We start from the raw sequence: 95563 nt of genomic DNA on the forward strand, positions 1-95563 counted from the left end.
GTGGGAGCGAGCCTGCTCGCGAATGCGTTATGTCAGACGCATCATGGTTGGATGTGCTGCCGCCTTCGCGAGCAGGCTCGCTCCCACAAAGGTTTCGTTGGCGTTATTGAGGCTGGTTAAAAAACAACCACCGCTCCGCAGCCCACACCCCGCATGGTCTGTAGTCCCTTTCACTCAGGTTATCCACAGGCGGTTCCACAGGCATTGTGGGTAAAGCATCCACAACTCAGTGACAGCCTGATGACTGCCAGACCCGCTCGGCGCTGTGATGCAGGATGCCATGGCGGCGGGCGAGGGCCTGGCGGTCCTTGCTGTACCCGCCGCCGATCACGCCGACCACCGGGATATCGCGGCCCAGGCAATGGCGCATGACGGCTTCATCGCGAGCGGCGACGCCTTGGTCTGTCAGCTTCAGGTAACCGAGCGCATCATCCTTATGCACATCGACACCCGCGTCATACAGCACCAGGTCCGGCTGATAGAGGGGCAAGAGGTAGTTGAGCGCATCGTCCACCACTTTCAGGTAATCGGCATCGCCCATGCCGTTGGGAAGCGGGATGTCCCAGTCACTTTCGGCCTTGCGTGTGGGAAAGTTCTTTTCGCAGTGCAGGGAAACGGTCACCGCCTCTGGAGTGTCATGCAGAATACGTGCAGTGCCGTCGCCCTGATGCACGTCGCAGTCGAAGATCAACACCCGATTGACCCGGCCACTCTCCAGCAGGAAACGGCTGATCACCGCCAGGTCGTTGAAGATGCAGAAGCCAGCGGGGTAATCGTAATGCGCATGGTGGGTGCCACCCGCCAGGTGGCAGGCCAGGCCATGTTCCAGCGCCTGCTCCGCCGCCAGCAACGAACCGCCGACCGCGCGCACCGTGCGCCGGGCCAGGGCTTCGCTCCAGGGCAGGCCGAGCCGCCTCTGGTCCTCGCGGGACAAGTCGCCACTCATGTAGCGCTCGATATACGAAGGGTCATGGGCGAGGGCGAGAATGTCCGTTGGGCACAACTGTGGGCGCAGCAGGTCGGCGTCGCGCGTGAGACCGCTGTCCACCAGGTGATCGCGCAGCAGGCGAAACTTGTCCATGGGAAAGCGGTGATCCGCCGGGAACTCGGGACTGTAGTCTTCGTGGTAGATCAGCGGCAGTGGCATGATGATTTCGTTGCGCAATGAGTGAAGGATCCTACCAGCGTTGTAGACTGGCGGCATGGAATTGGGGGGGGAACGATGGAGCCGATACTCGAACTGGCGAGCGCTCGATTGCTATTGCGGCAGTGGCGCGATGAGGATTTGCCGGAGTTTGCCGCGATGTGCGCCGATCCACAGGTCATGCGCTATTTTCCCGCACCCTTGAGTCGATTGGAAAGTGCCTCGTTGATTGGCAGGGTTCGCGAGCACTTTGCCGAGCACGGTTTTGGCTTCTGGGCGCTGGAGCGCAAAGACACCGGCCAGTTCATCGGTTTTACCGGTCTGGGCGTGGTCGGTTTCGACGCGCCTTTCACACCGGCCATTGAAATCGGCTGGCGCCTGGCGCGCGAGCATTGGGGCCTGGGTTATGCCAGCGAAGCGGCATGGACCGCTCTACGCTGCGGGTTTGATCGCCTGGTTCTGAATGAAGTCGTGTCCTTTACCACGGTCGGCAACCTGCCGTCGCAGAAAGTCATGCAGGCGATCGGCATGCAACACGATCCGGCCGATGATTTCGATCATCCCAGGCTTGCCCTCGATCATCCCCTGCGTCACCACGTGCTGTATCGCATCAGCCGCGAACAATGGCTGCAAACCTTGCATGGATAACCTGGCACGGACGTTTACAATGGCCCCTATGTTGGCACGGGCCAGAAAGTGAATCGACCGACGCAGCCAGGACTGCGCGGCATTGCGTTGTGTGAGGAGAGTCTGAATGAGCCAAGTGTTGGATGATCTGGTTGACCTGCTGAGCCTGGAATCGATCGAAGAAAACCTGTTCCGCGGCCGTAGCCAGGACTTGGGTTTTCGTCAGCTGTTCGGCGGCCAGGTGCTCGGTCAGTCGCTGTCGGCAGCTAGTCAGACCGTTGAAGAGGCGCGCCATGTGCATTCGCTGCATGGTTATTTCCTGCGCCCGGGCGATGCCAAGTTACCAGTGGTTTATTCCGTGGACCGCGTGCGCGACGGCGGCAGTTTCAGCACTCGCCGGGTCACGGCGATCCAGAAAGGCCAGCCGATCTTCACCTGCAGCGCCTCGTTCCAGTACGACGAAGAAGGTTTCCAGCACCAGACCCAAATGCCGCAAGTGGTCGGACCGGAAAACCTGCCATCGGAACTGGAACTGACCCAGCAACGCGCTCACCTGATCCCCGAGCACATGCGTGAAAAACTGCTGTGCCCGAAACCGATCGAATTCCGGCCCGTCACCGCGGAAGATCCCTACAACCCGAAAGCCAGCGATCCGATCAAATACGTCTGGTTTCGCGCCGACGGCGCCTTGGCCGACTCTCCGGCATTGCACAAGTATCTGCTGGCCTACGCCTCGGACTTCGGTCTGCTGACCACCTCGATGCTGCCCCACGGCAAATCGGTCTGGCACAAGGACATGCAGGTCGCCAGCCTCGACCACGCATTGTGGTTCCACGCCGACCTGCGCGCCGATGACTGGTTGCTGTATGCGATGGACAGCCCATGGGCCGGCAACTCTCGCGGCTTCTCCCGTGGCAGCGTGTTCAACCGCGCCGGGCAACTGGTGGCCTCGGTCACCCAGGAAGGCCTGATTCGCCATCGCAAGGATTGGGCATGAGCCTGGCCGACGTACGTCATTGGGTGTTCGACATGGACGGCACCCTGACGGTGGCTGTGCATGATTTCGCAGCGATTCGCATCGCGTTGGCGATCCCGCCTGAAGCCGACATCCTGACGCATCTGGCGGCGCTGCCGGCCGATGAAGCCAGCGCCAAACACGCCTGGCTGCTCGAGCACGAGCGCGATCTGGCGCTAGGTTCGAAACCGGCCCCGGGGGCTGTGGAGTTGGTGCGTGAATTGGCCGGGCGCGGTTATCGCCTGGGCATTCTCACGCGCAATGCCCGTGAACTTGCGCATGTCACGCTGGAGGCTATCGGCCTGGCCGACTGCTTTGCGGTAGAAGATGTGTTGGGTCGCGATGAGGCGCCACCGAAGCCGCATCCAGGAGGATTGCTGAAACTGGCCGAAGCCTGGAAGGTGTCGGCCAGCGATATGGTGATGGTCGGTGATTACCGTTTCGACCTTGATTGCGGTCGTGCGGCGGGAGCGCGGACGGTGTTGGTCAACCTGCCGGATAATCCGTGGCCGGAGTTGACCGATTGGCATGCGAGCGATTGTGTCGAGTTGCGGCAGATGCTGTCGGTGTGATTTTTAAGGGGCAAAGATCGCAGCCTGCGGCAGCTCCTACGGAAACAACGCCTGCTGCCCCTGCGGTGAAGTAAACATCCCATCCCCGTTATGCCCGACCCCGGGCACCTCAATCAATTGCTGCTGCAGCCCTTGGGGTTGCAGCCGCTTCAGGTAAGCGAAGTAGTAGCGCCCCCGGGCCAATCGATACGGCCCCTGAGCCTTAGCCTCGCAGGATTTATCCAGCGCCGGGTGGTTCGGGTCGACGTCCTGCTGCCCCAGCAGATAAACGATGTTGCGCTTGAGGTACTTTTCCTGCAGCAGCGCGGCAGTTTGTCCTTCTGCATAGGCAGGTAGATCTGTCAGGCCGTATTTCCAGCGGTTGAATTGCGGACAACCCGCATGACTGAAGGCCACTGGCCGACGCTCATCGAAATAGGTGTAGGAAGAGGGGTTAGCGATCACATAGCGCACCTGCACGCCGGCAGTTTCCAAGGCGGGCTGGTCGTGGCCCAGCAAGGCGTAGCGCTGAACCACTTGAGCGCCCGCCGAATGACCGGCAATGACGATTTGCTTCAAGTCCGGAAATTGCTGGCGATCACCCAGGCGGGCAATGATTTCGTCCAGCGCTTCGTAGGAGCTCAGGCGAAAGGGGGCTGTGGATTCACCGCCAGCCATCCATTCATTGCCTTGCCAGCGCAAGACGGTGTCCGCTACCGGGTGCTGTGCAACGTCGTCTTCATTAAGAAATTGCGGCGCGATCACCAGGGTCGTAGCGCTTTGCCCGGCCAGTTCGGCCGCGCGTTCGGCGCTCTGGAGGTAGGTTTGCGCATTGCGCAAGCGCCCATGGACGATGATCAATACCCGCTCGATTTTTGGCGGGGCCGGGCTGATGCCCACCGCTATTTCACCGGACTTTAACAACAGGCGCCCGGGGCTGATTTCCTTGACCCCATGCTCCGCAGCCTGGGATGTTGTGCAGGTAAACAGTAAGACTAACCACCACTTTTTCATTTACAGATTTTTCGCAGCAAAGGTATCGCACTGGCCAACCTGGCCCTGGGCGAATCCGGTTTTGAACCAGCGCACCCGTTGCGCTGACGTACCATGGGTAAACGAGTCCGGCACCACACGGCCCTGACCTTGTTGCTGCAAACGATCGTCGCCGATGGCGTTCGCAGCGTTTAACGCTTCTTCAATATCGCCCGGCTCCAACCAGTTCAGGCGCTTCTGCGCGTTGTTGGCCCAGACTCCGGCCAGGCAATCGGCTTGCAGTTCCTGGCGCACCAGCAACCCACCATCGCCTTCCATCTGCCGGCCTTGCTGGCGGGCAGCCTGGATCTTTGCCGAAACACCGAGCAAGGTTTGTACGTGGTGACCGACTTCGTGAGCGATCACATAGGCCTGGGCGAAATCGCCCGCGGCGGCAAAACGCTGCGACATCTCCTGGAAGAAGGTCATGTCCAGATAAACCTTCTGGTCTGCGGGGCAATAGAAGGGGCCGGTTGCCGATGTCGCCAGTCCGCAGGCCGAATTGACCCGATTGCTGAACAGCACCAGGGTCGGATCCTTATATTGCCGGTCCGCCTGCTGGAAAATCTGGCGCCAGGTGTCTTCGGTATCACCGAGAATCGAGCGGACGAACTCGGCCCCTTCATCAGTGGCCGGTGGCGCCTTGCGCGTCTGCGACGTGGTGGGCGCCGATTGTTCGCTCATCTGCCCGGTCAGTTGTCCGAGAATCTGCATCGGATCCTGGCCGGTGATCCAGCCGATGCCCACTATCAGTAGGATCGCCGTCAGGCTCAGGCCCTTGCCGCCACCAAAACGCATCCCGCCGCCACCGCCGCCGACATCATCGCCACGGGCATCGACCACGTTGTCGCTGCGTCGGCCTTTTTTCCATAGCATGTGGGAATCCTCTGATGTTGCGGGTAAAGAACCGTGGGATGAGTGTTGCTGCTCAGTTGGAGCGGCGCCAGTCCGGTCGTCAGACAGCCATGAGCGGCAGCGGTTCTATCCAGGCCGCGACATTAGAGGCTTCATTGACGGGCGGGTATCACAGCACCTCGGCAATGAAGGTGTCACAGGCATCCGGCAGGCCTGTGGCGAAACCGGTCTTGAACCAATTCACGCGCTGCAGAGAAGTGCCGTGGCTGAAGGTCTCTGGGCGAATCTGGGCATTGCGCGCTGCCTGCAACTGGTCGTCTCCGAACATTGCCGCCGCATGCAGTGCAGCTTCAATATCCCCCGGCTCCAGCCAGTCCAGGCGCTGTTGCGCATGGTGCGCCCAGACACCGGCCAGGCAATCGGCCTGCAACTCCGCACGCACTTCCAGCCCGCCATCGCCACTGACGGGTTGTTGCTCGAGCAAGGCTTTTTCGAACGGTTCGGAAAGGCCCAGCTCAAGCTGCACGTGATGCCCGATTTCGTGAGCGATGATGTAGGCGCGCGCGAAGTCACCGACCACTGAAAACTGCTGCTCAAGCGTGCGGAAAAATTCGAGGTCGAGATACACCTGCCGATTGCCCGGGCAATAGAACGGGCCACTGCCGGAGCTGGCGAAACCACAGCCCGAGACCACACCATTGTTGAACAGTGTCAGGGTGGGATGTGGATATTGCCGGCCCATTTGCGCGAACAGTTGGTTCCAGGTGTCTTCGGTATCGCCCAGCACCGACTGGACAAACGTTAACTGCAGATCTACTTCAGTCTCGATCGATGGTTGAGGGAGGGGGCGATCCGGGGTGTACGAAGGTTCGAGCTTGGTAGCGTCTGCTGGCGTGTCCAGTGTCGAATAGAGCCCGACGCTGGCCAGGGCGACGGCGGCCAGCCCAGCGGCCAATGTGGTCCCTGTAAGCGTGCGGGCATCCTTGCCCTTGCGTATGTCGTTCACGTTTTTGCTGCGTCTTGCCTTGTTCCATAGCATGTTGACGGTCTCTCATAGATTGATGGGGCGTATAGCGCCGGTCTATGAATAACCGCACTGGCAAAGGCGTGTGGGTGAAATGTGTAAGGTTTGGTGAGGCCACAGTCATTGCGGCAGGTGTCGCACAATGAAAGTGGCTTTTTCGCGGTTATCGATCGAACGCGTCCCACACCGGTGCAAAGTCCGGACTGACCAGACGCTCGCGCTTGGACAGGCCGGCGATCAGCGCACGGTCCTGATCATCCAGGTTGACGGCAAGCGCTGCCAGGTTGGCCAATTGGTTGGCCTCGCTACTGGCCTTGGGGATAGCTGCCACGTTGGGTTGATCCAGCAGCCATTTGAGTGCGACCTGGGTCGGCGATACCCCGTGCTTGGCGGCGATCTGTTGGATAACCGGAACCTCCGTCACCCTGTTGCGTGCCAGCGGCGAATAAGCCGTCAGTGCCAGATCGTGTTGACGGGCGTAGTCCAGCAGTGCGTTTTGCCCAAGCAGCACGTGGTACTCGACCTGAATGGCGGACAACGGCGCGGCGAGTTCCTCGACGACGGTGCGCAGCAGGGGGAGCGGAAAATTCGCCACGCCAATATTGCGCGCCAGCCCTTGCTCCTTGAATGACACCAGGGTTTCGATCGTACGCGGCAAGTCCCAATCGGTGCTGGGCCAATGGATCATGAAAAGGTCGATGTAGTCGCTGTGCAAGGCCTTGAGGCTGCGGTCCATGGAATGGCGCATGGCGTCGGGTTGTAACTGGTCCCACCAGACCTTACTGGTGACGTGGATTTGTTCTCGGGGTGTCGGACTGTTCAGCAGCGCCTGACCGACAGCGTCCTCATTGTTGTAGGCAGCAGCGGTATCGATGTGTCGATAACCCAGCGCCAGGGCCTGTTCCACTGCTCGCGTGCACGCTTCACCGAGCATCGGCCAGGTGCCGAGGCCGAGCTTGGGCATGTTCAAACCCTGTGCGTTAACGATGTGCTGCATAGTCGATCTCCTTTTCATAAGCAGTGACGCCGGCGATATGACGCGCGGCGATGTAGCCGAACGTCAGCGCCGGCCCCAGGTTGATGCCGCCAGCAGGGTAGTGGCCGCCCATGATGCTGGCCATGTCGCCTCCCGCCGCGTAAAGGCCGGTGATGACCTGGCCCGAGTCGTCGAGGACCTGGGCGTGTTGATTGACCTTGAGCCCGGCAAAGGTGCCGAAACAACCCGGTTCGACTTTCACCGCATAGAACGGTCCTTGCTCGATCGGCGCAACGCAAGGGTTGGGCTGCTGCAGCGCATCACCCTGTTTGCGGTTATAGGGCGTTGAGCCGCGTCCGAACTGCGGGTCCTGGCCGTTGCGCGCGTGGCGGTTGTAGTCCGACACGGTGGTGCGCAAGCCGACCGGGTCGATGCCGCAAGCCTGTGCCAATTCCTCCAGTGTCTTGCCGGTTTTCAGATAACCACTGCGGATAAAGGATGACAGCGGCACCGGAAACGGCCGGGAAATACCCAGGCCATAACGTCGTTGAAAGCCATGGCTGCAGATCAGCCAGGAGGCCACTTCTTCGCCGGGCGGGGCGCTGGCGACCATGGCTGTCACATAGTCGTAGTAGCCGTTGGCTTCGTTGACGAAGCGTTGACCGTTGCTCAGCACACCGATGATTCCAGGCTTGCCGCGCTCGATGATGTGCGGGAAGTGGCCGATACTGCCATCACGGTATGGCACTCGTGAAACCGGAGCCCAGGCCACCGGCGATGCCTGGTTGGTATCGACTTTGGCGCCGGCGCTCTCGCCCAGCCGCAGGCCATCGCCAGACACGCCGAGGGGCGGCAGTGCCAAGTGTTCGTGTCCGGTTGGTGTACGGGGGAAGAGGGACTTGCGCCGTTCGACGTCATTGGCAAAACCGCCGGCCGCGAGCACCACCGCCCTGCTTGCGTTGATACGGATCGAACCCTTTGCATTGCGAACCACCGCGCCTTGTACCCTATCGTTGGTGCGCAACAACTCAGTAACGGGGGCTGATTCCCACAGCAACACGCCAAGATCGTCGGCGGATTTGGCCAGGCGCGCTACAAGCGCCACGCCGTTGACCAGTTGCATCGCCCGGCCATGCACGACAAGGTCGAGCAGATGGCGAGTGAAACGTCGGGTAACGTGCCAGGCCGCCGGCAACGAACGGGTCAGGTTGAGAAACGCGGCAAGGTCTGCGCCCGCCATGATCGGCATGCCCATGAAGGAAGTTTCGCGCATGGTTTTGCGCAGGCGCTTGAGCAGCTTGCCGACGTTGCGCGCGTCATAAGGCGCGGCGATCACCGAACGCCCACCGGTACCGGCGCCCGGCGTGTCGCCGTGAATGTCGGCAATCGCGTTGCCATCGGCGAATTGCAGCGAGGTGTGCTGTTCGAAGAACGTGACCATGCGCGGAGCGGCTTCAAGGAAGGCGTCGATCATTGCCGGGTCATAGCGATCACCCAGTTCGTGTTTCAAGTAAGTGCGCGGTTGTTCAACGTCTTCGACGATGCCGGCCCGTCGGGCCAGGGGATTGCACGGTACCCACGCCCAGCCACCGGACCAGGCGGTGGCGCCGCCAAAAACCGGGTCCTTTTCCACCACTATCACTTTCAGGCCATGCCAAGCGGCCGTCACGGCTGTTGCCAGGCCCGCCGCACCGGAGCCGACAATCAGCACATCGCAATCGATGTCGGGGGAGCAGTACGGTTGGGCAGGCATGGTTTGAAACTCCGCTGTGGTTTATTTTGGAATTGAATTCCAGAAAATATATGAGACAGAAAGAGGGGCGGCAAGACTGAACTGTATAAAACGGGCGGTTATCGCACGGGCAGTTCCAGATTTCGCATTCCTCAGGTTCTCTTCTAGAATCGAACAAATTTTGCGTGGACATCCCCATGGCTGGCAGTCAGATCGAACGTGTTTTCAGTGTGCTGGAAAGCCTCACCAGCGACCCTCGTGGCCTGCCGATGCAGGTGCTGGCGGAGCAGTTGGACATCCCCAAGAGTGCTACCCACCGCTTGCTTGCCGAGCTGATCCGCCTCGGCTACGTGCGGCAGAATCCAGAAAATTTGCGCTACCACTTGTCGACCCGGTTGGTGGCGATGGGTTTCCGCTATCTGTCGAGCAGCGGCGCCGATATCGTGCAACCGGTGCTCGACCGGTTGGCTCAGGAAACCGGCGAACTGGTGCGTCTGGGAGTGATCGAAGGCGAGCGCCAGACCTGGATCGCCAAGTCCCAGGGGGCTCGTTCCGGCCTGCGTTATGACCCCGATATGGGCCGGGATGCGCCGCTGTTCTATACCGCTTCCGGCCATGCCTGGCTGGCGTGCATGAGCGATGCCGAAGCGTTGTCGCTGGTGGAGCGCCAGGCAGCGGCCCCGCCGCTGGAGCTAGGCCCGAATGCCCCAAGGTCCAACATTGAATTGCTTGAACGCTTGCGTCTGGCACGGGAGCAGGGCTACGCCTGTGTCGAGGAAAGTTCTGCGGTAGGTACCTCGGCGATTGCCGCGGTGGTGCGTCATCCCGGTGATGGCCGGGTGATCGGCGTGCTCAGCATCGCCGGGCCGAGTGCGCGGATGCCGGGGGCGCGGCTGCATGAATTGGCACCGTTGTTGTTAGCGTTTACCGAGGAGTTGTCGGCCGCGAGTCTGGCCTCAGAACTATTTAGCTAAAGCCTCTACAAAACCCCTGTGGGAGCGGGCTTGCTCGCGAACGACGGAGCGTCAGTCAATATTTAAGCTGTATGACACACCGCATTCGCGAGCAAGCCCGCTCTCACATTTGATCTGTGTTGAGCTTTTTAAAGCTGTGCGCTGTTCGAACACTTTCAATGTGCGCGTGTGTAAGAATCTGGAACTCGGTTCTAAATTGTTGATGTCGAACCTTTCAACAACAATCACAAGAGGACCGCACCTTGAGTTCACCATTGCGAATAGCCCTTATCGGCACTGGCAATATGGGCCAACAGCATTACCAGCAGCTGAAAACCCTCAATGAAGCGACTTTGTGCGCAGTGGCCGACCCCGGTCCGCACGCATCGGGTCTCGCGAAGGAATGGGGGGTGGAGTATTTCGCCGATCGTCTTCAGATGCTGGAGCAGGCGAAGCCTGCGGCCGTCATTATCGCCAACCCGAACGTGCTGCACGTCAACACCGCACTCGATTGCCTGGCTGCCGGCGTACCGGTGTTGCTGGAAAAGCCGGTGGGCGTGCACCTGGATGAGGCCCGTGAGCTGGTGACTGCCTCTAAATCGAGCGGTGTTGCGGTGTTGGTCGGTCATCATCGACGCCACAATCCGTTGATCGTCCGCGCCCATGAACTTGTCCACAGCGGCGCGTTGGGCCGATTGAGCACCGTCACCGCTCTCTGGCAATTGCGCAAGCCCGATAGCTATTTCGAAACGGCCTGGCGCCGTGAACCCGGTGCGGGCATGTTGTTGACCAACCTGATCCACGACCTGGATCTGCTCAGGCATCTGTGTGGTGAAGTTCGCCAGGTGCAGGCCATCACCAGTAATTCCGTTCGGGGGTTTGCCAATGAGGATTGCGCGGCGGTGCTGTTGCAATTCGACAACGGTGCGCTGGGCAGCCTGACCGGGTCCGATGCGGTGGCGGCACCCTGGAGCTGGGAGCTGAGCTCGGGGGAGAACCCGGTGTATCCGCGCCAGGCCGATCAACCGTGCTATTTGCTGGCGGGAACCACTGGGGCGCTGAGCATCCCGCAGCTCAAGCGTTGGCACTACACGCAAGCGGACGGTGGATGGCATCAACCCCTGGTCTCGACTGACGAGCCTTTCAGTGTCGATCAAGCGCTGCGCTTGCAGTTGCAACACTTCGTGCGCGTTGCGCGTGGGGAAGTCGAACCGCTGGTGAGTGCCGCCGATGCAGCCCGCACCCTGGCGCTGGTCGAGGCGATTCGCCAAGCCGCTGAAACCGGGCGCGCCTGCGCACCGGCCTTGATCGAGGATTGACCATGAGTGAACGAATCTTTTCCCTGGCCAGTCTGACTGTGCTGGAGTTGTCACCACCGGACATGGTCGAAGTCGCGGCACGGGCCGGTTACAGTCATGTCGGCTTACGCCTGGTGCCAGCGACGCCAGAGGAACACCATTTCGCGTTGGTGGCCGATGAAGAGCTGCGGCGCCAGACCCTGGCACGTCTGCGCGATACCGGCATTCGTGTCCTGGATGTCGAGATCCTGCGGCTGAAACCGGACACCGTTGTTGCCGATTTCGAGCGGGTGCTGGCAGTGGGTGCCGAATTCGGTGCCAGTGAATTGCTGGTGGCGGGTAACGATCCTGACGAGCAACGAATGACAGAGAATTTTGCCCGGCTGTGTGATCTGGCGGCGCCTTACGGGTTGCATCCGCACCTGGAGTTCATGCCCTGGACCGACGCGCGCGATTTGCAGCAAGCCGTGCGCATCGTGGAAAAGGCTGAGCGCGAAAACGCGGCGGTGCTGGTCGACGCCTTTCACTTCGATCGCTCTGGATCGCGGCTGGAAGATCTGGCCAGGGTTGCCCCCTCGCGGTTACGGTATGCGCAGTTGTGTGACGTGGCGGGTCCCAGGCCGCAAGACATGGCAGAGATCTTGCGGCAGGCGCGTAATGAACGGCGTTTTCCCGGCGACGGCGATTGTGATCTGCCGGGGCTGTTGCGGTGTTTGCCGGCTAACATTCCATTGAGCCTGGAGATTCCCACCGTGCGACTGCTTGAGCAGGGCGTGAGCGGATTGGAACGAGCGCAAATGGCGTTGGATAAAACCCGCGAATTGTTGGCGCGGCTGTAAGCGGTGCTGCGCACCTATCGTCGGAGTGCCGCCCAGGCCAAGCCACGCTCCCACAGATTCTTTGCTGATTCCTGGGGGCGTGGCTTGCCTGTGAGGCTTTGACTTTTGATGTACACAAAGGAACCCCAATGACCGTCAGCACCCCGCTTTCCGGCGTCAACAAACCCTTCAAAGGGATCCTGCTGATCGTTGTCGCAACCTTCCTGTTTTCCAGCCATGACGCCATATCGAAGTACCTTTCCGGGTTCTATCCGATTGTCATGGTGGTCTGGGCGCGTTATGTGGTGCATACCTTGCTGATGGCGGGGATATTCCTGCCGCAATCCGGGCTGCGCGTGCTGCGTACCAAGCGGCCGCTGCTGCAACTGGTTCGGGCGTTGTGCCTGCTGGGTACCAGCCTGTTTTTCACCACGGGGTTGATGTACATCCCGCTGGCCGAGGCAACCTCGGTCAACTTCCTGGCGCCGGTGCTGGTCACGGCATTGTCGGTGCCGTTGCTGGGGGAGAAGGTCACCCGAGGCCAATGGCTGGCGGTGATTTGCGGGTTTATCGGGGTGCTGGTCATCGTCCATCCCGGTGGTGATTTGTTCACCCCGGCGGTGCTGCTGCCATTGTGCTCGGCGCTGTTTTTCTGCTTCTACCAACTGCTGACCCGCAAGCTCAGTGAGATCGACAGCCCGACCACCAGCAACTTTTTTGCCGGGCTGTGCAACACCTTGGTCATGAGTGCACTGGTGCCGTTCTTCTGGCAGGTCCCGACCTTGCTGCACGGCGCAATGATGCTGGCGCTGGGTGCCTGCGGCATGACCGCGCACCTGTTCTTGACCCAGGCCTTCCGTCATGCGGCGCCGGCCTTGCTGGCACCCTTCAGCTATTGCCAGATCGTGTTTGCCGGCCTGCTGGGCTGGCTGCTGTTTTCCCACACGCCGACCCTCACCACCATCGTCGGGATCGCCATAATTTGCTGCAGTGGCCTGGCGGCGGCATGGCAACAAAGCCGCCGTTGAGGTCACTCAGAACCTGAAGCGCAGCACCAGGTTCTGCAGGCCTGCAGCCAATTGCGACAGTTGTTGGCTGGTGGCGCTCGTGCGGGTCGAAGCATCGGCACTTTGCAGTGACAGGTCGCGGATGTTCAGCAGATTCCTGTCCACTTCGCGGGCCACGGCGGATTGCTCTTGCGATGCGCTTGCGATCACCAGGTTGCGCTCGTGGATCTGCTCCATGGCCCGGGTGATTTGCGCCAGCGCGAGGCCAGCTTCTTCGGCAATCGACAGGGTGGCGGCGACGCGCTGACTGTTGCCATGCATCGACTGCACCACACTCTCGGTATCGCCCTGGACCCGGCCGATCATCTGTTCGATTTCCCGGGTCGATTGCTGGGTGCGATGGGCCAGTGCGCGCACTTCATCGGCGACCACCGCAAAACCACGCCCGGCTTCCCCGGCCCGTGCCGCCTCGATCGCGGCATTGAGCGCCAGCAGGTTGGTCTGTTCGGCGATGGCGCGAATCACGTCGAGCACCTTGCCGATTTCCCGGGATTGCTCGGCCAGGGTTTGTACCTGTTGCAGGGCGATGCCGGCATCGGCGCTCATGGCCTGAATCGAGTCCAGTGTCTCGATGACCCGCACCTGGCCCTGGCTGGCCTGCTGTGTCGACTGACGCGTGCTGTCAGACGTCGACACGGCATTGCGTGCGACTTCTTCCACCGCGACCGTCATCTCATTGACCGCGGTGGCGGCTTGTTCGATTTCGTTGTGTTGCTGCTGCAGTCGCCCGGAATCCTCGTGGGTGCTCTGCTGCATTTGCTCGGCGGCTGCATTCAACTGGTTCGACGCGGTGCTGATTCGCTGCAGGGTTTCGCGCAGGCTGGTCTGCATGATCGACAGGGCGGTGAGCAGGCGCGCGGTTTCATCGCCACCCTGGCTGTGTATCGGTGTGCCGAGATCGCCGGCCGCCACTTGCTCGGCCACTGCCACCGCCTGGCGGATGGGCACCACGATACTGCGGATCAGCAGCCAGGCGAGCATAACGGTCAGCAGCGACACGCCCAGCAAGGCCCCGATCACCGTGATTTTCACCTGGCCATAGAGCGTGTCGGCTTGCGCGGCGGACTGACTGACTTCGTCGGCGGTAAGCGCGACCAGTTCGGCGAACTGGTCGCCGCTGCGAGTCGAGTAGTCCTGGATTTCGCCATTGAGCAGTGCGGTCATTTCGTCGAGGCGGTTTGCCTGCGACAGGCGTTCGTATTGCGCCAGCGCCTCGCGGTAGCGGGTGACCGTCGCCACGAAATTTTCGTACGGCACCCGGTTGTAGTCGCCTACGAGCGGGGTGAACTTTTCCAGTGCCTGGGCAAGCCAGCCCTGCACTTGATGCAGGCGCGTGACGGTCGCGTCGAGCACCTTGGGCTCGCGATTGAGCGCCATGCGCAGGCTGAGTACGCGAATGCTCAGGACGTAGTCGCGAATTTCACCCAGATAACGGGTGCTGGGCAGGGAGACGTTCTCGGTGTGCTGGCCGGTGGCGCGTACTTCGGCGACCTGCTTGAGAGCGAACAAACCTTGCAACAGGACCAGCAAGGCGATGAGGCCGAAGCTGATCGTGGCGCGCTTGGCGATGCTCAAGTGACCTGGCGACATGGTTTCACCTCCTTGGCGATGAACGAACATTCACGGATTCATAAAAAACAGGCACAAAAAAAGCGCAGGCCCGAATCCGGGCCTGCGCCGAGGGAACATCAGTCTTCTACTTTCGGGATCTTGCGCGGTGCCATGAAGTACATCCAGGTCAGCGCGATGAAGTACATCGCCGGGATCAGGGTGAACAACAAGGTGTAGTTGTTGTTGGTGATGGTCAGGATGTGGCCGACCAACTGGGTCATGAACATCCCGCCAATCGCCGCACACATGCCGCCGAAGCCGAACACGGTACTCATCATGTGCTTGGGCGTGTAGTCCATCACCAGGCTCCAGATGTTCGCGGTCCAGGCCTGGTGCGCACCGATGGCCAAGGAGATCGCGGCTACCGCCACCCACAGATTGCTGGAGCCGGCGGCCATGATCACGCCGATGATGCAGCAGGCGAACAGGAACATGGACATCAGGCGCGCCTTGATTGGGTTGACGCCGCGACCGATCAGGAACGAGGACAGGATCCCGCCGCCGACACTGCCGAAGTCGGCGGTGAGGTAGATGATGATCAGCGGAATGCCCATCTGGGTCACGTTGATGCCCAGGTTGTATTGCTGATTGAGGAACGGTGGCAGCCAGTACAGGTAGAACCAGAACACCGGCGCCGTGATCGAGTAGGCGAGGGCGAAGGCCCAGGTGCCGCGCATGCGCAGGATTTTCGAGAAGGGGACGCGGGCTTGTTCCGGCTCCACTTCGTTCTGGATGTAGTCCAGTTCCGATTGTTTGACGCGTGGGTGATCTTCCGGGTTGAAGTACTTCAGGCCCCAGAACAGCAGCCAGATCCCGCCCAGTGCCGACATGCACAGGAACGCAGCCTGCCAGCCCCATACATGGAGGATCAGCGGCAGCAGCATCGGAGTGAACATTGCACCGACGTTGGTACCGGCGTTGAAAATGCCGGTGGCCACGGCGCGCTCGCCAGCCGGGAACCACAGGCGCGTGGTTTTCACACAGGCCGGGTAGTTAGCGGCTTCAGTCAGGCCGAGAATGAAGCGGCAGACCATGAAGCCGACCGCCGAAGTGGCCAGGCCGTGAGCGCCGGTCGCCAGGCTCCAGAGCAGCACGGCGCAGAAGAACACGCGCTTGACGCCAACCCGGTCGATCAAGCGGCCTTGCAGCACGAAACCGATGGCATAGCCGACCTGGAACCAGAAGTTGATGTTGGCGTAGTCCATCGCCGTCCAGCTCATTTCCTTGGCCAGGATGGGCTGCATGACGCCCAGGGCGGCGCGGTCGATGTAGTTCAGGGTGGTGGCAAAAAACACCAGTGCCAGCATGCCCCAACGGGTTTTGCCGACAGCCATGGCGCCGCGGATTTTGTCGCCGATGCCGCCAGAGGCAGCGCTCATGGCCGGAGCCATGCGTGAGCTAGGTGTAGGATTCATGTGTGCCATCCGTTCAATGACTGACAAGCAAGGCTCGTCGGGACTTCAAGGGCGCGTGATCAATCGATGGCGATGGGCACAGGACTGATCGGCTGGTTTCGTCGTCTGACGGTTTATTCAGCGAGCGGCACGGGAGTGCCGGCGGTGCGCAAGGTTCGGATGGACGCCAGGCAGGGCGTAATGACGGTGGTTCGAGTGAACGAGGCGTTGAATGAGCGCATGAGCATATACCCGGTTTTTGAAATTTTTATGTGGTGTTCAGGGTCGTTGGTAACTGAGGCCGTCGGTGGTTGACCGGACTCAATGTGGTGTTGATGTTGCGCATTGAGCAAAAAATCGTCAATTCGCTAAAGCCCATTTCGTTCGATAATCGCACGCAAAACTAACTGGGTAGTACACTTTAAATTGCTGTGTGAGATCGTGCAGCCAATAATTCACTCAAAGCTAAACGCGATCTCCGTAGGAGCTGCCGAAGGCTGCGATCTTTTGATCTTAATAAGCCAAGTCAAAAGATCGCAGCCTCCGGCAGCTCCTACACAGAGCCAAGCGTGCGATGCCCCTAACAAGATTGCCTCCACCACCGGGAGTCGAAAAAATGCAGCGTTCCATTGCCACCGTGTCCTTGAGCGGTACCCTGCCGGAAAAACTCGAAGCCATTGCCGCCGCCGGTTTCGATGGCGTCGAGATCTTCGAGAACGACCTTCTCTACTACGACGGCAGCCCGCGGGAAATTAAACAGATGTGTGCCGATCTCGGGATCGCCATCACCCTGTTTCAACCGTTTCGGGACTTCGAAGGCTGCCGCCGTGATCGCTTGTCACGCAATCTGGAGCGGGCCGAGCGCAAGTTCGACCTGATGCAGGAGCTGGGCACCGACCTGGTGCTGGTGTGCAGCAACGCCTCGGCCGATTCCATCGGTGATGAACAGGTTTTAGTCGATGATTTGCGCCTGCTGGCTGAACACGCTGGCGCGCGCGGTCTGCGCATCGGTTACGAAGCGCTGGCTTGGGGGCGTCACGTAAACACCTACCAGCAAGTCTGGAACATCGTCCGTCAGGCCGATCACCCGAGCCTCGGCGTGTTGCTCGACAGTTTCCATACGCTGTCGCTCAAGGGCGATCCGAGTGCTATCGCCGAGATTCCCGGCGACAAGATTTTCTTCGTGCAAATGGCCGATGCACCGATCCTGGCCATGGATGTGCTCGAGTGGAGCCGGCATTTCCGTTGCTTCCCGGGCCAGGGCGAATTCGATTTGCCTGGTTTCCTCGCGCCGATCATCAAGAGTGGCTACACCGGGCCATTGTCGCTCGAGATTTTCAACGACGGTTTCCGCGCCGCACCGCCACGGGCCAACGCCGCTGACGGTTTGCGCTCGTTGTTGTACCTGGAAGAAAAAACCCGCGAACGCCTGGCCCAGGAGGCCAAGCCTGTCGCCAACCCCGACATCCTGTTCGAGACACCGAAGGCCAGCGAATACAACGGCATCGAGTTTCTCGAATTTGCCGTGGACGAAAGCCTTGGCGCCAAGCTCTCCCATTGGCTGGAGCGGCTGGGTTTCGTCAAGGCCGGGCAGCATCGCTCCAAGAGCGTCAGCCTGCTGCGCCAGGGCGATATCAACCTGATCCTCAACTCGGAACCTTACTCGTTCGGCCACAGTTTTTTCGAGGCGCACGGACCATCGCTGTGCGCCACTGCCGTGCGAGTCAAGGACAGTGCCAGCGCGCTGGCCCGGGCGGTGGCCTACAAAGGCCAGCCGTATCGCGGACTGGTCGGCCCCAATGAACTGGAACTGGCCGCCGTGCGCGCGCCGGATGGCAGCCTGATTTACCTCGTCGATCAAGACGCCGATGTCTATGGGACCGACTTCAACCTGCAGCCGGCTGCGGTGAGCAGCGGCGGCCTCAAGCGCATCGACCACATGGCCATGGCGCTGCCCGCCGACAGCCTCGACAGTTGGGTGCTGTTCTACAAGAGCCTGCTGGATTTCGAGGCTGACGACGAAGTGGTGCTGCCCGATCCCTATGGTCTGGTGAAGAGCCGCGCGCTGCGCAGTCGCGACAGCTCGATCCGTCTGCCGCTGAATATTTCCGAAAACCGCAATACCGCCATTTCACACGCGTTGTCGAGTTATCGCGGCTCCGGCGTGCACCACATCGCGTTTGATTGCGACGACATCTTTGCCGAAGTCAGTCGGGCGAAAGCGGCAGGTGTGCCGCTGTTGGATATTCCGCTCAACTACTACGATGACCTGGCGGCACGCTTCGATTTCGATGACGAATTCCTTAGCGAGCTGGCCTATTACAACGTGCTGTACGACCGTGATGCCCAGGGCGGTGAACTGTTCCACGTTTACACCGAGCCGTTCGAGGGGCGGTTTTTCTTCGAGATCATTCAGCGCAAGAACGGTTATGCCGGTTACGGTGCGGCCAACGTGGCGGTACGCTTGGCGGCCATGGCCAAATCCCGCAGCGGTGCCGTGCGTCAGGCAAAGTTGTAGGAAAATCGTAACTACGCCGACAAACCGCTGCCGCACGGCTTCCTTCACTGTGCGGCGCGGCTCATAATCGCCAGCCTGTGCAGTGATGGCCGTGAGCCCGCAATGACAATAACTTCAGAACTCTCCGCAGCAACTGATCAACCGATTGCCGAGCCGCGCAAGAGTCGCAAGAACAACCCGGAGAAAACCCGGGAGAACATTTTGCAAGAAGCGATAGTCGAGTTCGTTCAGCAAGGGCTGTCCGGGGCTCGCGTCGATGCCATCGCTGAGCGCATCCACACGTCAAAGCGCATGATCTATTACTACTTCGGCAGTAAGGAGCAGCTCTACGTCGAGGTGCTGGAGAAACTCTACGGCGATATCCGCAGCACCGAAAATCGCCTGCACCTGGCGGAGTTGGCGCCGGTGGAGGCGATTCGGCGTCTGGTGGAGTTCACCTTCGATCACCATGATCGCAATGTCGATTTCGTGCGTATCGTCAGCATCGAGAACATTCACAACGCCGAATTCGTGAAGCGCTCCGATGCGATCAAGGCGATGAACAACACCATCCTCGATTCACTGGGCGAGATCCTGCGTCGCGGTGCCGAACAGGGGCTGTTCCGCACCGGCCTCGACCCGCTGGACGTGCATTTGCTGATCAGTTCGTTCTGCTTCTATCGCGTGTCGAACCGCCATACCTTCGGCGAGATCTTCCAGATCGACTTGCCGGACGAAAGCATCAAGCAGCGTCATCGGGAGATGATTTGCGAGTCCGTTCTGAGATACCTGAAGGCGTAATTAAGCTGGGTGAATCTCCTTTGTAGGAGCCGGCTTGCTGGCGATAGCGTCTGTATGATCGCCATCGCCAGCAAGCTGGCTCCTATAAATTGCATCAGCCATTCATGCTCTGGAAATGCTCCAGCATCCGCTGCGCATCCGGCACCACGCCGCTGAACAATTCGAACGCCTTCACCGCCTGGAACACGGCCATGTTCCCGCCATCGAGCGTACGGCAGCCCAGTGCGCGGGCATTGCGCAGCAGTTCGGTTTCCAGCGGGAAGTAAACAATCTCCGCCACCCACAATTGAGCCCGAAGCAACTCGACCGGCACCGGCATGCCTGGCAGTTTTTTCATGCCCATGGGGGTGGTATTGACCAGGCCATCAGCCTCGGCCAGGGTTAGTGCCAAATCATGGCCGGCCACTGCGCGGTTACTGCCGAAATGCTGGTTGAGATTGTCAGCCAGGCTCTGCGCGCGACTGATTTCCACATCGAAAATACTCAATTGTCGTACGCCTTCGCTCAGCAACGCGTGAGCCACGGCCGCGCCAGCGCCACCGGCGCCCATTTGTACGACGCGCTCAACGGCAACGCCCTGCAAACCACGGCGAAAACCTTCGGCAAACCCCAGGCAATCGGTGTTGTGGCCGATGCGCTTGCCGTCCTTCAGCACCACGGTGTTCACCGCGCCAATGCCCCGGGCTTCTGGCGATAACTCGTCGAGCAGCGGGATGATCGCCTGCTTGCACGGAAAGGTGATGTTCAGGCCAGTGAAGTTCATGCGCTCGGCGGCCGTCAACAGGTCGGGCAGGGCGTTGCTGTCGAGTTGCAACTGATCGAGGTCGATCAGTCGATAGAGATAACGCATGCCCTGGGCGTCGCCCTCGTGCTCGTGCAGCGCCGGGGTACGGGACGCCTGGATGCCGGCGCCGATCAGTCCGGCCAATACCGTTTGGTTCTGGTTCATGCTGCTTGCCCCTTCAGACGCTGGCTGAAATGCTCCAGGGCCAGGCGATAGCCATGGCTACCGAAGCCAGCCATTACCGCCGTTGCAATGGCCGAGACGAAGGAGTGGTGACGGAAAGGCTCGCGGGCGTGAACGTTGGATAGGTGCACTTCGATCACCGGCAGTTCGCTGGCGACCAGCGCGTCGCGGATCGCCACCGAGGTGTGCGTCCAGGCGGCGGGATTGATCACGATCCCGGCACAACGGCCGCGGGCGGCATGAATCCAGTCGAGCAGTTCGCCTTCGTGGTTGGTCTGGCGAAACTCCACCGCCAGGCCGAACTCTTCGGCGGCTTGGCCGCACAGCGCGGAAACATCTGCCAGGGTTTCATGGCCATAGGTCGCCGGTTCGCGGGTGCCAAGCAGGTTCAGATTCGGGCCGTTGAGTACCAGAATGATAGGGGGCATCAGTGTTCTCCACATATTATTTTTGGCATTGGCCGATGTTTCAGCCTGTGGAGATAAAATGTACCAGATGGTTAATATGGTCAATTGGACAGCCCGCTGGTGGGCGTAATGTGTGCGGTGATCGGACAAAAAAGATCGAAGCCTGCGGTGCCTCTATATTTGAAACCCGTTCCCTGGAGGAGCTGCCGCGGGCTGCGATCTTTTAACGAGGCAAATGCTCGACCAGGAAATCAATGAATGCCCGTAACCGCAGGGGCATGTGGCGACTTTGCGGGTAGAGAAGGGTAAACGGCCGGGAACGCCCCCCATAAGGTTTGAGCACTTCCACCAGCGAGCCATCGGCCAATTCCTTTTCGACGATAAAGCGATAGGTCTGAAACAACCCTGCACCATGTTTCGCCAGGGTGACGCCACCTAACACATCGTCGGAACAAACGAAGTTGCCCTCGGCCAGAATCTCCCGTTGCACGCCGTTGTCGCTGAACAGCCAGGCAATGCGTCGGCCACTGCTGGGCAGTTCGTACTGAATGCATTCGTGCTGTTGCAGGTCGTCGAGGGTTTGCGGCGTACCGGCACGCTTGAGGTATTCAGGGCTGGCAATCATCACCAGCGCGGCGTCTTCCAGTTGCCGGGCGATCAGGCCGGAATCGGGAATCGCGCGCACGCGAATCGCCATGTCATAGCCTTCACCAACGAAATCGATGTTGCGGTTACTGATGTGCGACTCGACCTTCACCGCCGGAAAACGCGCACGAAAGGCAGGTAGCAACGGCAGGATGCGGTGATGGGCATAGGTGGTCGGGATACTGATGCGCAGGGTGCCTGACGGTACCTGTTGCTGGCCCATGACTTCGCGCTGGGCTTCCACCAGTTGTGCCAATGCCTGGCGGCATTCTTCGTAGTAGCGCCGACCACTGTCGGTCAGGTTTACGCTGCGAGTGGTGCGCGCAAACAGCCGCACGCCCAGGCGTTCTTCCATGCGCGACACCGAGCGGCTCACCGCGGCCGGCGTGACCCCTGCCACCAGCGCGGCGGCAGTGAAGCTGCCAGCTTCGGCAGCCAGGCAAAACAGCTCGATGCTGCCCAGTTGAAGATCGTCGAATTGTCGCTGCATGATTGATTACACCGGGGATCAAATGAAGTCTGTGAATGAGTATTTATCAAATGCCCGTACGCAGATACAGTCAGCTTCACTTAATGAGCGAGCAGGAGAAGCAGCATGCCTTTCGTCAGCGTACGCATCACCCGTGACGGCGTAACCCGGGAGCAGAAAGCCCAAGTCATCGCCGAGATCACCGAGACCTTGCAGCGCGTCCTCGGCAAGCCGCCGGAGCTGACCCACATCGTGATCGAGGAAGTCGATACCGATAACTGGGGGTATAAGGGGATTACCACGACTGAATTTCGGAAAAATCAGCCGGGGTGATTGTGGGCCCGAGACTGAAAAGCCGTCCTTTGTGACGGCTTTTTTGTGGGGGCAAGGAAAGGATTGCTTACGATTCTTCGGAGATGTTCATCACGCCGATCGCAAGCTTGAGCGCTAGGCTCAGACGAGAACTCAGTACTCAGCGCCAGGTGCCGGTGGTCGGATTTACCAGGGAATGTCGAGCCTGCTGGCTCAATAACCTAACGGATGGGTTAGCATGAAGATATACAGCTACAAGGGGCTTTCAGTCCGGATCATGTTGCGTGATGAACATTGTCCACCTCATGCGCATGTGAAGGCTGGAGCGTGGAGTGCGCGATTCAAGTTCAGCTTTTGGCACAACAATGTCGAACTCTGGGACGTCATTCCGTTATCGCGCCGGCCACCCGCTGCGGTGCTTGAGGGTTTGCGTCAGTCGCTCAAACAACCTGTCCATTTGTTGCGCGCGCGTGGCATCTGGTGGCGAAAGATCGGAACGGTCTGTCTTGAAAATCAATTGTGGGATTGGCAGAGCAACGAAGTCGTTGTGGTGAAGGGAATTGTCAGTACAACCAACATGATTGGATCAGCTCACTACGAATCTGAAACGAACAAGACGCGCTTATCTCTGATAGGTATGCACGAAGTTGTGGAGATCGAGTTATGAAAACGGTAAAGGCCAAAGTTCAGGCAGACACGCCGATAACAGAACGTGGCGTGGACGAAGCCATTGAGCGGGGGAAATCACGCAGAAGCTCTGGCCTGCAAGCAACGGCGGTTACCTTCCTGGCACCGTATCTGGCGATAACCTTCGAAGATGGCGGTGGCATCTTGCTGCCCGTTGCGAATTATTCTGAGTTCGATGATTTCGAGGCCAAGGATTTTGCCGGCCTGACTGTTGGTTTCGACGGTACTGCTCTGTGTCATGAAGAAAAAGACCTGGATGTCTCTCTCGCAGGCATGATTTCGGCGAGCCAGTCTTTGATGGCCATGGCAGCCTCGGTAATTGCCTCACGCAATGGCCGCCAGATTAGCAGCGCAAAATCCGAAGCCGCTCGGGCCAATGGCAGAAAAGGTGGACGTCCACGCAAGGCCGATGTCGTCCTTTGAACAGGCACAAAAAAGCCGTCGTGATGACGGCTGATTTGTTTGTGGCCTCTGCAATCACCGACGGGTCAGCAACACCCCGGATTCCATGTGATGCGTCCACGGGAACTGGTCGAACATTGCGCATCGGGTGATGCGGTGGGTGTCGTGCAGTTGGGCGATGTTGTCCGCCAGGGTTTGCGGGTTGCAGGAAATGTACAGGATGTTGTCGAAGCGTCGGGTCAGCTCGCAGGTGTCCGGGTCCATGCCGGCACGGGGCGGGTCGACGAAGACACTGCCGAACTCATAGCTCTTGAGGTCGATGCCGTGCAGGCGACGGAACGGTCGCACTTCGTTCAGCGCTTCGGTCAGTTCCTCGGCAGACAGGCGCACCAGGGTGACGTTGTCCACAGCGTTTTCACTGAGGTTGCTCAGCGCGGCATTGACCGAGGTCTTGCTGATTTCGGTCGCCAGCACTTTGCGCACGCGGGTGGCGAGCGGCAGGGTGAAGTTGCCGTTGCCGCAATACAGTTCCAGCAAATCGTCTGCGCGATCACCCAGCGCGTCGTATGCCCAGTTGAGCATCTTCTGGTTCACGGTGCCGTTTGGCTGAGTGAAGGCACCTTCGGGCTGGCGATAGCTGAAGGTGCGGCCGCCGACTTCAAGTTTCTCGACGACGTAATCGTGACCAATGACTTCGCGTTTGCCCTTCGACCGACCAATCACGCTGACGTTGAGCTCGGCAGCCAGTTTCGAGGCCGCTGTGTGCCAGTGCTCGTCCAGCGGGCGGTGGTAGCACAGGGTGATCATCGCATCGCCGGCCAGGGTGGTCAGGAACTCCACCTGAAACAGCTTGTGGCTCAGGGCGGCACTGGCTTGCCACGCGGCCTTGAGCTGCGGCATCAACTGATTGATGCGTTGGCTGGCGATCGGGAACTCTTCGATCAGGATTGGCGTGCGCTTGTCTTCCTGGGAAAACATCGCGTAGTGACGCTCACCGGCTTCGCGCCACAGGCGGAACTCGGCGCGCAGGCGGAAATTCTGCAGCGGCGAGTCGAAGACGACCGGCTCCGGTGCATCGAATGGTGCCAACAGGTCACGCAAACGCGTGACCTTGTCTTCGAGTTGGACGGCGTAGGCCTGGGAATCAAAAGTCATGCGTTGAACCAACCGAGCTTGATCACGAACAGGATCGACAGGATCACCAGCGCCGAATTCAGCTCACGGCCACGACCGGACATCAGCTTGATGGCGGTCCAGGCAATGAAACCGAAGGCGATGCCATTGGCAATGGAATAAGTAAACGGCATGGCCAGCGCGGTGATGACGACCGGCGCGGCGACGGTGATGTCGTCCCAGTCTATTTCGGCCAGGCCAGATGTCATCAATACGGCGACGAACAGCAGTGCCGGCGCCGTGGCGAACGCGGGAACGCTGGCTGCCAGCGGCGAGAAGAACAGTGCCAGCAGGAACAGGATCGCCACGACGATGGCGGTCAGGCCAGTGCGACCACCCGCACTCACGCCAGCGGCGGATTCGATGTAGCTGGTCGTGGTCGAGGTGCCCAGCAGGGAGCCGGCCATCGCGGCGGTACTGTCGGCGATCAGTGCGCGGCCCATTTTCGGCATGTGGCCATCCTTGCCCATCAATCCGGCGCGCTTGGCGACGCCGATAAGGGTGCCGGAGTTGTCGAACAGGTCGACGAACAGGAAGGCGAAGATCACGCTGACCAGACCGATGTCCAGTGCGCCCTTGATGTCCAGTTGCAGGAAAGTCGGAGCCAGCGACGGCGGCATCGACATCACGCCGCCGAACGGCGTGAAGCCCATCAGGATGGAAACAATGGTCACCACCAGAATACCGATCAGCACCGCACCACGCACGGCGAGGGCTTCAAGGGCAACAATCAGGGCGAAGCCGAGGGTCGCGAGGATCGGTGCCGGTTGTTTGAGGTCACCGAGGCCGACCATGGTCGCCTGGTTGCTGACCACGATGCCGGCGTTGTGCAGGGCGATCAGCGCCAGGAACAGGCCGATACCGGCGGCAATGGCCGAACGCAACGGCAGCGGGATACTGTTGATGATCCACTCACGGATGCGGAAGATCGACAGCAGGAAGAAGCACACGGCCGAGATGAATACCGCACCCAGCGCCACTTGCCAGGTATGGCCCATGTGCAGGACTACGGTGTAGGTGAAGAAGGCATTCAGGCCCATGCCCGGCGCAAGCGCGATCGGGTAGTTGGCAATCAGGCCCATGACCGCGGAGCCGATGGCGGCTGCCAGGCAGGTGGCGACGAACACCGCGCCCTTGTCCATGCCAGTCTCGCCGAGGATGCTCGGGTTGACGAACAGGATGTAGGCCATGGCCAGGAAGGTGGTGACGCCCGCCAGAATCTCGGTCCGCACGTTGGTGTTATGTGCCTTGAGTTGAAACAGCCTTTCCAGCATGTCTGCTCCCCGTGGCGCGCCCGGCGCCGTGAATGTATCGACCTCAACAGCAAAGCACAGACCGCTGAACGCGCCTGGGAAATTACTGTGGGCCGGAAAAAGCCGCGCATCATACCAGCAGCTTGGGGTTATGGCTGCCTATGGCGGTGATCGTCGTCGATGTTTTGCGTTTAATCCAAACCAGCCATACTGCGCGCTGGTTTTTTGTGGTGGTAACGGGATGACAAAGCGTCTGGAAATCATGTCCGGTGTCTTGATGGCATTGTCGCTGGTGGCACACCCCGCGACGGCGGCACCGGCACCGCCGTTGACCGAGGTAAAGGTGCTTAAGGTCGAGTCGCCAGGCTGTGGTTTTGAGACGATTGATAAAGGGCAGGCGCAGACTCGCTGCAACCACGCGGGCCCGAACATCAGGATCTACGTACTGGAAGTCGGCTACGGGCGCAGCCAGCCCCACGTCGCGCTGGATGGCTTCGAAGTGGATGGAACCCGCACACCGGTCTGTGCCTATGACAACGGCAACCTGACCGACTGCTCGCAAAGGACCAAGGTCGTCGGCAACCTGTACATTTTCAATCTGGCGGGTAAGCAGGAGGGTACGTTCACCTTCAGCAACACCTCGATCAACGCACCGGGCAACACAATGTCGACCCAGCTTTACATCAAGTAACGACAGGGGCCCGAACAAGCGTCAGGAAAGCTGACTACGCTTTAGGAACTATTCCGTGGATTGTTCCCATGACTTTTCGAGCCTTGATTACCCTCGCCGAGGGCACCGATGACCTGCAGACCGTGACCTTGATCGATGTATTGCGCCGCGCCAAGGTCGAGGTGGTGGTCGCCAGCATCGAAGGGCGGCGCATGCTCACCTGTGCAAGAGGCACGCGCTTGACGTGCGATGCCATGCTGGTGGATTTGCTGGCCCAGCCGTTCGACCTGATCGTCCTGCCAGGCGGTGCCGTAGGGACGCAACATCTGACCGCCCACCAACCCCTGCAACAACTGATCAAGGACCAGGCCGCGGCGGGGCGCCTGTTCGCCGGTATTGCCGAAGCGCCCGCGGTAGCCCTGCAAACCTTTGGCGTACTACGCCAGCGGCGCATGACTTGCCTGCCCTCGGCCAGCCATCAACTGTCGGGCTGTACCTTCGTCGATCAACCGGTGGTGGTCGACGGCAACTGCATCACAGCCCAAGGCTCGGGTGGCGCTTTGGCATTTGCCCTGACGCTGGTGGAGCAGCTATGCGGCAAAGCCACGCGGGCGATGGTGGCGGGGGAGTTGTTGGTGTAACGAGCCTCAGGCCTTCACCTCTTCCATCGGCACATGCATCCGGTCGCGGTTGGCCAGGGTCGGGAATAGCTTCATCCAGGTCCCTGTCACCACCAACGTGCCGATACCGCCCATGACCACTGCCGGCACGGTGCCGAACCAGTGGGCGGTCAGGCCGGATTCGAATTCGCCCAACTGGTTCGAAGCGCCAATGAACAGGCCATTCACGGCGCTCACCCGGCCGCGCATTTCGTCTGGGGTTTCCAGTTGCACGAAGGATGCGCGGATCACCATGCTGATCATGTCAGCGGCGCCCAGCACCACCAGGACGGCGAGGGAAAACCAGAACGAGGTCGACAGGCCGAAGGCGATCGTCGCCACGCCGAACACGCCCACAGCGGTGAACATTACCCGCCCGACATTGCGTTCCACCGCAAATCGCGCCAGGAACAGCGACATCAGCAACGCGCCCACCGCCGGTGCCGATCGCAACAGGCCCAGCCCCCAAGGCCCGGTCAACAGAATGTCCTTGGCAAACACCGGCAGCAACGCGGTCGCACCTCCCAGCAGGACCGCGAACAGGTCAAGGGAAATGGCCCCGAGAATGTCCGGGCGACTGCGGATGAAACGGATACCCGCCAACAGTGAATCCAGTGTGGCCTTGCCCTTGTTCAGGGGCGTTTGCCGGGCGGGCAGGTTGAGCATCAGCGCGCAGGCAATGATGTACAGGATCACCGTCGGGCCATACACCCAGACGCTGCCGAAGGCGTAGAGCAAACCACCGAGTGCCGGGGCGACGATGGTTGCCGATTGCTGGGCCGATTGCGCGGCGGCCACGGCGCGGGGGAACAGTGCACTGGGCACGATGCTCGGCAGCAAGGCTTGAGTGGTCGGCATTTCGAAGGAACGTGCGGCGCCGAGCAGGAACGCGAGGATGAAGATCATTTCCCGGGTGACATGGTCGGTTGCGCTGCCGATCGCCAGCGACAAGGCGATCAGCGCTTGCAACGATTGGCAGATGGCCGCGACCTTGCGTCGATCGTAGCGATCGGCGACATGCCCGGTGTGCAGCATGAACAGTACCCGCGGTGCGAACTCCACGAGCCCGACCAGGCCAAGGTCAAGTACGTTGCCGGTCAGTTGATAGAGGTTCCAGCCAATGGCCACGGTGAGCATCTGAAAGCCGCTGGCGGTAAAGACCCGGGCCAGCCAGAAGGCGATGAAAGGGCGATGGCGACGTAACAGCAAGGGCTCTTGGCTCGGCATTTGAAGGCAAGTCTTGGAAGGGAAAGGGCGAGGTTATCACCAACCTGTAACAGGAAGTTGCCATGGGAAAAAAATTCGTTAGCCAAGCATCGATTTCGCCAGCCGTTTGCCAACTGCTCCTTGGGCATTCATTTCAATCTGTTTCTGAAGCCGTGAGGCAACTTGTCACGCGGCAAAAGACCACGCGGGTCAACCTCGCAAATGGGACTACTCTTTCATCGTTGCTTGATCCAGATCAAAACCCACAAAAGGAATTGATCCGGCGGCCGGTTGGCCAGACTCCCTGCGTTGTGATGCGTACAAAAAAAGAACAAATAGAGATTCGCCACACTCCATATCCGTGGGGGCCGTGGGTGCAGGCTTCGAGCCCGCAGCCGTACTACCTGACAGAGGAAAACTTATGTTCGGTTTAGAGGCACTTGATCTCGCCCGAATTCAGTTCGCGTTCACTATCTCGTTCCACATCCTGTTCCCAGCCATCACCATCGGCCTGGCGAGTTACCTGGCGGTACTCGAAGGCTTGTGGCTGAAAACCCATAACGACACCTACCGCGACCTCTACCATTTCTGGTCGAAGATCTTTGCCGTCAACTTCGGCATGGGTGTGGTCTCGGGACTGGTCATGGCCTATCAGTTCGGCACCAACTGGAGCCGTTTCTCGGACTTCGCCGGCTCGGTGACCGGGCCGCTGCTGACCTATGAAGTGCTTACGGCTTTCTTCCTCGAAGCCGGATTCCTCGGCGTCATGCTGTTCGGCTGGAACAAGGTCGGGCGCGGCTTGCACTTCTTCGCCACGGTCATGGTTGCCATCGGCACGCTGATCTCGACCTTCTGGATTCTCGCCTCAAACAGCTGGATGCAGACCCCGCAGGGCTTTGAAATCGTCAATGGCCAGGTCATTCCGACCGACTGGCTGGCGGTGATCTTCAACCCGTCTTTCCCTTATCGCCTGATGCACATGGCCACGGCGGCCTTCGTTGCGACAGCATTCTTCGTCGGCTCCTCGGCGGCCTGGCACCTCTTGCGCGGCAAGGACAACCCGGCAATCCGCAAGATGTTGTCCATGGCGATGTGGATGGCACTGATCGTCGCGCCGATCCAGGCCGTTATAGGGGACTTCCATGGTCTCAACACGCTGAAACATCAGCCGGCAAAAATCGCTGCGATCGAGGGGCACTGGGAGAACCACGGAAACGAGGCGACTCCGCTGATCCTGTTCGGCTGGCCGGACATGAAGGAGGAGAAAACCAAGTTCGCCGTCGAGATTCCGTACCTGGGCAGCCTGATCCTGACTCACTCGCTGGACAAGCAGGTGCCGGCGCTCAAGGAGTTTCCACCCGAGGACCGACCGAATTCGACCATTGTGTTCTGGTCGTTCCGGATCATGGTCGGCCTGGGGTTCCTGATGATCTTCACCGGTCTGTGGAGCCTGTGGCTGCGTAAACGCGACACGCTCTACACCTCGCGGCCGTTCCTTTACCTGGCGTTGTGGATGGGGCCGTCCGGCCTGATTGCGATTCTCGCGGGCTGGTTCACCACTGAAATCGGCCGTCAGCCTTGGGTAGTCTACGGATTGATGCGCACGGCGGACGCGTCTTCAAACCATAGCGTGATGCAGATGAGCATCACCCTGATCCTGTTCGTCGTGGTGTATTTCGCCCTGTTCGGTGCTGGCCTCGGCTACATGATGCGCCTGGTGCGCAAGGGGCCGAAGATCGACGAAGGCAAGGAAACCACTGAGGGTGGCCCCGGCAAGAAACGCACACCCGCTCGTCCTTTGTCCGCAGCCGACGACGAGCAAGCCGATGCCGACCCCATCGTGACCAAGGAGATTTGAATCATGGGTATTGATCTTCCGCTGATCTGGGCCGTGATCATCATCTTCGGCATCATGATGTACGTGGTCATGGATGGATTTGACCTGGGCATCGGCATTCTCTTTCCGTTCATTCCCGGCAAGACCGACCGCGACGTCATGATGAACACCGTGGCCCCGGTCTGGGACGGCAACGAAACCTGGCTGGTACTGGGTGGTGCGGCATTGTTCGGGGCTTTCCCGCTGGCCTATTCGGTGGTGCTCTCAGCGTTGTATCTACCGCTGATTTTCATGCTGATCGGGCTGATTTTCCGCGGCGTGGCGTTCGAGTTTCGCTTCAAGGCCAAGGATGACAAGCGTCACCTGTGGGACAAGGCGTTCATCGGTGGCTCGATTGCCGCAACGTTCTTCCAGGGTGTGGCATTGGGGGCATTCATCGATGGCTTGCCGGTGGTAGACCGGCAGTTTGCCGGCGGCTCGCTGGATTGGCTGACACCCTTCACCCTGTTCTGCGGCGCTGCACTGGTGGTCGCGTATGCGCTACTGGGTTGTACCTGGCTGATCATGAAGACCGAGGGCAAGTTGCAGGAACAGATGCACGACTTGGCGCGACCCTTGGCGTTCGTGTTGTTGGCGGTGATCGGTATCGTCAGCATCTGGACCCCTCTGGCTCACGCCGAAATCGCCGCCCGCTGGTTTACCTTGCCCAACCTGTTCTGGTTCCTGCCCGTGCCGATCCTGGTGTTGGTGACGCTCTATGGCCTGATCCGTGCCGTGGCCCGCAACGCGCACTACACGCCATTCCTGCTGACACTGGTGCTGATCTTCCTCGGCTACAGCGGCCTGGGGATCAGCCTGTGGCCGAACATCGTGCCGCCGTCGATCTCTATCTGGGACGCTGCAGCACCACCGCAAAGCCAAGGCTTCATGCTGGTGGGCACGTTGTTCATCATCCCGTTCATCCTGGGCTACACCTTCTGGAGCTATTACGTGTTCCGCGGCAAGGTTACCCATGAAGACGGTTACCACTAGTCACGCACCCGTGTTGGCGTCGGCCACGGCGCCATCGATCGCAAGGAGATCGAAGCAAATGACCGGTAAACATCCCCTGCGCGACATTGAGCAAGCCGAAAAAAAACCGCTGTGGCAGCGGCTCGGCTGGTTGGCCATGATCTGGGCTGGCAGCGTCGGTGCGCTGTTCATCGTGGCCAGCCTGATGCGGATGTTCATGAGCGCCGCAGGCCTCAGCACTCCCTGAAACAATCGACATCCCATCGCGCAGCCTCAGGTGCGCAATTAAAACCCTCCCGAGCGGGAGGGTTTTTCTTGCGCGTTATTTGCGCGCCTTGAGGATCACGAATTTCGGGGTGGCTGCCACTTGCTCGACCCCGCGGAACAACCGCGCCAATTTGCTGTGATAGCCCAAATGACGGTTGCCGACGATGTACAGCGCTCCGCCCACCACCAGCGCCTCCCGGGCCTGCTGGAACATCCGCCAGGCCAGGAAATCGCCGACGACCTGTTGTTGGTGAAACGGTGGATTGCACAGCACCACATCCAGCGACTGGGGTTCCTGCCCCGCCAGGCCATCGCCGGCCCGCACGATCACTTCCCGCTCACCCAGCGTGGCGCGCCAGTTCTCGGCGGCCGATTGCACGGCCATGAAGGATTCGTCTACCAGCGTGTAGTGCGCTTGCGGGTTTTGCAGGGCGCTGGCGATGGCTAGCACGCCGTTACCGCAACCGAGATCGGCGACCCTTGCGCTGCCGAGGTTCTTCGGCAAATGCGGCAAGAAGGCTCGCGTGCCGATGTCCAGGCCTTCACGACAGAACACGTTGGCATGATTGATCAGTTCGATCGCAGGCTCATCGAGTCGATAGCGGGTCGGGTAGGGGGATACAACCGCGGCTTTGGCTTGGGCCGTGGCGATCAACAGACGGGCTTTCTTTACCGCCAGCGAGGCTTGCACCGGGCCGATATAGCGTTCGAGCAGATCGCCGGCTGCGCGCGGCAGATGCTTGATCATTGCCCCGGCAATCACCTGGGCGCCCGGCGCCAATTGGCCTTGCAGGCGGATCAGTTGTTCTTCCAGTAAGGCCAGGGTCTTCGGCACCCGGAGCAGGACCCTGTCGAATGGCCCGGTGAACGGTTCGCTGGCCGGTACGTGAGGCACAGCGTCAAATGCCAGGCCATTACGGGCCAGGTTCTTTTCCAGGCCCTGCAAGGCCAGGAACGAATCACCGCTGCTGGTCACATTGACCTTGCCTGCCAGGCTGACGGCCAATGCACCAAAACTGTCGTTCAGCACGAGCACCCGCGTATTCGCCGCGGGCAGTTGTTCAGCCAGGTGATTGAGCAGGTACTCATCTGCAGCATCAAAGGCTTGCAGTGGTTCGTTTTGCTGTTCGGGCTGGCGGATCAGTTCGAGTTGGGCGAACGGGGTTTCGAGCAAGGGCATCGGGCAGGAGACTCTGATAGATGGACAAAGATGTTCCGCGGCCCTGAGGCGTTGTTGCGGGTGGGACCTTGCGAGTGAACGGCGGCATGACTTTTTACATGTCATCACTCAAGGGGGGTGTAAATGTTACGTTTTTTTCTTTTGGATTACTCGCAGGTTTTGTGATCAGCGCATCGAACCGCTGCCGAGATAACCGGCCTTGACCGCGGCAATGACTGCCGAAATCTTGTTGTTCACACCAAGCTTGTCAATCGCACTCTGCACATGGAAATTGATGGTACGTGCACTGAGATTGAGGATCTTGGCGCTCTGTTGGGCTGTCATTCCATCGGCGGCCAGTTTCAACACGTCAATTTCCCGCAGCGACAAATGTGCGACAGTCAATTTTGGGCAGACCTTGGGAAGCGTTTTTACAACCAATGCATGCAGATGCCGGCCCATGAAGACGGAAAAGCCGAGTGTCTCGTACAGCTCAAATGCACTGATTGGGCAATGGCTCCTGGCCAGGCTCAGGATGCTGCACAAACCGCTTTCATCGTCATGCACCGATTGCGACCAGCCATGCTGGAGTCCTTGCAACCCAAGCGCTTCCCACATCGATGGGATCTTGGAAAAAAGCTCTTCACTCCAAAGGATGGGCAGCATAGATTGATTGCAATAAGCCACTACCGGGTCGATATCTCTGAGTTGTTTCTCTTCATATTCGTTATTCCAGCTGGCGGGGTAATTATTGAATTTGAGTGTCTTTGTCTTGTCCGGTTTGGTTATATAAGTTGCTGAAAATTCGAAATATTTATATCCGATATTTTTCGCGAAGCTGAGTGACCCTTGGTAAGCGATGTCGATCTCAGTTGCGCTGGCTATCTGTTTTAGCTGTGATTCCTTCCACCTTTCCATTTTTCAACTCCAATGTGTATTCGCTCGAGTGCTTGGATCCATGCCCAATAGGATCGGAGTGTAGGATTTTTCTTACGGCGCCGTGAGAACTTTTTTGTCCTAGATGAAGTTGTGACAAAGGGTGTGGGTTCTAAAGAGAAGTTTGTGTGAAAGATGGTTGTTAAATGTCGATGTTAATATGTTGGCGTCCTGGCTAGCGGTTATTAACTGGTTAGTTAGGGAGGGGGTGAGGCGGCTTGTATATCTATGTATTCGATATTGCTGCTTTAAAGACACTACAAATCGCCGGTGTTTCTGGGTGCCGCTTTGCGAGACACTGCGGCTATGTGTTGAAGGAGCACCCCATGACCGCCAGTGAAGAGAAATTTACCCGCCAGACCTTGCTCGACGTCCAGCCATTGACGCCGAACCTGTTCACCCTGCGCGCCACGCGGGATGCAGGTTTTCGCTTTCGCGCAGGGCAATTCGCCCGGCTGGGTGTGATCAAGGCTGATGGCAGTACGGTGTGGCGTGCCTATTCGATGGTGTCTTCACCCTACGACGAGTTTCTCGAGTTCTTTTCAATTGTCGTACCCGGCGGTGAATTCACCAGCGAGCTCAGCCGGCTGGGCATTGGCGACACGTTGTTGGTCGATCGACAGGCGTTCGGGTACCTGACCCTCGACCGCTTCGCTGATGGGCGTGACTTGTGGTTGTTATCCACCGGTACAGGCCTGGCGCCGTTTCTATCGATCCTGCAGGACTTCGAGGTCTGGGAAAAATTCGAGCGAATCATCCTGGTGTACAGCGTCCGGGAGACCAGGGAGCTGGCTTATCAGGCGCTGATCGCTGGCTTGGCGCAGCGTGATTATTTGAAGGAATTCGCCCACAAATTGCAGCTGATCAACACTGTGACCCGCGAGCGGCATCCGGGCGCCCTCAACGGACGGATCACCACCTTGATTGAAAACGGCGAACTGGAGCGGGCGGCTGGCGTGGCGCTGACACCAGAACATTCCCGAGTGATGTTGTGCGGAAACCCGCAAATGATCGATGACACGCGCAAATTGCTCAAGCAGCGCGACATGCACTTGAGCCTCAGCCGGCGGCCAGGTCAGGTGGCAGTGGAAAATTTCTGGTAAAAAAAAACGGCGCCTTGCAAGCGCCGTTTGATTCAGGGTCGATTGTTCTGGGCCCGGAGCAAATCGCGAATCTCACCGAGCAACTCTTCTTCCTTGGTCGGAACCGGCGGCAGGGTGGGTGCGACGGCTTCTTCGCGCTTGAGGCGGTTGATGGCCTTGATGCCCATGAAGATCGCAAAGGCGACGATGACGAAGTCGATCAGGGTCTGGATGAATTTACCGTACGCCAGGACCACCGCAGGAACATCGCCTTGGGCAGCCTTGAGCGTAATGGCCAGGTCACTGAAGTCCACGCCGCCGATCAGCAAGCCAATGGGAGGCATGATCACATCGCCGACAAACGACGTCACGATCTTGCCGAAAGCAGCGCCGATGATGATACCGACGGCCATGTCGATCACATTGCCTTTGACCGCGAAGGCCTTGAACTCGTTTAACACGCCCATAGGTCATTTCCTTGTTACAGATGAGGTTGGTGAACGCAGTGTAAATCAGCAAATCGCATCCTGCTCGAAACGACTGCGTGCGAGGTTCGCCTGCAAAGGACCGGACCTTTGGCAAAAAGTTTACCCAATGCCGCCTCTCCATGCGCAATCAATGCTTCTCGGTCGCCTCTCGGAGTTGGCGATCTGGCGAGTGACGGGAGAGAAAGTCGCAATGATTTGCACTGTGTGATTTACCTTTGAATATTGCGACGCCTGTCATCGGGTTGTCATTTTTAGACGGGTTTTTTTATTTGATAAAGTCACTCGGCAGCAAAAGCAGATGACAATACTTGTGTGGTGGTTTTCAATGAGCTGTTGTTGTACGTTTAAATCGTTAATGGTTAGTGTTTGTACAGGTTTTTCTGCGATTAATAATGGAATGGTAGGTGTTTCTGATGTTTGTGTATAAGTAACTTATGTTTGGTTCCTGGATTGTGTGTGTAGTTATGGATGTGTGTTTAAGTCGTGTCGAGCAAGTTTGGAAGCATTGAGTTGAAACTGTTCACTCAAGACCGGACGGCATCAATCGTAACGCACCGAGGCGGCTGACCTGAGCTATCATCGCGGTTTTTGCCGGGAGTTCAGATGGCCAAGGCCAAGCGCATGTACGGCTGCACTGAGTGCGGTTCAACCTTTCCCAAGTGGGCCGGACAATGTGGTGAGTGCGGCGCCTGGAACACACTCACCGAAACCATGGTGGAGAGCGGCGGGGCAGCGGCACCCAGCGGTCGCACTGGCTGGACCGGTCAGCAGGCGCAAATCAAGACCTTGGCTGAAGTCAGTGTCGAGGAGGTCCCGCGTTTTTCCACGGCTTCCGGTGAGCTTGACCGGGTGCTCGGTGGTGGCCTGGTGGATGGCTCGGTGGTGCTGATCGGCGGCGATCCCGGAATTGGCAAATCCACCATTCTGTTGCAAACCTTGTGCAATCTCGCCAAGAGCATGCCGGCACTGTATGTCACGGGTGAAGAGTCGCAGCAACAGGTGGCCATGCGTGCCCGACGCCTGGGGCTGCCACAGGATCAGCTGCGGGTCATGACCGAAACCTGCATAGAAACCATCATTGCCACCGCTCGGGTGGAGAAGCCCCGGGTCATGGTGATCGACTCGATCCAGACGATTTTCACCGAGCAACTGCAATCTGCACCGGGCGGTGTGTCCCAGGTTCGTGAAAGTGCGGCGCTGTTGGTGCGGTACGCCAAGCAGAGTGGCACCGCGATTTTCCTGGTGGGGCATGTGACCAAGGAGGGCGCGCTGGCGGGGCCCCGGGTACTGGAGCACATGGTCGACACCGTGTTGTATTTTGAAGGCGAATCAGACGGGCGCCTGCGCTTGTTGCGGGCGGTTAAAAACCGTTTCGGCGCGGTTAACGAACTGGGCGTGTTCGGCATGACCGACAAGGGCCTGAAAGAAGTCTCCAATCCTTCGGCTATTTTTCTGACCCGCGCGCAGGAAGAAGTCCCGGGCAGTGTGGTCATGGCGACATGGGAAGGCACACGGCCGATGCTGGTGGAAGTCCAGGCACTGGTAGATGACAGTCACCTGGCCAATCCACGCCGGGTAACGCTGGGCCTGGACCAGAACCGACTGGCAATGTTGTTGGCCGTCTTGCATCGGCACGGCGGCATACCCACCCACGATCAGGATGTATTTCTCAACGTGGTCGGAGGGGTGAAGGTACTGGAAACGGCATCTGACCTGGCATTGATGGCAGCCGTCATGTCCAGTTTGCGCAACCGGCCGCTGCCCCATGATCTGCTGGTGTTCGGTGAGGTCGGCCTTTCCGGCGAAGTGCGGCCGGTGCCAAGCGGTCAGGAGCGCCTGAAGGAAGCGGCAAAGCATGGCTTCAAACGTGCCATCGTGCCCAAGGGCAATGCGCCGAAAGAGCCGCCTGCGGGTTTGCAGATCATCGCGGTCACCCGTCTGGAGCAGGCCCTCGACGCCCTCTTCGAATAACACCAATCCCCTGTAGGAGCGAGCATGTCGAATCGTCGCACCGTCGCGATGGTCGTTAATGGTAACGCTGGGAACCTGGCACCCCGCAGCGTTCTTGAGTCCATCGCGAGCATGCTCGCTCCTACAGGGGGCATTCAGATTTCGATGAGCGCGCCCAGTTCGCGTTCAAGCTCGTGCGGATCGCCCAGATTGAATTCAATCAATCGCCGCAGGCGTTCAATGGACTCCAGGCTGATATGCCTGCACACGAAACCCAATTGACCATGGTCTTCATGGGTCAATTGCACATCCATCGCAATGTGGTTGTCTTCGCTCAATTGGATGTCGACAGAAAAATCCTGCTGCGCGTTGCCAAGCCACGGCTCCGGTCGCTCGATCAGCAAGCCCTTGAGCGACAGATCGATCAGCTTCACCGGCCAGGTGAACGTTCCTTGGCTCAGATCGGTTCTGGCATCGAACGCAATACGTTTGAAGCGGCGACGTTCGGAAGGGTGCTCGCTCATGGCGCGATCCTCGGAAATGTACGCTGACTATAGACTGGCCTTGCAAAAGGCTGCCAGCGCCGGCAGGTGTCTAGACCAATGTCAGGGTATGGCCTTTGCTGTCAGGCGAGCTAAACTCGAGGTGGCTGTCTTTCTTGTCCACTCTGGCTGGAATAATAAAATGAAAAATAATAATAGCCCGCTACGCCACTTACCCTGGCTGCTGCTGGCAATCGTTGGGGCGTGCGCCCTGGGCGTGGTGGCACTGCGCCGAGGTGAGGCGATCAACGCTTTGTGGATTGTGGTCGCTTCCGTGGCCATCTATCTGGTTGCGTATCGTTACTACAGTCTGTTTATCGCTAACAATGTCATGCAACTCGATGCGCGACGGGCTACCCCGGCCGTGCTCAACAATGACGGTCTGGATTATGTCCCGACCAACAAGCATATTCTCTTCGGTCACCACTTTGCGGCCATCGCTGGCGCGGGGCCGCTGGTCGGTCCGGTACTGGCGGCGCAGATGGGCTACCTGCCCGGCACGCTGTGGCTGATTGCCGGCGTGGTGCTGGCCGGTGCCGTGCAGGACTTCATGGTCCTGTTCATGTCCACCCGCCGCAACGGTCGCTCCCTGGGCGACATGGTCCGCGAAGAAATGGGCCGCATCCCCGGCACCATCGCGCTGTTCGGCTGCTTCCTGATCATGATCATCATCCTCGCGGTGCTGGCACTGATCGTGGTCAAGGCCCTGGCCGAGAGCCCGTGGGGGATCTTCACGGTGATGGCGACCATCCCGATCGCGATGTTCATGGGCATCTACATGCGCTACATCCGCCCGGGTCGCATCGGCGAAATTTCGGTGATCGGCGTGCTGTTGCTGCTGGGGTCGATCTGGCTCGGTGGGCAGATCGCCGCAGACCCGGTGTGGGCCAAGGCCTTTACCTTCACCGGTGTGCAGATTACCTGGATGCTGATTGGTTACGGTTTCGTGGCAGCCTCTTTGCCGGTCTGGCTGATCCTGGCTCCGCGTGACTACCTGTCGACCTTCCTCAAGATCGGTACCATCGTCGCCTTGGCGATCGGCATCCTGATCACCATGCCTGAGCTGAAAATGCCGGCGCTGACCCAGTTCATCGATGGCACGGGGCCGGTCTGGAAGGGCGGTCTGTTCCCGTTCCTGTTCATCACGATTGCCTGTGGCGCGGTCTCGGGTTTCCATGCACTGATTTCCTCGGGCACCACGCCGAAGCTATTGGATAACGAGGTCAACGCCCGTTACATCGGGTACGGCGGCATGCTGATGGAGTCCTTCGTGGCGATCATGGCCATGGTCGCGGCCTCGGTGATCGAGCCAGGCGTGTACTTTGCCATGAACAGCCCGGCGGCCGTGGTCGGCGGTGATGTGGTGGCCGTGGCGACCACGGTCAGCAACTGGGGTTTTGCGATTACTCCCGAAGCCCTGCAAGCGGTGGCCAAGGACATCGGTGAAACCACCATCCTGGCCCGTGCCGGCGGTGCGCCGACCCTGGCCGTGGGTATCGCGCAGATCCTGCACAGTGTGCTGCCGGGTGAAAACACCATGGCGTTCTGGTACCACTTTGCGATCCTGTTCGAAGCGCTGTTCATCCTGACCGCGGTGGACGCCGGTACCCGTGCCGGGCGTTTCATGCTTCAGGACTTGCTCGGTTCCTTTGTGCCGGCGCTGAAACGTACCGAGTCCTGGGCAGCCAACTTCCTCGCCACCGCCGGTTGCGTGGCCATGTGGGGCTGGTTGCTGTACCAGGGCGTGATCGATCCGCTGGGCGGCATCAACACCTTGTGGCCATTGTTCGGTATTTCCAACCAGATGCTGGCTGGTATCGCGCTGATGCTCGGCACCGTGGTGCTGATCAAGATGAAGCGCCAGCGCTACGTCTGGGTCACCATGCTGCCTGCCGTGTGGTTGCTCATCTGCACCACCACCGCTGGCTTCATCAAGCTGTTCGACGCCAACCCGGCCATCGGCTTCCTGTCGCTGGCGAAAAAATACAGCGATGCGCTGGCCAATGGCCAGATCCTCGCCCCGGCCAAGGACATCACTCAGATGCAGCACGTGATCTTCAACGCCTACACCAACGCCACGCTGACCGCGCTGTTCCTGTTCGTGGTGTTCAGCATCCTGTTCTATGCGCTAAAGGTTGGTATTGCCGCCTGGGGTAAAAAAGAGCGCACGGATAAAGAATCGCCGTTCCAGGCGCTGCCGGATGCGTAACCAGAGGACTGCAGCATGTTCAATGACCTGAGTCGCCTCGGTAAATACCTCGGTCAGGCTGCGCGCCTGATGGTCGGCATGCCCGACTACGACAATTACGTCGAGCACATGCAAAGCAAGCACCCGGACAAACCGGTGATGAGCTACGAGGCGTTCTTTCGCGAGCGCCAAGAGGCTCGCTACGGTGGCAAGGGTGGGCCGAAGTGCTGTTGATTAAACAGCCAGGTTGACGCAATACCCTGTGGGAGCGGGCTTGCTCGCGAAAGCGGTGTGTCATTCAGCATTCATGTCGGCTGACACGACCTCTTCGCGAGCAAGCCCGCTCCCACATCTGTTTTGTGTTTTTCTTTCATTTCATTACGACAGGAGATTTAGCGTGTCCTCTCCAATCCCGGTCACGATCCTCAGCGGCTTCCTCGGCGCAGGTAAAACCACACTGTTGCGCTACCTGCTCAAAGCCGAGCACGGCCTGAAAATCGCCGTGATCGAAAACGAATTCAGTGACGCCGGTATCGACACCCAGCTGTTGGGCGACGAACCGGTACAGGTCATGACGCTGGCCAACGGCTGCGTCTGTTGCACCATTCACACCGACCTGACCAAGGCCTTGTACCTGCTGCTCGAACGCCTCGACAGCGGCGAGATCGCCTTTGATCGCCTGGTGATCGAATGCACGGGCCTCGCCGACCCGGCTCCGGTGGCACAAACGTTCTTCATCGACGAGGAGCTGCGCGAGCGCTACATCCTCGACGGCATCATCACGTTGGTGGACGCGGCACACGCCGAACAGCACCTGACCCAGACCATCGCCCAGGCGCAGATCGGTTTCGCCGATCGGCTGTTGGTGAGCAAGCGTGATCTGGTGGACGAGCCTGCATTCACGGCGTTAAGTGAACGCCTGACCCGTATCAACCGGCGTGCGCCGATCCGTGTGGTCGACCACGGCAAGATCGATCTGGCCGAACTGCTTGATGTGCGTGGGTTCAATCTCAACGCCGATCTGGGCGGCGGCGTGAGTTTGCGCCCAGTGAGCCAGGCCCCGTCCATCGACCGTATTTCCAGCCTGGTGTTGCGCACCGAAAAACCGCTGGATATCGACAAACTCAGCGAGTTCATGAACGAACTGCTGGAGGACCACGGCAAGCAACTGCTGCGCTACAAAGGCGTGTTGAACATCCTCGGCGAACCGCGGCGCATGGTGTTTCAGGGCGTGTTGAAGCTTTACGGTTTCGACTGGGACACGGAGTGGGCGGCCGATGAAACCCGGGAAAGCGTGATCGTGTTCATTGCCGATGATTTGCCGCAGGAAAAGATTCGCCAAGGTTTCGCGCGAGTAGCGGCGAGTTAACCGGCAACACGCTTCTGGCTGCAGAGCGGTTGAGCGTTCAGCAATACCGCTTCCAGATGATCCAGGTGTCGGTCCAGTAACATAACTGCCTTCGCGGCGTCCCTGCGCGTTAACGCATCCACTATTTGCTCATGCAGATGCCACGCGCAATAGTCCTCCAACGCAACATCAAATTGAGCAATCGCCAACGAGACCAGTGGCACCAGGCTGCTGAGAAAATGCGCTAGAGGTGCGTTACCCGCCATCTCTGCCAATTGCAGATGAAACTCCCCTGACAAACGAATCGCTGGGCCTCGCTCGGTGCATTGGCGCTCGCTATCGACCAGTGTCCGCAGGCGCTCCAGGACAAGCGGGCAGGGGCGCTGGCAGGCCAGCCTCACCAGCATGAGTTCGGTCAGTCGCCGGGCGTGCAAGGCCTGCCGGGTTTGCTCGACATTCAGCTGCGCGACGCGAGGACGGTGGTTGGCTCGCAGGACAATGACTTGCTGGTGGGAGAGTCGCGTCAGCACGCCACGAATGTCGCTGCGTCGAACACCAAACACCTGCGCCAGGCTTTCTTCGGTAAAGCGACTGGTGGTGTCGAGGCGCTGTTCGAGAATGGCATCGAGCACCCGTGAGTACAGATCCTCTACCGCCGGGGCAAAGGGCAGGGCAACAAGAGTCTGTGGCGAGGCGAAGCTGTTCATGGCCTGTCTCCAATTTGAAACGGATTCAACTGCCGAGGTTGTCGTCCGGAATATTCAGTTCGATGCCCATGCGCTGGCCTTCGCGCAAAATGTGCCGGCGCATCTCGGCGCTGGCCTGGGCACTGTTCTTGCTGCGGATCGCGCGCACCACCGCTTCGTTTTCTTCAAGGCGTTCAGCCAGGTGCTCCGGGGAGTTGCGCAACACGTCGGCGCTCTGCTTAAGGGCATTGCTGGTCTGCTGGACCACGCTCTGGAAAATCGGATTCGACGTCAGCGTGAACAGCTCTTCATGGAACGCGATGTAGGCATTCACGCCGGCCTCGCTGTCATTGGCTTCCAGGGCTTCACGCATGTCCATCAGGGTCAGGCGCAGTTGCCCGACTTCCTTGCTGCTGATGGATTGCGCCACCAGGCCGACGATAAATGGCTCAAGGGTGTAGCGAAGTTGCAAAACGTCTTCCAGGCTCGCCCCGGCCACTGCGCTGTCGTGGCTTTGGCTGTCGCTGAGATTCGCGTCCAGCACCACCACGCCTTTGCCCGGCATGGAGCGCACCAGGCCGAGGGTTTCCAGGACGATGACGGCTTCGCGCAGGCTCGGGCGGCTGATGCCCAGTTGTTCGGCCAGTTCACGCTGCCCCGGGAGCATTTCGCCGGAGCGCCACTGACCGCGGGCCAGTGCGGCCCGAAGCTTTTCTACGACTGAATTTACAACGGTCGATGAGGTAATCACTGTTTGCTCCATGAGCATCTATAGCGTTGTTGGCCGTACCCGCCCGAAAGCAGGCACGGCGTTTGTTCAAAATTCCTGCTGATGGGCCGGGGTCACCGGTTTTCTCGGCTGGAAGGTATAACCCACCTGGCCGGAAAGCACCTTGTTCGCCCGCTGCACATCGATGTCCTTTTCCCAGCGAGCAATGGCCACGGTCGCCACGCAATTGCCGATCAGGTTGGTCAGCGCCCGTCCGATGCCCATGAACCAGTCCACTGCCAGCACCAATACCAGGCCCACCACCGGAATCGCCGGAATCGCCGTCAGGGTGGCTGCCAAAATGACCAGCGCCGAACCCGGAATCCCGTGCGCACCCTTGGAGGTGATCAGTGAGACCAGCAGAATCGTTAGCAGGTCGGTCATCGCCAGCGGCGTGCCGGTGGCATTGGCGATGAACACAATGGCCAGGGTCAGGTAGATCGAAAAACCGTCGAGATTGAATGAATACCCTGTTGGAATCACCAGCCCAACCGTCGAGCTGCCGATGCCCAGATGCTCCAGCTTGCGCATGATTTGTGGTAGCACGGCATCGGACGAAGCGGTCCCCATGACGATCAACAGTTCTTCGCGCAGGTACTTGAGCAGCGGCCACATCCGCAGGCCGGACAGGCGCATCACCAGGCCTAGAATCAACGCGACGAAGGCCACGCAGGTCAGGTAGAACAAACCGACCAGGCTACCCAGGTGCTGCAGTGAATCCAGGCCATATTTGCTGGTGGTGAAGGCGATTGCGCCGAACACACCGATCGGCGCCAGTCGCACGATCATGCCCATGATGCGGAAGATCACGTGGCTGAGTTCATTGATCAGTCGCGAGATACCGGAGGCGGCTTCGCCCACCAGATTCAACGCACTGCCAAACAGCACCGAAAACAGCAGCACTTGCAGGATATTGTTGTCTGCGAAGGCACCTATTACAGAGGTCGGGATCAGGTCCATCAGGAACTGCGTGGTGGTGTGCATGTGCTGGCCACGTTGGGCGATATCGCCCATGTCTGCGGCAGAAAGCTGATCCAGATGAATGTTCGCGCCGCTGCCGATTCCAGTAGTGAAGGCGAATACCAGGCCGATCACCAACGCAATGGTGGTGAGGATTTCAAAGTAGATCACTGATTTCAGGCCGATGCGGCCGACCTTCTTAAGGTCGCCGGCACCGCTGATACCGCTAACCACTACGCAGAACACAATCAGGCCGATGAGCATTTTGATCAGCTTGATAAAACCGTCACCAAGGGGTTTGAGCTGAGCGGAATATTCGGGAAGGGTCAGCCCGCAGACGATGCCGAGCACCAGTCCGAGAACCACTTGGAGGAAGATTGAACGCGAGCACCATCTGAGCATGGGAGGAATCCTGGTCGGTGTCCTGGCTGCCGTGCGCGTCGCGCATCAGATTCAGGACTTAATTATTGTGGTCTTACCGGTATGTCCAGTGCAGGCGCAGTCTACGCTGGGTTTTTTCAAGATTACAAGGGGAAATCGTAAAATTGGCATGACCGGTCTGACCAGTTGTGCCGATCCTATTGAAAATCAAAAGATCGCAGCCTTCGGCAGCTCCTACGGAACCTGCGTACACCTGTGATTTCGCGAAATTACGCTACCTCTGTAGGAGCTGCCGAAGGCTGCGATCTTTTGATCTTTATGACGGACAAAAAAAACCGGCCATCTCTGGCCGGTTTTTTTGACCGCGGTTTAGCGGTGCAATTAAGCGCCGTATACCGGCAGCTTCTTGCAGATAGCCTTGACCTTCTCACGAACGGCATCGATCACCGCTTCGTTGTTCAGGTCTGCCAGGATGTCGCAGATCCAGCCGGCCAGTTCCTTGCACTCTGCTTCCTTGAAGCCGCGAGTGGTCACAGCCGGAGTGCCGAAGCGCAGGCCGGAGGTGACGAACGGGGAGCGAGGGTCGTTTGGCACGGAGTTCTTGTTCACGGTGATGAACGCTTTGCCCAGGGCGGCGTCGGCATCTTTACCGGAGATTTCCTGCTTGATCAGCGACAGCAGGAACAGGTGGTTTTCAGTACCGCCGGAAACCACGTCGAAACCGCGCTCGATGAACACGCTGGCCATGGCCTGGGCGTTTTTCACCACTTGTTGCTGGTAAGCCTTGAACTCAGGTTGCAGCGCTTCCTTGAAGCAAATCGCTTTAGCGGCGATCACGTGCTCCAGTGGGCCACCCTGGGCACCCGGGAATACCGCGGAGTTCAGCTTCTTCTCGATGTCGGCGTTGGCGCGAGCCAGGATCAGGCCGCCACGTGGACCGCGCAGGGTCTTGTGGGTGGTGGTGGTCACCACGTCAGCGAATGGCACCGGGTTCGGGTAGACGCCAGCGGCGACCAGACCGGCCACGTGGGCCATGTCGACGAACAGGTAGGCACCCACCTTGTCGGCGATTTCACGGAAGCGTGGGAAGTCGAGGATCTGCGAGTAGGCAGAGAAACCGGCCACGATCATTTTCGGCTTGTGCTCAACGGCCAGGCGCTCGACTTCGTCGTAGTCGATCAGGCCATTGGCGTCGATGCCGTACTGGATGGCGTTGTACAGCTTGCCGGAGGACGAAACACTGGCACCGTGGGTCAGGTGACCACCGTGGGCCAGGCTCATGCCCAGGATGGTGTCGCCAGCCGACAGCAGGGCCAGGTAAACGGCGCTGTTGGCTTGCGAACCGGCGTGCGGTTGAACGTTGGCGTAATCGGCACCGAACAGTTCTTTGGCTCGATCAATTGCAAGCTGCTCGACGATGTCAACGTACTCGCAACCACCGTAGTAGCGCTTGCCCGGGTAGCCTTCGGCGTACTTGTTGGTCAATACCGAGCCTTGAGCTTCCATCACCGCAGGGCTGGTGTAGTTTTCCGAAGCGATCAGCTCAATGTGCTCTTCCTGGCGCTGAGCTTCTTGCTCCATGGCGGCAAAGAGATCGGCGTCGTACTTGGCAATAGTCAAATCACGGCTGAACATGGCGGTCCTCAAGGATCGGGGGCGGAAAAGGGGGGCATTCTAACCCAATGGCTTTTGGAAGGCATATGAAACGACATCATGTCGCAGACAAGTGGGCTTCATGACGGGATCAGCGGTGAATGGGCCGGCCTCTTCGCGAGCAGGCTCGCTCCCACAGTGGATCTTGAGCGTTCAATAATTTTGTGTACACCCAAGAAACCCTGTGGGAGCGAGCCTGCTCGCGAAGGGACCGCCCGCGTCACCACACAATGTCAGTCGAACATGAAGAGGGCATCATTGCTGAACTGCCCTTCAAAGGTGTGGGCCGGCATCGGCCGGCCAAACAGGTAACCCTGGACCTCATCGCAACCGTGTTCACGCAGGAAGTCCAGTTGCTCCTGGGTTTCCACGCCCTCGGCGATCACCGCCAGGTTAAGGCTGTGGGCCATGGCGATGATCGCCCGGGCGATCTGCGCATCCTGTTCACCCGATGGCAGGCCGTCGACAAAGGTGCGGTCGATCTTCAGTACATCGATCGGGAACTGCTTGAGGTAGTTGAGCGATGAGTAGCCCGTGCCGAAGTCGTCGACCGCGATGCTCAGGCCAAGGTTTTTCAACCCGGCGAGAATCTGCATGGCTTCGCTGACTTCGCGCATCAGGATACTTTCGGTCAGTTCCAGTTCCAGGCACGCCGGCGGCAGGCCGGTTTCCTTCAGGATGTTGGCGATCCGCGTGCCAAGCTGGCCGTCGGAGAATTGCCGGGCGGAGATGTTCACCGACACCTTCGGCACGCGCACCTTGGCCTGATGCCAGGTCTTGAGCTGGCGGCAAGCCTCGCTGATCACCCAATCCCCGACGTCCACCACCAGTCCGAGTTCTTCAAGCACCGGAATGAAATCTCCCGGCGGTACCAGGCCACGGCGCGGATGACGCCAGCGCAGCAAGGCTTCGGTGCCGGTCAGGCGTTTGCCATCGCCGCTGAACTGCGGTTGGTAGTACAGCACGAATTCGTTTTGTTCCAGGGCATGTCGCAAGTCGCTTTCCAGTTCCAGGCGCTCCAGGGCGCTGGCGTTCATGTCCGCCTGATAGAACTGGAAGTTGTTCTTGCCGCGCTCCTTGGCGTGGTACATCGCGGTGTCGGCGTTCTTCATCAACTGGCTCAGTTCATTGCCGTCCTGCGGACTCAAGGCGATGCCGATACTGGCCGTGACGAAGAACTCACGGCCTTCGAGTACGAAGGGTTTGACCAGGCTGGCGAGGATCTGCTCCGCCACGTGAATCGCCCGCGTCAAGGCGATTTCCCGGTTGGCCCGCGGTTGCAGGAGCAAGGTGAACTCATCGCCGCCCATGCGCGCGACCGTGTCGTCGTCGTCGACGCAACCGAGCAGGCGCGTGGCCATTTCCTTGAGCATGCGATCACCGGCGGCATGGCCCAGGGAGTCGTTGATCGGCTTGAAGCGGTCCAGGTCGAGGAACATCAACACCACCCAGGACTTCTGCCGTTCAGCCGCCTGCAACGCCGTGTGCAGGCGATCCTGGAACAGTGTGCGGTTGGGCAGGTGGGTCAGGGCGTCGTAATAGGCCAGGCGGTGAATCCGTTGTTCACTGGCCTTGCGTTCGCTGATATCGCTGAAGAAACACACGTAGCTGGCCAGGTCGCCTTCGTCGTCCAGAACCGCGGTAATGCCGACCCAGGCCGGATAATGCTCGCCATTGCGCCGACGCAGCCACACTTCGCCTTCCCAGGTGCTGTGCTGGTTCAGTTGCTTGAGCACGTAGCGCAAATGAGCTTCCTGCTGCTCATCGACGGTGAGCATGTTGGGCAACTGGTCGAGTACCTGTTCCACGGCATAACCGCTGACACGGCTGAAGGCTTCATTGGCCTGGACGATATAACCGGCCGGGTCGGTGATGAGGATCGCCGAGGTCGAGTGTTCGAATACCGTGGCGGCCATGCGCAGGTCTTTCTCGGCCCGGCGTTGCTGGCTGATGTCGCGACCGACGCCCAGCACGCCTTCGAATGCACCGTGTTCGTCCCAGACCAGGACCAGTCGCAGCTCGATAGGAATCTTGCGCCCATCGCCGCGCAGGCAGTCGAACAGGAATAGTTGGGTTTGCACCTGGCTGCGCAGAAGGGCCAGCTGTTCAGGTTTATCCAGCGCTTTGCTGACGCGATCCATCAGGCTATAGATGCCACTCAACTGCTGCGGATTGGCAATGGTCGATTGCCAGCCGTTCTGGAAAATCCACTCCACTTCGTAGCCCAGCACCCCCTGCACGGAAGGGCTTACGTAGTTGAGTGCCATGCGGCTGTCGGTGGAAAAAATCACGTCGCTGATGCTTTCGGCGAGCATGCGGTAGCGCTGCTCGCTGTCGCGCAGCGACTCGCTGGCCTCGATCTGTTCGGTTACGTCCTTGGCCACGCCGATGATGCGGGTGACCTGGTCGTGCTTGTCCCGTGCCAGTGCCTGCTCGCGAATGTCGAAACGCCGCCATTGCCCGTCACGGTGGCGAAAGCGCAACTGGCATTGCATCAATTGGCTGTAGCCGCCTTGCCGCTGGGTCTGGCGCGACCTGTGGTAGTAATCGGCATCGTCGGGATGCAGGAGGATTTCCCAGAAGTACTCGCCCATCTGCTGCAGTTCGGTGCGGTTGTAGCCCAGCGTTTGGCCCAGATGGTGGTTGCTGAAGATCATTCGCTGGCTGATCACGTCTTGCACGTAAAGGTGATCGGGCACGGTCCGCACGACGTCAGACCAGAAACGTTCGCGCTCCTGCTGCGACAGCTCGATGAGCTTGCGGCTGGTGATATCGGTGATACTCAGGATCACCGCCTTGAAGTCGTCAGGGTTCTGCGGCAGACGCAACACCAGCCACAGATGCTGGTCACGACCCGAGGCGTCCTGGAGTTTGATTTCCAGTTCGAGCTGTTGCTGTTGCCTGTGCACCGCTTCGAGCACCTGATTGCCGATGGCACTGCCCTCTACAGGATTGCCATCGATCAACAGTCTCCAGACGTGTTCACAGGTATCGACGTTAAGCAGCTGTAGGGCGACCTGATTGACTTCGGTAATGCGCAGCTCCTGCAACAGCTGCCGGCGCTGTTGCGCAACCGCCAGCCATGCTTGCAGTTGCTCGTCGCTCAGCAGCTGGGCCTTGTCAAACACGCTCCGCAGGCCAGACATGTCGAGTACGCACAATGCCACGCCGGAGCCTTCGAAAATTTCCTGGTAGCGTCGGCGACCTTCGTGCAGCTGGCGCTGCCGACGGCGCATGTTTAGCAGGACGATGAACGGCAGCATGGAAAAAGCCAGGCATAGCAGGCATTTGCCAATGAAAGCCGGCAGCAGTTCTTCGAGCACTCGCTGGCGATCGAACAGTCCACGTAGTTGCCAGTCGCTGCTGCTCAGCGCGACGGTCAGCACGCTGTTGGCCACATCGTCCTGGGTCAAGGTGCCTGGGTTGACCTGCGGCAATGCCTCGTCGCGGCTGAGGATCTGGTGATTGAAGCGATTTTCCACCAGCCACAGCGGGGCAGTGCCCGTTTCGTTCAGATGGGTCAGTGAGGTGAAAAACGTCGGCTTGAAGCGCAAGGCCCAATAGCCGCGATTGCTGCCGCTGGCTTGATGTAGCAGCAGATACACCCGCGAGCCGTCGATGGCGTTGCTGTAGTAGTGGGGTTGGGCGCGACTGCGTCGGACCAGCTCTCCCAGATAGTCTGCATCGTCGCTGGTGCCGGCCGTGTCACTGAGGATTCTTCCCGAAGGGCTGAGCAGTGCCAGGCTCGAAAGCTCCGGCAAGGACTTTTGCAGTTTGCGCAGCAGGTCCTGCAGCTCGTCAGCTCTTTGCGGCTGCTCGACAATCGGTAGCAGGTTGAGGGCGATCTGGGCGTTGAGCGCCATGTTCAGGCTGACTTGTGCGGCCTGGTCGGCGGTGTGGTCGATGGTCGCCTGGCGTTGGATCTTCTGGGTTTCCCGAAGCTGATCGAGCAGTTGCCAGCACAACAAGGCGAGCAGCAGCAACACGAGCATCGCCATAGCGCCCTTGAGTGTGCCGTGCATGGGCGAGCCGGGTGCAACAGTCGGTGCACGGGGGATCAGGGACGGAGGGACACTGGACAAACTGTAATCCTGCGGTTTGGCTGGACTGGCGCGACGTGCACTATAAGTCGGACGCCCGAAGGGCGGCTAGCATGCCTTGAGTTGTGGCGAAGTGCCAGTCCCGCTCGGCTGGACTGCCATCTGTCATTAAGGTAGCTTTGCCGGTTACGCGGGAGCGTTCCAGCTCCTAGAATCAGACTTTTTTCAGCGCCAGCGCATTGACCTCGTCAAGCGTACGTCGCGCATGGTCTGGCCGGGCATCGCCTGCGCTCTATTCATTCATCAGTCACTGACCCTAGGTTCTCCATGGCTCAATACGTATTCACCATGCATCGGCTGGGTAAAGTTGTTCCGCCGAAGCGGGAAATCCTGAAAAACATCTCCTTGTCGTTCTTCCCGGGCGCCAAGATCGGGGTACTCGGCCTCAACGGTTCGGGTAAGTCCACCTTGTTGAAAATCATGGCTGGCGTCGACACCGAGTTCGACGGCGAAGCCCGTCCGATGCCGGACCTGAACATCGGTTATCTGCCGCAAGAACCGCAACTGGACCCGACCAAGACCGTGCGTGAAGTGGTCGAGGAAGCGGTCAGCGTGATCAAGGACGCCCAGGCGCGCCTGGACGAGGTCTACGCGGCCTACGCCGACCCGGATGCCGACTTCGACAAGCTGGCGGCCGAACAGGCCAAGCTCGAAGCCATCCTGCAAGCCAGCGATGGCCATAACCTGGAGCGCCAGCTGGAAGTCGCTGCCGACGCGCTGCGCCTGCCGGCCTGGGACGCAAAAGTAGAACACCTGTCCGGTGGTGAAAAGCGTCGTGTGGCCCTGTGCCGCCTGCTGCTGTCCGCGCCAGACATGCTGCTGCTCGACGAACCGACCAACCACCTGGACGCCGATTCCGTTGCGTGGCTGGAGCACTTCCTGCACGACTTCCCGGGCACCGTGGTCGCGATCACGCACGACCGTTACTTCCTGGACAACGTCGCTGGCTGGATCCTGGAACTCGACCGCGGCGCGGGTATTCCATACGAGGGTAACTATTCGGGTTGGCTGGAAGCCAAGTCCGATCGTCTGGCCCAGGAATCCAAGCAGCAGTCTGCTCACGAAAAAGCCATGAAGGAAGAACTGGAGTGGGTGCGCAAAGGCGCCAAGGCCCGCCAGTCGAAATCCAAGGCACGTCTGCAACGCTTCGAGGAAATGCAATCGCAGGAATTCCAGAAGCGCAGCGAAACCAACGAGATCTACATCCCGGCGGGTCCACGCCTGGGCGACAAGGTCATCGAGTTCAAGAACGTCACCAAGGGCTACGGCGATCGCGTATTGATCGACAACCTGTCGTTCTCCATGCCTAAAGGCGCCATCGTCGGTGTGATCGGCGGTAACGGTGCCGGTAAGTCGACCCTGTTCCGCATGCTGATGGGCAAGGAAACACCGGATTCGGGCAGCATCGAAGTCGGCGAAACCGTGCAGTTGGCTTGCGTGGACCAGAGCCGCGAAGACCTGGACGGCAGCAAGACCGTGTTCCAGCAAATCTCCGATGGTTCCGACCAGATCCGCATTGGTAACTACGAGATTCCGTCGCGCACCTACGTCGGCCGCTTCAACTTCAAGGGCGGCGACCAGCAGAAGTTCGTCAAGGACCTCTCCGGTGGTGAGCGTGGTCGCTTGCACCTGGCGCTGACCCTGAAAGAGGGCGGCAACGTCCTGCTGCTCGACGAACCGTCCAACGACCTCGACGTCGAAACCCTGCGCTCCCTGGAAGAAGCCCTGCTCGACTTCCCGGGCGCCGCCATTGTGATCTCTCACGATCGGTGGTTCCTTGACCGCGTCGCGACTCACATCCTGGCGTACGAAGATGACTCGCAAGCGGTGTTCTTCGAAGGCAACTACACCGAGTACGAAGCCGACCGCAAAAAGCGTCTTGGCGAAGCCGCTGCCCAACCACATCGGGTACGGCACAAAAAACTGGCCTGATTTCGGGTTGGTGGTTTGAAAAAAAAGCGGTGCCTTCGGGCCAATGCCAGTCAGTCATGCTGACTGGCATTTTTTATTTCTGACGGGAGGCTTTTAACGCTTGAATCAGATCCCTTCTGGCATCCTCCGGTAGTAGATTGAGCGCAAAACGCGGCAGTGCATTGATTATAAGTCGGTGCGATGTTAGGTATTGAAAGTAGCCGGAAAAAAGCCTTTTAGAGATTGCAACCTAGTAGTTCTGCTAGTGGTGGGCGTGAAATTACTGTTTATACTCGCATATGTGGTTTAACACTAATTCGCTTTCTCTCCGGTGATTATAATGAGAATTTCAAATTTACCTTTGCTTCCTAAAGCAAGTCCGATTCCTGATCCTTTGATTAAGATCCAGGCTTCTAATATTACTGCTACGACATGTCGGATAAGCTGGCAGGTGTATGGGTACTGGGAAGGTGTTTACTTATATAAAGGCAGTACTCGTGTGGGCCAGTATAGTGGCGGAGGGTCTTATGAATTTACCGGGCTGACATCCAAGACGCCTTATGTTTTTTCTGTGCATCCTAAAACGCATGGTCCGGGCAGCCCTGAAGGTGAAAGTGTGCCTGTTACCACCGCCAGGCACAAACCGAGTCCTCCGTCATTTCTTGAGGCTTTCAATCAAACTTCGTCTGAGGTTAGTTTGTTCTGGGGGGACGGTGCAGTCGACGGCGGTGAGCCACGCTATGAACTAAGGCGTGATAATGATTTGATGGAAGTGCCACGCCATCCTCCTTATAAAGATACCACTCCAGAGCAAGGGCGAGTTCATAAATACTGCATGCGTACGTATGATGAGGAATTTAACTTTTCCGATCCCATTTGTGTCGATGTCGAGTTCGAAGACTTTACCGCACCGACAGTGCCTACTGATCTGAGAACCACCAATTTAGGGCTTATCTTCAGTTGGGATGAATCCAGTGACAGCTCAGGGCATGTTACCTATCGGGTCGATCAGGGAGTTGATCATAAATTAGGGGAAACTATAAATACTGAGTTTGCTATTGCCGGTCTGGTTCCAGGTCAACGCTACGAGTTTGGTGTAACTGCGTTCGATCCTACGGGCAATGAATCAAATCGGGTTTTTGTTCAATACCCCAAGGTTGGTATTCCATTTAACGTTGGGGAAGTTAATTTTCCTGCAAAAAACCAACTTTCAGGATTTTCAGCTTCCGTAGGGTCTCGATTCACGCCAACGCCTCCGACCTATTTTAAGCCTTTTAATCACACGGCGAGTCAGGTTTCATTTTATTGGTACGGCGGTGAAGTAGAAACTGGTGTGCCTCGATATGAACTGCGTCGAGATGGCCAGCTCCTCGAGGTACCAATTTCGCCCCCCTTTACCGATACAGATCCACAGGAAGGACGAGAGCACGTTTACTGCATTCGAACTTACGATGAGTCATCTCGCTACTCGGAGCCTGTTTGTGTCAAGGTTAGTTTTCCGGACTTTACCTCGCCTACAGACCCCTCGAATCTTCGAACCACTGATCTTGGCCTAACCTTGACGTGGGAGCCGTCGTATGACAGCTCTGGCAATATTACTTATATCGTCGAACAGGGCGGTATAGAGTCGGGGCGTACGAGAGAGACCGAATTTGCTGTTACCGGGCTGGAACCAGGTACGCGATATACGTTTAGCGTAAGGGCGGTGGATGGTTCCGGGCATGAGTCAGATCGCGTATCTGTTCAATATCCTGCACTGGGTATTCCTCTTCCGGGGAAACGTGGCGGTTCGGCCCTATTGGCTTGACCTCTTCAACCAAGCCCTGATGCTGGCGCATCAGGGCTTTTATGTGCAGGGTGCATGCTGGTGCAAGCCCTGCGGATGAGGTCCCCTTTATGGTGCATGAGGTGCTCAAAAATCAATTATTTTATATCCTGAGCACCATTTAATTTCATAAATGCGACATTCTGCTCTATTCCTGTGCGCGTTTCGTTTGTTAAAGTCCGGCCCAATTTCTTCCAACGACAATAATTTGCCGAGACTTTTCCATGATCGAATCCGTCGAATCCTTCCTTGCCCGGCTTAAAAAACGCGACCCGGACCAGCCTGAATTCCACCAGGCCGTCGAGGAAGTCTTGCGTAGCCTGTGGCCCTTTCTCGAAGCCAATCCGCATTACCTGACCTCAGGCATCCTGGAGCGCATGTGCGAGCCGGAGCGAGCTATCGTGTTCCGCGTGTCCTGGGTCAACGATCACGGCAAGGTGCAGGTCAATCGCGGTTTCCGTATCCAGATGAACAGCGCCATTGGCCCGTACAAAGGCGGCCTGCGTTTCCATCCGTCGGTGAATCTGGGCGTCTTGAAGTTCCTGGCCTTCGAGCAGACCTTCAAGAACTCGTTGACGTCGTTGCCCATGGGTGGCGGCAAAGGCGGTTCCGATTTCGACCCCAAAGGCAAAAGCGACGCCGAAGTCATGCGCTTCTGCCAGGCCTTCATGAGTGAGCTGTATCGCCACATTGGCGCCGATGTCGACGTGCCGGCCGGCGATATCGGCGTCGGTGCCCGCGAGATCGGCTTCCTGTTCGGTCAGTACAAGCGCCTTAGCAACCAGTTCACCAGCGTGTTGACCGGCAAGGGTCCGAGCTATGGCGGCAGCCTGATTCGCCCTGAGGCCACCGGGTTCGGTTGCGTGTACTTCGCCGAGGAAATGCTCAAGCGTCGCGGTGAAACCGTCGAAGGCAAACGTGTGGCGATCTCGGGTTCTGGCAACGTTGCGCAGTACGCGGCGCGCAAGGTCATGGACCTGGGCGGCAAGGTTATTTCGCTGTCTGACTCCGAAGGCACGCTGTACTGCGAGAGCGGGCTGACCGAAGAGCAGTGGCAGGCGCTGCTTGAGCTGAAGAACGTGCAGCGCGGACGCATCAGCGAACTGGCGGGTCGATTTGGCCTGGAGTTCCTGGCTGGCCAGCACCCATGGGGGCTGAGCTGCGACATCGCGCTGCCGTGCGCCACGCAAAACGAACTGGATGCCGAGGCGGCACAGGCGTTGCTGCGCAATGGCTGCTTCTGTGTGGCGGAAGGGGCGAACATGCCGACCACCCTCGAAGCCGTGGACCTGTTTATCGAAGCAGGCATCCTGTTCGCGCCGGGCAAGGCGTCCAATGCCGGTGGTGTTGCTGTCAGCGGTCTGGAGATGTCGCAGAACGCCATGCGTTTGCTATGGACCGGCGGTGAGGTGGACAGCAAGCTGCACGCCATCATGCAGTCGATCCATCACGCTTGCGTGCATTACGGTGAGGAGAATGGCCAGGTCAACTACGTCAAGGGCGCGAACATCGCCGGTTTTGTCAAAGTCGCCGACGCGATGCTGGCCCAAGGTGTGGTTTAACCCGGTTCGATACGAATGATCTCGATCGTTTGATCGCCGGCCGGGCGTTGCCACAGCACCTCGTCACCGAGTTGCGCCCCGAGCAGCGCCCGACCCAGCGGTGATGCCCAATTGATCAGGCCATGAGCGGCATCGGCCTGATCTTCGCCCACCAGTTGCACTCGGTGCTCGGCGTCATGTTCATCGGCGTAGGTCACTCGGCTGCCGATCTGCACTTTTTCGGTGGACGTGGCGACTGGTACGACCTGGGCGCTGCCCAGGCGTTGCTTGAAGTAACGCAGGTCGCGCTCCAGGTCGGCCAGGCGCTGCTTGTCGGCCTGATCGCCCTCCGCAGACTGCGCGGCGTGCAGGGCTTGCAGTTCGCCAACCTTGGCCTGCAGCAGTTTCAGGCCCTGTGGTGTGACGTAGTTGGGCTGCGCGCTGACCTGCCGTTCGACTGGCTGATCGGCTTGCGCAGCGGCGTTATCTTCATTGACGAATGCCCGGCTCATGGTTTTCTCCCGTTATAGGGTTTGGGCCATGCTCGCAGGCATTTGGTTGCACAGGATGTCTGAAAGCGACTCATGGCGAGCGATAGGCTCGAGCGGCATCCTGATCCTTCTGTTGCTCCCAGGCTTTGTCCCGTTCATTGAGGTGACTGTTGCGATAGCTCTCACGATCCTCGTTTTCGCGCATGGCCTGACACTGACGGAAACCATCGCTCCAGCCTTCGGCGTAATTCTTGTCCTTCAGGTAGCGCGGGACGTTTTTTCGAAACTCGCCGGTGATGGCCCCGGCGGCCTGTCGACCACTGCTGCACCCATCATCGAACCCGTCGGCGAATGCCGGTGGATAACCCTTGGCGATCAGATCTTCGTGGGTTGTCTGGCAACCAGCGATCAACATCAACAAACTCAACACACCTGCGCAACGCCACATCTCGGACTCCCGGGGCCGTTTAACGGCCTATAAGGGGAGTCTAGGTGCGGGTTCGTCAGGTGTTTGTGGAAGGCCTGTGAAAAATCCATTCAACACCACAACCCCCACCCCCCTGTGGGAGCGAGCCTGCTCGCGAAGGCGGTGGATCAGCCGCCATCGATGTCGGCAGACAGTGCGCATTCGCGAGCAGGCTCGCTCCCACAGGGTGGATCGGTGCATTTTGGTCAGTAGTGATACCACTTCACCTCTAGCATCACTTCATTCTCAGGCGTGGCCAGGTGGCTGAACTCGCGCTGGGCGCTCAGGCGCAAACCGAGGTTGCGCGACAATTCCCACTGCTGGTTCAGGCTCAGGCTACGGCGCACTTCGCCATTGGTGAAGAAATCGCCTTTTGCCTCCAGGCTCAGATTGCCCAGCGGGTTTTTCCACAGCAGGCCGGTGTTGAAACCTGCTGCCGGCGATATGAATTCGGCGAAGTCATTATTGTGCTCCACGCGCACGGTACCCAGGGCGAACCCCAGCATGTCGTCGCCCAGTTGCCAGGTTCCGCCGCCGCCGCCATTGACGTGGCTGACCAGGGTTTCATCGTCATGCTTGCCCGGCACTCGCTCCAGGCCACCAGTGACCTGCCACGACAACGGTTGCAGCAACTCATTGCGCGGGGTCAGGGAGCGAATGGTCGCCAGGTCCAGTTGCTGCACTTGCCAGTCATTGCCTTCGTACTGGCGCAGTTTCAATTGCAGGATCTCGATCTGTGCGCCGAGGGGGAAGCTTTCGGCGTTGTCATTGAGATCGTGATAGGCCATGCGCAAGCCGTACTCGCCAAAGGCGCGGTTGCCACGGGTGCCCAGACCGGCCTGCCAGGTGCGCGACTCATGGCCGTCCTCGGGCAGGCCAGGCTGCGGGATGTCCAGTTCTGGGGCGGGATTGCGGTTGATCGCCCGCAGCAACTCAAAGCTGCGCTGGGCCCGCTGCGGATCTCGCTCCTGGCCGTTGGCGCGATAGCGTTCCAGGCGGTAGGCCGCATCGATGATCAGCGCCTGGCGGTCACGGGGTTGCGCCTTGAATTCGGGCGTTTGCAATTGATTCTGGTCGGCGCTGACCTTCAGTACCCACTGTTGTTCTTCATCGGTCAGTGTCTCGGCTCGGCTCAGCAATTCCCGTTCGCGAGACGGACGATACTGGATGGACTCCACCAGCCCGGCCTCTTTTACGGCCTTGACGGTGTCGGTGGGAATGGCTGTCAGTGGGAATTGCTCGGTCAGGCGCAGACTCGGACGCGCGACTTGCAGCAGTTCCAGCAGGCGATAGGAGCAGTTTTCGTCGAAGAAGAAATAGTCGAACTGAATCTGTTTCAGTTCCCAGACGTGCTCGACCATGCGCGCCGTTTCCTGCTGGGTCAGGTTCAGGCGGTACTCCCACAAGTCACGGTTTTCGAGACTGCGGTATTCCGAGAGCTTTTCCTGGTAAGGCACCAGCGCAAACAGCCCCGGATAGCCCCCCATCAAGCCTTTCCAGGCGTACAGGATGCTGTTGTCGGAACCCTCGATGTAGGCGCCGAAGTTGATCGCGTAACTGAGCAGCGAGGTCTTGTCGCTTTGCACGTCGGCCTGATCGATGCGCAGCAATGTGTGGCCGAACATCGATGACGGGCTGTTCAGGTAGGCCGCCGGGAAGATCATCACCGCGCTGTGGGGCGAAACGTCCTTGAACCATTGATTGAACTCGGCGCAGTCCAAAGCCGGCAGGTCGGTCAGGTTGAGCTGCGCCTTGAGCCAGCGGGTTCGTGCCGGGTAGACGCACTGCGCATGCTGTTCGCCGGAAGTGGCCGGGGCGTACAAGGCTTGCACGGTGGCCTCCAGTTCACGGTCCGGGTGTTCGTTGCCATCGGCGGCAAGAAAAAATTTCTTGTCGCTGACATAGCTACGCCAGCCACCGAGCTTGGCGGTTTCGTAATGGCCCAGGGAGATCCAAAAGGGGTCGTTGGCCAGTTGCTGCAAACGTTGTGGATCGATGTGAGGCGCGGCGGACAGCGGGGCGCAGACACAGAGCGCCAGCCAGGCAAGGCGTTTGAGCATAATCAGCAACTTAAACAGGAAAAAAACAAAGACCCAAGGAGGGGGCAGGTCCAAAAAATAAACCCGCTTCCCGAAAGAAGCGGGGTGCGCTGGAGCTTAAGCCTGAGTGGCGTACTTGGCCAGGCGAGGATCGCTCTTGAGAACGGCCAGGGTGTTGGTATGCACATCTTCCGCGGTCACGTCAGCTTTGCTGAAGATCTGCTGGAAGTGCTCGTGAGTGACGGCGGCGAAGTGCGCACGGTCTTCCGGCGCCACGCCCAGTACTACGGCGTAGGTGGTCAGCGCTTCGCCCTGACCTTTAGCCATGTCTTCGGACAGCTCGTTCATCATGCCATTCATGGCAAACCAGGATTTGCCGCCATAGGTCAGCGACGCGTTGGTCGAGCAACCGTTGGTACCGGAAGTCATACCAAATGTTGCGTTGCCGGAAGTGCCGTTGGTGGTGGATGCCAGGAAGTGAGCCGGGGTACCACGCTGACCTTCGAACAGCATGTTGCCCCAACCGCAATCCGGGCCGCCTGGCGCCTGAGCCATGGCGTTGATGGATACCGCGGTGAAGAGAGTACCAAGAAGAATCCGTTTCATAGCTTTGTTCTCTTTTATGTGCAAACCAATGGACAAGGGTTCTGGCGCCTATCTCGCCAGTGTGGACTGGTTATTAATCCAGTCGCGCAGTTTGGAGTTTAGGCATGATCAAGGGGTTCCGTGATTTTTTGCCAAATATTCGTTGAAAACGCTGATTTGGCGCCGCTCAACGCCGGGCTTTGGCCTTGACTATGCTTTGGCCTTAGGCGCTCCTTGCCAGTCAGGCATGGGCGGCGCCAGAATGCCGCTATCTGCCCCGCCTGATTGTTAAGGAAGCCCGATGCCTGATCCTGTTGCTGCCAGCTTGCGTCTAGCGCCTGAAGCGCTGACCCGTCCGTTTTCCGCTGAACAGTTCAGCTTCTCTACCACCAATGATCTGGAGCCCTTTCGCGGTGTGCTTGGCCAGGAACGTGCGGTCGAAGCCTTGCAGTTCGGTGTGGCCATGCCACGCCCCGGTTACAACGTATTCGTCATGGGCGAGCCTGGCACCGGTCGCTTCTCTTTCGTCAAACGCTACCTGAAAGCCGAAGGCAAACGCCTGCAGACCCCGGCGGACTGGGTCTACGTCAATAATTTCGATGAGCCGCGCGAACCGCGTGCCCTGGAGTTGCCATCGGGCACCGCCGGTGCCTTCATCTGTGATATCAACGGCTTGATCGACAACCTGCTGGCGACCTTTCCGGCGGTGTTCGAGCACCCGTCCTACCAGCAGAAAAAAAGCGCCATCGACCGCGCCTTCAATCAGCGCTATGACAAGGCACTGGATGTGATCGAGCGCCTGGCGCTGGAGAAAGACGTCGCGCTCTATCGCGATGCCAGCAATATCGCATTCACTCCGATGCTTGAAGGCAAGGCGTTGGATGAGGCCGAATTCGCCCAATTGCCGGAAGCCGAGCGCGATCGCTTCCACGATGATATTTCCAACCTCGAAGAGCGCCTGAACGAGGAACTCGCCAGCCTGCCGCAATGGAAGCGCGAGTCGAGCAATCAGCTGCGCCATCTGAACGAAGAAACCATCACCCTGGCCCTGCAGCCTTTGCTGTCGCCGTTGTCGGAGAAATACGCCGAGAACGCGGCGGTGTGCGGGTACCTGCAAGCGATGCAGGTGTATTTGCTCAAGACCGTGGTCGAGCAACTGGTCGACGACAGCAAGACCGATGCAGTCGCCCGCAAGCTGCTGGAGGAGCAATACGCGCCGAGCCTGGTGGTCGGGCATTCCGCCAGTGGTGGTGCCCCTGTGGTGTTCGAGCCGCATCCGACCTACGAGAACCTGTTCGGCCGCATCGAATACAGCACCGACCAGGGCGCGCTCTATACCACGTATCGGCAGCTGCGGCCGGGTGCGCTGCACCGGGCCAACGGCGGTTTCCTGATCCTCGAAGCGGATAAAATGCTCAGCGAGCCGTTCGTGTGGGATGCGCTGAAGCGCGCCCTGCAATCGCGCAAACTGAAAATGGAATCGCCACTGGGCGAGATGGGTCGTTTCGCAACCGTCACCCTGACGCCGCAGCACATTCCATTGCAGGTCAAAGTCGTCATCATCGGGGCTCGCCAGCTCTACTACACGCTGCAGGACCTCGATCCGGACTTCCAGGAGATGTTTCGCGTCCTGGTGGATTTCGATGAAGACATTCCGATGGTCGACGAGAGCCTGGAACAGTTCGCCCAGTTGCTCAAGACCCGTACTTCCGAGGAGGGCATGGCGCCGTTGACCGCCGATGCGGTGGCGCGCCTGGCAACCTACAGCGCACGCCTGGCCGAGCATCAGGGGCGGTTGTCGGCACGCATCGGTGATCTGTTCCAGCTGGTCAGCGAGGCGGATTTCATTCGTCACCTGGCCTCGGATGAAATGACCGATGCCGGTCACATCGAGCGGGCACTCAAGGCCAAGGCCACCCGTACTGGACGTGTGTCGGCGCGCATTCTCGATGACATGCTGGCGGGGATCATCCTGATCGACACCGCGGGCGCCGCGGTCGGCAAGTGCAACGGCCTGACGGTGCTGGAAGTCGGCGACTCGGCCTTCGGTGTACCGGCGCGGATCTCCGCCACGGTGTATCCCGGTGGCAGCGGTATCGTCGACATCGAGCGTGAGGTCAACCTCGGTCAGCCCATCCACTCCAAAGGGGTGATGATTCTCACCGGTTACCTGGGCAGCCGTTACGCCCAGGAGTTTCCGCTGGCGATCTCCGCGAGCATTGCGCTGGAGCAGTCCTATGGCTACGTCGATGGTGACAGTGCTTCCCTGGGCGAGGCGTGCACCCTGATCTCGGCCTTGTCGAAAACCCCGCTCAAGCAGTGCTTTGCGATTACCGGCTCGATCAACCAGTTCGGTGAAGTGCAGGCCGTGGGCGGCGTCAACGAGAAAATCGAGGGGTTCTTCCGTCTCTGTGAAGCGCGCGGACTGACGGGCGAACAGGGAGCAATCATTCCCCATGCCAACGTTGCCACGCTGATGCTTGACGAGAAAGTGCTGGCCGCTGTGCGCGCCGGTCAGTTCCACGTCTACGCCGTGCGTCAGGCCGACGAGGCGCTGAGCCTGCTGGTGGGTGAGCCGGCGGGCGAGCCGGATGAAAATGGCGAGTTCCCTGAAGGTAGCGTCAACGCACGGGTGGTGGAGCGCTTGCGGGTGATCGCGGAGATGATCAGCGAAGATGACCTGAAAGAGGCAGAGAAGGAAATGGCTGTGGAGGCGCTGGTGGAGGCCAAGCCGGCCTGACAAAAACCTGAGCTTCACCCCGATCCACTGTGGGAGCGAGCCTGCTCGCGAAGACGGATTTTCATTCAGCATTGATGTTGGATGATCGTCCGCTTTCGCGAGCAGGCTCGCTCCCACATTTGCTTGTGAATCGCAATAAAGTGCCATCACTCTGGCGCCAATATTCACACAGTGACCATTCGGCGCCTTCTGGTCTTACTTGACGTACTAGTCAAACTTTTCCTCTATTCTCTGCTCAAGGATATCGACAGTATCACTGGATCGAGACAGCCTCCCCGTGGAGGCTGAATACCGGATTTACCGAGGGTCGCCGCCATGCCGCGCAACCTCTGCCTCACTCGTCAATGTCTAGGTCTTGTGACTCGTATCGAATGCGCCATCCGCCCCCTGGCGGGCGATACGGGGATGTGGACCTTACTCTTCGCCGCCGGAATGGCCGGTGAACAACCTTCAGCCATCAAAGCCCAAGGCCCGTTCCATGGCCCTTTTGTGGCTGAGTCCATCCTCGATACCATCGTTGAAAGCCTGACCCTGCACGGCTATGAACTGGCCGATGACCCGCAGATCTGGTGCCTGCATCTGCAAGCCCAGTTGCGGGAAATCAACGGTGGTCGTTGTCGTAGCGTGGGTGGTTTCGAGTTCCGGCCCGAGCACTGACAGCGCTATTGGGCCTGGCTGGACATGTCAGCCTTGTCGAGCTTGACCTCAAAACCATATTGCACGGTGGCGAGGTCAGTTCGTTGATAGGTTTCCAGGCGCGTGGGTTGACCGTAGAAGTAATGCACGGCGAATAACGCGGGGCCTTCTGTGCTCGCGTCATGGCTGACCGCAAGAATTTCCTTCAGGTAATTGCCGCTGTCATCCTTGGCAAAAAAACGCCAGTCCGGATCGGGAAACACTTTCGAATCCACCACCAGCGCATTGCCCTTGAGTTCAAGACCCTTGGGCAATTGATGGGCATCGAACGTCTGCTTTTCGACAGTGGCCAGAAACAGCGGGATGGAGCCAACCACAAAGGCGGGTGTCTGTGGAAACAGGTTCAGGTCGTAGGTGATCGTGCCGCCCAGGGGGTCGACCTCATACGCCTCTGGTGGCAATTCGATCGACCCATCGCGCTTGCCGCTGCTGTCTTCGGTGAAGAAGCTGACCGGACTATCGCCCGGGTTGAAAGAGCTACCGAGCAATTCATCATTGAAGCTGCGCAGGTGAGTGAACTCGACGCGCGCAGCGCTGGGATCCTCGACCGATTGAGTGATCCTGACGCCTTTTTTCAACTGCTCAGGGGTCAAGGTCGCGCCCTTGAGCCAGGTCGGGGCATTGTCGTCGTAGACTACCACCGGCAAGCTCAGCGGCTGGATGGTTTTCGCCGTGGTATGGCGGTCGAAGCGGCGTACCGGCAGGTCCAGGTCCTTGCGAGTCACCGTAACGCCGGAGAAATCCAGCAGGCTGACTTCAAGGGTTTCGATGGTCCCGTTGAAATACACCTTGGAGTAGTGGCGTTTCTGTTGTTTCTCGAAGGTTCGCTGCTCTTCATTGAGCTGTTTTTCCAGCGACTCGCTCCAGAGTTTCTGTTGCTGCAACTTCGCCAGTTGTTTCTGGTAGAAGGCAATTTGCGCGGCATTCTCATTGATCGAGCCTGAGCGCGACAGAAACTGCCCGGTGGTATCCCTGGCCTGGACAATCAGCGGATTCAACGGTGTTTCGGCGATCTCGGGGGCTGGCGGCTCGCTATTGCTGAACTCGATTTCGGCGTAGTTGTCCCCAAGTTTCACCAAGGTGACGCTCAAATTGTCGTTGGTGCGGGTCTGGCCGATGTCCTTTTTCGTCAGGTCGAAGCTGTAGAGCCGGCGCGGTGCAATGACTTCCACCGTGCCTTGCAGGCTCACCGGTTGTGGCTGATTCTTGATATCGACGTCCAGTCCTTCAATGAACGGATAGGTCACGGTCAGGTCGTCAGGGTTGGTCACGTTGGAGCTCGATGGGCTCAACTGAATGCCCGGGTCGGTTTCCGACCATTCCGGCTGGAAGGCGATAACCCGTTTGTTGCTCAGGGTGACCGACTGCCATTGCAGGCCATGGGGAAACAGAAACGCCGCCGGGATGCTGAAGTTGAAGGGGAACACCGGTTGCAGGTCCGTCAGGTAGTCGGAGCTGGAGTCCTTGTGCAGGACGAAAAGGCCATTGATGTACGTGTCAACCAGGGCCTGTGGCGTTGGGTAGTGCTTGAGCACGGCGAGGGCGTCTTCACCGTATTCGGTTTCCACGGGCTTGCTGTCGAGCTTGAGTTGCGCGCGCTCAAGCAGCAAAAGCGAACCGCCCAGTTCGGCCACCGCATCCTTGAGTTTCGGGTCCTCGATGGCATCCAGGGACTTCTCGAACTGCGCAGTCTTTTCCTCAAGGCTGACCTGCCGTTTCTCGTCGCTGGGCGAGCAGGCGCTGATCAGCAGGGCCATGAAAATCCCGGCACTCGTTAATGGCAATCGCCCATCCATTTCCAGTCTTCCTGTCCGATGTCATTTTGCTGTCAATGGTTTGGACACTAGCAGAAAAAATTTGATACACACACGCAGGTAGCGGATTTCCCAATGGTTTCTGGGTATTACAGACGGCTGTTATACTCACGGCCATTTCAAGTCCGCCTGTGAGATTCAATGGAACGCTTTATCGAAAATGCAATGTACGCCTCGCGCTGGCTGCTGGCGCCGATCTACTTCGGTTTATCCCTCGGGCTGTTGGCACTGGCACTGAAATTCTTCCAGGAAGTCTTCCACGTTATCCCCAACGTCTTCTCGATGGCCGAATCGGACCTGATCCTGGTGTTGCTGTCGCTCATTGACATGGCGCTGGTAGGCGGTTTGCTGGTGATGGTGATGATTTCCGGCTACGAGAACTTCGTGTCTCAACTGGACATCGACGACAGCAAGGAGAAGCTCAACTGGTTGGGCACCATGGACTCCTCGTCGCTGAAAATGAAGGTGGCCGCGTCGATCGTGGCGATCTCGTCGATCCACCTGCTGCGTATCTTCATGGACGCCAAGAACGTCGATCCCGAGCATTTGCAGTGGTATGTCATCATTCACATGACCTTTGTGGTGTCGGCATTTGCCATGGGTTACCTGGATAAAGTGACCAAGCACTAAACAACGGCTGTCCTGTTGTTATGCGCCGCCCGTCTGTTGCAAAACAGACGGGCGGCGTCGTTTATGGCTTGTGCTTTGATGCGCCGAGGCATATCCCTGTAAGGGTGTTGGCTCGTCACTGCGTGAGGTGCGCTCATGAACCTGCAAGAGTTGAATGCCTATGCCGTCGCCGGGAAGGTCGATGAGTTGAACCTGATCTCCATGGAAGGAGGCATTTACCTGCTTGAGGCGCGTATGCACGGAGCGGCGTATCCATTGAGTGATGCGCCAGGTCACACGATGCAGTTGCGCTCGGTGGAACATGCACGCGAGGTGCTACGCTCCTTTCCCAAGTTGCACTTCAACCTTGTCCACACCGTCGTGCATGACGAGATGTGCGGGCTGGTTGCCGATGTGGAGGAAAACCTGAAGGTGCCGATCGCCTGACGTCCCTCATCAATGGCATGACATCTGTGCTAGTCTGCTGGCCCTTTTGGTTCCGGGCGCTCCGGGACGCGCTGTGCACGCACGGCCAGTTCCCGAGCCGTCCGCACAGCGGAGCAGTGTCATGTCCGAAGTAAATCTGTCCACCGACGAAACCCGCGTCAGCTACGGCATCGGCCGTCAGCTGGGCGACCAGCTGCGCGACAACCCGCCACCGGGCGTTAGCCTGGACGCGATCCTGGCAGGCCTGACCGACGCGTTTGCCGGTAAGCCAAGCCGTGTTGGCCAGGAAGAAATGTCTGCAAGCTTCAAGGTAATTCGCGAAATCATGCAGGCCGAAGCTGCAGCCAAGGCTGAAGCAGCCGCTGGCGAAGGCCTGGCCTTCCTGGCTGAAAACGCCAAGCGTGACGGCATCACCACCCTGGCTTCCGGCCTGCAGTTCGAAGTACTGTCCGCCGGTGAAGGCGCCAAGCCATCCCGTGAAGATACCGTGCGTACCCACTACCACGGCACCCTGATCGACGGCACCGTGTTCGACAGCTCCTACGAGCGCGGCGAGCCTGCGGAATTCCCGGTCGGTGGCGTGATCGCTGGCTGGACCGAAGCCCTGCAACTGATGAATGCCGGCAGCAAATGGCGTCTGTACGTGCCGAGCGAACTGGCTTACGGCGCTCAAGGCGTTGGCAGCATTCCGCCGCACAGCGTACTGGTGTTCGACGTCGAGCTGCTGGACGTTCTGTAATACCTGACCCTGTAGGAGCGAGCATGCTCGCGATGGGCGTGAACGATAACGCGTGCATTCTGAATGAGCGCGGTGTCCTTGAGTCCATCGCGAGCATGCTCGCTCCTACAAGGGTTTGCGTTTCTCATAGTTCTATCTTGTGATGCAGTTCATTGGTCGGGCGCAATGCCCGGGCATAGCAGAACAGAAACAGGTTTCTCACCACTTCCTTGAGCACCACCGGCTCGCTGGAACTCAAGCCGTTGACGTCCAGGTCACCCTGATCCTGCAGTTCGTTCAAGGCTTCTTCTTCCAGCACTGCACAGACTTCCCCGGTTTCCCGATGCAGGATCCTGAGGTAGGGGTGTGGACGGTCCAGCCAGGCATCGATCAAATAAGTCATGGGTTCTCATCTCCATTGATGGGGTTCAATGAGAATAATTCCTATTCAATAAATAGCAAGGGCCTATTGGCTGATCCGTGATTTTTCTGGGTAAAGATTGCGTAAGGTCAAAACGGCTGGCGTTTGGCTATTGCGAGGGTTCATTGGGCGAAGCGGGGAGGGCGAAGCACCACCCCACGTCAGGACGCGGGGTGGCGTACAGCTGAATCAGACTTTTCTGACGAATTCAGATTTGAGCTTCATCGGGCCGATGCCGTCGATCTTGCAGTCGATGTCGTGATCGCCATCGCACAGGCGGATGTTCTTGACCTTGGTGCCCACCTTGACCACCAGCGACGTGCCCTTGACCTTGAGGTCCTTGATCACGGTGATGGTGTCGCCGTCCTGCAGGACATTGCCCACCGAATCCTTTTTCACTGCATCATCGGACACAGCTTCGGCTTCGCCGCTGGCGGACCATTCGTGGGCGCACTCAGGGCAGATCAGCTGGGCGCCGTCTTCATAGGTGTATTCGGAATTGCATTTCGGGCAGGGTGGCAACGTGCTCACTAAGGCTCCTTGGATTCAGGATCGCTAAAAATCGCACATTATATAGGGTTTTAGGTGAGAGAGGGGGTGGGACCTGTAGGAGCCGGCTTGCTGGCGATGCATCCAACTCGGTGTGTCAGGAACACCGTGGTGATGCAATCGCCAGCAAGCCGGCTCCTACAAGTGCAGATCAGTGTGTGCGGGCGACCGCAAACTCGCTCAATTCAACCAGTGCATCGCGGTATTCGCTGGCGGGCAGCGCGTCGAGACACTTGATCGCACGGGCCACATAGTCGCGGGCGAGCTGGGCGGTGTAATCCAGTGAGCCGGAGGCTTCCACAGCTTCGCGGATGTTTTCCAGGTCTTCGATACCGCCTTTCTGGATCGCCTTGCGCACCAGGGCTGCCTGCTCCGGCGTACCTTCGCGCATGGTGTAGATCAGCGGCAGGGTGGGCTTGCCTTCGGCCAGGTCGTCACCGACGTTCTTGCCCAGGGTCTCGGCGTCGCCTTTGTAGTCCAGCAGGTCGTCGACCAGTTGGAAGGCCACGCCCAGATGGTCGCCGAAGGTGCGCAGCGCTTCGCACTGCTCAGGTGTCGCGCCGGCCAGGGCTGCCGCACTGTGGGTCGAGGCTTCGAAGAGCATCGCGGTCTTGCCGCGGATGACCTCCATGTAGGTTTCTTCGGTGGTGCTGGCATCGCGGACCTTCGACAGCTGCAACACTTCGCCTTCGGCGATGATGCGCGTGGCTTGCGAAAGGATCTTCATCACCGGCATGGAGCCCAGCTCGACCATCATTTCGAAGGAGCGCGAATACAGGAAGTCGCCCACCAGCACGCTCGGCGCGTTGCCCCACATGGCATTGGCCGTCGAACGGCCACGGCGCATGCCGGACATGTCGACCACGTCGTCATGCAGCAGGGTAGCGGTGTGCAGGAATTCGATGGTGGCGGCCAGCAGGCGCAGGTCGTCGCCTTCGCGGCCGAGGGCCTTGCCACACAGCAGCACCAGTAACGGACGCAGGCGTTTACCGCCGGCCGAGGTAATGTAATCGCCGATTTTCGATACCAGCGGCACTCGGGAAGTCAGCTGCTTCTTGATGATGCCGTCGACGGCGCTAAAATCGTCCGCCACCGCGCGGTAGAAAGCTTGGGGTTGCATCAGCGACAGTTGCTCCAGAAGGGTTGCGCGGCATGCTAGGACCCACGCCAGCAGGTGTCAAGGCGCGATGGACGGCCTATTGCAAGGCGCTCGTGCCTTGCGTACAATCGCGCACCCTGAACTTCCTGGGCAGCACCTGCCTTACGCAATTGCAAGCGGGCCTCCAGCCCCATGCAGCCATGCCAGCCAATACCTCTTCTTATAAAGAGCTGGGTGAGCAGGATTATCGGAGAAATACCATGTCTTATGCAGTAATCGTTACTGGCGGCAAGCAGTATAAAGTCGCCCCAGGTGAATACCTGAAGATCGAAAAACTGGAAATCGCTACCGGCGAATCCGTTACCTTTGATCGCGTTCTGTTGGTTGCCAACGGTGACGACGTGAATATCGGCGCTCCAGTTGTTGCTGGCGCTACCGTTGTGGCTGAAGTGATCTCCCAAGGTCGTCACGATAAAGTCCGCATCATCAAGTTCCGTCGCCGTAAGCACCACATGAAGCGTATGGGCCACCGCCAGTGGTACACCGAGATCAAAATCACCGGTATTCAGGCTTAATTACAGCCTAATTCCTCACTAGGAGAATTGAACTCATGGCACACAAAAAAGCTGGTGGTAGTACCCGTAACGGTCGCGACTCAGAAGCCAAACGCCTTGGCGTGAAGATGTATGGCGGCCAGGCTATCAAAGCAGGCAACATCATCGTGCGTCAGCGCGGCACCCAATTCCACGCTGGCTACGGCGTTGGCATGGGTAAAGATCACACTCTCTTCGCTAAAGTCGAAGGCGTGATCAAGTTCGAAGTAAAAGGCGCCTTCGGTCGTCGTTACGTGAGCGTAGTCGCGGCTTAATCGCGCGATCGCTGGAAAAGCCCTGTCTCGCGACGGGGCTTTTTCGTTTGTGGGGTGAGTCTCTTGCAAAACTGTTTGTATGGGCTGCCGGCGCTGGTTTTAGCGGTCGTTGATTGGAGTCGCTGCGCTCATTTTTGCAAGAGTCTTATGTCTTAGTGTTTTTCGGCTCGTCCGTATGGCGAGAGGCGTTGTGTTATGAAGTTTGTTGATGAAGTATCGATCCGAGTAAAGGCTGGCGACGGCGGTAACGGCTGCATGAGTTTCCGTCGCGAAAAATTCATCGAAAACGGTGGTCCGAACGGTGGTGATGGTGGTGACGGCGGCTCGGTCTACATGATCGCCGACGAAAACCTCAACACCCTGGTCGACTATCGTTACACCCGGCACTTCGATGCCGAGCGTGGCTCCAATGGTGGCAGCACCGACTGCACCGGCAAGAAGGGTGAGGATCTGGTGCTGCGCGTACCGGTCGGCACCACCGTGATCGACTCCGCTACCCAGGAAGTGATCGGTGACCTGACCAAGGCCGGCCAGAAGCTGCTGGTGGCACATGGCGGTTGGCACGGTTTGGGTAACACCCGTTTCAAATCCAGTACCAACCGTGCGCCACGCCAGACTACGCCGGGCAAGCCGGGCGAGCAGCGTGACCTCAAGCTGGAAATGAAGGTGCTGGCGGACGTGGGGCTGCTGGGCTTGCCGAACGCTGGTAAAAGTACCTTTATCCGTTCGGTATCCGCTGCCAAGCCGAAAGTCGCCGACTATCCGTTTACCACCCTGGTGCCAAACCTGGGTGTGGTCAGCGTCGATCGCTGGAAAAGCTTCGTGGTCGCGGACATCCCGGGCCTGATTGAAGGTGCTTCCGACGGCGCCGGCCTGGGGATTCGTTTCCTCAAGCACTTGTCGCGTACCCGCCTGCTGCTGCACCTCGTCGACATGGCGCCGCTGGATGACACCAGTGCTCCGGACGCTGCCGAGGTCATCGTCAACGAGCTGACCAAGTTCAGCCCGTCCCTGGCTGAGCGTGATCGTTGGCTGATCCTCAACAAGTGCGACCAGATCCTTGAAGAAGAGCACGATGAGCGGGTCAAGGAAATCGTCGATCGCCTGGAGTGGACCGGTCCGGTCTACGTGATCTCGGCCATCGCCAAGCAGAACACCGAGCGTCTGTGTCACGACATCATGCGTTACCTGGAAGATCGTGCCGATCGCCTGGCCAATGACCCGGCCTACAAGGAAGAGCTGGCCGATCTCGATCAGCGCATCGAAGACGAAGCCCGTGCCCAGCTGCAGGCGCTGGACGATCAGCGTGCCTTGCGTCGTAGCGGCGTGAAGTCGGTCCACGACATCGGCGACGATGATTGGGACGAAGAAGACGTGGATGACGAAGACGGTCCGGAAATCATTTACGTGCGTGACTGATTCGTTGCGATAAACTTAAGCGCCGCTCAATCGAGCGGCGTTTTAGTATCTGGAAATCGATCGTTGGTCACGAATAACCACGAATAACGTCACGGGCAGTGCCAGGTCGCGCTGCCCTCAAGCTAAGGTTGAAGATGATGCGGAGCAAGGTGACAGGTGCGCAGCGTTGGGTCGTGAAGATCGGCAGCGCTTTGCTGACAGCGGACGGCAAGGGCCTGGATCGCGCGGCAATGGGTGTCTGGGTTGAACAGATGGTGGCCTTGCATGAGGCGGGTGTCGAGTTGGTGCTGGTGTCCTCCGGGGCGGTGGCGGCCGGCATGAGCCGTCTGGGCTGGACCGCGCGACCCAGTGCGATGCACGAGCTCCAGGCCGCTGCTGCAATCGGCCAGATGGGCTTGGTGCAGGCCTGGGAGTCGAGCTTTGCCGAGCATGGTCGACACACTGCGCAAATTCTCCTGACGCACGATGATCTGTCCGACCGCAAGCGCTACCTGAACGCCCGCAGCACCTTGCGTGCGCTGGTCGAGTTGAAGGTCATTCCGGTGATCAACGAGAACGATACTGTGGTCACCGACGAAATCCGTTTCGGCGACAACGATACCCTCGCGGCGCTGGTGGCTAACCTGGTCGAGGCTGACCTGCTGGTGATCCTGACGGATCGCGATGGCATGTTCGACGCCGATCCGCGCAACAATCCAGATGCCCAGCTGATCTACGAGGCACGTGCCGATGATCCGGCGCTCGACGCGGTGGCAGGCGGTACCGGCGGAGCGCTGGGGCGCGGTGGCATGCAAACCAAGCTGCGTGCGGCACGCCTGGCGGCGCGGTCCGGTGCGCATACGATCATCGTGGGTGGTCGACTGGAGCGCGTTCTGGATCGCCTTAAGGCGGGTGAGCGCATTGGCACCTTGCTCTCGCCTGAGCGCGGCATGCTGGCGGCGCGCAAGCAGTGGCTGGCCGGGCATCTGCAAACCCGTGGCACCCTGGTGTTGGACGCGGGTGCGGTGACGGCGTTGTCCCAAGGTAACAAGAGCCTGCTGCCGGTTGGGGTCAAATTGGTCCAGGGTAGCTTCCGTCGCGGCGAAATGGTGGTGTGCGTGGCGCCCGACGGTCGTGAAATTGCCCGTGGGTTGGCCAACTACAGTGCGCTGGAAGCACAAAAAATCATCGGTCAGTCGTCTGAGGCGATTGTCGGTCTCTTGGGTTATATGGCGGAACCGGAACTGGTTCATCGCGATAACCTGATTCTGGTCTGAAGGAATACCTGATGCGCATGGCAAAAGGATTGTTGGGGTTGCTGTTGGCGATGCCGCTGCTGGCGTCGGCCGAGGAAATTGGCCAGGTGTCGACGGTGTTCAAGTTTGTCGGCCCGAACGATCGCATCGTGGTCGAGGCGTTTGACGATCCCAAGGTCGAGGGTGTGACGTGCTACCTGTCGCGCGCCAAGACCGGGGGCGTGAAGGGTGGGCTTGGATTGGCCGAGGATCGTGCCGAGGCGTCCATTGCCTGTCGTCAGGTCGGGCCCATCAGCTTCAAGGGTGAGCTCAAGGACGGTGACGAGGTGTTCAAGGAGCGTACCTCCCTGGTGTTCAAGACCATGCAGGTGGTGCGATTCCTCGATAAGAAGCGCAATACGCTGGTGTATCTGGTGTACAGCGATCGGTTGATCGAGGGCAGTCCGCAGAATGCGGTGACAGCGATTCCGATTTTGCCTTGGGCGAGCGCTCAATAAGTAAACGAAAATCCAAGTGTGGGAGTGGGCTTGCTCGCGAAAGCGCAGTGTCAGTCGATGCAGGTGTCGCCTGATGCGCCGCTTTCGCGAGCAAGCCCGCTCCCACAATTGTTTTGTGTGTTCATCAAATCGCAGGCAATAAAAAACCGACCCTGGGGTCGGTTTTTTAATGAACGAGTCGCTTAGGCAGCAGCGGCAACGTTCAGGGCCTTTACGTGGCCATTCAGGCGGCTCTTATGACGAGCAGCCTTGTTCTTGTGGATGATGCCTTTATCGGCCATACGGTCGATAACTGGCACAGCCAGAACGTAAGCAGCTTGAGCTTTTTCAGCGTCTTTTGCGTCGATGGCCTTAACTACATTCTTGATGTAGGTACGAACCATGGAACGCAGGCTGGCGTTGTGGCTGCGACGCTTCTCAGCCTGTTTTGCACGTTTTTTGGCGGAAGGTGAGTTGGCCACCGTCGAGCTCCTCGAAAGACTTTTTAGGAAATAGCAAACAAAATAGGCCGCGAATCATGCCGATGAGTTGAGGTCTTGTCAAGGGCGGTTGAAACGTTCCGCTAAGTGGTAGGTGCAACACCTCTGGATATTTCTTTCCAGCGTGCGACCTGTAAACTCGCGAGCTTTGGCTCTGTGCTGTTGCGGCGCGGAGTATCGCATAAGTAGGCGCGTAGTTCGCCTGCTGTTTATCGACAGGCACGAACTCTTTTAATGAATCTGCTCAAATCGTTGGCCGCTGTCAGCTCTATCACGATGCTTTCCCGGGTTTTGGGGTTTGTTCGTGACACCCTTATTGCACGTGCATTCGGCGCGGGAATGGCGACCGACGCCTTTTTCATCGCCTTCAAGTTGCCCAACCTGTTGCGGCGGATTTTTGCCGAAGGGGCGTTTTCCCAGGCATTCGTACCGATTCTGGCCGAATACAAAAGCCAGAAGGGCGATGAGGCGACGCGAACCTTCATTGCCTATGTTTCTGGCCTGCTGACACTGGTGCTGGCGCTCGTCACGGCGTTGGGCATGCTTGCCGCCCCCTGGGTCATCTGGGTGACCGCGCCGGGTTTCACCAATACGCCGGAGAAGTTCGAGCTGACCACCAGCTTGCTGCGAGTGACCTTTCCGTACATCTTGCTGATTTCCCTGTCCTCATTGGCTGGCGCGATCCTTAACACCTGGAACCGCTTTTCTGTGCCGGCGTTTGTGCCGACCCTGCTGAACGTCAGCATGATTATCTTTGCGCTGTTCCTGACGCCGTACTTCGATCCGCCGGTGATGGCGCTGGGCTGGGCGGTGCTGGCGGGCGGTCTGGCGCAGTTGCTTTACCAACTGCCACACCTGAAAAAAATCGGCATGCTGGTCCTGCCGCGCCTGAGTTTGCGCGACAGCGGCGTCTGGCGGGTGATGAAGCAGATGCTGCCGGCGATTCTCGGGGTGTCGGTGAGTCAAATCTCGTTGATCATCAACACCATCTTTGCGTCCTTCCTGGTTGCCGGCTCGGTGTCCTGGATGTACTACGCCGACCGCCTGATGGAGTTGCCGTCCGGTGTGCTGGGCGTGGCATTGGGCACGATTCTGCTGCCGACCCTGGCCAAGACCTACGCCAGCCAGGACCGCCAGGAATATTCGCGAATCCTCGATTGGGGCCTGCGCCTGTGTTTCGTGCTGGTATTGCCTTGTGCCCTGGCGTTGGGGATTCTGGCCGAGCCGCTGACGGTTTCACTGTTCCAGTACGGTCAGTTCGATGCCCATGACGCGGCCATGACCCAGCGTGCGCTGATTGCCTACTCTGTCGGTTTGCTCGGGATTATCGTGATCAAAGTACTGGCGCCAGGCTTTTATGCGCAACAAAACATCCGCACGCCGGTAAAAATCGCGATTTTCACCCTGGTGGTCACCCAGTTGTTCAACCTGCTGTTGATCGGCCCGCTGGCCCATGCCGGCCTTGCGCTTGCCATCAGTGCCGGTGCCTGCCTGAATGCCGGGCTGCTGTTCTATCAACTGCGCAAGCAGCAGATGTACCAGCCGCAACCGGGTTGGGCGAAGTTTGGCTTCAAGCTGGTGGTCGCGGTGACGGTGATGTCCGCTGTGCTGCTGGCGGGGATGCATTTCATGCCCGCCTGGGGCGAAGGGCAGATGCTTGAGCGGTTCCTGCGCCTGGGCGCTTTGGTCATCGCCGGTGTGGTGGCTTATTTCGGCATGTTAGTGTTGATGGGCTTCAGGTTGCGCGACTTCAATCGCAAGGCGCTTGGCTAAAGCCAGGGCCTCGATAAACATGGGCGAGTCGGCGTTTTTGTCGGCTCGATTACTTTGGGATACGGTGTTGCCTGTCGTCGGCCGCCGGGTGTGGTTATAATCGACCACTTTATGAGCAAGAAGCGCGTTATGCAGCTGGTTCGAGGCCTCCACAATCTGCGCCCCCAGCATCGGGGCTGTGTCGCCACTATTGGCAACTTTGACGGTGTACACCGTGGCCACCAGGCTATCCTGGCGCGGCTGCGCGAGCGTGCGCTCGAGTTGGGCGTGCCCAGCTGCGTGGTTATTTTCGAGCCGCAGCCCCGGGAATTTTTCGCCCCTGACACGGCGCCAGCGCGTCTGGCCCGGCTGCGTGACAAGCTGCAGCTGTTAGCTGCCGAAGGGGTCGACCGAGTCCTGTGCCTGGCATTCAACCAGCGCCTGAGCAAGCTCAGCGCCAGTGAGTTCGTCGATACCATCCTGGTTGACGGTCTCGGCGTGCAGCACCTTGAAGTCGGCGACGACTTCCGTTTTGGCTGTGACCGGGCAGGGGATTTCGATTTCCTGCAACAGGCTGGCGTCATGCAGGGCTTCACCGTCGAAGCGGCGCAAACCGTCGAGCTCGATGGCATTCGCGTCAGCAGCACCCAGGTGCGTAATGCGCTGGCCGCTGCTGATTTCGCCCTCGCGGAGCGTTTACTGGGCCGACCATACCGGATCGCCGGTCGCGTACTGCATGGCCAGAAGCTGGCCCGGCAGTTGGGTACGCCCACCGCCAATATCCAGCTCAAGCGTCGTCGCGTGCCGCTGACCGGGGTTTATCTGGTCAGTATCGACCTGGACGGCAAGACCTGGCCTGGCGTCGCCAATATCGGCGTTCGACCCACGGTCCAGGGAGATGGCAGAGCCCACCTCGAAGTACATCTTTTAGATTTTGCCGGCGATCTGTATGACCGGCGTATGACGGTGGTTTTCCACCAAAAGCTGCGTGAAGAGCAGCGTTTCGCCTCTCTGGAGGCGCTTAAGACGGCGATCAATGCGGATGTCGCCGCCGCCCGTGCCCTGTCGCACCTAGCGCCAATCGCTAATGAAGAGCCTTAAATGACCGACTATAAAGCCACGCTAAACCTTCCGGACACCGCCTTCCCAATGAAGGCCGGCCTGCCTCAGCGCGAACCGCAGATTCTGCAGCGCTGGGACAGCATTGGCCTGTACGGAAAGTTGCGCGAGATTGGCAAGGATCGTCCGAAGTTCGTCCTGCACGACGGTCCTCCATATGCCAACGGCACGATTCACATCGGTCACGCACTGAACAAGATTCTCAAGGACATGATCATTCGTTCGAAGACCCTGTCGGGCTTCGATGCGCCTTATGTTCCGGGTTGGGACTGCCATGGCCTGCCGATCGAGCACAAGGTCGAAGTGACCCACGGCAAGAACCTGGGCGCGGACAAGACCCGCGAACTGTGCCGTGCCTACGCCACCGAGCAGATCGAAGGGCAGAAATCCGAATTCATCCGTCTGGGCGTGCTGGGCGACTTCGCCAACCCGTACAAGACCATGGATTTCAAGAACGAGGCCGGTGAAATCCGCGCCCTCGCCGAAATCGTCAAGGGCGGTTTCGTGTTCAAGGGCCTCAAGCCTGTGAACTGGTGCTTCGATTGCGGTTCGGCCCTGGCCGAGGCGGAAGTCGAGTACGAGAACAAGAAGTCCTCGACCATCGACGTGGCATTCCCGATTGCCGACGAAGCCAAGCTGGCTGCCGCGTTCGGTCTGCCTTCGCTGGACAAACCCGCGTCGATCGTGATCTGGACCACCACCCCGTGGACCATCCCGGCCAACCAGGCGCTGAACGTCCACCCTGAATTCAACTACGCCCTGGTCGATGTCGGCGACAAACTGCTGGTGTTGGCTGAAGAGCTGGTCGAGTCATGCCTGGCACGCTACAGCCTGGAAGGTTCGGTCATTGCGATTGCCTCGGGCAAAGCGCTGGAACTGATCAACTTCCGCCACCCGTTCTACGATCGCCTGTCGCCAGTCTACCTGGCTGACTATGTCGAACTGGGCGCCGGCACCGGCGTGGTTCACTCTGCCCCGGCCTACGGTGTGGACGACTTCGTGACCTGCAAGAAATACGGCATGGTCAACGATGACATCCTCAACCCGGTACAAAGCAACGGCGTCTACGCGACCTCGCTGGAATTCTTCGGCGGCCAGTTCATCTGGAAGGCCAACCCGGCCATCGTCGACAAGCTGACCGAAGTGGGCGCGCTGCTGCACACGACCATCATCGAACACAGCTACATGCACTGCTGGCGCCACAAGACTCCGCTGATCTACCGTGCCACCGCGCAGTGGTTCATCGGCATGGACAAGCAGCCAACCACCGGCGACACCCTGCGCCAGCGCTCGCTCAAAGCCATTGAAGAAACCCAGTTCGTACCGGCCTGGGGCCAGGCGCGACTGCACTCGATGATTGCCAACCGTCCGGACTGGTGCATCTCCCGCCAGCGCAATTGGGGTGTGCCGATCCCGTTCTTCCTGAACAAGGAAAGCGGCGAACTGCACCCACGCACCGTCGAATTGATGGAAGAAGTTGCCAAGCGCGTCGAAGTCGAAGGCATCGAGGCCTGGTTCAAGCTGGACGCCGCCGAGCTGCTGGGCGATGAAGCGCCACAGTACGACAAGATCAGCGACACCCTCGACGTCTGGTTCGACTCGGGTACCACCCACTGGCACGTCCTGCGCGGTTCGCACCCGATGGGCCACGAAAGCGGTCCACGCGCCGACCTGTACCTGGAAGGTTCGGACCAGCACCGCGGCTGGTTCCATTCGTCGCTGCTGACCGGTTGCGCCATCGACAACCACGCGCCGTATCGCGAGCTGCTGACCCACGGTTTCACCGTTGACGAGTCCGGCCGCAAGATGTCCAAGTCGTTGGGCAACGTCATTGCACCGCAGAAGGTCAACGACACCCTGGGTGCCGATATCATGCGCCTGTGGGTCGCTTCTACCGACTACTCCGGTGAAATGGCAGTGTCCGAGCAGATCCTGCAACGCAGTGCGGACGCCTACCGGCGTATCCGTAACACCGCGCGTTTCCTGCTCTCGAACCTGACCGGCTTCAACCCGGCCACCGACCTGCTGCCGGCCGAAGAAATGCTGGCACTGGACCGTTGGGCCGTGGATCGCACCCTGCTGCTGCAACGTGAGCTGCAAGAGCACTACGGTGAATACCGCTTCTGGAACGTGTACTCGAAGATCCACAACTTCTGCGTGCAGGAGCTGGGCGGTTTCTACCTGGACATCATCAAGGACCGCCAGTACACCACGGGTGCCGACAGCAAGGCCCGTCGTTCGTGCCAGACCGCGCTGTTCCACATCTCCGAAGCGCTGGTGCGCTGGATCGCCCCGATCCTGGCGTTTACCGCCGACGAGCTGTGGCAATACCTGCCGGGCGAGCGCAACGAGTCCGTCATGCTCAACACCTGGTACGAAGGCCTGAGCGAACTGCCGGAAGGCTTCGAGCTGGGTCGCGCCTACTGGGACCGCATCATGGAAGTGAAGGTCGCGGTCAACAAAGAGATGGAAATCCAGCGCGCGGCCAAGGCCGTCGGTGGCAACCTGCAAGCCGAAGTGACGCTGTTCGCCGAAGACGCGCTGAGCGCCGACCTGGCCAAGCTGAGCAACGAACTGCGTTTCGTCCTGATCACCTCCACCGCCAGCGTTGCACCTTTTGTTCAGGCGCCAGCGGACGCGGTAGTCACCGAAGTCAGCGGCTTGAAGCTGAAAATCGTCAAGTCGGCCTTCGCCAAGTGCGCCCGTTGCTGGCATTGCCGTGAAGACGTCGGCGTGAACCCGGAGCATCCGGAAATCTGCGGTCGTTGCGTCGACAACATCAGCGGCGCGGGCGAGGTTCGTCACTATGCCTAATGCCGTTGGCCGTTTTGGGCGGCTGGGCTGGCTCTGGTTGAGTTTGCTGGTCCTGGTCATCGACCAGGCCAGTAAGTTCTACTTCGAAGGCTCGTTGGAGATGTACCAGCAAATCGTGGTGATCCCCGATTACTTCAGCTGGACCCTGGCCTACAACACCGGCGCGGCATTCAGCTTCCTGGCTGACAGCTCCGGCTGGCAGCGCTGGTTGTTTGCCCTGATCGCGATGGTGGTCAGTGCCGTGCTGGTGGTGTGGCTAAAGCGTCTGGGACGTAACGAAACCTGGGTGGCCATCGCGTTGGCGTTGGTGCTGGGTGGCGCGCTGGGCAATTTGTATGACCGCATAGCCTTGGGCCATGTGATCGATTTCATTCTGGTGCATTGGCAGAATCGCTGGTATTTCCCGGCTTTCAACTTTGCCGACAGTGCAATCACGGTTGGTGCTGTAATGCTGGCACTGGATATGTTCAAAAGTAAAAAGACCGGAGAAACCGTTCATGACTGAACAGGTATTGGCTGAGCAACGCATCGGCCAGAACACGGAAGTCACCTTGCATTTCGCATTGCGCCTGGAGAACGGCGACACGGTGGACAGCACCTTCGACAAGGCCCCGGCGACCTTCAAGGTCGGTGACGGCAACCTGTTGCCAGGTTTCGAAGTGGCGTTGTTCGGTTTCAAGGCGGGCGACAAGCGTACCCTGAGCATCGAGCCGGAAAACGCGTTCGGCCAGCCCAACCCGCAAAACGTGCAGATCATCCCGCGCTCACAGTTCCAGGACATGGACCTGTCGCCAGGTTTGCTGGTGATCTTCAACGATGCGGCCAATACTGAATTGCCGGGTGTGGTCAAAGAGTTCGATGACACGCAAGTGACCATCGACTTCAACCATCCACTGGCGGGCAAGACCCTGACCTTTGACGTGGAAATCATTTCCGTCAAAGCGCTGTAACTGACCGAACACGGTCAAAAATGTGGGAGCGAGCCTGCTCGCGAAGGCTGACAGACATTCAACATTGATGTCGTCTGACACACCGCTTTCGCGAGCAGGCTCGCTCCCACAGTAGGTTTCTACAGTTTTCGCTTTTTCTTGCGCGCAAGACACGAGGCACAGCATGCAAATCAAACTCGCCAACCCCCGTGGCTTCTGCGCCGGCGTGGACCGGGCGATCGAAATCGTCAATCGCGCCCTGGAGGTTTTCGGGCCGCCGATCTATGTGCGCCACGAAGTGGTTCACAACAAGTTCGTCGTCGAAGACCTGCGTAACCGCGGGGCGATCTTCGTCGAAGAGTTGGATCAGGTGCCGGACGATGTGATCGTCATCTTCAGTGCCCACGGCGTGTCCCAGGCCGTACGTACTGAAGCCGCCGGCCGTGGCCTGAAAGTGTTCGACGCCACGTGTCCGCTGGTCACCAAGGTGCATATCGAAGTCGCCCGCTACAGCCGCGATGGACGTGAATGCATCCTTATTGGTCACGCTGGTCACCCGGAAGTCGAAGGCACCATGGGCCAGTACGATGGCAGCAACGGTGGGGCGATCTATCTGGTCGAAGACGAAAAGGACGTCGCCGAACTCCAGGTGAACAACCCGGATAAACTGGCGTTCGTCACCCAGACGACCTTGTCCATGGACGATACCAGTCGCGTCATCGACGCCCTGCGTACTCGGTTCCCGGCCATTGGCGGCCCGCGCAAGGACGACATCTGCTACGCCACGCAAAACCGCCAGGACGCGGTCAAGCAATTGGCCGACGAATGTGATGTGGTGTTGGTGGTCGGTAGCCCGAACAGCTCCAACTCCAATCGCCTGCGTGAACTGGCAGAACGCATGGCAACCCCGGCGTACCTGATCGACGGTGCCGAGGACCTCGACAAGAGTTGGTTCGACGGTGTCGAGCGGATCGGTATCACCGCTGGCGCTTCTGCTCCGGAAGTCCTGGTGCGCGGCGTGATTCAGCAATTGCAGGCCTGGGGTGCTACCGGTGCCGATGAGTTGGCCGGGCGTGAAGAGAACATCACGTTCTCCATGCCAAAAGAACTCCGGGTCCGTTCGCTGCTCTGACCCTTCAGGTTGCGCATAACGCCTGCGCGGTTTTTTCACTGCGCAGGCTGATGCGACCGTTCGAGGCCAGCACCACCTGGTGCTGGCTTTGCGCTTCGCGTGCAGCGCAAACATGCAATGTCCCTGCTTGGAAACCTCCGGACACCGGCTCACCCCCTGGGCCGAAACGTACGGCAGTCCTGACATACTGGTTGCCGAAAATAGCCACGCCAATGCCGCTGCGACGCTCTATCAGCAGCGGATTTCCAGGGTCGTCGTGCCCCTTGCCGCTGACATCCAGAATGATTCGCCAGCCCTGGCTCCAGTCATCATTTATGCCGTGAACGACGACGACCTGACCGCGCGATACCGCTTCGCTCCTTGCACTGCGCAGACCGCTGACCAGTGACTTGGCCGCTTCCTTGCGATGGTTCGATTCTGTCAGCGCAGCGAATGCCGGACTGACCAGTTGCAGAACAATCCCGAGAATCGCGAGTCCCATAAGCAATTCAATCAGACTGAAACCTTGCTCACGCATGAGATTTTCCTCCCTGGAATGTTCTAGCGCGTGGAGCAGGTATAGCCGACGGCAGTAGAGAGCAACGATGGATCATCGTACAAAAGGTTTCACGTTGATCGAGTTGTTGGTTGCGTTGGCGATTTTCCTGGCCCTGATCACCCTGGTGGTCCCGGCGTTTATCCGTTCGTCGCAAAGCACCAAGGCCGACACCGAGATCAGGGATCTGCAACGTGGCCTCAACTTCGCCCGACTCGAAGCCATCGATCGCGGCGTGACCATTCGGGTACGACCTACGGCGGGTGGGGACGTGTGGACGGGGGAGTTGTCGGTCTATGACGGTACGGGCACCCCGGCGAATGTATTGCGGGTTGTTCCACCGATCAGCAGCGGTGCGACTCTGACGCTAACCTCGGGAGTGTCGGCCATCGATTTCAACAATTTGGGCGGGCTGTCGTCACCCTCCACGGCAGTGGTGATCAGCTATGTGCTCGGAACGCAAAGCAGGATGCTGAATGTGTGTTTGAACGGACGAATTCTATTGGGTGGAAATTGCGGATGAGGCCATGGAGCAAGCGTGCCCAGGAGGGCATGACGTTGATCGAAGTGCTGGTGGCGTTGCTGATTCTGGGCGTGGGGCTGTTGGGCGCGGCCGCCGTTCAATTGAATGCCCTGAAATACACTGACAGTGCGCGCATGACCAGCCAGGCCAGTTTTATCGCCTACGACATGCTGGACCGCATTCGCGCCAATGCCGCCGCCGATTACACCGTGACACCGCCGACCTCAGGCAATCTCAACGTCGCCCGGGACCAGGATCTCTACGATTTCACCCATAACATCGTCAATTTCGGTGGTGCCACGGCGACCGGCACCATCTCCCTGAGCCAGCGGGTGTACACCATCACCATTAATTGGGACGACTCGCGGGCCGCCAACAGCGCGAACTCAAGGCGCAGTTTCGTCCTCACAAGCCGCGCCACCACCGACCCGGTGACCACGCCATGAGCCGCTCCAATCGCGGGTTCGGCCTGATCGAATTGCTGATTGCCCTGGCGTTGAGCCTCGTGGTGGTACTGGGCGTGGTGCAGGTGTTCATCGCCGCAAAAAACACCTACATCAGCCAGAATGCCGCCGCAGCCATGCAGGAGGACGCGCGCTTTGTGCTGAGCAAGATGATCCAGGAAATCCGCATGGTCGGCATGTTCGGCTGCCTGGGGACGATCACCGATGCCAGCAAAGAGGGTGATTTCGCTGCCAGCCAGATAAAACCGATCAGTTGGGACAACGCCAGTCTCAAGCTAATCCTGGTCACGGCGGATGTCGGCAGCAATGGCGGGACCCCGGCCTGGACGGTGGTTTCCGATTGTCGAAGCAGTGCGACGGCTTACTCCGACCTGCGCACACCTGCCACGGGGCAACTGGCATTTCCTATCCGGCGATTGATCTACAGCTTGAAGAACGGTCAGCTGACGTTGGGTGCCGGTAGGGAGACGCCGAAACCGCTCCAGCAAGTGCTGGTGGATAACGTCAGTGCCTTCGACGTGAGCTTCGGCCTCGCCAGCTCGGCTGCCGATTCGGCGGTGTCCAGTTACAGCAGCAACCCGTCGGACCCGGCGCGCATCCGTAGCGTACGCCTGAACCTGACACTCACGGACCCGAACCACCGGGTGAGCGACCAAACCTTCAACGTGGTTGCCGCCTTGCGCAACCGCCTGCCATGAAGGGCAGGCCGATGCGTGTGTCCCCTGGTTGCCAGCGCGGCATGGCGCTGCTGGTCAGCCTGGTGTTCCTGTTACTGCTGACGCTGATCGGCATCTCGTCGATGCAAAACGCCACGCTGCAGGAAAAAATGGCCGGTAGCCTGAGCTTGCGCAACCAGTCATTCCAGGCTGCCGAAGCGGTGTTGCGCGTAGGCGAAAGCGCGGTTCAGCTCGACACTTATTCGTTGCCGGTGTGCAGCGGCACGTTCCGGTGCGCACCGCCTGCCGAATCGACGACTCTCAAGTCGGCCGGGTTCAACTCCACCTCGGGGGTGACCTGGATCGCGTCGGGCGCCGGCTTCTATGGCGTGCAGAACATTGGCACCAGCCTGGCCGCGGTGAACGTGCCGAGTAACACCTCGGTGACCTTGTACCGGGTCACCGCCGTGGGCATTGCGGGCAGCTCACGCAGTGTGGTGGAGAGCATTTATGCGAAATATTGATAACCGCACGCAGCGGTGGAGATTGTTGAGCGGGGTCTTTTGCGCCTTGTTCCTGGCAGCTCCCGCCGGTGCCTTCACGCCCTCGGATTCACCCTTGTTGTGCGCCGCCGGCTCCGGCGGCAGTGGTGTCGCCAGCGCCACCCGCTATTTCCAGACCCGCTACGACCCCAAGGACTGGCGTGGCACGATCAAGGCCTACGGCCTCACCGCCAGTGGCGCGGTCAACACCGCGTCGGTGCTGTGGTCCACCGATAACACCATCGTGCCGGGCGCTACGGCACCGACCTATCAATCATGGAACAACCAGAGCAACAGCGTCGTGCCATTGGCCTTCGCCAATTTTTCCACGACCCAGCAAGCCGTTCTCAACCAGGGCTTGCCCGGCGATATCACGGGCAGCGATCTGGTGGAGTGGAGCAAGGGCACCAACAAGGCTGGCCTGAAGGCGCGCAGTGTGTTGCTGGGCGATATCATCAACTCACCGCTGGTCCTGGCGGCACCTTCGGATCAAACCGCATCGGACTTGTCGGGGGACACCGGCTATAGCGCTTACCTGGCGATCAAGGCGGTCAACATGAGTGCGAGTCTGGTGGTCAACGCCAACGATGGTTTCGTCAGCGTCATCAATACCGGCAACGGTGCCCGGCGCTACGCCTACATGCCCTCCAGCGTACTGCCGTCTTTGCGTTACATCGCCGATAACGCCTACATCAACGGTGTCAGCCACAAGTTTCTGGTGGATGGGCAGGTGGGCGTGTTCGATGCTCAGCTCAACAGTGCCTGGAAAACCCTCGCACTGGGCGGAACGGGGGCGGGCGGGCGAACCTTCTATGCGCTGCAGTTGTTCGACGCGTCGGCGGGCAATGTCATGAAGGCCTTGTGGGAAATCAGCGCGCCGGTCACTGCCAGTGCGGCGAACGCGTTCAATGACCTGGGTTATGCCTACGCCCGTCCGGAGGTGGCACGCTTGGCGGATGGGCGGTGGGCGGCGTTCATTGCCAACGGCTACGGCAGCAATTCAGGGGTAGCGGCGTTGTACGTGGTGGACATTCGTGACGGCAGCCTGATCAGGAAAGTCGTGATCGACAGCAGCGAAACCACTAACGGCTTGTCTTCGGTGAAACTCAAGGTGAACTCGCAGAACGTGGTGCAGGCAGCCTATGGCGGCGATCTAAAGGGACGGCTCTGGAAGTTTGACCTGAGTGGCACCACCCCGGATGCCTGGGGCCTGGCATTTGCCGGCCAGCCGTTGTTTACCACAGCCGGTGGCGCTACCCAGCCAATCACCGCGCAGCCATTGCTGGCGGACAACGCCCTGGGTGGCAAGTTGGTGTTTTTCGGCACTGGAAAACTCAACGAGGCGGCAGACAAGACCAACAAGGACCTGCAGGCGTTCTACGCGGTGTGGGACGCGAACGGGGGCTCCGGACAAATCACCACCGCCAGTCTGCAGGCTCAGGCCGTGACCGGGGTGCTTTCGGGAAGTTCGGGGCAGTTGATCACTACCAGCCAGAACGAGGTGACCTACCCGGCGAAAAAGGGCTGGTACTTGCCGCTGCTGTATAACAGCACGCTGACCGGTGAGCGGGTGCTCAACCAGGCCAGCCTGGTGCTCGGGCGGATCGTCTTCACCACGGCAAGCGTGGATACCACGCTACCTTGCGCCAGCTCTGGTAGCGGCAAACTGGTCGAACTCGATGCGTTCAGCGGTAAGATGCTCAATTACGCGGTGCTCGACAGTAACGGCGACGCAGTGATCGACAGCACCGACACGCTGTCCAGCGGCGTGGTCTTTACCGGCGGCATTCCGACTTTGAACGCCATCGTCAATGGCGCGACGCGCAAGATCGTGAACGATTCCAGTGGCGGTATCTCCACGCTGGTGGAAAAATCCGGCGGCGGCAGCCGTCGCATCATGTGGCGACAAATACAGTAAGCGAGAGTTGAGGCATGCACAGATCCAACCGCGGTTTTACCCTGATCGAAATCATGATCGTGATTGCGATCATCGGGATTGTCATGACCATCGCTATGCCGAGCTTCACCGAATACCTCAATAAGGGGCGCCGCACCGAAGTGGCCGGTCTGCTTTCCGAGCAGGCGCAGATCCTTGAGCGTTTCTATTCACAGAAAAACGTCTATAGCGGTGTCCCGGGTCTCAGCGCCGGAAATGACTACTACACCATCACGCCGACTCTGACCGACCAGACCTTCTTGCTGACGGCGGTGCGCAAGCCTGGCACCAGCATGGCCAATGACAAGTGCGGTGATTTCACCATCACCAATACGGGGACGCGCGCGATGGTCAATGCCACGGCCGGCCTGACCACCAAGGATTGCTGGGGTCGCTGAGTTTCCTTTTCGGGCGCCCTTTGCGCCTTTGTCTATTTAATGGTTGGATCAGAACATGACCAGGCAACAGCAAGTGGTGATCGTCGGTGGTGGGGTAATCGGCCTGCTGACGGCATTCAATCTCGCGTCCCAGGTGCAGAGCGTGGTGCTGCTGGACCGGTCGAGCGTTGGCCAGGAATCGTCCTGGGCGGGCGGCGGCATCGTTTCTCCGCTCTATCCATGGCGCTACAGCCCTGCGGTTACCGCGCTGGCGCATTGGTCCCAGGATTTTTATCCACAGCTGGGCGAGCGCTTGTTCGCTGCTACCGGGATCGATCCCGAGGTGCATACCACGGGCCTGTATTGGCTGGACCTGGACGATGAAGCCGAGGCGCTGGCCTGGGCCGCGAGCGAGGGCCGGCCACTGCGGGCTGTGGATATCTCGGTGGCCCACGATGCGGTGCCGGTGCTCGGTGGCGGCTTTTCCCGAGCGATCTACATGGCCAACGTCGCCAATGTGCGCAACCCACGGCTGGTTAAGTCGCTCAAGGCGGCATTGCAGGCGCTGGCGAACGTGACGATTCATGAGCAATGCGAAGTCAGCGGGTTTATTGCCCAAGACGAAAAAATAGTCGGTGTGCAGACCTCCGCCGGTGCGATTCATGGCGATCAAGTGGTTCTTACCGCTGGCGCCTGGAGCGGCGACTTGCTCAAGAGCCTGGGCCTTGAGCTGCCGGTCGAACCGGTGAAAGGACAGATGATCCTCTACAAGTGCGCGGCGGATTTCCTGCCGAGCATGGTGCTGGCCAAAGGGCGTTATGCAATACCGCGGCGCGATGGGCACATCCTGATTGGCAGCACCCTGGAGCATGAAGGCTACGATAAGACGCCTACCGAGTCGGCACTCGAGAGCCTCAAGGCTTCGGCCGTGGAATTGATCCCGGCGTTGGCCGACGCCGAGGTGGTGGGACATTGGGCAGGATTGCGGCCAGGTTCGCCGGAGGGCATTCCCTACATTGGCCGGGTGCCGGGGTTCGATGGCCTATGGCTCAATTGCGGGCACTACCGTAACGGGCTGGTACTGGCGCCGGCGTCCTGTCAGTTGTTCGCTGATGTGATGTTGGGACGGGCCCCGATCATCGATCCGGCTCCCTATGCGCCGGTCGGGCGGATCTAACCTGGAAAGATTGGCGTCTGTCAGATGGCCTTCGCGAGCAGGCTTGCTCCCACAATGGAATGCGATCAACTGTGGGAGCGAGCCTGCTCGCGAAGAGGCCCTCAATCCAACCCTAATTTCTTCAGCCTGTAGCGCATCGACCGAAACGACAAATTCAACCGCTGAGCCGCCGCCGTGCGGTTCCAGCGGGTCTCTTCCAGGGCCTGGAGAAGCAGTTGGCGCTCAACGTTTTCCAGGTACTCCTCCAGGTTATCGATCTGCGTGAGGTCCGGCACGCCCCCTTCGGCGGAGCAGTTGCCCTCGGCCAGGCGCAGGTCGCTGGCCTCGATCCGGTTGTTTTCGCATAAGGTGTGAGCGCGTTCGAGCATATTCTCCAGCTCCCGCACATTGCCCGGAAAACGGTAGCTTTTCAGGGCGTCGAGGGCATTGGGGTGGAGTTTTGCCGCGGGCTGCCCGGTGTCTGCAGCCAGGCGCTTGAGCACATGGCAGGCCAGCGGCTCGATGTCGTCACGGCGTTCGCGCAACGGTGGCACGCGTAGTTCGATCACGTTCAGGCGGTAGTACAGATCCTGGCGAAAACGTTCGCCGGCGACTTCGGCGCCAAGGTCTTTGTGGGTGGCGCACAGTATGCGCACATCAACTACCCTCTCCTGTTGCCCACCGACGCTGCGTACGGCTTTCTCCTGGATCGCCCGCAGCAGTTTGACCTGCATGGGCAGAGGCAGGTCTGCCACTTCGTCGAGAAACAGGGTGCCGCCGTGGGCCGCCTGGAACAATCCGGGCTTGTCCTCGATGGCGCCGCTGAAGCTGCCTTTTCGATGGCCGAAAAACTCGCTTTCCATCAGCTCCGTCGGAATCGCGCCGCAATTGACCGGGACAAAGGGCTGGTTGGCCCGTGGTCCTCGCTCATGAATCAGGCGGGCGACCAGTTCCTTGCCACTGCCGGACTCGCCACTGATGTACACCGGAGCCTGGCTGCGGGCCAGCTTGTCGATCTGCTGGCGCAGATTGCGCATGGGCGGCGAGTCGCCTAGCAAGCGGCGATCGATGGTGGTCCCAGGGGCGGGTAACAGCAAGGCACTGGTGACCAGTTTCCGCAAGCGGGTCAGGTCCACCGGCTTGGTCAGGAAGTCGAAAGCGCCGGCCTTCAGCGCATTGATCGCCGTATCGAGGTTGCCATAGGCGGTGATCATGGCCACCGGAATCTGTGGATAGCGTTGCTGGATGTGTTGCACCAGCTCAAGACCGCTGCCATCCGGCAGGCGCATGTCGGTCAGGCACAGGTCGAACGTCTCGCGCTGGAGCAGGGCCAAGGCCTCGCCAACGTTACGGGCACTGTAAGTGTCGAGTTTCATCCGTCCCAGGGTGATTTCCAGGAGTTCGCGGATGTCCGGTTCGTCGTCGACGACCAGAACTTTTTTCCGTGGGCTCATGTTCAACCTTGTTTGCGTCCGTGAGCAAAGGTGATGCGAAAGCAGCCGCCTTGGCGTGGTTTGAAGTCCAGGCGAGCCTGGTTGCTCTCGCACAGCTCACGTGACAGGTATAGCCCCAGGCCAGTGCCCTGTTGGCTGGTGGTGAAGAAGGGCTCAAACAGTTGTGCTTGATGATCCGGGGCCACTCCGGGGCCGTCGTCGAGGATTTCGAGGACCGGAAGCTGGCTTTCGGGATCGGTGAACAATTCAAGCCAGACCTGCGCCGGGTCGTGGTCCAGGGCGCTATGGCGCCAGGCATTGCCTATCAGGTTGTCGAGAATCTGCTCCAGCTGGTTCGGGTCCATCAAGGTCTCGAAGTCACCGGGCGCAATACGCAGATGGATTTTCTGGTGCTCGCTCGCCTGGTCGCGGGTTGCCGCCACGAACTGTTCCAGCCAAGGCCTCAGGTCGAGTCGTTGGGTCGCGGTTTGCTGGTGGCGGGACAATTGCAGGACGTTTTCGATAACCCGATTCATGCGCTGAGAGTGGTCTTGAATAATCTGCGTCAGACGCCGGTCCGCGGCATTCAGTTCCTCCGATTCTCGCAATAGCTGCGCGGCGTGACTGATGGCGCCCAACGGATTGCGGATTTCATGGGCAATACCGGCGGTCAGGCGACCCAGGGCGGCGAGCTTCAGTTGGTGAGCCTGCTGGGTGATCTGTGCGAGGTCTTCGAGAAAGACCAGGGTCTGGCGGTGTGGGCTGGAGGACAGGGCGATGAAGCTTGGCTGTAGTTCAAGGCCGCTACGGGCGATTTTCAGGCTTTGCGGGCGCAGCGTCGGATTGTTGATCCACAGTTGCAGGCGCTCGACCAGGGCAGGTGCATGTTCGTCAATTCGTTGGCCTTCGAGGCGCTCGCAGCCCAGCAGGGTCAAGGCGCCATGATTGGCCAGTTGCACGCGCCATTGGTCATCAAGCACCAGGATGCCAGTACGCATGCGTTGCAGGATCAGTGCATTGAGGGCTTCCAGGCCAACCACTTCGCTGGCCTTCTGTTGCACCAGGGTTTCGCTGACTTCCAGTCGTCGGATCAGGCCCTGTACCAGCAGCGCCGCGGCAAAACACAGCACGCCAAGCGTGCCGACCTGCAAATAATCGTTGGGATTGGCACGATGGCTGACATTCAGCAGGAAGCTCGAACCCAGGATGCCAAGTGTGCTGATGGCGGCAATGAGCAAGCCGATGCGTTTTCGCAACAAGGTATTGCTGATGGCCACCGAGACGATCAGCAAGTTGCCAATAGCGCTGGCCACTCCGCCAGCGGCGTAGAACAACCCGCAAAGCAGCAGGACGTCGACCAGAGCCAGGCTGAGCAGTTGCGTCGGGCGTCGGGTGCTCTGGAAGAAGACTGCCAGCAGGATATTCAGCACCAGGTACAACCAGCTGCCACTGCGCAGCAGGTCGTCATTGGCGGCCGTAAGCAAGCGGTTGTCCAGGTTGCTGGAAATCAGCAATACCAAGGTGATGCCGATGCTTAAACGGTAGAGGTGATAGAGACGCAGCAGTCGCTGGGCCTGTTTTTCGCCGGGACTGGACGTCTCAGCGATCACTAGGACCGGGGCCTTGCTCCAGGTGAGCCTGGCTGCAATACCACTGTTGTTGAAGGCGCAGTGCACGATCGCGGGGCAGGTGCACGCCGCAATGGGCGCAGCGGACCATGGGGGCTGCTTCCAGCTCGGCGGAGGACTTGGGTGCAGACGCCTGGCCCTTGTACTTGCGCCAGAACCACACAGCGGCGGCAATCACGGCGATCCAGAATAATAAACGAAGCATGGTGAGCTGCTATATGACGGATGAACCGCCAGTTTAGCCAAGGACATGGCAGGCGCACAGCGTATTCGCGCTGGATAAAAACGGCGCAATAAAAAAGGGAGACTCGAGAGTCTCCCTTCCTGCACCGTCGGTCGTATCAGTCGAACACGCCGAAGGTCATGTAGCTGAACCACGAGCGGTCTTCGTTGTTGCCCTCTGCCTCGTGGTCCTCTTCCTCGATCACATCGCCGCTGCTGTCTTTAGGCTTGAGCTCGTTGGGAATCGCGTCCTTGGCGTCCTGGAACTGCTTCTGCACGTCCTGGTTGGCGCGGGTTTCTCCCGGTGGCAGCGGTGGACGGGATTCGATCAGGCCCAGGGTAGCCTTGCTCAGCCACGAACGGTTGTCGGCTTCGGCAACCGATGGCACGAACTGACCGTCCACCAGGCTTGGGTGGTTCGGGTAGTTGAGCTTCAGGGTTTCGAGGCTGGTGGCCGCCAGGTCGTCCAGGTGCAGGCGCTGGTAGGCCTCGGTCATCACTGCCAGGCCGTCACCGACTGCAGGGGTTTCCTGAAAGTTTTCCACCACGTAGCGGCCACGGTTCGCGGCAGCCACATAGGCCTGGCGGGTCAGATAGTAGTCGGCCACGTGGATTTCGTAGGCTGCCAGCAGGTTGCGCAGGTAGATCATGCGCTGCTTGGCATCCGGCGCGTAACGGCTGTTGGGGAAGCGGCTGGTCAGCTGGGCGAACTCGTTGTAGGAGTCGCGGGCGGCACCCGGGTCACGCTTGGTCATGTCCAGCGGCAGGAAACGCGACAGCAGGCCAACGTCCTGGTCAAAAGAAGTCAGGCCCTTGAGGTAGTAGGCGTAATCGACATTCGGATGCTGTGGGTGCAGGCGAATGAAGCGCTCGGCAGCTGCCTTGGCGGCTTCCGGTTCGGCGTTCTTGTAGTTGGCGTAGATCAGTTCCAGCTGAGCCTGGTCGGCATAGCGGCCGAACGGATAGCGCGATTCCAGAGCCTTCAGCTTGGCAGTGGCGCTGGTGTAGCTATTATTGTCCAGATCGGCTTGAGCCTGTTGGTACAACTCGACTTCGCTCAGGTTTTCGTCTACGACTTCCTTCGAAGAGCAAGCAGCGGTCAATGCGAGGATGGCGATCAGCAGCAGGTGTTTCACTTGCATGGCGGCTTGCGTCCCTATGACGGCCGCTGTCTTGGGCGAGGCCGTCCTGTTATGATGAGCGCCCCGTTGAATAGCCTCGGGGCAAAAGACGCCGTATTTAACCACAAGCGCGCAGCCGAAACCAAAGGCTGTGCCGACGCCCAGTCCGAGCATGTCCGATAAAATTGAACTTCGCGCAGAGGTGCCGTCCGAATTGGGCGGCCAACGCCTCGATCAAGTCGCCGCACAACTATTCGCTGAGCACTCGCGCTCGCGCCTTTCCGCCTGGATCAAAGACGGCCGCCTGACTGTGGATGGGGCGGTTATCCGCCCGCGAGACATCGTTCACGGTGGCGCCATTCTTGAACTCACCGCCGAGCAGGAAGCTCAGGGCGAATGGATCGCTCAAGACATCGAGCTGGACATCGTCTACGAAGACGACGACATCCTGGTGATCAACAAGCCCGCGGGCCTGGTGGTTCACCCGGCTGCTGGCCACGCTGATGGCACCTTGCTCAACGCCTTGCTGCATCACGTGCCGGACATCATCAATGTGCCCCGCGCCGGGATCGTGCATCGCCTGGACAAGGACACCACCGGCCTGATGGTGGTGGCCAAGACCATCCAGGCGCAGACGCAGCTGGTGACACAGTTGCAGAGTCGCAGCGTCAGCCGGATCTACGAGTGCATCGTGATCGGCGTGGTGACGGCGGGTGGCAAGATCAACGCGCCCATTGGTCGCCATGGCCAGCAACGCCAGCGCATGGCCGTGATGGAAGGTGGCAAGCAGGCCGTCAGCCATTACCGCGTGCTCGAGCGTTTCCGCTCCCACACCCACGTGCGGGTGAAGCTGGAGACCGGTCGTACGCACCAGATTCGCGTGCACATGGCGCACATCAACTTCCCGTTGGTCGGAGACCCTGCCTATGGCGGTCGTTTCCGGATTCCGCCGGCAGCCAACCCGACCATGGTTGAATCGTTGAAGAACTTCCCGCGTCAGGCACTGCATGCACGGTTCCTGGAGCTGGACCATCCGACGACCGGTGTCCGTATGAGCTGGGAATCGCCGCTGCCGGAAGACTTTGTCTGGTTGCTGACCCTGCTCAAGCAAGATCGCGAGGCGTTTGTCGGATGAGTGACTGGCTGATTCCTGACTGGCCCGCGCCGGCCGGGGTCAAAGCCTGTGTGACCACCCGTGCGGGCGGCGTCAGCCTGGCGCCGTTCGACAGCCTCAATCTTGGCGATCATGTCGACGACAGCCCCGAAGCTGTCGCCGAAAATCGCAGTCGCCTTACTGATCACTTCTCCATTCAACCGGCCTGGTTGCAGCAGGTTCACGGCATCGTCGTGGCCCATGCGGACCCGAGCCGGGTGATGACTGCTGACGCCAGTTGGACTTCAACGCCGGGCATTGCCTGTGCGGCGATGACTGCCGACTGCCTGCCTGCGCTTTTTTGCGACCGTGCCGGTACCCGCGTTGCCGCAGCCCATGCCGGTTGGCGCGGGCTGGCGGCCGGTGTGCTGGAAGCCACGCTCGACAGTCTGGCTGTTGCGCCTGCCGAGGTCCTGGTCTGGCTCGGCCCGGCCATTGGCCCGCAAGCGTTTGAAGTCGGCCCGGAAGTGCGCGAAACCTTCGTCGGGCAATTGCCCGAAGCCGCCCAGGCATTTGTGCCAAGCCAAAACCCCGGCAAGTTCATGGCCGACATCTATATGCTGGCGCGTTTGCGTCTGGCGGCTCGTGGTGTAACGGCAATCTATGGTGGCGGTTTCTGTACCGTTACCGATCCGCGCTTCTTTTCTTATCGCCGTGCGTCGCGCACCGGCCGCTTTGCCTCCCTGATCTGGCTTCAAGTGCCCTGTCTCACAAATACTGTTCCTTTTTGACGGCGTCTGTTGCCGTCATGCTGCGTTGCCGCTCCTCGCCATAGCGGGCTATGACTCGTCGCGGCGCCTTGCCTGACAGCAACAGCCACTCGTCAAAAGAGGAACGTATTTGCGAGGCAGGGCACCAGGCTAGACTTCTCTGACCTGCATCAACATCACAACGCTTGAAACTCCCAGAATCGACCGCATCTATTGTGGTATCTGGCAGGTTTCTTCATTCAGGATGTTTTATAGGTCCGACCTGCTCAAAAGGAAGGTGACCCATGCGTATAGACCGTTTAACCAGCAAATTGCAGTTAGCCTTGTCCGACGCCCAATCCCTGGCTGTCGGTCTCGATCATCCGGCCATTGAACCGGCGCATTTGATGCAAGCCCTGCTCGAACAACAGGGTGGCTCGATCAAGCCCCTGCTGATGCAGGTGGGCTTCGATGTCAACAGCTTGCGTAAAGAGCTGACCAAAGAGCTCGACCAGCTGCCGAAAATCCAGAATCCCACCGGCGACGTGAACATGTCGCAGGATCTGGCGCGCCTGCTCAATCAAGCCGATCGCCTGGCCCAGCAGAAGGGCGACCAGTTCATTTCCAGTGAGCTGGTGCTGCTCGCCGCCATGGACGAGAACAGCAAGCTCGGCAAGCTTTTGCTCGGCCAGGGCGTGAGCAAGAAAGCCCTGGAAAATGCGATCAACAACCTGCGTGGTGGCGAGGCGGTCAATGACCCCAACCACGAGGAAGCGCGTCAGGCACTGGACAAGTACACCGTCGACCTGACCAAGCGTGCCGAGGAGGGCAAGCTTGATCCGGTGATCGGCCGTGACGATGAAATTCGCCGCACGATCCAGGTCCTGCAACGTCGCACCAAGAACAACCCGGTGCTGATCGGTGAGCCAGGCGTCGGTAAAACCGCCATCGCCGAAGGCCTGGCCCAGCGCATCATCAACGGTGAGGTGCCTGATGGCCTCAGGGGCAAGCGCCTGCTGTCCCTGGACATGGGGGCGCTGATCGCCGGTGCCAAATACCGTGGCGAGTTCGAAGAGCGCCTGAAGGCGTTGCTCAACGAGCTGTCGAAGCAGGAAGGGCAGATCATTCTGTTCATCGACGAGCTGCACACCATGGTCGGTGCCGGTAAAGGCGAGGGCTCGATGGATGCAGGCAATATGCTCAAGCCGGCCCTGGCACGCGGTGAGTTGCACTGCGTCGGTGCGACCACGCTCAACGAGTACCGCCAATACATCGAGAAGGACGCCGCCCTGGAGCGACGCTTCCAGAAAGTGCTGGTGGACGAGCCGAGCGAAGAAGACACCATCGCCATCCTGCGTGGCCTGAAGGAGCGCTACGAGGTCCACCACAAGGTGGCGATCACCGACGGCGCGATCATTGCGGCGGCCAAGCTCAGCCATCGCTACATCACTGACCGGCAATTGCCGGACAAGGCCATCGACCTGATCGACGAGGCCGCCAGCCGCATCCGCATGGAGATCGACTCCAAGCCGGAGGTGCTGGACCGCCTGGAGCGCCGTTTGATTCAGCTGAAGGTGGAATCCCAGGCGCTGAAGAAAGAAAGCGACGATGCGGCGAAAAAACGCCTGGAAAAACTCCAGGAAGAAATTGCCCGTCACGAGCGTGAGTACTCGGATCTCGAAGAAATCTGGAACTCGGAAAAAGCTGAGGTGCAGGGTTCGGCGCAGATCCAGCAGAAGATCGAACAGTCACGTCAGGAGCTGGAAGCAGCCCGCCGCAAAGGCGACCTGAACCGCATGGCCGAATTGCAGTATGGGGTGATCCCGGACCTGGAACGCAGCCTGCAAATGGTCGACCAGCATGGCAAACCCGAGAACCAGCTGCTGCGCAGCAAGGTGACCGAAGAGGAAATTGCTGAAGTCGTGTCGAAATGGACCGGCATTCCCGTGTCGAAAATGCTCGAGGGCGAGCGCGAAAAACTGATGAAGATGGAAAGCCTGTTGCACCAACGTGTGATCGGCCAGGATGAAGCGGTGGTGGCGGTTTCCAACGCGGTTCGGCGTTCCCGTGCCGGGTTGTCCGACCCTAATCGCCCGAGCGGCTCTTTCATGTTCCTCGGCCCGACCGGTGTCGGTAAAACCGAGCTGTGCAAGGCGCTGGCCGAATTCCTCTTTGATACCGAAGAGGCGATGGTGCGGATCGACATGTCCGAGTTCATGGAGAAACATTCCGTGGCTCGCCTGATCGGTGCGCCACCGGGCTACGTCGGTTATGAAGAGGGCGGTTACCTGACCGAGGCGGTGCGCCGCAAGCCTTACTCGGTGATCCTCATGGATGAAGTCGAGAAGGCGCACCCGGACGTGTTCAACATCTTGCTCCAGGTGCTGGAAGATGGTCGCCTGACCGACAGCCATGGCCGTACGGTGGACTTCAAGAACACCGTGATCGTCATGACCTCCAACCTGGGGTCGGTGCAGATCCAGGAGCTGGTGGGTGATCGCGAGGCGCAGCGTGCGGCAGTGATGGACGCGATTTCCACTCACTTCCGTCCGGAGTTCATCAACCGTGTCGACGAAGTGGTGATCTTCGAGCCTTTGGCGCGGGATCAGATCGCCGGCATTACCGAGATCCAGCTGGGTCGCCTGCGCAGTCGCCTGACCGAGCGGGAGCTGAAGCTGGAACTGAGCCCAGAAGCCATGGACAAGCTGATCGCGGTGGGTTACGACCCGGTATACGGCGCACGGCCGCTCAAGCGAGCGATCCAGCGCTGGATCGAGAACCCGCTGGCGCAGTTGATCCTTTCCGGTCGATTCATGCCGGGAGACACGGCCCATGGCGTGGTGGAGAACGACGAAATCGTCTTCGTCTGATCCAGATCGGCGGCAAAATTGAAGAGGCCTCGCATTGCGAGGCCTTTTTTTCATCTAGGCTGTTGAACTCTAAGGAAAAGGCTTGTAAAGTGCGCCCCGCAGTAAGTCACCCGCCAGGGTTTCTGCTCCCCAAGCAGGAATCGAAAATAAGTTGCAAATCATTAACTTGAAAGCAATTTAGGGGGTTGACAGAGGTTGTAGAGATTGTAGAATAGCGCGCCTCAGACACACGAACGCAGCGATGCAAACGGGTTGAAGAGAACGCAGTAAAGCTTCACAGTTGTAAATTGAAATATGTAGTTCCGTGATAGCTCAGTCGGTAGAGCAAATGACTGTTAATCATTGGGTCCCAGGTTCGAGTCCTGGTCACGGAGCCAATTTCAAACCGGGGTATAGCGCAGTCCGGTAGCGCGCCTGCTTTGGGAGCAGGATGTCAGGAGTTCGAATCCCCTTACCCCGAC

Annotated in this window: 89 protein-coding genes, 2 tRNA genes and 2 pseudogenes; 55 read left to right on the forward strand and 38 right to left on the reverse strand. The window is 59.3% G+C overall.

Annotation, left to right across the window (positions count from 1 at the left end; genetic code table 11):
- Window positions 1–226: 226 nt before the first annotated feature.
- Window positions 227–1147 carry a histone deacetylase family protein gene (locus AC3WWR_RS13810; RefSeq protein WP_033043192.1) on the reverse strand — a complete coding sequence of 307 codons (921 nt, stop codon included), beginning with the start codon at window positions 1145–1147 and terminating at the stop codon, window positions 227–229.
- 75 nt (window positions 1148–1222) lie between these two features.
- On the opposite strand from AC3WWR_RS13810, the gene AC3WWR_RS13815 reads away from it, so the two are divergent.
- The 3 genes from AC3WWR_RS13815 to AC3WWR_RS13825 all read left to right on the forward strand — a co-directional run bounded on the left by AC3WWR_RS13815 (window position 1223) and on the right by AC3WWR_RS13825 (window position 3358).
- On the forward strand, window positions 1223–1792 hold the full coding sequence (locus AC3WWR_RS13815) for a GNAT family N-acetyltransferase (RefSeq protein WP_020798712.1): 570 nt from the start codon (window positions 1223–1225) through the stop codon (window positions 1790–1792).
- Window positions 1793–1898: 106 nt separating this feature from the next.
- Window positions 1899–2768 (forward strand): acyl-CoA thioesterase II, encoded by an 870-nt coding sequence (gene tesB, locus AC3WWR_RS13820; protein WP_020798711.1) that lies wholly within the window; start codon window positions 1899–1901, stop codon window positions 2766–2768.
- Window positions 2765–3358, forward strand: coding sequence for an HAD family hydrolase (locus AC3WWR_RS13825; protein ID WP_020798710.1), 594 nt, complete (start codon window positions 2765–2767; stop codon window positions 3356–3358). Before tesB ends, AC3WWR_RS13825 begins: the two co-directional genes overlap by 4 nt.
- A gap of 36 nt (window positions 3359–3394) precedes the next feature.
- On the opposite strand, the gene AC3WWR_RS13830 is transcribed toward AC3WWR_RS13825, so the two are convergent.
- The 5 genes from AC3WWR_RS13830 to AC3WWR_RS13850 all read right to left on the reverse strand — a co-directional run bounded on the left by AC3WWR_RS13830 (window position 3395) and on the right by AC3WWR_RS13850 (window position 8977).
- A complete protein-coding gene (locus AC3WWR_RS13830; RefSeq protein ID WP_020798709.1) occupies window positions 3395–4351 on the reverse strand; it encodes an alpha/beta fold hydrolase in 957 nt (318 codons plus the stop codon).
- Window positions 4352–5245 carry a KPN_02809 family neutral zinc metallopeptidase gene (ypfJ, locus tag AC3WWR_RS13835; protein WP_033043176.1) on the reverse strand — a complete coding sequence of 298 codons (894 nt, stop codon included), beginning with the start codon at window positions 5243–5245 and terminating at the stop codon, window positions 4352–4354.
- 148 nt (window positions 5246–5393) lie between these two features.
- A complete protein-coding gene (gene ypfJ / locus AC3WWR_RS13840) occupies window positions 5394–6263 on the reverse strand; it encodes a KPN_02809 family neutral zinc metallopeptidase (protein WP_033043177.1) in 870 nt (289 codons plus the stop codon).
- Window positions 6264–6411: 148 nt separating this feature from the next.
- Complete coding sequence (locus AC3WWR_RS13845) at window positions 6412–7245, reverse strand: aldo/keto reductase (protein WP_083349781.1); 834 nt, start codon at window positions 7243–7245, stop codon at window positions 6412–6414.
- Window positions 7229–8977 (reverse strand): FAD-dependent oxidoreductase, encoded by a 1749-nt coding sequence (locus AC3WWR_RS13850; protein WP_432668600.1) that lies wholly within the window; start codon window positions 8975–8977, stop codon window positions 7229–7231. The genes AC3WWR_RS13845 and AC3WWR_RS13850 overlap by 17 nt, the downstream gene beginning before the upstream one ends.
- Window positions 8978–9153: 176 nt before the next feature.
- On the opposite strand from AC3WWR_RS13850, the gene AC3WWR_RS13855 reads away from it, so the two are divergent.
- From AC3WWR_RS13855 to AC3WWR_RS13870, 4 genes are all read left to right on the forward strand, one after another.
- Window positions 9154–9930: an IclR family transcriptional regulator gene (locus AC3WWR_RS13855; RefSeq protein WP_020798704.1), complete on the forward strand. Its 777-nt coding sequence runs from the start codon at window positions 9154–9156 to the stop codon at window positions 9928–9930.
- Window positions 9931–10172: 242 nt separating this feature from the next.
- Window positions 10173–11228 carry a Gfo/Idh/MocA family protein gene (locus AC3WWR_RS13860; RefSeq protein ID WP_432668599.1) on the forward strand — a complete coding sequence of 352 codons (1056 nt, stop codon included), beginning with the start codon at window positions 10173–10175 and terminating at the stop codon, window positions 11226–11228.
- Between the two features lie 2 nt (window positions 11229–11230).
- Window positions 11231–12046, forward strand: a complete 816-nt coding sequence (locus AC3WWR_RS13865; RefSeq protein ID WP_020798702.1) for a sugar phosphate isomerase/epimerase family protein — start codon at window positions 11231–11233, stop codon at window positions 12044–12046.
- Between the two features lie 128 nt (window positions 12047–12174).
- Window positions 12175–13053, forward strand: a complete 879-nt coding sequence (locus tag AC3WWR_RS13870; protein ID WP_020798701.1) for a DMT family transporter — start codon at window positions 12175–12177, stop codon at window positions 13051–13053.
- Window positions 13054–13059: 6 nt separating this feature from the next.
- Here the strand turns inward: AC3WWR_RS13870 and AC3WWR_RS13875 are convergent, their stop codons facing one another.
- The 3 genes and pseudogenes from AC3WWR_RS13875 to AC3WWR_RS13885 form a co-directional block, all read right to left on the reverse strand.
- Entirely contained in the window at window positions 13060–13923 is an 864-nt protein-coding gene (locus tag AC3WWR_RS13875; RefSeq protein ID WP_492598810.1) for a methyl-accepting chemotaxis protein, read from the reverse strand.
- Window positions 13915–14712, reverse strand: a pseudogene (locus AC3WWR_RS13880) (MCP four helix bundle domain-containing protein); the annotation flags it as partial. The pseudogene AC3WWR_RS13880 and the gene AC3WWR_RS13875, both read right to left, overlap by 9 nt.
- A gap of 68 nt (window positions 14713–14780) precedes the next feature.
- The gene (locus tag AC3WWR_RS13885) at window positions 14781–16118 is read right to left on the reverse strand and encodes an MFS transporter (protein WP_492598801.1); all 1338 of its coding nucleotides are present in this window, start codon (window positions 16116–16118) and stop codon (window positions 14781–14783) included.
- Window positions 16119–16713: 595 nt separating this feature from the next.
- On the opposite strand from AC3WWR_RS13885, the gene quiC reads away from it, so the two are divergent.
- Together quiC and AC3WWR_RS13895 are read left to right on the forward strand one after the other, a co-directional pair.
- Window positions 16714–18615 (forward strand): 3-dehydroshikimate dehydratase QuiC, encoded by a 1902-nt coding sequence (gene quiC / locus AC3WWR_RS13890; protein WP_033040939.1) that lies wholly within the window; start codon window positions 16714–16716, stop codon window positions 18613–18615.
- Window positions 18616–18717: 102 nt separating this feature from the next.
- Entirely contained in the window at window positions 18718–19395 is a 678-nt protein-coding gene (locus tag AC3WWR_RS13895; protein WP_033040937.1) for a TetR/AcrR family transcriptional regulator, read from the forward strand.
- 94 nt (window positions 19396–19489) lie between these two features.
- Here AC3WWR_RS13895 and AC3WWR_RS13900 read toward each other — a convergent pair whose 3' ends face one another.
- The 3 genes from AC3WWR_RS13900 to AC3WWR_RS13910 form a co-directional block, all read right to left on the reverse strand.
- A complete protein-coding gene (locus AC3WWR_RS13900) occupies window positions 19490–20344 on the reverse strand; it encodes a shikimate dehydrogenase (protein WP_033040935.1) in 855 nt (284 codons plus the stop codon).
- A complete protein-coding gene (gene aroQ / locus AC3WWR_RS13905) occupies window positions 20341–20790 on the reverse strand; it encodes a type II 3-dehydroquinate dehydratase (protein WP_020798694.1) in 450 nt (149 codons plus the stop codon). The genes AC3WWR_RS13900 and aroQ overlap by 4 nt, the downstream gene beginning before the upstream one ends.
- A 202-nt stretch (window positions 20791–20992) precedes the next feature.
- Complete coding sequence (locus tag AC3WWR_RS13910) at window positions 20993–21904, reverse strand: LysR family transcriptional regulator (RefSeq protein WP_033040933.1); 912 nt, start codon at window positions 21902–21904, stop codon at window positions 20993–20995.
- Between the two features lie 105 nt (window positions 21905–22009).
- Between AC3WWR_RS13910 and AC3WWR_RS13915 the strand changes: the two genes are divergently transcribed.
- The 3 genes from AC3WWR_RS13915 (at window position 22010) to AC3WWR_RS13925 (ending at window position 23305) form a co-directional block, all read left to right on the forward strand.
- Window positions 22010–22216 (forward strand): tautomerase family protein, encoded by a 207-nt coding sequence (locus tag AC3WWR_RS13915; RefSeq protein WP_020798692.1) that lies wholly within the window; start codon window positions 22010–22012, stop codon window positions 22214–22216.
- A gap of 217 nt (window positions 22217–22433) precedes the next feature.
- Window positions 22434–22862 (forward strand): hypothetical protein, encoded by a 429-nt coding sequence (locus AC3WWR_RS13920; protein ID WP_033040932.1) that lies wholly within the window; start codon window positions 22434–22436, stop codon window positions 22860–22862.
- Complete coding sequence (locus AC3WWR_RS13925) at window positions 22859–23305, forward strand: DUF2442 domain-containing protein (protein ID WP_020798690.1); 447 nt, start codon at window positions 22859–22861, stop codon at window positions 23303–23305. Before AC3WWR_RS13920 ends, AC3WWR_RS13925 begins: the two co-directional genes overlap by 4 nt.
- Before the next feature lie 54 nt (window positions 23306–23359).
- Here AC3WWR_RS13925 and trmA read toward each other — a convergent pair whose 3' ends face one another.
- Together trmA and AC3WWR_RS13935 are read right to left on the reverse strand one after the other, a co-directional pair.
- Window positions 23360–24439, reverse strand: a complete 1080-nt coding sequence (gene trmA, locus AC3WWR_RS13930; protein WP_020798689.1) for a tRNA (uridine(54)-C5)-methyltransferase TrmA — start codon at window positions 24437–24439, stop codon at window positions 23360–23362.
- Complete coding sequence (locus AC3WWR_RS13935; RefSeq protein ID WP_020798687.1) at window positions 24436–25731, reverse strand: NCS2 family permease; 1296 nt, start codon at window positions 25729–25731, stop codon at window positions 24436–24438. The genes trmA and AC3WWR_RS13935 overlap by 4 nt, the downstream gene beginning before the upstream one ends.
- 220 nt (window positions 25732–25951) lie before the next feature.
- Between AC3WWR_RS13935 and AC3WWR_RS13940 the strand changes: the two genes are divergently transcribed.
- Both AC3WWR_RS13940 and AC3WWR_RS13945 read left to right on the forward strand, forming a co-directional pair.
- Window positions 25952–26401 (forward strand): DUF4879 domain-containing protein, encoded by a 450-nt coding sequence (locus AC3WWR_RS13940; RefSeq protein WP_020798686.1) that lies wholly within the window; start codon window positions 25952–25954, stop codon window positions 26399–26401.
- Window positions 26402–26469: 68 nt separating this feature from the next.
- Window positions 26470–27021: a DJ-1 family glyoxalase III gene (locus AC3WWR_RS13945; RefSeq protein WP_020798685.1), complete on the forward strand. Its 552-nt coding sequence runs from the start codon at window positions 26470–26472 to the stop codon at window positions 27019–27021.
- Between the two features lie 6 nt (window positions 27022–27027).
- On the opposite strand, the gene AC3WWR_RS13950 is transcribed toward AC3WWR_RS13945, so the two are convergent.
- Window positions 27028–28266, reverse strand: a complete 1239-nt coding sequence (locus AC3WWR_RS13950) for an MFS transporter (protein WP_083349777.1) — start codon at window positions 28264–28266, stop codon at window positions 27028–27030.
- Between the two features lie 62 nt (window positions 28267–28328).
- Here AC3WWR_RS13950 and AC3WWR_RS13955 point away from each other — a divergent pair, with 62 nt between their 5' ends.
- The 4 genes from AC3WWR_RS13955 to AC3WWR_RS13970 are packed head-to-tail and all read left to right on the forward strand — an operon-like array spanning window position 28329 to window position 31340.
- Complete coding sequence (locus tag AC3WWR_RS13955) at window positions 28329–28679, forward strand: hypothetical protein (protein ID WP_151143322.1); 351 nt, start codon at window positions 28329–28331, stop codon at window positions 28677–28679.
- Window positions 28667–30103: a cytochrome ubiquinol oxidase subunit I gene (locus AC3WWR_RS13960; RefSeq protein ID WP_020798683.1), complete on the forward strand. Its 1437-nt coding sequence runs from the start codon at window positions 28667–28669 to the stop codon at window positions 30101–30103. Before AC3WWR_RS13955 ends, AC3WWR_RS13960 begins: the two co-directional genes overlap by 13 nt.
- 3 nt (window positions 30104–30106) lie before the next feature.
- Window positions 30107–31114: a cytochrome d ubiquinol oxidase subunit II gene (cydB, locus tag AC3WWR_RS13965; RefSeq protein ID WP_008066100.1), complete on the forward strand. Its 1008-nt coding sequence runs from the start codon at window positions 30107–30109 to the stop codon at window positions 31112–31114.
- 58 nt (window positions 31115–31172) lie between these two features.
- Window positions 31173–31340, forward strand: coding sequence for a DUF2474 domain-containing protein (locus tag AC3WWR_RS13970; protein WP_020798682.1), 168 nt, complete (start codon window positions 31173–31175; stop codon window positions 31338–31340).
- A 75-nt stretch (window positions 31341–31415) separates the two neighbouring features.
- Here AC3WWR_RS13970 and AC3WWR_RS13975 read toward each other — a convergent pair whose 3' ends face one another.
- Entirely contained in the window at window positions 31416–32540 is a 1125-nt protein-coding gene (locus tag AC3WWR_RS13975; RefSeq protein WP_020798681.1) for a methyltransferase, read from the reverse strand.
- 165 nt (window positions 32541–32705) lie between these two features.
- Window positions 32706–33437, reverse strand: a complete 732-nt coding sequence (locus tag AC3WWR_RS13980; RefSeq protein WP_033041121.1) for a helix-turn-helix transcriptional regulator — start codon at window positions 33435–33437, stop codon at window positions 32706–32708.
- Between the two features lie 344 nt (window positions 33438–33781).
- On the opposite strand from AC3WWR_RS13980, the gene AC3WWR_RS13985 reads away from it, so the two are divergent.
- Window positions 33782–34558, forward strand: a complete 777-nt coding sequence (locus AC3WWR_RS13985; protein WP_020798679.1) for a ferredoxin--NADP reductase — start codon at window positions 33782–33784, stop codon at window positions 34556–34558.
- Window positions 34559–34590: 32 nt separating this feature from the next.
- On the opposite strand, the gene mscL is transcribed toward AC3WWR_RS13985, so the two are convergent.
- Window positions 34591–35004, reverse strand: coding sequence for a large-conductance mechanosensitive channel protein MscL (mscL, locus tag AC3WWR_RS13990; RefSeq protein WP_020798678.1), 414 nt, complete (start codon window positions 35002–35004; stop codon window positions 34591–34593).
- Window positions 35005–35628: 624 nt separating this feature from the next.
- Between mscL and radA the strand changes: the two genes are divergently transcribed.
- Window positions 35629–36996 carry a DNA repair protein RadA gene (radA, locus tag AC3WWR_RS13995; RefSeq protein WP_492598802.1) on the forward strand — a complete coding sequence of 456 codons (1368 nt, stop codon included), beginning with the start codon at window positions 35629–35631 and terminating at the stop codon, window positions 36994–36996.
- Window positions 36997–37130: 134 nt separating this feature from the next.
- Here radA and AC3WWR_RS14000 read toward each other — a convergent pair whose 3' ends face one another.
- Window positions 37131–37499 carry a PilZ domain-containing protein gene (locus tag AC3WWR_RS14000; protein ID WP_492598803.1) on the reverse strand — a complete coding sequence of 123 codons (369 nt, stop codon included), beginning with the start codon at window positions 37497–37499 and terminating at the stop codon, window positions 37131–37133.
- A gap of 160 nt (window positions 37500–37659) precedes the next feature.
- Between AC3WWR_RS14000 and AC3WWR_RS14005 the strand changes: the two genes are divergently transcribed.
- The 3 genes from AC3WWR_RS14005 to yjiA all read left to right on the forward strand — a co-directional run bounded on the left by AC3WWR_RS14005 (window position 37660) and on the right by yjiA (window position 41074).
- Window positions 37660–39726 (forward strand): carbon starvation CstA family protein, encoded by a 2067-nt coding sequence (locus AC3WWR_RS14005; protein WP_083349772.1) that lies wholly within the window; start codon window positions 37660–37662, stop codon window positions 39724–39726.
- 15 nt (window positions 39727–39741) lie between these two features.
- On the forward strand, window positions 39742–39939 hold the full coding sequence (locus tag AC3WWR_RS14010) for a YbdD/YjiX family protein (protein ID WP_008058222.1): 198 nt from the start codon (window positions 39742–39744) through the stop codon (window positions 39937–39939).
- A gap of 163 nt (window positions 39940–40102) precedes the next feature.
- Entirely contained in the window at window positions 40103–41074 is a 972-nt protein-coding gene (gene yjiA, locus AC3WWR_RS14015) for a GTPase (RefSeq protein ID WP_151143311.1), read from the forward strand.
- On the opposite strand, the gene AC3WWR_RS14020 is transcribed toward yjiA, so the two are convergent.
- The 3 genes from AC3WWR_RS14020 to AC3WWR_RS14030 form a co-directional block, all read right to left on the reverse strand.
- A complete protein-coding gene (locus AC3WWR_RS14020) occupies window positions 41071–41760 on the reverse strand; it encodes a GntR family transcriptional regulator (protein ID WP_168758971.1) in 690 nt (229 codons plus the stop codon). The two genes, yjiA and AC3WWR_RS14020, sit on opposite strands and share 4 nt — an antisense overlap.
- 25 nt (window positions 41761–41785) lie before the next feature.
- Window positions 41786–42490, reverse strand: coding sequence for a FadR/GntR family transcriptional regulator (locus AC3WWR_RS14025; RefSeq protein WP_179056638.1), 705 nt, complete (start codon window positions 42488–42490; stop codon window positions 41786–41788).
- A gap of 66 nt (window positions 42491–42556) precedes the next feature.
- The gene (locus AC3WWR_RS14030) at window positions 42557–43870 is read right to left on the reverse strand and encodes a C4-dicarboxylate transporter DctA (RefSeq protein ID WP_020798670.1); all 1314 of its coding nucleotides are present in this window, start codon (window positions 43868–43870) and stop codon (window positions 42557–42559) included.
- Between AC3WWR_RS14030 and AC3WWR_RS14035 the strand changes: the two genes are divergently transcribed.
- Window positions 43869–44108 carry a hypothetical protein gene (locus tag AC3WWR_RS14035; protein WP_020798671.1) on the forward strand — a complete coding sequence of 80 codons (240 nt, stop codon included), beginning with the start codon at window positions 43869–43871 and terminating at the stop codon, window positions 44106–44108. The two genes, AC3WWR_RS14030 and AC3WWR_RS14035, sit on opposite strands and share 2 nt — an antisense overlap.
- 122 nt (window positions 44109–44230) lie before the next feature.
- On the opposite strand, the gene glyA is transcribed toward AC3WWR_RS14035, so the two are convergent.
- Entirely contained in the window at window positions 44231–45484 is a 1254-nt protein-coding gene (gene glyA, locus AC3WWR_RS14040) for a serine hydroxymethyltransferase (RefSeq protein WP_020798669.1), read from the reverse strand.
- A gap of 251 nt (window positions 45485–45735) precedes the next feature.
- Window positions 45736–49524, reverse strand: coding sequence for a sensor domain-containing protein (locus AC3WWR_RS14045; RefSeq protein WP_020798668.1), 3789 nt, complete (start codon window positions 49522–49524; stop codon window positions 45736–45738).
- A 345-nt stretch (window positions 49525–49869) separates the two neighbouring features.
- Here AC3WWR_RS14045 and ettA point away from each other — a divergent pair, with 345 nt between their 5' ends.
- The 3 genes from ettA to gdhA all read left to right on the forward strand — a co-directional run bounded on the left by ettA (window position 49870) and on the right by gdhA (window position 54900).
- Window positions 49870–51534 carry an energy-dependent translational throttle protein EttA gene (gene ettA, locus AC3WWR_RS14050; RefSeq protein ID WP_020798667.1) on the forward strand — a complete coding sequence of 555 codons (1665 nt, stop codon included), beginning with the start codon at window positions 49870–49872 and terminating at the stop codon, window positions 51532–51534.
- Window positions 51535–51853: 319 nt separating this feature from the next.
- Window positions 51854–53320 carry a fibronectin type III domain-containing protein gene (locus tag AC3WWR_RS14055; RefSeq protein ID WP_492598804.1) on the forward strand — a complete coding sequence of 489 codons (1467 nt, stop codon included), beginning with the start codon at window positions 51854–51856 and terminating at the stop codon, window positions 53318–53320.
- A 242-nt stretch (window positions 53321–53562) separates the two neighbouring features.
- Window positions 53563–54900 carry an NADP-specific glutamate dehydrogenase gene (gene gdhA / locus AC3WWR_RS14060; protein WP_492598805.1) on the forward strand — a complete coding sequence of 446 codons (1338 nt, stop codon included), beginning with the start codon at window positions 53563–53565 and terminating at the stop codon, window positions 54898–54900.
- Here gdhA and AC3WWR_RS14065 read toward each other — a convergent pair.
- From AC3WWR_RS14065 to AC3WWR_RS14080, 4 genes are all read right to left on the reverse strand, one after another.
- Entirely contained in the window at window positions 54897–55391 is a 495-nt protein-coding gene (locus tag AC3WWR_RS14065; RefSeq protein WP_020798664.1) for a GreA/GreB family elongation factor, read from the reverse strand. The two genes, gdhA and AC3WWR_RS14065, sit on opposite strands and share 4 nt — an antisense overlap.
- Before the next feature lie 70 nt (window positions 55392–55461).
- Window positions 55462–55818 carry a hypothetical protein gene (locus AC3WWR_RS14070; RefSeq protein WP_020798663.1) on the reverse strand — a complete coding sequence of 119 codons (357 nt, stop codon included), beginning with the start codon at window positions 55816–55818 and terminating at the stop codon, window positions 55462–55464.
- Between the two features lie 224 nt (window positions 55819–56042).
- A complete protein-coding gene (locus AC3WWR_RS14075) occupies window positions 56043–57896 on the reverse strand; it encodes an Lnb N-terminal periplasmic domain-containing protein (RefSeq protein ID WP_492598806.1) in 1854 nt (617 codons plus the stop codon).
- Between the two features lie 96 nt (window positions 57897–57992).
- Window positions 57993–58481 carry a DUF3015 domain-containing protein gene (locus AC3WWR_RS14080; protein ID WP_020798660.1) on the reverse strand — a complete coding sequence of 163 codons (489 nt, stop codon included), beginning with the start codon at window positions 58479–58481 and terminating at the stop codon, window positions 57993–57995.
- Between the two features lie 280 nt (window positions 58482–58761).
- Here AC3WWR_RS14080 and AC3WWR_RS14085 point away from each other — a divergent pair, with 280 nt between their 5' ends.
- Together AC3WWR_RS14085 and AC3WWR_RS14090 are read left to right on the forward strand one after the other, a co-directional pair.
- Window positions 58762–61200: a Lon protease family protein gene (locus AC3WWR_RS14085; RefSeq protein ID WP_020798659.1), complete on the forward strand. Its 2439-nt coding sequence runs from the start codon at window positions 58762–58764 to the stop codon at window positions 61198–61200.
- A 315-nt stretch (window positions 61201–61515) separates the two neighbouring features.
- Window positions 61516–61857: a PA4575 family protein gene (locus AC3WWR_RS14090; protein ID WP_008058253.1), complete on the forward strand. Its 342-nt coding sequence runs from the start codon at window positions 61516–61518 to the stop codon at window positions 61855–61857.
- Window positions 61858–61862: 5 nt separating this feature from the next.
- Here AC3WWR_RS14090 and AC3WWR_RS14095 read toward each other — a convergent pair whose 3' ends face one another.
- Window positions 61863–63692: a hypothetical protein gene (locus AC3WWR_RS14095; RefSeq protein ID WP_020798657.1), complete on the reverse strand. Its 1830-nt coding sequence runs from the start codon at window positions 63690–63692 to the stop codon at window positions 61863–61865.
- A 159-nt stretch (window positions 63693–63851) separates the two neighbouring features.
- On the opposite strand from AC3WWR_RS14095, the gene AC3WWR_RS14100 reads away from it, so the two are divergent.
- The 3 genes from AC3WWR_RS14100 (at window position 63852) to bamJ (ending at window position 65505) form a co-directional block, all read left to right on the forward strand.
- Entirely contained in the window at window positions 63852–64340 is a 489-nt protein-coding gene (locus tag AC3WWR_RS14100; protein ID WP_007970904.1) for a TIGR00645 family protein, read from the forward strand.
- 135 nt (window positions 64341–64475) lie between these two features.
- Window positions 64476–64766: a DUF6482 family protein gene (locus AC3WWR_RS14105; RefSeq protein ID WP_020798656.1), complete on the forward strand. Its 291-nt coding sequence runs from the start codon at window positions 64476–64478 to the stop codon at window positions 64764–64766.
- A 121-nt stretch (window positions 64767–64887) separates the two neighbouring features.
- Window positions 64888–65505, forward strand: a complete 618-nt coding sequence (gene bamJ, locus AC3WWR_RS14110; RefSeq protein ID WP_020798655.1) for a BamJ family beta-barrel-assembly machinery protein — start codon at window positions 64888–64890, stop codon at window positions 65503–65505.
- 124 nt (window positions 65506–65629) lie between these two features.
- Here the strand turns inward: bamJ and AC3WWR_RS14115 are convergent, their stop codons facing one another.
- The 3 genes from AC3WWR_RS14115 to AC3WWR_RS14125 form a co-directional block, all read right to left on the reverse strand.
- Window positions 65630–65887, reverse strand: coding sequence for a PA4570 family protein (locus AC3WWR_RS14115; protein ID WP_020798654.1), 258 nt, complete (start codon window positions 65885–65887; stop codon window positions 65630–65632).
- Between the two features lie 207 nt (window positions 65888–66094).
- The gene (locus AC3WWR_RS14120) at window positions 66095–66436 is read right to left on the reverse strand and encodes a zinc ribbon domain-containing protein YjdM (protein WP_020798653.1); all 342 of its coding nucleotides are present in this window, start codon (window positions 66434–66436) and stop codon (window positions 66095–66097) included.
- 169 nt (window positions 66437–66605) lie between these two features.
- Entirely contained in the window at window positions 66606–67574 is a 969-nt protein-coding gene (locus tag AC3WWR_RS14125) for a polyprenyl synthetase family protein (protein WP_020798652.1), read from the reverse strand.
- A gap of 239 nt (window positions 67575–67813) precedes the next feature.
- On the opposite strand from AC3WWR_RS14125, the gene rplU reads away from it, so the two are divergent.
- The 5 genes from rplU (at window position 67814) to AC3WWR_RS14150 (ending at window position 71572) form a co-directional block, all read left to right on the forward strand.
- Window positions 67814–68128: a 50S ribosomal protein L21 gene (gene rplU, locus AC3WWR_RS14130; protein ID WP_003176051.1), complete on the forward strand. Its 315-nt coding sequence runs from the start codon at window positions 67814–67816 to the stop codon at window positions 68126–68128.
- Window positions 68129–68163: 35 nt separating this feature from the next.
- On the forward strand, window positions 68164–68421 hold the full coding sequence (gene rpmA / locus AC3WWR_RS14135) for a 50S ribosomal protein L27 (protein ID WP_003281574.1): 258 nt from the start codon (window positions 68164–68166) through the stop codon (window positions 68419–68421).
- A 195-nt stretch (window positions 68422–68616) separates the two neighbouring features.
- A complete protein-coding gene (gene cgtA, locus AC3WWR_RS14140) occupies window positions 68617–69840 on the forward strand; it encodes an Obg family GTPase CgtA (protein ID WP_020798650.1) in 1224 nt (407 codons plus the stop codon).
- A gap of 137 nt (window positions 69841–69977) precedes the next feature.
- A complete protein-coding gene (gene proB / locus AC3WWR_RS14145) occupies window positions 69978–71096 on the forward strand; it encodes a glutamate 5-kinase (protein WP_033041014.1) in 1119 nt (372 codons plus the stop codon).
- Window positions 71097–71107: 11 nt separating this feature from the next.
- Window positions 71108–71572, forward strand: coding sequence for a CreA family protein (locus AC3WWR_RS14150; protein WP_033041012.1), 465 nt, complete (start codon window positions 71108–71110; stop codon window positions 71570–71572).
- A gap of 182 nt (window positions 71573–71754) precedes the next feature.
- Here the strand turns inward: AC3WWR_RS14150 and rpsT are convergent, their stop codons facing one another.
- Window positions 71755–72033 (reverse strand): 30S ribosomal protein S20, encoded by a 279-nt coding sequence (gene rpsT, locus AC3WWR_RS14155; protein ID WP_020798646.1) that lies wholly within the window; start codon window positions 72031–72033, stop codon window positions 71755–71757.
- Window positions 72034–72285: 252 nt separating this feature from the next.
- Here rpsT and murJ point away from each other — a divergent pair, with 252 nt between their 5' ends.
- The 6 genes from murJ (at window position 72286) to ispH (ending at window position 79797) form a co-directional block, all read left to right on the forward strand.
- Window positions 72286–73824, forward strand: coding sequence for a murein biosynthesis integral membrane protein MurJ (gene murJ, locus AC3WWR_RS14160; RefSeq protein ID WP_020798645.1), 1539 nt, complete (start codon window positions 72286–72288; stop codon window positions 73822–73824).
- Between the two features lie 129 nt (window positions 73825–73953).
- Complete coding sequence (gene ribF, locus AC3WWR_RS14165; protein ID WP_168758967.1) at window positions 73954–74904, forward strand: bifunctional riboflavin kinase/FAD synthetase; 951 nt, start codon at window positions 73954–73956, stop codon at window positions 74902–74904.
- On the forward strand, window positions 74905–77736 hold the full coding sequence (gene ileS / locus AC3WWR_RS14170) for an isoleucine--tRNA ligase (RefSeq protein WP_020798643.1): 2832 nt from the start codon (window positions 74905–74907) through the stop codon (window positions 77734–77736).
- Entirely contained in the window at window positions 77729–78241 is a 513-nt protein-coding gene (gene lspA / locus AC3WWR_RS14175; RefSeq protein WP_020798642.1) for a signal peptidase II, read from the forward strand. Before ileS ends, lspA begins: the two co-directional genes overlap by 8 nt.
- A gap of 7 nt (window positions 78242–78248) precedes the next feature.
- Complete coding sequence (gene fkpB, locus AC3WWR_RS14180) at window positions 78249–78686, forward strand: FKBP-type peptidyl-prolyl cis-trans isomerase (RefSeq protein ID WP_173667185.1); 438 nt, start codon at window positions 78249–78251, stop codon at window positions 78684–78686.
- A gap of 163 nt (window positions 78687–78849) precedes the next feature.
- Window positions 78850–79797 (forward strand): 4-hydroxy-3-methylbut-2-enyl diphosphate reductase, encoded by a 948-nt coding sequence (gene ispH, locus AC3WWR_RS14185; RefSeq protein ID WP_020798640.1) that lies wholly within the window; start codon window positions 78850–78852, stop codon window positions 79795–79797.
- A 4-nt stretch (window positions 79798–79801) separates the two neighbouring features.
- Here the strand turns inward: ispH and AC3WWR_RS14190 are convergent, their stop codons facing one another.
- Window positions 79802–80314: a GspH/FimT family pseudopilin gene (locus AC3WWR_RS14190; protein WP_020798639.1), complete on the reverse strand. Its 513-nt coding sequence runs from the start codon at window positions 80312–80314 to the stop codon at window positions 79802–79804.
- Between the two features lie 67 nt (window positions 80315–80381).
- On the opposite strand from AC3WWR_RS14190, the gene AC3WWR_RS14195 reads away from it, so the two are divergent.
- The 7 genes and pseudogenes from AC3WWR_RS14195 (at window position 80382) to thiO (ending at window position 86007) form a co-directional block, all read left to right on the forward strand.
- Window positions 80382–80855, forward strand: a complete 474-nt coding sequence (locus tag AC3WWR_RS14195) for a GspH/FimT family pseudopilin (protein WP_020798638.1) — start codon at window positions 80382–80384, stop codon at window positions 80853–80855.
- Window positions 80852–81301: a type IV pilus modification protein PilV gene (pilV, locus tag AC3WWR_RS14200; RefSeq protein WP_020798637.1), complete on the forward strand. Its 450-nt coding sequence runs from the start codon at window positions 80852–80854 to the stop codon at window positions 81299–81301. The genes AC3WWR_RS14195 and pilV overlap by 4 nt, the downstream gene beginning before the upstream one ends.
- Window positions 81298–82017, forward strand: coding sequence for a prepilin-type N-terminal cleavage/methylation domain-containing protein (locus tag AC3WWR_RS14205; RefSeq protein ID WP_020798636.1), 720 nt, complete (start codon window positions 81298–81300; stop codon window positions 82015–82017). The genes pilV and AC3WWR_RS14205 overlap by 4 nt, the downstream gene beginning before the upstream one ends.
- An 11-nt stretch (window positions 82018–82028) precedes the next feature.
- The gene (locus AC3WWR_RS14210) at window positions 82029–82499 is read left to right on the forward strand and encodes a pilus assembly PilX family protein (protein WP_083349768.1); all 471 of its coding nucleotides are present in this window, start codon (window positions 82029–82031) and stop codon (window positions 82497–82499) included.
- Between the two features lie 103 nt (window positions 82500–82602).
- Window positions 82603–84435, forward strand: a pseudogene (locus tag AC3WWR_RS14215) (pilus assembly protein); the annotation flags it as partial.
- Between the two features lie 14 nt (window positions 84436–84449).
- Window positions 84450–84851: a type IV pilin protein gene (locus AC3WWR_RS14220; RefSeq protein WP_033040385.1), complete on the forward strand. Its 402-nt coding sequence runs from the start codon at window positions 84450–84452 to the stop codon at window positions 84849–84851.
- 55 nt (window positions 84852–84906) lie between these two features.
- A complete protein-coding gene (thiO, locus tag AC3WWR_RS14225; RefSeq protein ID WP_492598807.1) occupies window positions 84907–86007 on the forward strand; it encodes a glycine oxidase ThiO in 1101 nt (366 codons plus the stop codon).
- Between the two features lie 101 nt (window positions 86008–86108).
- On the opposite strand, the gene AC3WWR_RS14230 is transcribed toward thiO, so the two are convergent.
- The 4 genes from AC3WWR_RS14230 to AC3WWR_RS14245 form a co-directional block, all read right to left on the reverse strand.
- Window positions 86109–87440, reverse strand: coding sequence for a sigma-54-dependent transcriptional regulator (locus AC3WWR_RS14230; RefSeq protein WP_492598808.1), 1332 nt, complete (start codon window positions 87438–87440; stop codon window positions 86109–86111).
- A 2-nt stretch (window positions 87441–87442) separates the two neighbouring features.
- The gene (locus AC3WWR_RS14235; RefSeq protein ID WP_083349767.1) at window positions 87443–89029 is read right to left on the reverse strand and encodes a sensor histidine kinase; all 1587 of its coding nucleotides are present in this window, start codon (window positions 89027–89029) and stop codon (window positions 87443–87445) included.
- Window positions 89019–89252, reverse strand: coding sequence for a PP0621 family protein (locus AC3WWR_RS14240; RefSeq protein ID WP_033040380.1), 234 nt, complete (start codon window positions 89250–89252; stop codon window positions 89019–89021). The genes AC3WWR_RS14235 and AC3WWR_RS14240 overlap by 11 nt, the downstream gene beginning before the upstream one ends.
- A gap of 136 nt (window positions 89253–89388) precedes the next feature.
- On the reverse strand, window positions 89389–90411 hold the full coding sequence (locus tag AC3WWR_RS14245; RefSeq protein ID WP_020798627.1) for an outer membrane protein assembly factor BamD: 1023 nt from the start codon (window positions 90409–90411) through the stop codon (window positions 89389–89391).
- A 151-nt stretch (window positions 90412–90562) separates the two neighbouring features.
- On the opposite strand from AC3WWR_RS14245, the gene rluD reads away from it, so the two are divergent.
- The 5 genes from rluD (at window position 90563) to AC3WWR_RS14270 (ending at window position 95562) form a co-directional block, all read left to right on the forward strand.
- Window positions 90563–91525 carry a 23S rRNA pseudouridine(1911/1915/1917) synthase RluD gene (gene rluD, locus AC3WWR_RS14250; RefSeq protein ID WP_033040377.1) on the forward strand — a complete coding sequence of 321 codons (963 nt, stop codon included), beginning with the start codon at window positions 90563–90565 and terminating at the stop codon, window positions 91523–91525.
- The gene (pgeF, locus tag AC3WWR_RS14255) at window positions 91522–92274 is read left to right on the forward strand and encodes a peptidoglycan editing factor PgeF (RefSeq protein WP_492598809.1); all 753 of its coding nucleotides are present in this window, start codon (window positions 91522–91524) and stop codon (window positions 92272–92274) included. The genes rluD and pgeF overlap by 4 nt, the downstream gene beginning before the upstream one ends.
- Window positions 92275–92537: 263 nt before the next feature.
- Entirely contained in the window at window positions 92538–95102 is a 2565-nt protein-coding gene (gene clpB, locus AC3WWR_RS14260) for an ATP-dependent chaperone ClpB (protein ID WP_033040376.1), read from the forward strand.
- A gap of 301 nt (window positions 95103–95403) precedes the next feature.
- Window positions 95404–95479, forward strand: a tRNA-Asn gene (locus AC3WWR_RS14265).
- A gap of 9 nt (window positions 95480–95488) precedes the next feature.
- Window positions 95489–95562 (forward strand) — tRNA-Pro (locus tag AC3WWR_RS14270).
- Window position 95563: the final 1 nt, after the last annotated feature.

It is taken from the genome of Pseudomonas sp. EB271-G4-1 (assembly GCF_058791355.1).

Bases quoted from the DNA above. Each gene is read 5' to 3' on its own strand.
- ettA (WP_020798667.1), top strand. From the start codon at position 49,870: ATGGCTCAATACGTATTCACCATGCATCGGCTGGGTAAAGTTGTTCCG.
- AC3WWR_RS14095 (WP_020798657.1), bottom strand. From the start codon at position 63,692: ATGGATGGGCGATTGCCATTAACGAGTGCCGGGATTTTCATGGCCCTG.
- aroQ (WP_020798694.1), bottom strand. From the start codon at position 20,790: ATGCCCCCTATCATTCTGGTACTCAACGGCCCGAATCTGAACCTGCTT.
- AC3WWR_RS13960 (WP_020798683.1), top strand. From the start codon at position 28,667: ATGTTCGGTTTAGAGGCACTTGATCTCGCCCGAATTCAGTTCGCGTTC.
- AC3WWR_RS14195 (WP_020798638.1), top strand. From the start codon at position 80,382: ATGGATCATCGTACAAAAGGTTTCACGTTGATCGAGTTGTTGGTTGCG.
- AC3WWR_RS14085 (WP_020798659.1), top strand. From the start codon at position 58,762: ATGCCTGATCCTGTTGCTGCCAGCTTGCGTCTAGCGCCTGAAGCGCTG.
- cydB (WP_008066100.1), top strand. From the start codon at position 30,107: ATGGGTATTGATCTTCCGCTGATCTGGGCCGTGATCATCATCTTCGGC.
- AC3WWR_RS14045 (WP_020798668.1), bottom strand. From the start codon at position 49,524: ATGCACGGCACACTCAAGGGCGCTATGGCGATGCTCGTGTTGCTGCTG.
- AC3WWR_RS13875 (WP_492598810.1), bottom strand. From the start codon at position 13,923: ATGCAGACCAGCCTGCGCGAAACCCTGCAGCGAATCAGCACCGCGTCG.
- AC3WWR_RS13845 (WP_083349781.1), bottom strand. From the start codon at position 7,245: ATGCAGCACATCGTTAACGCACAGGGTTTGAACATGCCCAAGCTCGGC.
- AC3WWR_RS14065 (WP_020798664.1), bottom strand. From the start codon at position 55,391: ATGAGCCGGGCATTCGTCAATGAAGATAACGCCGCTGCGCAAGCCGAT.
- gdhA (WP_492598805.1), top strand. From the start codon at position 53,563: ATGATCGAATCCGTCGAATCCTTCCTTGCCCGGCTTAAAAAACGCGAC.
- murJ (WP_020798645.1), top strand. From the start codon at position 72,286: ATGAATCTGCTCAAATCGTTGGCCGCTGTCAGCTCTATCACGATGCTT.
- AC3WWR_RS14210 (WP_083349768.1), top strand. From the start codon at position 82,029: ATGCGTGTGTCCCCTGGTTGCCAGCGCGGCATGGCGCTGCTGGTCAGC.
- AC3WWR_RS14105 (WP_020798656.1), top strand. From the start codon at position 64,476: ATGAACCTGCAAGAGTTGAATGCCTATGCCGTCGCCGGGAAGGTCGAT.
- rpmA (WP_003281574.1), top strand. From the start codon at position 68,164: ATGGCACACAAAAAAGCTGGTGGTAGTACCCGTAACGGTCGCGACTCA.
- AC3WWR_RS14115 (WP_020798654.1), bottom strand. From the start codon at position 65,887: ATGACTTATTTGATCGATGCCTGGCTGGACCGTCCACACCCCTACCTC.
- AC3WWR_RS14055 (WP_492598804.1), top strand. From the start codon at position 51,854: ATGAGAATTTCAAATTTACCTTTGCTTCCTAAAGCAAGTCCGATTCCT.
- AC3WWR_RS13825 (WP_020798710.1), top strand. From the start codon at position 2,765: ATGAGCCTGGCCGACGTACGTCATTGGGTGTTCGACATGGACGGCACC.
- AC3WWR_RS13855 (WP_020798704.1), top strand. From the start codon at position 9,154: ATGGCTGGCAGTCAGATCGAACGTGTTTTCAGTGTGCTGGAAAGCCTC.
- rplU (WP_003176051.1), top strand. From the start codon at position 67,814: ATGTCTTATGCAGTAATCGTTACTGGCGGCAAGCAGTATAAAGTCGCC.
- pilV (WP_020798637.1), top strand. From the start codon at position 80,852: ATGAGGCCATGGAGCAAGCGTGCCCAGGAGGGCATGACGTTGATCGAA.
- ispH (WP_020798640.1), top strand. From the start codon at position 78,850: ATGCAAATCAAACTCGCCAACCCCCGTGGCTTCTGCGCCGGCGTGGAC.
- AC3WWR_RS13885 (WP_492598801.1), bottom strand. From the start codon at position 16,118: ATGAATCCTACACCTAGCTCACGCATGGCTCCGGCCATGAGCGCTGCC.
- cgtA (WP_020798650.1), top strand. From the start codon at position 68,617: ATGAAGTTTGTTGATGAAGTATCGATCCGAGTAAAGGCTGGCGACGGC.
- AC3WWR_RS14010 (WP_008058222.1), top strand. From the start codon at position 39,742: ATGTTCAATGACCTGAGTCGCCTCGGTAAATACCTCGGTCAGGCTGCG.
- AC3WWR_RS13910 (WP_033040933.1), bottom strand. From the start codon at position 21,904: ATGCAGCGACAATTCGACGATCTTCAACTGGGCAGCATCGAGCTGTTT.
- AC3WWR_RS14035 (WP_020798671.1), top strand. From the start codon at position 43,869: ATGGGAGGAATCCTGGTCGGTGTCCTGGCTGCCGTGCGCGTCGCGCAT.
- glyA (WP_020798669.1), bottom strand. From the start codon at position 45,484: ATGTTCAGCCGTGATTTGACTATTGCCAAGTACGACGCCGATCTCTTT.
- AC3WWR_RS13920 (WP_033040932.1), top strand. From the start codon at position 22,434: ATGAAGATATACAGCTACAAGGGGCTTTCAGTCCGGATCATGTTGCGT.
- AC3WWR_RS14020 (WP_168758971.1), bottom strand. From the start codon at position 41,760: ATGAACAGCTTCGCCTCGCCACAGACTCTTGTTGCCCTGCCCTTTGCC.
- clpB (WP_033040376.1), top strand. From the start codon at position 92,538: ATGCGTATAGACCGTTTAACCAGCAAATTGCAGTTAGCCTTGTCCGAC.
- AC3WWR_RS13935 (WP_020798687.1), bottom strand. From the start codon at position 25,731: ATGCTGGAAAGGCTGTTTCAACTCAAGGCACATAACACCAACGTGCGG.
- bamJ (WP_020798655.1), top strand. From the start codon at position 64,888: ATGTCCGAAGTAAATCTGTCCACCGACGAAACCCGCGTCAGCTACGGC.
- lspA (WP_020798642.1), top strand. From the start codon at position 77,729: ATGCCTAATGCCGTTGGCCGTTTTGGGCGGCTGGGCTGGCTCTGGTTG.
- AC3WWR_RS14075 (WP_492598806.1), bottom strand. From the start codon at position 57,896: ATGCTCAAACGCCTTGCCTGGCTGGCGCTCTGTGTCTGCGCCCCGCTG.
- ypfJ (WP_033043177.1), bottom strand. From the start codon at position 6,263: ATGCTATGGAACAAGGCAAGACGCAGCAAAAACGTGAACGACATACGC.
- AC3WWR_RS13970 (WP_020798682.1), top strand. From the start codon at position 31,173: ATGACCGGTAAACATCCCCTGCGCGACATTGAGCAAGCCGAAAAAAAA.
- AC3WWR_RS13950 (WP_083349777.1), bottom strand. From the start codon at position 28,266: ATGCCGAGCCAAGAGCCCTTGCTGTTACGTCGCCATCGCCCTTTCATC.
- AC3WWR_RS14125 (WP_020798652.1), bottom strand. From the start codon at position 67,574: ATGCAACCCCAAGCTTTCTACCGCGCGGTGGCGGACGATTTTAGCGCC.
- AC3WWR_RS13900 (WP_033040935.1), bottom strand. From the start codon at position 20,344: ATGAACCAGAACCAAACGGTATTGGCCGGACTGATCGGCGCCGGCATC.
- AC3WWR_RS14245 (WP_020798627.1), bottom strand. From the start codon at position 90,411: ATGCAAGTGAAACACCTGCTGCTGATCGCCATCCTCGCATTGACCGCT.
- rluD (WP_033040377.1), top strand. From the start codon at position 90,563: ATGTCCGATAAAATTGAACTTCGCGCAGAGGTGCCGTCCGAATTGGGC.
- AC3WWR_RS14220 (WP_033040385.1), top strand. From the start codon at position 84,450: ATGCACAGATCCAACCGCGGTTTTACCCTGATCGAAATCATGATCGTG.
- trmA (WP_020798689.1), bottom strand. From the start codon at position 24,439: ATGACTTTTGATTCCCAGGCCTACGCCGTCCAACTCGAAGACAAGGTC.
- AC3WWR_RS13810 (WP_033043192.1), bottom strand. From the start codon at position 1,147: ATGCCACTGCCGCTGATCTACCACGAAGACTACAGTCCCGAGTTCCCG.
- AC3WWR_RS13830 (WP_020798709.1), bottom strand. From the start codon at position 4,351: ATGAAAAAGTGGTGGTTAGTCTTACTGTTTACCTGCACAACATCCCAG.
- AC3WWR_RS13865 (WP_020798702.1), top strand. From the start codon at position 11,231: ATGAGTGAACGAATCTTTTCCCTGGCCAGTCTGACTGTGCTGGAGTTG.
- AC3WWR_RS13980 (WP_033041121.1), bottom strand. From the start codon at position 33,437: ATGGAAAGGTGGAAGGAATCACAGCTAAAACAGATAGCCAGCGCAACT.
- AC3WWR_RS13945 (WP_020798685.1), top strand. From the start codon at position 26,470: ATGACTTTTCGAGCCTTGATTACCCTCGCCGAGGGCACCGATGACCTG.
- AC3WWR_RS14030 (WP_020798670.1), bottom strand. From the start codon at position 43,870: ATGCTCAGATGGTGCTCGCGTTCAATCTTCCTCCAAGTGGTTCTCGGA.
- AC3WWR_RS14205 (WP_020798636.1), top strand. From the start codon at position 81,298: ATGAGCCGCTCCAATCGCGGGTTCGGCCTGATCGAATTGCTGATTGCC.
- pgeF (WP_492598809.1), top strand. From the start codon at position 91,522: ATGAGTGACTGGCTGATTCCTGACTGGCCCGCGCCGGCCGGGGTCAAA.
- AC3WWR_RS13815 (WP_020798712.1), top strand. From the start codon at position 1,223: ATGGAGCCGATACTCGAACTGGCGAGCGCTCGATTGCTATTGCGGCAG.
- AC3WWR_RS14000 (WP_492598803.1), bottom strand. From the start codon at position 37,499: ATGAGCGAGCACCCTTCCGAACGTCGCCGCTTCAAACGTATTGCGTTC.
- tesB (WP_020798711.1), top strand. From the start codon at position 1,899: ATGAGCCAAGTGTTGGATGATCTGGTTGACCTGCTGAGCCTGGAATCG.
- proB (WP_033041014.1), top strand. From the start codon at position 69,978: ATGCGGAGCAAGGTGACAGGTGCGCAGCGTTGGGTCGTGAAGATCGGC.
- AC3WWR_RS14230 (WP_492598808.1), bottom strand. From the start codon at position 87,440: ATGAGCCCACGGAAAAAAGTTCTGGTCGTCGACGACGAACCGGACATC.
- ileS (WP_020798643.1), top strand. From the start codon at position 74,905: ATGACCGACTATAAAGCCACGCTAAACCTTCCGGACACCGCCTTCCCA.
- AC3WWR_RS13985 (WP_020798679.1), top strand. From the start codon at position 33,782: ATGACCGCCAGTGAAGAGAAATTTACCCGCCAGACCTTGCTCGACGTC.
- radA (WP_492598802.1), top strand. From the start codon at position 35,629: ATGGCCAAGGCCAAGCGCATGTACGGCTGCACTGAGTGCGGTTCAACC.
- thiO (WP_492598807.1), top strand. From the start codon at position 84,907: ATGACCAGGCAACAGCAAGTGGTGATCGTCGGTGGTGGGGTAATCGGC.
- AC3WWR_RS14240 (WP_033040380.1), bottom strand. From the start codon at position 89,252: ATGCTTCGTTTATTATTCTGGATCGCCGTGATTGCCGCCGCTGTGTGG.
- AC3WWR_RS14190 (WP_020798639.1), bottom strand. From the start codon at position 80,314: ATGCGTGAGCAAGGTTTCAGTCTGATTGAATTGCTTATGGGACTCGCG.
- ribF (WP_168758967.1), top strand. From the start codon at position 73,954: ATGCAGCTGGTTCGAGGCCTCCACAATCTGCGCCCCCAGCATCGGGGC.
- AC3WWR_RS13940 (WP_020798686.1), top strand. From the start codon at position 25,952: ATGACAAAGCGTCTGGAAATCATGTCCGGTGTCTTGATGGCATTGTCG.
- AC3WWR_RS14150 (WP_033041012.1), top strand. From the start codon at position 71,108: ATGCGCATGGCAAAAGGATTGTTGGGGTTGCTGTTGGCGATGCCGCTG.
- AC3WWR_RS13895 (WP_033040937.1), top strand. From the start codon at position 18,718: ATGACAATAACTTCAGAACTCTCCGCAGCAACTGATCAACCGATTGCC.
- AC3WWR_RS14005 (WP_083349772.1), top strand. From the start codon at position 37,660: ATGAAAAATAATAATAGCCCGCTACGCCACTTACCCTGGCTGCTGCTG.
- AC3WWR_RS13925 (WP_020798690.1), top strand. From the start codon at position 22,859: ATGAAAACGGTAAAGGCCAAAGTTCAGGCAGACACGCCGATAACAGAA.
- AC3WWR_RS13915 (WP_020798692.1), top strand. From the start codon at position 22,010: ATGCCTTTCGTCAGCGTACGCATCACCCGTGACGGCGTAACCCGGGAG.
- AC3WWR_RS14090 (WP_008058253.1), top strand. From the start codon at position 61,516: ATGCCGCGCAACCTCTGCCTCACTCGTCAATGTCTAGGTCTTGTGACT.
- AC3WWR_RS13955 (WP_151143322.1), top strand. From the start codon at position 28,329: ATGGGAAAAAAATTCGTTAGCCAAGCATCGATTTCGCCAGCCGTTTGC.
- AC3WWR_RS13850 (WP_432668600.1), bottom strand. From the start codon at position 8,977: ATGCCTGCCCAACCGTACTGCTCCCCCGACATCGATTGCGATGTGCTG.
- mscL (WP_020798678.1), bottom strand. From the start codon at position 35,004: ATGGGCGTGTTAAACGAGTTCAAGGCCTTCGCGGTCAAAGGCAATGTG.
- AC3WWR_RS14070 (WP_020798663.1), bottom strand. From the start codon at position 55,818: ATGTGGCGTTGCGCAGGTGTGTTGAGTTTGTTGATGTTGATCGCTGGT.
- AC3WWR_RS14100 (WP_007970904.1), top strand. From the start codon at position 63,852: ATGGAACGCTTTATCGAAAATGCAATGTACGCCTCGCGCTGGCTGCTG.
- ypfJ (WP_033043176.1), bottom strand. From the start codon at position 5,245: ATGCTATGGAAAAAAGGCCGACGCAGCGACAACGTGGTCGATGCCCGT.
- AC3WWR_RS14080 (WP_020798660.1), bottom strand. From the start codon at position 58,481: ATGAAACGGATTCTTCTTGGTACTCTCTTCACCGCGGTATCCATCAAC.
- AC3WWR_RS13975 (WP_020798681.1), bottom strand. From the start codon at position 32,540: ATGCCCTTGCTCGAAACCCCGTTCGCCCAACTCGAACTGATCCGCCAG.
- AC3WWR_RS13870 (WP_020798701.1), top strand. From the start codon at position 12,175: ATGACCGTCAGCACCCCGCTTTCCGGCGTCAACAAACCCTTCAAAGGG.
- quiC (WP_033040939.1), top strand. From the start codon at position 16,714: ATGCAGCGTTCCATTGCCACCGTGTCCTTGAGCGGTACCCTGCCGGAA.